Source organism: Vibrio sp. Vb1127 (assembly GCF_033338735.1).
Taxonomy (GTDB): Bacteria; Pseudomonadota; Gammaproteobacteria; order Enterobacterales; family Vibrionaceae; genus Vibrio; species Vibrio alginolyticus.
The window spans coordinates 111,297-226,639 of the sequence record NZ_JAWOTF010000008.1 but is presented as its reverse complement, the minus strand read 5'-3'; the positions used below and the strand labels follow the sequence as shown (position 1 = coordinate 226,639).

The 115,343-nt window shown below is 43.0% G+C and carries 106 protein-coding genes and 4 pseudogenes (2 of these 110 cut by a window edge); 68 read left to right on the top strand and 42 right to left on the bottom strand.

Annotation, left to right across the window (positions count from 1 at the left end):
* The 10 genes in view from gspE to R7H07_RS13595 are tightly spaced (at most 59 nt apart) and all read left to right on the top strand, a layout consistent with a single transcriptional unit that may run on beyond the window.
* On the top strand, positions 1–1,163 hold the 3' portion of the coding sequence (gspE, locus tag R7H07_RS13640; RefSeq protein ID WP_033905909.1) for a type II secretion system ATPase GspE. The gene continues 340 nt to the left of window position 1, outside the view; only the last 1,163 of its 1,503 coding nucleotides appear in the window; its start codon lies off the left edge, out of view; it ends in the stop codon at positions 1,161–1,163.
* Positions 1,163–2,380: a type II secretion system inner membrane protein GspF gene (gene gspF, locus R7H07_RS13635; RefSeq protein ID WP_033905910.1), complete on the top strand. Its 1,218-nt coding sequence runs from the start codon at positions 1,163–1,165 to the stop codon at positions 2,378–2,380. The genes gspE and gspF overlap by 1 nt, the downstream gene beginning before the upstream one ends.
* Positions 2,381–2,439: 59 nt before the next feature.
* Positions 2,440–2,883, top strand: a complete 444-nt coding sequence (gene gspG, locus R7H07_RS13630) for a type II secretion system major pseudopilin GspG (protein WP_005379298.1) — start codon at positions 2,440–2,442, stop codon at positions 2,881–2,883.
* A gap of 29 nt (positions 2,884–2,912) precedes the next feature.
* A complete protein-coding gene (locus R7H07_RS13625; protein WP_017635010.1) occupies positions 2,913–3,512 on the top strand; it encodes a prepilin-type N-terminal cleavage/methylation domain-containing protein in 600 nt (199 codons plus the stop codon).
* Positions 3,499–3,888 carry a type II secretion system minor pseudopilin GspI gene (gene gspI / locus R7H07_RS13620; RefSeq protein WP_017635009.1) on the top strand — a complete coding sequence of 130 codons (390 nt, stop codon included), beginning with the start codon at positions 3,499–3,501 and terminating at the stop codon, positions 3,886–3,888. Before R7H07_RS13625 ends, gspI begins: the two co-directional genes overlap by 14 nt.
* Positions 3,875–4,552 carry a type II secretion system minor pseudopilin GspJ gene (gene gspJ, locus R7H07_RS13615; protein WP_005382998.1) on the top strand — a complete coding sequence of 226 codons (678 nt, stop codon included), beginning with the start codon at positions 3,875–3,877 and terminating at the stop codon, positions 4,550–4,552. Before gspI ends, gspJ begins: the two co-directional genes overlap by 14 nt.
* Positions 4,545–5,555, top strand: coding sequence for a type II secretion system minor pseudopilin GspK (gspK, locus tag R7H07_RS13610; protein ID WP_005379302.1), 1,011 nt, complete (start codon positions 4,545–4,547; stop codon positions 5,553–5,555). The genes gspJ and gspK overlap by 8 nt, the downstream gene beginning before the upstream one ends.
* Entirely contained in the window at positions 5,524–6,726 is a 1,203-nt protein-coding gene (gspL, locus tag R7H07_RS13605) for a type II secretion system protein GspL (protein ID WP_206959427.1), read from the top strand. The genes gspK and gspL overlap by 32 nt, the downstream gene beginning before the upstream one ends.
* Before the next feature lie 7 nt (positions 6,727–6,733).
* Positions 6,734–7,225 (top strand): type II secretion system protein M, encoded by a 492-nt coding sequence (locus R7H07_RS13600; protein ID WP_005383002.1) that lies wholly within the window; start codon positions 6,734–6,736, stop codon positions 7,223–7,225.
* A 1-nt stretch (position 7,226) separates the two neighbouring features.
* Positions 7,227–7,988, top strand: a complete 762-nt coding sequence (locus R7H07_RS13595) for a type II secretion system protein N (protein ID WP_017635007.1) — start codon at positions 7,227–7,229, stop codon at positions 7,986–7,988.
* Between the two features lie 292 nt (positions 7,989–8,280).
* Here R7H07_RS13595 and cysQ read toward each other — a convergent pair whose 3' ends face one another.
* The 4 genes from cysQ to R7H07_RS13575 all read right to left on the bottom strand — a co-directional run bounded on the left by cysQ (position 8,281) and on the right by R7H07_RS13575 (position 11,306).
* Positions 8,281–9,108, bottom strand: coding sequence for a 3'(2'),5'-bisphosphate nucleotidase CysQ (cysQ, locus tag R7H07_RS13590; protein WP_005379308.1), 828 nt, complete (start codon positions 9,106–9,108; stop codon positions 8,281–8,283).
* A gap of 44 nt (positions 9,109–9,152) precedes the next feature.
* Positions 9,153–9,722 (bottom strand): ADP compounds hydrolase NudE, encoded by a 570-nt coding sequence (nudE, locus tag R7H07_RS13585; RefSeq protein ID WP_005379309.1) that lies wholly within the window; start codon positions 9,720–9,722, stop codon positions 9,153–9,155.
* Positions 9,723–9,898: 176 nt separating this feature from the next.
* Entirely contained in the window at positions 9,899–10,483 is a 585-nt protein-coding gene (nfuA, locus tag R7H07_RS13580) for a Fe-S biogenesis protein NfuA (RefSeq protein ID WP_005379313.1), read from the bottom strand.
* Positions 10,484–10,580: 97 nt separating this feature from the next.
* The gene (locus R7H07_RS13575; RefSeq protein WP_033905914.1) at positions 10,581–11,306 is read right to left on the bottom strand and encodes an amidophosphoribosyltransferase; all 726 of its coding nucleotides are present in this window, start codon (positions 11,304–11,306) and stop codon (positions 10,581–10,583) included.
* 84 nt (positions 11,307–11,390) lie between these two features.
* Between R7H07_RS13575 and bioH the strand changes: the two genes are divergently transcribed.
* Positions 11,391–12,158, top strand: a complete 768-nt coding sequence (bioH, locus tag R7H07_RS13570) for a pimeloyl-ACP methyl ester esterase BioH (protein ID WP_047103874.1) — start codon at positions 11,391–11,393, stop codon at positions 12,156–12,158.
* A gap of 124 nt (positions 12,159–12,282) precedes the next feature.
* On the top strand, positions 12,283–12,747 hold the full coding sequence (locus R7H07_RS13565; RefSeq protein ID WP_005379316.1) for a hypothetical protein: 465 nt from the start codon (positions 12,283–12,285) through the stop codon (positions 12,745–12,747).
* A 104-nt stretch (positions 12,748–12,851) separates the two neighbouring features.
* Here the strand turns inward: R7H07_RS13565 and R7H07_RS13560 are convergent, their stop codons facing one another.
* On the bottom strand, positions 12,852–15,173 hold the full coding sequence (locus R7H07_RS13560) for a Tex family protein (RefSeq protein WP_206959426.1): 2,322 nt from the start codon (positions 15,171–15,173) through the stop codon (positions 12,852–12,854).
* 229 nt (positions 15,174–15,402) lie between these two features.
* Here R7H07_RS13560 and R7H07_RS13555 point away from each other — a divergent pair, with 229 nt between their 5' ends.
* From R7H07_RS13555 to envZ, 5 genes are all read left to right on the top strand, one after another.
* A complete protein-coding gene (locus tag R7H07_RS13555) occupies positions 15,403–17,283 on the top strand; it encodes an ATP-dependent zinc protease (RefSeq protein WP_086013892.1) in 1,881 nt (626 codons plus the stop codon).
* A 117-nt stretch (positions 17,284–17,400) separates the two neighbouring features.
* Positions 17,401–17,892 (top strand): transcription elongation factor GreB, encoded by a 492-nt coding sequence (gene greB / locus R7H07_RS13550; RefSeq protein ID WP_005379321.1) that lies wholly within the window; start codon positions 17,401–17,403, stop codon positions 17,890–17,892.
* Positions 17,893–17,997: 105 nt separating this feature from the next.
* A complete protein-coding gene (locus R7H07_RS13545) occupies positions 17,998–18,393 on the top strand; it encodes a DUF1090 domain-containing protein (protein WP_017635004.1) in 396 nt (131 codons plus the stop codon).
* A 129-nt stretch (positions 18,394–18,522) separates the two neighbouring features.
* On the top strand, positions 18,523–19,242 hold the full coding sequence (gene ompR / locus R7H07_RS13540) for a two-component system response regulator OmpR (RefSeq protein WP_005379333.1): 720 nt from the start codon (positions 18,523–18,525) through the stop codon (positions 19,240–19,242).
* A 102-nt stretch (positions 19,243–19,344) separates the two neighbouring features.
* On the top strand, positions 19,345–20,637 hold the full coding sequence (envZ, locus tag R7H07_RS13535; RefSeq protein WP_017820700.1) for a two-component system sensor histidine kinase EnvZ: 1,293 nt from the start codon (positions 19,345–19,347) through the stop codon (positions 20,635–20,637).
* Between the two features lie 72 nt (positions 20,638–20,709).
* Here envZ and R7H07_RS13530 read toward each other — a convergent pair whose 3' ends face one another.
* The 13 genes from R7H07_RS13530 to R7H07_RS13470 all read right to left on the bottom strand — a co-directional run bounded on the left by R7H07_RS13530 (position 20,710) and on the right by R7H07_RS13470 (position 36,718).
* Positions 20,710–22,098 (bottom strand): uracil-xanthine permease family protein, encoded by a 1,389-nt coding sequence (locus tag R7H07_RS13530; RefSeq protein ID WP_005379335.1) that lies wholly within the window; start codon positions 22,096–22,098, stop codon positions 20,710–20,712.
* A 227-nt stretch (positions 22,099–22,325) separates the two neighbouring features.
* Positions 22,326–24,407: an ATP-dependent DNA helicase RecG gene (gene recG / locus R7H07_RS13525; protein WP_206959425.1), complete on the bottom strand. Its 2,082-nt coding sequence runs from the start codon at positions 24,405–24,407 to the stop codon at positions 22,326–22,328.
* A 253-nt stretch (positions 24,408–24,660) separates the two neighbouring features.
* Positions 24,661–25,344, bottom strand: coding sequence for a tRNA (guanosine(18)-2'-O)-methyltransferase TrmH (gene trmH / locus R7H07_RS13520; protein WP_017820702.1), 684 nt, complete (start codon positions 25,342–25,344; stop codon positions 24,661–24,663).
* Between the two features lie 52 nt (positions 25,345–25,396).
* Positions 25,397–27,517 (bottom strand): bifunctional GTP diphosphokinase/guanosine-3',5'-bis pyrophosphate 3'-pyrophosphohydrolase, encoded by a 2,121-nt coding sequence (gene spoT / locus R7H07_RS13515; protein WP_005379340.1) that lies wholly within the window; start codon positions 27,515–27,517, stop codon positions 25,397–25,399.
* Positions 27,518–27,556: 39 nt separating this feature from the next.
* Positions 27,557–27,829, bottom strand: a complete 273-nt coding sequence (gene rpoZ / locus R7H07_RS13510; protein WP_206959422.1) for a DNA-directed RNA polymerase subunit omega — start codon at positions 27,827–27,829, stop codon at positions 27,557–27,559.
* A 181-nt stretch (positions 27,830–28,010) separates the two neighbouring features.
* Positions 28,011–28,634 carry a guanylate kinase gene (gene gmk / locus R7H07_RS13505; protein WP_005379347.1) on the bottom strand — a complete coding sequence of 208 codons (624 nt, stop codon included), beginning with the start codon at positions 28,632–28,634 and terminating at the stop codon, positions 28,011–28,013.
* A 448-nt stretch (positions 28,635–29,082) separates the two neighbouring features.
* Entirely contained in the window at positions 29,083–30,306 is a 1,224-nt protein-coding gene (locus R7H07_RS13500) for a tetratricopeptide repeat protein (RefSeq protein WP_206959420.1), read from the bottom strand.
* 9 nt (positions 30,307–30,315) lie between these two features.
* Positions 30,316–30,948 carry an energy transducer TonB gene (locus tag R7H07_RS13495; protein ID WP_005379353.1) on the bottom strand — a complete coding sequence of 211 codons (633 nt, stop codon included), beginning with the start codon at positions 30,946–30,948 and terminating at the stop codon, positions 30,316–30,318.
* A 4-nt stretch (positions 30,949–30,952) separates the two neighbouring features.
* Positions 30,953–31,360: an ExbD/TolR family protein gene (locus R7H07_RS13490; protein WP_005379359.1), complete on the bottom strand. Its 408-nt coding sequence runs from the start codon at positions 31,358–31,360 to the stop codon at positions 30,953–30,955.
* 25 nt (positions 31,361–31,385) lie between these two features.
* Positions 31,386–31,913 carry a MotA/TolQ/ExbB proton channel family protein gene (locus R7H07_RS13485; RefSeq protein ID WP_005379363.1) on the bottom strand — a complete coding sequence of 176 codons (528 nt, stop codon included), beginning with the start codon at positions 31,911–31,913 and terminating at the stop codon, positions 31,386–31,388.
* Between the two features lie 9 nt (positions 31,914–31,922).
* Positions 31,923–33,284, bottom strand: a complete 1,362-nt coding sequence (locus R7H07_RS13480) for a MotA/TolQ/ExbB proton channel family protein (RefSeq protein WP_206959418.1) — start codon at positions 33,282–33,284, stop codon at positions 31,923–31,925.
* A 3-nt stretch (positions 33,285–33,287) separates the two neighbouring features.
* A complete protein-coding gene (locus R7H07_RS13475) occupies positions 33,288–34,052 on the bottom strand; it encodes a DUF3450 domain-containing protein (protein ID WP_005379365.1) in 765 nt (254 codons plus the stop codon).
* Between the two features lie 65 nt (positions 34,053–34,117).
* Positions 34,118–36,718, bottom strand: a complete 2,601-nt coding sequence (locus R7H07_RS13470; RefSeq protein WP_017634998.1) for a TonB-dependent receptor plug domain-containing protein — start codon at positions 36,716–36,718, stop codon at positions 34,118–34,120.
* A gap of 820 nt (positions 36,719–37,538) precedes the next feature.
* Between R7H07_RS13470 and R7H07_RS13465 the strand changes: the two genes are divergently transcribed.
* From R7H07_RS13465 to R7H07_RS13440, 6 genes are all read left to right on the top strand, one after another.
* Positions 37,539–38,564, top strand: coding sequence for an ABC transporter permease subunit (locus R7H07_RS13465; protein WP_206959417.1), 1,026 nt, complete (start codon positions 37,539–37,541; stop codon positions 38,562–38,564).
* Between the two features lies 1 nt (position 38,565).
* On the top strand, positions 38,566–39,609 hold the full coding sequence (locus R7H07_RS13460) for an ABC transporter permease (RefSeq protein ID WP_005379369.1): 1,044 nt from the start codon (positions 38,566–38,568) through the stop codon (positions 39,607–39,609).
* Between the two features lie 37 nt (positions 39,610–39,646).
* On the top strand, positions 39,647–41,473 hold the full coding sequence (locus R7H07_RS13455; RefSeq protein WP_017634997.1) for an extracellular solute-binding protein: 1,827 nt from the start codon (positions 39,647–39,649) through the stop codon (positions 41,471–41,473).
* 9 nt (positions 41,474–41,482) lie between these two features.
* A complete protein-coding gene (locus R7H07_RS13450) occupies positions 41,483–42,340 on the top strand; it encodes an ABC transporter ATP-binding protein (protein ID WP_005379371.1) in 858 nt (285 codons plus the stop codon).
* Between the two features lie 35 nt (positions 42,341–42,375).
* The gene (locus R7H07_RS13445) at positions 42,376–43,215 is read left to right on the top strand and encodes an ABC transporter ATP-binding protein (RefSeq protein ID WP_005379372.1); all 840 of its coding nucleotides are present in this window, start codon (positions 42,376–42,378) and stop codon (positions 43,213–43,215) included.
* Positions 43,216–43,383: 168 nt separating this feature from the next.
* A complete protein-coding gene (locus R7H07_RS13440) occupies positions 43,384–43,809 on the top strand; it encodes a phosphate-starvation-inducible protein PsiE (RefSeq protein ID WP_047103769.1) in 426 nt (141 codons plus the stop codon).
* Positions 43,810–43,864: 55 nt separating this feature from the next.
* On the opposite strand, the gene R7H07_RS13435 is transcribed toward R7H07_RS13440, so the two are convergent.
* Complete coding sequence (locus tag R7H07_RS13435; RefSeq protein ID WP_151514496.1) at positions 43,865–44,731, bottom strand: YicC/YloC family endoribonuclease; 867 nt, start codon at positions 44,729–44,731, stop codon at positions 43,865–43,867.
* Between the two features lie 184 nt (positions 44,732–44,915).
* On the opposite strand from R7H07_RS13435, the gene rph reads away from it, so the two are divergent.
* Positions 44,916–45,632, top strand: coding sequence for a ribonuclease PH (gene rph / locus R7H07_RS13430; RefSeq protein ID WP_017634994.1), 717 nt, complete (start codon positions 44,916–44,918; stop codon positions 45,630–45,632).
* Between the two features lie 104 nt (positions 45,633–45,736).
* Positions 45,737–46,378 (top strand): orotate phosphoribosyltransferase, encoded by a 642-nt coding sequence (gene pyrE / locus R7H07_RS13425; protein WP_026000307.1) that lies wholly within the window; start codon positions 45,737–45,739, stop codon positions 46,376–46,378.
* Positions 46,379–46,462: 84 nt separating this feature from the next.
* Here pyrE and R7H07_RS13420 read toward each other — a convergent pair whose 3' ends face one another.
* The 3 genes from R7H07_RS13420 to coaBC all read right to left on the bottom strand — a co-directional run bounded on the left by R7H07_RS13420 (position 46,463) and on the right by coaBC (position 49,381).
* Positions 46,463–47,413: a Kdo(2)-lipid IV(A) acyltransferase gene (locus R7H07_RS13420; protein WP_206959416.1), complete on the bottom strand. Its 951-nt coding sequence runs from the start codon at positions 47,411–47,413 to the stop codon at positions 46,463–46,465.
* A 6-nt stretch (positions 47,414–47,419) separates the two neighbouring features.
* On the bottom strand, positions 47,420–48,010 hold the full coding sequence (gene slmA, locus R7H07_RS13415; RefSeq protein ID WP_005379386.1) for a nucleoid occlusion factor SlmA: 591 nt from the start codon (positions 48,008–48,010) through the stop codon (positions 47,420–47,422).
* A gap of 171 nt (positions 48,011–48,181) precedes the next feature.
* Positions 48,182–49,381, bottom strand: coding sequence for a bifunctional phosphopantothenoylcysteine decarboxylase/phosphopantothenate--cysteine ligase CoaBC (gene coaBC / locus R7H07_RS13410; protein WP_206959415.1), 1,200 nt, complete (start codon positions 49,379–49,381; stop codon positions 48,182–48,184).
* 193 nt (positions 49,382–49,574) lie between these two features.
* On the opposite strand from coaBC, the gene R7H07_RS13405 reads away from it, so the two are divergent.
* The 8 genes from R7H07_RS13405 to R7H07_RS13370 all read left to right on the top strand — a co-directional run bounded on the left by R7H07_RS13405 (position 49,575) and on the right by R7H07_RS13370 (position 55,912).
* Positions 49,575–51,248 (top strand): methyl-accepting chemotaxis protein, encoded by a 1,674-nt coding sequence (locus tag R7H07_RS13405; RefSeq protein WP_017820706.1) that lies wholly within the window; start codon positions 49,575–49,577, stop codon positions 51,246–51,248.
* A 114-nt stretch (positions 51,249–51,362) separates the two neighbouring features.
* The gene (gene radC, locus R7H07_RS13400) at positions 51,363–52,037 is read left to right on the top strand and encodes a RadC family protein (RefSeq protein ID WP_017820707.1); all 675 of its coding nucleotides are present in this window, start codon (positions 51,363–51,365) and stop codon (positions 52,035–52,037) included.
* A 302-nt stretch (positions 52,038–52,339) separates the two neighbouring features.
* The gene (gene rpmB / locus R7H07_RS13395) at positions 52,340–52,576 is read left to right on the top strand and encodes a 50S ribosomal protein L28 (RefSeq protein WP_005384783.1); all 237 of its coding nucleotides are present in this window, start codon (positions 52,340–52,342) and stop codon (positions 52,574–52,576) included.
* A 13-nt stretch (positions 52,577–52,589) separates the two neighbouring features.
* On the top strand, positions 52,590–52,760 hold the full coding sequence (rpmG, locus tag R7H07_RS13390; RefSeq protein ID WP_004410866.1) for a 50S ribosomal protein L33: 171 nt from the start codon (positions 52,590–52,592) through the stop codon (positions 52,758–52,760).
* Positions 52,761–53,032: 272 nt separating this feature from the next.
* Positions 53,033–53,509, top strand: a complete 477-nt coding sequence (locus R7H07_RS13385) for a hypothetical protein (protein WP_025998646.1) — start codon at positions 53,033–53,035, stop codon at positions 53,507–53,509.
* Positions 53,510–53,611: 102 nt separating this feature from the next.
* Positions 53,612–54,421: a bifunctional DNA-formamidopyrimidine glycosylase/DNA-(apurinic or apyrimidinic site) lyase gene (mutM, locus tag R7H07_RS13380; RefSeq protein WP_053808665.1), complete on the top strand. Its 810-nt coding sequence runs from the start codon at positions 53,612–53,614 to the stop codon at positions 54,419–54,421.
* Between the two features lie 86 nt (positions 54,422–54,507).
* On the top strand, positions 54,508–54,990 hold the full coding sequence (coaD, locus tag R7H07_RS13375; protein ID WP_005395788.1) for a pantetheine-phosphate adenylyltransferase: 483 nt from the start codon (positions 54,508–54,510) through the stop codon (positions 54,988–54,990).
* Positions 54,977–55,912 (top strand): glycosyl transferase family 90, encoded by a 936-nt coding sequence (locus tag R7H07_RS13370; protein ID WP_053307285.1) that lies wholly within the window; start codon positions 54,977–54,979, stop codon positions 55,910–55,912. Before coaD ends, R7H07_RS13370 begins: the two co-directional genes overlap by 14 nt.
* 30 nt (positions 55,913–55,942) lie before the next feature.
* On the opposite strand, the gene R7H07_RS13365 is transcribed toward R7H07_RS13370, so the two are convergent.
* From R7H07_RS13365 to R7H07_RS13355, 3 genes are read right to left on the bottom strand one after another with little or no spacing between them, the layout of a single operon-like run.
* Positions 55,943–56,731 carry a glycosyltransferase family 2 protein gene (locus R7H07_RS13365; protein WP_137281652.1) on the bottom strand — a complete coding sequence of 263 codons (789 nt, stop codon included), beginning with the start codon at positions 56,729–56,731 and terminating at the stop codon, positions 55,943–55,945.
* Positions 56,728–57,495: a glycosyltransferase family 2 protein gene (locus tag R7H07_RS13360; protein ID WP_137281653.1), complete on the bottom strand. Its 768-nt coding sequence runs from the start codon at positions 57,493–57,495 to the stop codon at positions 56,728–56,730. The genes R7H07_RS13365 and R7H07_RS13360 overlap by 4 nt, the downstream gene beginning before the upstream one ends.
* A gap of 35 nt (positions 57,496–57,530) precedes the next feature.
* Positions 57,531–58,586, bottom strand: a complete 1,056-nt coding sequence (locus R7H07_RS13355) for a glycosyltransferase family 9 protein (RefSeq protein WP_005384789.1) — start codon at positions 58,584–58,586, stop codon at positions 57,531–57,533.
* 107 nt (positions 58,587–58,693) lie between these two features.
* Between R7H07_RS13355 and R7H07_RS13350 the strand changes: the two genes are divergently transcribed.
* From R7H07_RS13350 to R7H07_RS13315, 8 genes are all read left to right on the top strand, one after another.
* Entirely contained in the window at positions 58,694–59,101 is a 408-nt protein-coding gene (locus tag R7H07_RS13350; RefSeq protein ID WP_005395798.1) for a diacylglycerol kinase, read from the top strand.
* A gap of 11 nt (positions 59,102–59,112) precedes the next feature.
* Positions 59,113–59,823: a 3-deoxy-D-manno-octulosonic acid kinase gene (locus R7H07_RS13345; protein ID WP_005379425.1), complete on the top strand. Its 711-nt coding sequence runs from the start codon at positions 59,113–59,115 to the stop codon at positions 59,821–59,823.
* A 144-nt stretch (positions 59,824–59,967) separates the two neighbouring features.
* Complete coding sequence (gene rfbB / locus R7H07_RS13340; RefSeq protein ID WP_206959414.1) at positions 59,968–61,032, top strand: dTDP-glucose 4,6-dehydratase; 1,065 nt, start codon at positions 59,968–59,970, stop codon at positions 61,030–61,032.
* A complete protein-coding gene (rfbA, locus tag R7H07_RS13335; RefSeq protein WP_054576842.1) occupies positions 61,032–61,916 on the top strand; it encodes a glucose-1-phosphate thymidylyltransferase RfbA in 885 nt (294 codons plus the stop codon). The genes rfbB and rfbA overlap by 1 nt, the downstream gene beginning before the upstream one ends.
* Positions 61,906–62,988: a DegT/DnrJ/EryC1/StrS family aminotransferase gene (locus R7H07_RS13330; RefSeq protein ID WP_054576843.1), complete on the top strand. Its 1,083-nt coding sequence runs from the start codon at positions 61,906–61,908 to the stop codon at positions 62,986–62,988. Before rfbA ends, R7H07_RS13330 begins: the two co-directional genes overlap by 11 nt.
* Before the next feature lie 21 nt (positions 62,989–63,009).
* On the top strand, positions 63,010–63,699 hold the full coding sequence (locus R7H07_RS13325) for a WbqC family protein (protein WP_054576844.1): 690 nt from the start codon (positions 63,010–63,012) through the stop codon (positions 63,697–63,699).
* Positions 63,696–64,496, top strand: a complete 801-nt coding sequence (locus R7H07_RS13320; protein WP_054576845.1) for a sulfotransferase family protein — start codon at positions 63,696–63,698, stop codon at positions 64,494–64,496. The genes R7H07_RS13325 and R7H07_RS13320 overlap by 4 nt, the downstream gene beginning before the upstream one ends.
* 12 nt (positions 64,497–64,508) lie before the next feature.
* On the top strand, positions 64,509–65,384 hold the full coding sequence (locus R7H07_RS13315; protein WP_054576846.1) for a glycosyltransferase family 2 protein: 876 nt from the start codon (positions 64,509–64,511) through the stop codon (positions 65,382–65,384).
* 37 nt (positions 65,385–65,421) lie between these two features.
* Here R7H07_RS13315 and cysN read toward each other — a convergent pair whose 3' ends face one another.
* The 13 genes from cysN to R7H07_RS13250 form a co-directional block, all read right to left on the bottom strand.
* Positions 65,422–66,837: a sulfate adenylyltransferase subunit CysN gene (cysN, locus tag R7H07_RS13310; RefSeq protein WP_054576847.1), complete on the bottom strand. Its 1,416-nt coding sequence runs from the start codon at positions 66,835–66,837 to the stop codon at positions 65,422–65,424.
* Positions 66,838–66,849: 12 nt separating this feature from the next.
* The gene (gene cysC, locus R7H07_RS13305; RefSeq protein WP_054576848.1) at positions 66,850–67,479 is read right to left on the bottom strand and encodes an adenylyl-sulfate kinase; all 630 of its coding nucleotides are present in this window, start codon (positions 67,477–67,479) and stop codon (positions 66,850–66,852) included.
* Positions 67,480–67,481: 2 nt separating this feature from the next.
* On the bottom strand, positions 67,482–68,396 hold the full coding sequence (gene cysD, locus R7H07_RS13300) for a sulfate adenylyltransferase subunit CysD (RefSeq protein ID WP_049534422.1): 915 nt from the start codon (positions 68,394–68,396) through the stop codon (positions 67,482–67,484).
* Between the two features lie 29 nt (positions 68,397–68,425).
* The gene (locus tag R7H07_RS13295; RefSeq protein ID WP_054576849.1) at positions 68,426–70,162 is read right to left on the bottom strand and encodes an SLC13 family permease; all 1,737 of its coding nucleotides are present in this window, start codon (positions 70,160–70,162) and stop codon (positions 68,426–68,428) included.
* Positions 70,162–71,406 (bottom strand): lipid IV(A) 3-deoxy-D-manno-octulosonic acid transferase, encoded by a 1,245-nt coding sequence (gene waaA / locus R7H07_RS13290; RefSeq protein ID WP_206959413.1) that lies wholly within the window; start codon positions 71,404–71,406, stop codon positions 70,162–70,164. Before waaA ends, R7H07_RS13295 begins: the two co-directional genes overlap by 1 nt.
* Positions 71,400–72,455: a lipopolysaccharide heptosyltransferase II gene (gene waaF, locus R7H07_RS13285; protein WP_206959412.1), complete on the bottom strand. Its 1,056-nt coding sequence runs from the start codon at positions 72,453–72,455 to the stop codon at positions 71,400–71,402. The genes waaA and waaF overlap by 7 nt, the downstream gene beginning before the upstream one ends.
* Positions 72,452–73,174 carry a glycosyltransferase family 25 protein gene (locus R7H07_RS13280; protein WP_164666560.1) on the bottom strand — a complete coding sequence of 241 codons (723 nt, stop codon included), beginning with the start codon at positions 73,172–73,174 and terminating at the stop codon, positions 72,452–72,454. The genes waaF and R7H07_RS13280 overlap by 4 nt, the downstream gene beginning before the upstream one ends.
* A complete protein-coding gene (gene lpxM / locus R7H07_RS13275) occupies positions 73,171–74,157 on the bottom strand; it encodes a lauroyl-Kdo(2)-lipid IV(A) myristoyltransferase (protein ID WP_017634970.1) in 987 nt (328 codons plus the stop codon). Before lpxM ends, R7H07_RS13280 begins: the two co-directional genes overlap by 4 nt.
* A gap of 127 nt (positions 74,158–74,284) precedes the next feature.
* Positions 74,285–75,226: an ADP-glyceromanno-heptose 6-epimerase gene (gene rfaD, locus R7H07_RS13270; RefSeq protein WP_047732764.1), complete on the bottom strand. Its 942-nt coding sequence runs from the start codon at positions 75,224–75,226 to the stop codon at positions 74,285–74,287.
* A 148-nt stretch (positions 75,227–75,374) separates the two neighbouring features.
* The gene (locus R7H07_RS13265) at positions 75,375–77,567 is read right to left on the bottom strand and encodes a YjbH domain-containing protein (protein ID WP_206959411.1); all 2,193 of its coding nucleotides are present in this window, start codon (positions 77,565–77,567) and stop codon (positions 75,375–75,377) included.
* Positions 77,564–78,322 (bottom strand): capsule biosynthesis GfcC family protein, encoded by a 759-nt coding sequence (locus R7H07_RS13260; protein WP_025503635.1) that lies wholly within the window; start codon positions 78,320–78,322, stop codon positions 77,564–77,566. The genes R7H07_RS13265 and R7H07_RS13260 overlap by 4 nt, the downstream gene beginning before the upstream one ends.
* Entirely contained in the window at positions 78,319–78,999 is a 681-nt protein-coding gene (locus tag R7H07_RS13255; protein WP_025503634.1) for a YjbF family lipoprotein, read from the bottom strand. Before R7H07_RS13255 ends, R7H07_RS13260 begins: the two co-directional genes overlap by 4 nt.
* A 69-nt stretch (positions 79,000–79,068) precedes the next feature.
* Entirely contained in the window at positions 79,069–79,293 is a 225-nt protein-coding gene (locus tag R7H07_RS13250) for a hypothetical protein (protein ID WP_025503633.1), read from the bottom strand.
* 395 nt (positions 79,294–79,688) lie between these two features.
* On the opposite strand from R7H07_RS13250, the gene R7H07_RS13245 reads away from it, so the two are divergent.
* From R7H07_RS13245 to R7H07_RS13190, 13 genes and pseudogenes are all read left to right on the top strand, one after another.
* The gene (locus tag R7H07_RS13245) at positions 79,689–80,207 is read left to right on the top strand and encodes a porin family protein (RefSeq protein ID WP_206959410.1); all 519 of its coding nucleotides are present in this window, start codon (positions 79,689–79,691) and stop codon (positions 80,205–80,207) included.
* 65 nt (positions 80,208–80,272) lie between these two features.
* Positions 80,273–81,772 (top strand): annotated as a pseudogene (locus R7H07_RS23945) (SLBB domain-containing protein); the annotation flags it as partial.
* Positions 81,773–81,892: 120 nt separating this feature from the next.
* Positions 81,893–83,041 (top strand): annotated as a pseudogene (locus tag R7H07_RS23940) (SLBB domain-containing protein); the annotation flags it as partial.
* Between the two features lie 447 nt (positions 83,042–83,488).
* Positions 83,489–84,463, top strand: a complete 975-nt coding sequence (locus R7H07_RS13235) for a Wzz/FepE/Etk N-terminal domain-containing protein (protein WP_206959405.1) — start codon at positions 83,489–83,491, stop codon at positions 84,461–84,463.
* A gap of 156 nt (positions 84,464–84,619) precedes the next feature.
* Positions 84,620–86,068, top strand: a complete 1,449-nt coding sequence (locus R7H07_RS13230; RefSeq protein ID WP_206959404.1) for an MATE family efflux transporter — start codon at positions 84,620–84,622, stop codon at positions 86,066–86,068.
* A gap of 19 nt (positions 86,069–86,087) precedes the next feature.
* A complete protein-coding gene (locus R7H07_RS13225; RefSeq protein WP_206959401.1) occupies positions 86,088–87,413 on the top strand; it encodes a Coenzyme F420 hydrogenase/dehydrogenase, beta subunit C-terminal domain in 1,326 nt (441 codons plus the stop codon).
* Positions 87,410–88,531, top strand: coding sequence for a polysaccharide pyruvyl transferase family protein (locus R7H07_RS13220; RefSeq protein WP_140278273.1), 1,122 nt, complete (start codon positions 87,410–87,412; stop codon positions 88,529–88,531). Before R7H07_RS13225 ends, R7H07_RS13220 begins: the two co-directional genes overlap by 4 nt.
* A complete protein-coding gene (locus R7H07_RS13215; RefSeq protein WP_206959397.1) occupies positions 88,524–89,510 on the top strand; it encodes a glycosyltransferase family 2 protein in 987 nt (328 codons plus the stop codon). The genes R7H07_RS13220 and R7H07_RS13215 overlap by 8 nt, the downstream gene beginning before the upstream one ends.
* Before the next feature lie 104 nt (positions 89,511–89,614).
* Positions 89,615–90,700 (top strand): glycosyltransferase family 4 protein, encoded by a 1,086-nt coding sequence (locus R7H07_RS13210; protein ID WP_206959396.1) that lies wholly within the window; start codon positions 89,615–89,617, stop codon positions 90,698–90,700.
* A gap of 13 nt (positions 90,701–90,713) precedes the next feature.
* Positions 90,714–91,709, top strand: coding sequence for an EpsG family protein (locus R7H07_RS13205; protein WP_206959395.1), 996 nt, complete (start codon positions 90,714–90,716; stop codon positions 91,707–91,709).
* Positions 91,710–91,713: 4 nt separating this feature from the next.
* Positions 91,714–92,811, top strand: a complete 1,098-nt coding sequence (locus R7H07_RS13200) for a glycosyltransferase (RefSeq protein WP_140278294.1) — start codon at positions 91,714–91,716, stop codon at positions 92,809–92,811.
* 24 nt (positions 92,812–92,835) lie between these two features.
* Positions 92,836–93,849 (top strand): glycosyltransferase, encoded by a 1,014-nt coding sequence (locus R7H07_RS13195; RefSeq protein WP_206959394.1) that lies wholly within the window; start codon positions 92,836–92,838, stop codon positions 93,847–93,849.
* 704 nt (positions 93,850–94,553) lie between these two features.
* Positions 94,554–94,986: pseudogene (locus tag R7H07_RS13190) on the top strand (hypothetical protein); the annotation flags it as partial.
* Positions 94,987–94,995: 9 nt separating this feature from the next.
* On the opposite strand, the gene R7H07_RS13185 reads toward R7H07_RS13190, so the two are convergent.
* A complete protein-coding gene (locus R7H07_RS13185; protein WP_206959393.1) occupies positions 94,996–96,003 on the bottom strand; it encodes a sugar transferase in 1,008 nt (335 codons plus the stop codon).
* Between the two features lie 239 nt (positions 96,004–96,242).
* Positions 96,243–97,559, bottom strand: a complete 1,317-nt coding sequence (locus R7H07_RS13180; RefSeq protein ID WP_206959391.1) for an MBL fold metallo-hydrolase — start codon at positions 97,557–97,559, stop codon at positions 96,243–96,245.
* Between the two features lie 1,148 nt (positions 97,560–98,707).
* Here R7H07_RS13180 and wecA point away from each other — a divergent pair.
* The 11 genes and pseudogenes from wecA to galU all read left to right on the top strand — a co-directional run bounded on the left by wecA (position 98,708) and on the right by galU (position 111,313).
* Complete coding sequence (wecA, locus tag R7H07_RS13175; RefSeq protein ID WP_206959389.1) at positions 98,708–99,787, top strand: UDP-N-acetylglucosamine--undecaprenyl-phosphate N-acetylglucosaminephosphotransferase; 1,080 nt, start codon at positions 98,708–98,710, stop codon at positions 99,785–99,787.
* Positions 99,788–99,958: 171 nt separating this feature from the next.
* A pseudogene (locus tag R7H07_RS13170) lies at positions 99,959–100,081 on the top strand (ISAs1 family transposase); the annotation flags it as partial.
* Positions 100,082–100,200: 119 nt separating this feature from the next.
* Positions 100,201–101,640 carry a lipopolysaccharide biosynthesis protein gene (locus R7H07_RS13165; protein WP_086046472.1) on the top strand — a complete coding sequence of 480 codons (1,440 nt, stop codon included), beginning with the start codon at positions 100,201–100,203 and terminating at the stop codon, positions 101,638–101,640.
* The gene (locus tag R7H07_RS13160; RefSeq protein WP_206959387.1) at positions 101,630–102,685 is read left to right on the top strand and encodes a glycosyltransferase; all 1,056 of its coding nucleotides are present in this window, start codon (positions 101,630–101,632) and stop codon (positions 102,683–102,685) included. Before R7H07_RS13165 ends, R7H07_RS13160 begins: the two co-directional genes overlap by 11 nt.
* Positions 102,686–102,694: 9 nt before the next feature.
* Positions 102,695–103,771: a hypothetical protein gene (locus R7H07_RS13155; RefSeq protein WP_086046474.1), complete on the top strand. Its 1,077-nt coding sequence runs from the start codon at positions 102,695–102,697 to the stop codon at positions 103,769–103,771.
* A 4-nt stretch (positions 103,772–103,775) separates the two neighbouring features.
* Positions 103,776–104,996: a hypothetical protein gene (locus R7H07_RS13150; protein ID WP_086046475.1), complete on the top strand. Its 1,221-nt coding sequence runs from the start codon at positions 103,776–103,778 to the stop codon at positions 104,994–104,996.
* Positions 104,989–105,885, top strand: coding sequence for a glycosyltransferase family 2 protein (locus R7H07_RS13145; RefSeq protein ID WP_157664332.1), 897 nt, complete (start codon positions 104,989–104,991; stop codon positions 105,883–105,885). The genes R7H07_RS13150 and R7H07_RS13145 overlap by 8 nt, the downstream gene beginning before the upstream one ends.
* Positions 105,886–105,891: 6 nt before the next feature.
* On the top strand, positions 105,892–106,653 hold the full coding sequence (locus R7H07_RS13140; protein WP_206959386.1) for a glycosyltransferase family 2 protein: 762 nt from the start codon (positions 105,892–105,894) through the stop codon (positions 106,651–106,653).
* A 388-nt stretch (positions 106,654–107,041) separates the two neighbouring features.
* Positions 107,042–109,102, top strand: coding sequence for a YjbH domain-containing protein (locus R7H07_RS13135; RefSeq protein WP_242539597.1), 2,061 nt, complete (start codon positions 107,042–107,044; stop codon positions 109,100–109,102).
* A gap of 97 nt (positions 109,103–109,199) precedes the next feature.
* Positions 109,200–110,366, top strand: coding sequence for a nucleotide sugar dehydrogenase (locus tag R7H07_RS13130; protein ID WP_206959380.1), 1,167 nt, complete (start codon positions 109,200–109,202; stop codon positions 110,364–110,366).
* A 68-nt stretch (positions 110,367–110,434) separates the two neighbouring features.
* Positions 110,435–111,313, top strand: a complete 879-nt coding sequence (gene galU / locus R7H07_RS13125; RefSeq protein ID WP_005397961.1) for a UTP--glucose-1-phosphate uridylyltransferase GalU — start codon at positions 110,435–110,437, stop codon at positions 111,311–111,313.
* A 97-nt stretch (positions 111,314–111,410) separates the two neighbouring features.
* On the opposite strand, the gene tpiA is transcribed toward galU, so the two are convergent.
* On the bottom strand, positions 111,411–112,181 hold the full coding sequence (tpiA, locus tag R7H07_RS13120) for a triose-phosphate isomerase (protein WP_005384863.1): 771 nt from the start codon (positions 112,179–112,181) through the stop codon (positions 111,411–111,413).
* 269 nt (positions 112,182–112,450) lie between these two features.
* Here tpiA and R7H07_RS13115 point away from each other — a divergent pair, with 269 nt between their 5' ends.
* From R7H07_RS13115 to R7H07_RS13105, 3 genes are all read left to right on the top strand, one after another.
* Complete coding sequence (locus tag R7H07_RS13115) at positions 112,451–112,798, top strand: 5-carboxymethyl-2-hydroxymuconate Delta-isomerase (RefSeq protein ID WP_206959370.1); 348 nt, start codon at positions 112,451–112,453, stop codon at positions 112,796–112,798.
* A gap of 217 nt (positions 112,799–113,015) precedes the next feature.
* Positions 113,016–113,438, top strand: a complete 423-nt coding sequence (locus tag R7H07_RS13110; RefSeq protein ID WP_206959368.1) for a DUF805 domain-containing protein — start codon at positions 113,016–113,018, stop codon at positions 113,436–113,438.
* A 1,393-nt stretch (positions 113,439–114,831) separates the two neighbouring features.
* Complete coding sequence (locus R7H07_RS13105) at positions 114,832–115,125, top strand: GIY-YIG nuclease family protein (protein ID WP_409574664.1); 294 nt, start codon at positions 114,832–114,834, stop codon at positions 115,123–115,125.
* Here R7H07_RS13105 and R7H07_RS13100 read toward each other — a convergent pair.
* On the bottom strand, positions 115,119–115,343 hold the 3' portion of the coding sequence (locus tag R7H07_RS13100) for a DUF3135 domain-containing protein (protein ID WP_206959366.1). 126 nt of this gene lie beyond the right edge of the window; the window shows 225 of its 351 coding nt (coding positions 127–351); the start codon falls outside the window, past its right edge; the stop codon is at positions 115,119–115,121. The genes R7H07_RS13105 and R7H07_RS13100 overlap by 7 nt on opposite strands.

Sequence of the window (115,343 nt, the reverse complement as noted above, 5' to 3'; positions counted from 1 at the left end):
CGGAAGACGATGCGCCAATCATCAAATTGATCAACGCCATGTTGGGCGAAGCGATCAAAGAAGGTGCGTCGGATATTCATATTGAGACGTTCGAGAAAACCCTTTCGATTCGTTTCCGTGTCGATGGCGTATTGCGTGAAGTCCTGACTCCAAGCCGTAAGCTAGCGCCTTTGCTAGTTTCTCGTGTGAAGGTTATGGCTAAACTAGATATCGCAGAAAAGCGTGTGCCTCAAGATGGCCGTATTTCGTTGCGTATCGGTGGTCGTGCGGTGGACGTGCGTGTATCTACGATGCCGTCCTCACATGGTGAGCGCGTGGTAATGCGTTTGTTGGATAAAAACGCGACTCGTCTTGATTTACATAGTTTGGGCATGACACCTTCAGTGCATGACAACTTCCGTCACTTGATTGGCCGCCCTCACGGTATCATCTTGGTGACGGGCCCGACAGGTTCTGGTAAATCAACCACCTTGTATGCTGGCTTGCAAGAGATCAATAGCAACGAGCGCAACATTCTAACGGTTGAAGACCCGATCGAATTTGATATTGATGGCATCGGTCAAACTCAGGTGAACCCAAAGGTCGATATGACGTTTGCGCGCGGCTTGCGTGCCATTCTGCGTCAGGACCCGGATGTGGTGATGGTCGGTGAGATCCGTGACTTAGAAACCGCACAAATTGCAGTGCAAGCGTCCTTAACGGGTCACTTGGTAATGTCTACTCTCCACACCAACACCGCAGTGGGTGCGATTACGCGTCTACGTGATATGGGTATTGAGCCATTCCTTATTTCTTCTTCGTTATTAGGGGTGCTAGCGCAGCGCTTAGTTCGAACGCTTTGTCCAAGCTGTAAAGAGTCGTATGAAGCCGATGCGGAACAGAAAAAACTGTTTGGTATGGAAGCGCATGAACCGTTAGAACTGCACCGAGCAAAAGGCTGTGAAGCGTGTAACCAAAAAGGCTACCGAGGTCGAACAGGTATCCACGAGCTCATTATGGTTGATGAGCAAGTGCAAGAGTTGATTCATCGAGAGTCTGGTGAACAAGAAATTGAGAGAGCCGTTCGCGCCCATACGCCAAGTATTCGCAGTGATGGTTTAAGCAAAGTACGTCGTGGTATTACGTCACTTGAAGAAGTGATGCGAGTGACGAAGGAAACCTAATGGCGGCATTTGAGTACAAAGCGCTAGATGCAAAAGGCAAGCATAAAAAAGGCACGATAGAAGGGGACAACGCCCGACAAGTGCGCCAGCGACTCAAAGAGCAAGGGATGATCCCGATTGAAGTGGTCGAGACGAAAGCTAAATCGGCTAAGTCTTCAGGTTCAGTCAGCTTTAAGCGCGGCATCTCGACATCTGAGCTGGCACTCATCACACGGCAATTGTCTACGCTAGTCCAATCAGGAATGCCTTTGGAAGAGTGTTTGCGTGCGGTCTCTGAGCAGGCTGAAAAGCCGAGGATTCGTTCTATGTTGGCTGCGGTTCGCTCGAAAGTAACTGAGGGTTATCCGCTTGCCGACAGTTTTGCCGATTACCCACACGTGTTTGATGAACTGTACCGCTCCATGGTTGCGGCGGGTGAAAAATCAGGTCACCTCGATACCGTATTAGAGCGTTTGGCAGACTATGTCGAAAACCGCCAAAAGATGCGATCTAAATTGCTTCAAGCCATGATTTATCCTGTAGTTTTGGTGGTATTCGCGGTTGTCATCGTTTCGTTCTTATTGGCGACAGTGGTTCCTAAAATCATTGAACCCATCATTCAGATGGGCCAAGAGTTACCTCAATCGACGCAATTTTTACTGGCAGCCAGTGAGTTTGTGCAAGATTGGGGGCTGATTATTTTCGTTGTGCTGGTGGTGCTTTTCTATGGCCTCAAACTGGCGTTGCAAAAGCCAGACTTTCGCTTAGCTTGGGACAGAAAAATCTTGAGCTTACCGCTAATAGGTAAGATCTCTCGAGGTTTGAATACCGCACGATTCGCGCGAACGCTTTCGATCTGTACTTCCAGTGCGATTCCAATTCTAGAGGGTATGCGCGTTGCGGTAGATGTTATGTCTAATCGTTATGTGAAGCAGCAAGTGTTGCTTGCAGCGGATAACGTTCGAGAGGGCGCTAGTTTGCGTAAGGCGTTGGACCAAACCCGCTTGTTTCCACCAATGATGCTACACATGATCGCCAGTGGTGAGCAAAGTGGTGAATTAGAGAGCATGTTGACGCGGGCAGCCGATAACCAAGATCAAAACTTTGAATCAACAGTCAATATTGCTCTGGGTGTGTTTACTCCTGCGCTGATTGCATTAATGGCTGGATTAGTGTTGTTCATTGTGATGGCGACCTTGATGCCAATGTTAGAAATGAATAACTTGATGAGCGGATAATTTCGAATTAAGACGTGTCTACTAACGGCATGGCTTTAATCTAACTTTCGGAGAAAAAAATGAAGTTTAAGCGTAGTAAACAACAGGGTTTTACACTTTTAGAAGTGATGGTTGTTGTGGTTATCCTAGGTATTTTGGCAAGTTTTGTTGTTCCAAACCTATTGGGTAACAAAGAGAAGGCTGACCAACAAAAAGCGATTACGGACATTGTCGCGTTGGAAAATGCCTTAGATATGTACAAGTTGGATAACAGCGTTTACCCAACAACGGACCAAGGTCTAGAAGCATTGGTTAGTAAGCCATCTAACCCAGAGCCACGCAACTACCGTGATGGTGGTTACATCAAACGTCTTCCTAATGACCCTTGGGGCAACCAGTACCAATACTTAAGCCCAGGTGATAACGGTACAATCGATATCTTCACTCTAGGCGCAGATGGCCAAGAGGGTGGAGAAGGCCCAGCTGCAGATATTGGCAACTGGAACATGCAAGACTTCCAATAATTGAGCCTAAGCCAGCACTAATGAAACAAATGCGAAAACATAACGGTTTTACATTGATAGAAATTCTATTGGTGCTGGTTTTGCTATCTCTTACGGCTGTGGCCGTGATCTCGACGTTACCGACTAGCCAAAAAGATCTTTCCAAACAGTATGCTCAAAGCTTTTTTCAGCGTTTACAGCTGCTCAATGAAGAAGCGGTGCTGAGCGGTAAAGATTTTGGCGTTCGAGTGGATGATGCCAAATCGACCTACGCTCTACTGAGTTTAACCTCAGAAGGTTGGCAGCCTCTGAAATTAAAGCAGATTCCGAGCAAAACCAAGCTAGAAGAAGATATTACGCTACAACTCGAACTCGGCGGTGGTGCTTGGGATAATGATGAGCGCTTATTCAAACCAGGTTCTCTTTTTGATGAAGACATGTTCGCAGAAGAAGAGGACGAAAAGAAAATTGAGCCACCGCAAGTGTTTATCTTTTCCAGCGCCGAAGTCACGCCATTTACCCTATCTTTTTTTCCGCAAAATGGTGATGCCTTTAATGACGGTTGGCGAGTCATTGGCAAAGAAAGTGGACAAATTTTGTTATTAGCTCCGGGCGAAGAAGTGAAAGAGGATGAGAATGCGCAATTTTAAGCAAGCTCGCCCCAATTTGAGTCATCGCCGGACGAGAGGCATGACCTTACTGGAAGTATTGGTCGCACTGGCCATTTTCGCCACCGCTGCCATCAGTGTCATTCGCTCTGTGAGCCAGCATATTAATACAATCAGTTATCTAGAAGAAAAAATGTTTGCAGCCATGGTTGTGGATAATCAGATGGCAAATGTGATGTTGAATACCGGAGAACTCAAAGCGAAAAACGGCACAGAAGAGCTGGCAGGACGCACTTGGTTCTGGAAAGTCACGCCAGTCGCCACGACGCAGCCATTGCTGAAAGCATTTGATGTAAGCGTCTCGGTAGAGAAAAGCGCGAGCCCTGTAGTAACGGTACGAAGCTATGTGGCGCAATAATCATCCCCGCGCAAACACGCGCCAAAGGGTAAAAGGTTTTACACTTATTGAAGTGTTGGTATCGATTGCCATCTTTGCCAGTTTAAGTGTCGCAGCGTACCAAGTGGTATCGCAAGTACAGCGTAGCAATGCGCTATCACAAGAACGAACCCAACGCTTAAACGAAATTCAGCGTGCCATGGTGATGATGGATAACGATTTTCGTCAAATGGCGATGCGTCAAACACGTACTAATGGTGAAGAGCCTGCTAGCCGGCTAATTTTTTGGTCCGATTACCTGTTGGACTCCGATACTAAAGGGCTGATGTTTGCCCGTTTAGGTTGGCACAACCCTCAGCAGCAGTTCCCTCGTGGAGAAGTAACCAAGGTTGGCTATCGCTTAAAAGAAGAAACACTGCAGCGAGTATGGTGGCGCTACCCTGATACGCCGGTTGGGCAACAAGGCACTGTTACTCCATTGCTAACGCAGGTCGAGTCATTTGATATGCGTTTCTATGATGGTAAGCAATGGAAAAAAGAGTGGGCTGAAGAAAAAGCGCTGCCGAAAGCGGTTTCTGTTGTTCTCACTCTCAAAGACTATGGAGAAATTGTCCGCACTTATCTCACTCCTGATGGCACATTGAGTCAGAAAGAGGAAAGTTCAGGAGACAGCAATAATGGTTAACCGTCAGCGCGGTGTTGCTTTGATTATAGTGTTGATGTTGCTGGCGATTATGGCGACGGTTGCTGCCAGTATGTCAGAACGTTTGTTCTTGCAGTTTCAGCGAGGTGCTAATCAAATCAATTACCAGCAAGCGTATTGGTACAGCCTTGGCGTCGAGGCGCTAGCAAAAGTGGGTATCGAGCAAAGTTATAAAGACACCGACACGATTAATATGAGTCAACCGTGGGCGATAAAAGAGCAAGTCTATCCGTTAGATTATGGTCAAGCGGCGGGACGAATTAGAGACAAGCAAGCGTGCTTTAATCTAAATGTATTGAGTCGTGTGCAACCAACGGGTCAGCAAATTACAAGACCATATTTAGTGAATGTATTGCAGCGCCTATTAGAAGAGTTGGATGTCGAGCCATATCAAGCAGAAATCATTGCAGACTCTACTTGGGAATACATTGATGCTGATGACTCTGTCCGTTCGACTACTGGGGTTGAAGACAGCACATATGAAGCGATGAAACCTTCCTATTTGGCATCAAATGGTTGGATGGCAGATGCTTCCGAGTTACGGGCTGTCTATCAGGTGAGTGGTGAAATTTTCCAAAAATTGGAGCCGTTGGTCTGTGCATTGCCAAGTGATGACTGGCGTTTAAACGTGAATACGATTGATGTTGAGCAAGCTCCGATTTTGGTGGCAATGTTCTCACCAAACTTAAGCAGTAGTGATGCGATTCAGCTAATTGAAAAACGCCCATTTGATGGGTGGGATAGCATTGATGAATTTTTAGCAGAGTCAGAAATGGCTGGCTTAAGTGAAGATGTAAAGAAAAACGCCAAAGGCTATTTGGGTGTAGATAGCGCCTTTTTTGAATTGGATGCACAAGTGTTGGTGGATGAATCACGTGTACGTATCCGAAGCCTTTTGCAAAGTACAAATAGAGAAACGGTGACCGTAGTTCGCCGTCGTTTTGGAGGGATCAGTGAGCGAGTTTCTGACCGTTCGGCTGAGTAGCGAACAACAAAGTACCATTCCTTGGGTGGTGTGGTCGACAGATCAACAGGAAGTGATTGCTAGCGGTGAAATCGCCGGGTGGGAACACTTAGATGAATTGGTCTCATATGCTGGTCAGCGCCAAGTTGTGGCGCTGTTGGCGAGTAATGATGTGGTCCTGACGCAAGTGGATATACCACCTGGTGCAACACGCCAATTCGAGGCGATGTTACCGTACTTAGTGGAAGACGAAGTTGCTCAGGACGTTGATGGCCTGCACTTTAGCGTGTTGGGTAAACAAGCGGATAAAGCGCAGATTTGCGCAGTTGAACGTGCTTGGATTCAGACTGTACTGCAACGTTTCTCAAGCCAAGGTATCGCCATTAAACGCATTTTACCCGATGTGCTTGCGTTACCGGTTCGTGGAGATCACAGCAGTGCTGCAATGATTGGCGAGCAATGGCTAATTCGTCACTCTGCGACAGAGGGCGCGGTTGTCGACGCTTCTTGGTTAGACCTTTACCTCTCTTCTTATCTACAAAATCATGAAGGTTGGAAGCTCGATTGCTTTAGCTCGGTCCCGGAATCTGCGTTACCTGAAATATGGGATCCGCAACCAGAAGATATGACGATGGCTTTACTGGCGAAGGGGGTGACAGAAAGCAAAGTCAATTTGCTGACTGGGAGCTTCAAGCCGAAATCTTCTTGGGGTAAATACTGGAAGCTCTGGCAAAAAGCCACCATTGCTGCGGGGGTGCTTATCGTCGTTATGGTTGCGCAGCAGTTGCTCGTGGTCCATAAGTACGAAGCACAAGCTCAAGCGTATCGTGAGGAGAGTGAGCGTATTTTCCGCCAGGTGTTCCCAAATAAACGACGCATTCCTACCGTTAGTTACCTCAAACGACAAATGGATGATGAAGAGCGCCGCTTATCTGGTGGAAGTGGTCAGCAGGCAATGTTGTCATGGTTGGCGGCATTACCCGCGACGCTTGGTCAGGTCAGTGACTTGGAGATCACTAGCTTTAAATACGACGGACAACGTGGCGAAGTACGTATTCAGGCTCGTAGTTCAGACTTCCAACCTTTTGAGCAGGCTCGTGTGAAATTGGCAGAGAAGTTTAATGTTGAGCAAGGTCAGTTGAACCGTAGCGATAACGTTGTGGTTGGCAGCTTTGTTTTGAAGCGTTTGTGAGGTGATGATGAAAAATTTAATTTCTCAAGCTCAGGTTTGGTGGAGCAGCATCTCGCAGCGTGAGCAGCGTTTGGTCATGGGATGTGGCGCTATTGCCGTTATCGGTATTATTTATTGGGGTTTATTACAGCCAATGAGTCAACGTGCGGAGCTAGCTCAGTCACGTATTCAAAGTGAAAAGCAGTTGCTAGCTTGGGTACAAGATAAAGCGGATGGCATCACTGCACTGCGAAAAAGCAGCGGTGTGAGCTACTCTAGTCAACCGTTGAATCAGTTGGTTTCTTCTTCAGCTCGTCGTTATAAAGTTGAGTTGATTCGAGTACAACCTCGTAATGAGAGCGTTCAAGTGTGGATCAAACCACTCGCGTTTAATCAACTAGTGGATTGGTTACGTTACTTGAAAGAGCAACAGGGTATTGAAGTCGAATTTTTAGATATCGACCGAACAGAGCAAGCGGGCATGATCGATGTAAACCGCCTTCAGTTTAAGCGAGGTTAAGGTGAAGCGAGCAGTACTTTACGTTGTTATCTTTATCGTCTTTTTTTCAGTCAGTCTTTTAATGGGATTACCAGTCTCTTGGGTGTTACAACAAGCACCAACAGTGAGAGGCCTGGACATTCAAGGAGCCAACGGTTCGGTATGGCAAGGTCAAGCTGCTAGTATTCGTTGGCAGCGCCAGAACCTTGGAGAAGTTAATTGGGATTTCCAATGGTCGAGTCTACTGACAGGTAAAGCTGAGTTTGCTGTGCGCTTTGGTCGTGGTAGTGAAATGGACGTTCGTGGGCGCGGTTTTGTCGGCTATAGCTTAAGTGATGGCCCTTATGCCAAAAACTTAGTTGCCTCGATTCCGGCGGTAAAAGTTGTTGAGCAAGCGCGCCTCCCTGTGCCTGTTGGTGTTGATGGGCAGCTTGAGCTGAATATTCGTCATGCGACTTATGCTGCGCCTTGGTGTAAGAACGGTGAAGGCACTTTAGTATGGAATGCCAGTGGTATTCAAAGCCCCGTTGGCAGCTTAGATCTCGGTCCTGTGATTGCCGATATAAACTGTCAGGATAGTGTATTGACGGCAACTGGTGAGCAGAGCAGCAAACAAGTCTCTGCGGCGTTTTCCGCTGAACTGATGCCTAATCAACGGTACTCAACCAAAGCGTGGTTCAAACCTGGTGCAGAGTTCCCATCCAGCATGGGGGAGCAACTGAAATGGTTGGGTAAGCCGAATGCTCAAGGTCAATATGAGTTTAATTACCAAGGGCGCTTCTAACCTATCGTGACAAAATCCAATATCTTAAAAGAGCTGCTATTGTGCAGCTCTTTTTGCTTTTGGATCATCGTAAGCTAAAACCTCTATTCGCTGTACATTGGGAATGAATGGAAATTTAAAGCCATGATTTTTAATTGATTTGTTTTCTTTCGTTCAGCTTTACAGGCAATTGGAACATAGTAGGCCAAATACTCCAAGTGCTGTACAGAAGGTCAAAAAGAAAAGGCCACGAAGATATTCGTGGCCTTTCTATTGCTAGAATTTTGTGCTCTAAATTTTACCGATAGGGCGCTTAATCTTTGCGTTGTAAAATCTCATTCCAAGGTAAATCCGCATCACCAAGAACAATAAAGTTCGGGTTTTCTAGTGTTTCCCGCTCGTTATATGACAGCGGTTCTAATTGCGTGCTGAGAATACGTCCGCCAGCTTCTTCAACAATGCATTGTGTCGCAGCGGTGTCCCACTCACCTGTTGGACCTAGTCGGAGATAGCAATCTACCGCCCCTTCCGCGACGAGGCATGCTTTCAATGCTGCAGAACCGAGCGGTATTAAGTCGTAATTCCAGGCGCTGCTCATACGGTTAGTAATACGATTGATGTCTTGGCGACGACTAATAGCAATTGCGATGCTTTGCTCTGGCTGTTCGTGTTTGTGTGTATGGATTTTGACGCTGTCCGACATGTCGGGAATTTTCCAGGCGCCTTTGCCATTATAAGCGTAGTAAGTCACGCCAGATACAGGGCCGTAAACGACGCCCATGGTTGGTCGATTGTTGTCGACCAACGCAATAATAGTGGCAAAGTCACCACTGCGAGCGATGAATTCTTGAGTACCATCAAGAGGGTCGACTAACCAATAACGTTCCCACTGAGCGCGTTGCTCTAAGCTTATGTCTGCGTCTTCTTCTGACAACACGGGAATGTCAGGCGTCAGATCACTCAAGCGTTCAGTGATGAACTTGTGAGCTGCAATATCCGCACTTGTTACGGGAGTTTCGTCACTTTTGGTGTAGGCCTCGTATTGCTTCTTTTCATATATTTCGAGGATCATTTGCCCAGCACTGCGGGCAATCTCGATGACTTGAGGAAGTAGGTGAGATAGATCTTTTGTCATTGGCATAAGTGATAGTCCTTACTCACAGTGTTATTCGGTTCTAATGACCGTTATTGGTTATGCTTGTGAGTGGTGTTTGGTAAGTGTTTCAGTGCCAACATTAGCGCTGTGATGCTTCGTGCTTCACAGAAATCCATGTGAGTTAATAACTCTTCGGCTTGCGCAAGTGGCCAACGCACAATTTCCAGTGGTTCAGGCTCATCGCCTTCTTGCTTCTCTGGATAAAGCGCCTGTCCTAAAAATAGAGTCATTTTGCTCGAAAAGTAAGATGGCGCGAGGATAACTTGTTTCAACGGGGTTAACTGATTACAGCCAAAGCCGATTTCTTCTTTTAACTCACGATCCGCAGCTTGGTGTGGTGTTTCTCCTGGGTCAATCAGCCCTTTTGGGAAACCTAGCTCGTAACGTTCAGTTCCAGCGGCGTATTCACGCACCAGTAATAAATCGCCTTGTTCTGTTACAGGGACTACCATTACAGCATCTCGTCCACTTGGCTTCATACGCTCATAAGTACGATGCTCACCATTGGAAAAACGAAGGTCGAGCGCTTCCACAGCAAACAGTTTGGATTTTGCAACCGTCTGGCATGAGAGTATCTCTGGTGGGGTTCGTTTCGGCATGACGCTGGCTCCTTGGTGTCGTTGGCGTTTACGAGATGCGTAAGATTCTTAATATATGAGAACTCCGCCTGAGTTTCTAGCGGATTTTACGAGTCGAGCTAAGCATCTCAGCATCACCTCAGTATCGATACAAAAATGGGAGACCGAAGCCTCCCATTTTCTGACAGTGTTTACTCTTAGTAGTAAGAGTGATCACCACGGTCATGTTCTGTAGCATCACGAACTGCGGTTAGTTCACCAATGAACTGGTTTAGCAGCTCTTTCTCGATGCCTTCTTTTAGTGTTACGTCAACCATAGAACAGCCATTACAACCGCCACCAAATGCAACAATCGCAACACCGTCTTCAGTGATCTCAACCAAGTTTACGTGACCACCGTGGCCAGCAAGTTGTGGGTTCACTTGAGTTTGGATAACGTACTCAACGCGCTCAACCAGTGGTGCGTCGTCCGCAACTTTACGCATTTTAGCGTTAGGTGCTTTTAGCGTTAACTGAGAGCCCATTTTATCGGTAACAAAATCGATTTCAGCGTCTTCAAGGAATGGCAGGCTTAGCTCATCAACGTAAGCTGAAAAACCGCTGTAAGAGAGTTCAGTGTCGGTCGATTCTACTGCTTCTGGTGGACAGTAAGACACGCCACACTCAGCGTTTTGTGTACCTGGGTTCACAACGAAAATACGAATGTTAGTGCCTTCAGGTTGTTGACCTAAAAGGTTAGCGAAATGCGTTTGCGCAGTTTCTGTAATAGTAATATTTGACACGACGAATACCCGAGTAAATTTGTAGGTTACTGCTGCTATTCTACTCTTGTTGACGTATGGGTCTAGTCTTTTTGATGCTAAGGCATGGCGAAGCGATCTAGAGAGAACGAGGAGCAGGTGTTCTGCAGATGCAGTAAATATCGATGCTTTCTACGCCAACTTCAAGTAGTAAATGACATAATTGTCGGACGGTACTGCCTGTGGTGACTACATCATCGACGATGGCAACATGGGAAGAGTGAGGGCGCTTATTGAGAATAAACGCGCCTTTTAAGTTTTGTTCACGGCTTGTTTTGGTATTACCACGCTGTGATTGGGCGAGCCTTACTCGACGAAAGACCTTCGCATCAAAATTAGTCTGCAATTGCTTGGCGAGGTGTCGGGCTAAAACATCACTTTGATTAAAACCCCGGCGCAGGTAACGCTGCCAGTGCAATGGCACACTGGTAATGATTGGAGCTGGCGTGGTGATGCGCTGTGCCAGTTGCTCGGTTAATGCTTTTACATGCCAAGACTCTCCGTGATCTTTAAAGCGTTGTACTTCCCGTGAAAGGGGAAAGTCGTAATCGCCTAACGTGTATAGCCTTTGCCATGGCGGTGGCTTTGAAAGACATTCACCACAAATACTATCCGTACTCATTTCTTCTTTCTGTAATGATAAACCGCAGCGTTGACATCGTTTTACCGGAGTTAGGTATTTTAAACAGTGCTCGCACCAGCGCAGAGTATTTGTGTGGCTTGGTGTTTGAATAGGGAACCGACACAGGCCGCATTGACTGCTCAATACGCGATGCATGATGTTTTGCCAGTGATGAGATAACATAGCGTTTATTCATGGTGATATTTTACTCAGCCTAACGCTTGGCTGAAGCCGTAGGGAATAAAATAAGTGGGAGAGATTGAGAGCATGAGCACGAAATTACACTGGCAGTCATTTGGTCAGGGACCAGATTTGGTGTTACTTCATGGTTGGGGCATGAATGGTGCGGTATGGCAGCAGACAGTCGAGTCTCTTCAACCTTATTTCCGAGTTCATGTGGTTGACCTTCCGGGGTACGGACATAGCGCCGAATCTCATGCTGAAGATTTAGACCATATTGCTAACTTGGTGGTGCAAGGTGCTCCAGAGAAAGCGATTTGGCTTGGTTGGTCCCTCGGAGGTTTAGTGGCGACGCATGTGGCATTAAATATGCCCGAGCGCGTGGCTAAGTTGATTACGGTTGCCAGCTCACCTAAATTTGCCGCAGAAAAACCGTGGCGTGGCATTCAACCGGATGTACTGAGTGCGTTCACCTCTCAGTTGCTAGAAGATTTCTCACTGACCATTGAGCGCTTTATGGCGTTGCAAGCGATGGGCAGCCCATCAGCGCGTAAAGACGTTAAACAGCTCAAGCAAGCGGTACTATCGCGCCCTCAGCCAAACCCTGAATCGCTGTTGGTTGGGCTAAACATCCTTGCTGATGTGGATCTGCGCGATGCGTTGACGTCTCTTTCTGTTCCAATGTTGCGTCTTTATGGCCGTTTAGATGGGTTGGTGCCAATTAAAGTAGCTAACGATTTAAGTGAACAGTTGCCTCATACCCAGCAGTTTGTTTTTAATCAGTCCTCTCATGCGCCTTTTATCACCGAACATGACGAATTTTGTGTTCAAATCCGAGAGTTTGCTCACGATTGAGCAAGTGCGAGCGGAAATACCTCAAGTTGTTTAAAAAGTGGTCGATATAAAGGCTGGTGAGGTTTTATTAGCCAATAAAGCTAAGCCATATTGACGAGTTGGGCGACTCTGAGGAGGGTTCGCAATGATTGTGTCACCGACCAACGTAAGTGTGCCACTGATCGCCCCATCCGTGAATGTGCAGACGGAACAAGCAGCTCGCGACAATAAAGTCCGAGAGCCTGTAACGCCAACGGTCGCATTGGCCAAAACCAATGCAGAGCGAAAAGTAAAAGGTGACGACAAGCGCCGACGTCAGTCTTCTTGGGATCCTTCAGAGCATCCTGATTATGATATGGAAACGGAAGTCGACACGCGTTATCAAGAAGAGCCGGAAGATACACTAGAACGGCTTTTTAGTTTGCTTGCGCTCAAATCGTATAGTGAAGACCAGGGGAAAGGCTACGCGATCCGCTTTCGCTTACCAAAGCGCATTTTGGATGCTGCGATCAATGAAGGATTAATGGAAAAGCGCAGGAAGGTGATCAAGTTTCATTATGGTCATGCAGTCGCTCCCCATACCCCGTCAGAAGTGATAGCAGTATTATGACGACTCAATATCCTACTCAAACAAAAACGCTCCAAGCAGGTTGACTGATTGGAGCGTTTTCTTTTTAGTTATGAAAGCTCGTTAGCGGTGAAGCCTAGGTAAGGTTACTTTTTCGCTTTAGCAAACGCTGCAGCAAACGCACCGCCCATCGCGCTGTTCGATGACGAATCATCACGGCGAGGCTGACGACGCTGCGGTTGGTCATTACGACGCGGCGCTGCTGATGAGCGTTGGCTGCGGTTGTCTTGACCCGGTTCGTCGTTCATACGCATCGATAGACCAATACGCTTACGCTGCACGTCAACTTCCATCACTTTCACTTTGACGATGTCGCCAGCTTTCACCACTTCACGTGGGTCAGACACATAACGATCTGTCAGTACAGAAATATGCACAAGACCATCTTGGTGAACGCCGATATCAACGAAGGCACCGAAGTTGGCTACGTTAGACACCACGCCTTCTAGAATCATGCCCGGTTCCAAGTCAGATACCGAGTTTACACCTTCTGCAAAGGTCGCCGTTTTGAATTCTGGACGTGGGTCACGACCCGGCTTATCCAGCTCTTTGATGATGTCTGTAATGGTTGGAACGCCGAAGTTATCGTCGGTGTAATCGACCGCATGCAGACCTTTTAGGAAGCTAGAATCACCAATTAGCGCTTTGATATCTTTGTTGTTCTTTTCAGAAATCGCTTTGACCACTGGGTACGCTTCTGGGTGAACCGCAGACGCATCAAGTGGGTTCTTACCATCCATAATACGCAGGAAGCCCGCACACTGCTCGAACGCCTTAGGACCTAAACGAGGTACTTTCTTCAAGGTTGTACGTGCTTCGAAGCGACCGTTTTCATCGCGGAAGTCGACAATGTTCTGCGCGATGGTGCTTGATAAGCCTGCTACGCGCGTCAGTAGCGCCGCAGAAGCAGTGTTCACATCAACACCAACCGCGTTTACACAGTCTTCCACAATCGCATCTAGGCGTTTTGCCAACATAGATTGGCTTACATCGTGCTGGTATTGACCCACACCAATAGATTTCGGATCAATTTTCACGAGTTCAGCCAATGGATCTTGCAAACGACGTGCAATCGACACTGCACCACGCAGTGATACGTCCATATTCGGGAACTCTTTTGCTGCAAGCTCAGACGCTGAGTAAACCGAAGCCCCCGCTTCACTTACGATGATCTTCTGAACTTTCAGGTTGCCACGTTTGATGACGTCTGCGACAAAGCTGTCGGTTTCACGTGAAGCCGTACCGTTACCAATCGCAATCAAATCCACGTTGTACTTACGCACCAACTGCTCAACGATTTGTGCTGACTTGTCGTATTGTTTTTGTGGTGGGTGAGGGTAGATGGTTTCGGTTGCAAGCACTTTACCTGTTGAGTCGACAACCGCGATTTTTGAACCTGTACGCAGACCCGGATCTAGACCAAGTGTTGCACGAGGGCCAGCCGGTGCTGCCATCAACAAGTCTTTTAGGTTAGTGGCGAATACTTCAATCGCTTCGATTTCAGCGCGCTCTTTCATTGCGCCCATTAGCTCGGTTTCCATGTGCATCGATACTTTGATGCGCCATGCCCAGCTGATCACTTGCTTACGCCAGGTATCCGCCGGTGCGCTGCTTAGCGTCACGCCATAATGGTCGGCGATAATCGTTTCGCAGTAAGACTGACGAGCACCTTCTTCCTGTTCTGGATCGGCATTCATTGCCAATGTCAGGAAGCCTTCGTTACGGCCGCGTAGCATCGCCAGTGCGCGGTGCGATGGCACTTTGCTTAGGGGCTCGTTGTGGTTGAAGTAATCTTTAAACTTCTCGCCTTCTTGCTCTTTGCCTTCAACGACTCGTGAAACCAGTTCCGCATTGCGATTTAAGTGGTTGCGAATTTTTTCCAGTAAGTTTGCGTCTTCTGCGATGCGCTCCATGATGATCGCGCGAGCGCCATCCAATGCAGCTTTGGTGTCTGCGATGCCTTTGTCTGCATCAAGGTATTTGCTTGCTTCGCTTTCTGGCTCGGTTTGTGGATGATTCCAAAGCTGATCTGCGAGTGGTTCAAGACCAGCTTCAATCGCGATCTGACCTTTCGTACGACGCTTGGGTTTGTAAGGTAGGTATAAGTCTTCAAGACGAGTTTTGCTGTCTGCCTGCGCGATCTCTTGTTCTAGCTCTGGCGTCAGTTTGCCTTGCTCTTGGATTGATTTGAGGATGGTTTGACGGCGATCATCCATTTCACGAAGGTAAGACAGACGGCTGTCCAAAGTACGAAGCTGGGTATCATCAAGGCCCCCCGTCACCTCTTTGCGGTAACGTGCAATAAAAGGGACAGTGTTGCCATCATCAATTAGGGTGACAGCGGCGTTGACTTGCTCTGGGCGAACATTCAGTTCTTGAGCAATCATGCGACAGATAGCTTGGCTCATCCGTGTTTTCTCTTTTAATTCGGTTTTGGTTGTATAGAACATTGGGGTCGTTCGAAGAATTTGCAATGTTTTAAATTAACGAGGCAAAAATTTACCGGGCGCTGGTGGACATCAGTCAGATTTATGTCAAAACTGTAATTAAATTGAGAACTTATATCCGCAGTTATCGACTAACCTAATTCCACGGTTGTTGATATCACTAAATGTACCTCGGCTTATACGGATAATCATGATGAAAAAAATGTCTTTGGCGTTAGCGCTTACGAGTGCCTTACTTGTCGCCCCGCTTAGTTGGGCGCAGTCTATCTCAGGAACCACACAAGCTCCCGTTTATCAGCTCGATAACAAATTGGTACTAGGGCGTGTGGAGAGCGTCTACTACAGTGACATTCCGGAACTAAAAGCGGTGCCATTTATTGGCAAGATTGATACTGGTGCAGATACGACATCGATGCATGCGGAGAATATCCATGTCAGTAGCTCACACCCAGATTACCAAGATTTGAAAGATAACGAGTTACTTTGGGCGATTGTCGATGACTTAGGTGGTACGAAGGCAAAGTGGGACGCCGACAGCTTTAAGCCATATCAAGTAAAGGTTAGCTTTACGGTTCCTCACCCTTATACAGGGAAGGAAATACAGATTACCGATGATCTGGAAAGAGTGAGCGCGATTCGCAGTCGAACAAGCAAAAAGCCCATCCTACGCCCGACAATAAAAATGCCGATGACAATCGCTGGTCACACCGTTGATACGGAAGTGAACCTGACCAAGCGTACGCAATTCTCTTCTCCTATCTTGATTGGTAAAACCTATCTCGATGATAACGCATGGGTCTTCGCTGGTTACGATTACCTTCAAGAACAGCCACGCGCAAAAATGATTGGCAAAAAAGAGACGGTTGAAGTCGAAGGTGTGCCATATAAGATCAGCATCTCAACTTCTAGCCGTTATACCAACGTCCATGCACTGGACATCAAGGTAGACAAAAAGCATAACGAAGTCTCTTTTATGTTAGAGGGCGAGAATGGCAAGCGTCATCCAATGACATTACCCTTGGTACGAATGCTGAAAACGACCAAAAGCGAGCGCCCTTTAGTCTATTTACCCGTCAAAGTCGGCGAAAATGAAACTCAACGTTGGTTGGTGTATCTGCGTGATCGCAGTAAGTTCAGTTCGCAAATTCGCTTAGGTCGGGACGTCGCGAGTCAGCACTTTGTTATTGATACGGACAGAGAAAATCTACTGGGTGGCGTAGAAAAAACGTTCAAAAGCGCACTCAAATCAAAACCTCTTGTCGTTTCACCAGAAGAACAGGTCACCATTGATGGTTATACCGTCCCTGCTTACCCCACTTTTACTGTGAAAACGCCATTACTGCGTGTAAATGGGTTTGAAGTAACAGAAAAAGGTAAGGATGAATCCGTCACGTTTTATTTAATGAACGATGAGGGGAAAGAAGAAAAAATCACCAAACCAGTGTTGAAAAAGCTCAAGGTTGGCAGCGCGGTTCGCCCTGTTGTCGAAGGAGACTTTCTTCTCGGTAGAAAAGACACATCAATGAAGTTTGCGCTCGATGTGCTTGATGAGGGTGACACTCAACCCTTTTTCGTCTTTGGTCATGACATAGCCAAGGGTGGTGTGTTGCTGAACACTCGCGCAGACCATCTACTAGATGCAAGGCCACTTTTCAAAGCTGGCCATATCGAAGTGGCGGAAGTTGAGGGGATGTCTTTCCCTGTGAAGTTAGACACGGGTGCAGATGTAAGCTCAATCAATGCTAAGAACATCAAGCAGTTTAAGAAAGACGGCAAAGACATGGTGAGCTTTACCTATGAGAACGATCTTGGCATGAAACAGGCGTTTACCAAGCCTGTTGTTGATGTCATGCGTATTAAAGCGAAGAAAGGTGAGAAAGCGAACGTACGCCCTGTGGTTGAAATGCATGTTAAGCTTGGCGAATTAGAGAAGAAGATCCGAGTCAACTTACAGGACCGAGGTCGCTTCCATTACAGCATGATTTTAGGTAAAAACTTCCTAAAACATGGCGCGGTTGTTTCGAGTGATACGAATTACATCGTGACGCAAAAACCGGATTACGAAAAGTAACACTCTGGCCGCCTTATCACCTTGATACCCAAAGCCTGAACAACATTGGATCTTTGGGTATATCATCTCCTTAATGCTGCCAAAGAGCAGCATTTTTTAGTTGAGATAGGAGTTAATTTGAAAACTAAGCTGATTACACGAGAAGGTTACAACAAACTCAAACAAGAGCATGATTACCTTTGGAATGAAAAGCGCCCGGAAATCACCAAGATCGTCACTTGGGCGGCGAGCCTGGGCGATCGCTCAGAAAATGCGGATTACACCTTCAATAAACGTTTACTCCGTCAGATCGACCGTCGTGTCCGCTTCCTTCGTAAATTCCTGCCAGAAGTCACGATCGTTGACTATTCTCCGCAACAAGAAGGCAAAGTCTTTTTTGGTGCATGGGTGGAAATAGAAAATGAGGCAGGAGAAGTGAAAAAGTTTCGTATTGTCGGGCCTGAAGAGATTTATGGCGATGCGAAAGACTACATCTCGATCGATTCACCTATGGCGCGAGCGATGTTGAAAAAACAAGTGGATGAAGAGTTCACGGTACGCACCCCAGAAGGTGAAAAAGAGTGGTTCATCAACTCAATTGAATATACTCAACCGGCCTCGGAAGACTGAGGCTTTATCACCGATTCAAGTCTCATGAAGTTCACTAGAAGTGACTTGGGTCTCAACGTCAGAATATTTGGTATAAAGGCATGGTGCCTTTCTCGGAGAAGTAAAATGAACAAAGCAGTCATGTGTAGTGCTGCACTAACAATAGGATTCTCACTTTCAGTTTTTGCTCAAGATGAAGTGAAAGGCTGTGACGCTAAAGAGTTAGCGGTAGAGCAGCAGCTTGAGTATGCAAAAGCGCAAGGTAATGAGCATCGCATTAAAGGCTTGGAGCAAGCACTTTCCGCTATCCAGAATGAATGCTCGGAAGGTGAGCTGCGCCAAGAGCTGCAAGCAGAAGTGGAAGAAAAAACTAAAGAAGTTGAGGAGCGAGAGGAAGAATTAGTCGAAGCTCAGCATTCAGGGAAAGCAGACAAAATTGAGAAAAAACGTCACAAGCTGGCTGAGGCACAGCAAGAGCTGCTTGAGGCCAAACGTGAACTGGAATGGAATTATGGTCAATAGTAGGTGCTGAAAATACCTGCTAGAGAGAGAATAAAGCGCTTAAGATAAAAAGAGTAACAATTTGCTTGAGCACGTTAGGAAAAACAGTGATACATTTTCGACAATAGACGCTTCTGAAAGGATGTTTCAATGCAAGAAAATCATAAAATTTTAGTGGTTGATGACGATGCTCGTTTACGTGCTCTATTGGAGCGTTACCTTTCTGAGCAAGGTTTTCAGGTACGAAGTGTCGCCAATGGCGAACAGATGGATCGCCTACTAACGCGCGAAAACTTTCACTTAATGGTGCTAGACCTAATGTTGCCTGGTGAAGATGGATTGTCAATTTGTCGTCGTCTACGCCACGCGAACAACATGTTGCCAATTTTAATGCTCACCGCGAAAGGTGATGAAGTGGATCGCATCGTGGGTCTTGAGGTAGGGGCGGATGATTATTTGCCAAAACCGTTTAACCCACGCGAATTGTTGGCTCGCATCAAGGCCGTATTACGCCGCCAAACTGTAGAGTTGCCGGGTGCACCAAGCACTGAAGAAAAAGTGGTGGAGTTCGGGGAGTTCCGACTCAATCTAGGCACTCGCGAGATGTTCCGCGGTGATGAGGCAATGCCACTCACCTCTGGAGAGTTTGCTGTCCTAAAGGCGCTCGTGATGAATGCACGTGAGCCAATGTCACGAGACAAATTGATGAACATGGCGCGTGGCCGTGAATATTCTGCAATGGAACGTTCTATTGACGTACAAATCTCACGTTTACGTCGCATGTTAGAAGACGATCCGAGCAAGCCGCGCTACATTCAAACCGTATGGGGCCTAGGTTATGTTTTCGTCCCAGACGGCAAAGAGGTGTAACCTCTTCACTCCATAGCCAGCACTTGGCTATAGCAACTTCAGCCTTCATTACCTTCCCTTTGAAGGCTGAAATTTCGCGATTAGGACCACTAGGAACGTTCCATGCGCATCCGAAGTTCATTGACACAATCTATTCTGCTGTTCATCTCTTTGCTTCTCGCGAGCCAAGTTTTCTCTTACTACGCCGTTTTTAACTACGCGTTGATGCCGAGTTTGCAGCAGTTCAATAAAATTCTCGCCCATGAGCTCAATTTGGTGCTTGATGATGAAGGACCTTTAAAGTCTGATGCACCGTTAAGGCGTCAATTGTTAGAAAGATTAGGGGTGACGGTTCATAGTCTCGATAGCGATAAGGCGATTGAATTTCATCACGCAATGTCGATTGATTTGATGTCTGAAGAAATGAGCCAAGAGCTGGGTTCGCCCACAGAAGTGCGCTTATTGCTTGGCGATGAAAGTTACATTTTGTGGATGCACATCGAAAAGTTGCCGAACTCCATCATTCGTATTCCGTTATCTGAGCTGCAAGAAGAAGATTTTGCCCCGCTGTTTCGTAACAGTTTGATTATGGCGCTGCTGATCATTGCTGGTGGTTGGTTGTTTATTCGTTTGCAAAACCGTCCACTTTTGGCTTTAGAGAGAGCCGCGAAAGACGTCGGTCGAGGTGAGATCCCGCCCCCCTTAGCAGAGAAAGGCGCATCGGAGATTCGCTCTGTAACTCGAGCCTTTAATCAAATGTCGAAAGGTATTCAAGAGCTAGAAGAAGACCGAGCCTTATTAATGGCGGGGATTAGCCATGACTTACGAACACCTCTGACGCGTATTCGCCTAGCAACAGAAATGATGTCTCCTGAGGACAGCTATCTTGCGGAGGGGATCATTAGCGATACGGAAGAATGTAATGAGATCATCAGTCAGTTTATGGATTATCTCAAACCAGTGAACCAAGAATCGTTTGAAGCGGTTGATATCAGTACGATTGCCAGTGACGTCGCCAGTTCTGAAGGTGGTTATGAGGTTGAAATTGAAACAGATCTTAATCTTAACTTGCCGCCAGCCAAAGGAAGCGCGATTGCGATTAAGCGGGCGATCAGTAACTTAGTTGTGAATGCGCTACGCTATGGCAATGGCTGGGTCAAAATCAGCACTGGTGTGACAGCAGATAAGCAGCTAGTGTGGATTTCAGTAGAGGACAACGGACCGGGTATCGAGCATTCTCAAATCGCGAGGTTATTTGAACCCTTTACGCGTGGTGACACCGCTCGCGGTAGTGAAGGCACTGGGCTAGGGTTGGCGATTGTGAAGCGTATAATCAGCCAACATTCAGGCTCTGTGGTGATGCGTAATCGCAGTGAAGGCGGTTTAATCGCTCAAATCAGCTTTCCTACCAAGTAAGTCGATGGCCCGCACCCTTTAAAACAAAAAGCCCAACCTAATTAGGTTGGGCTTTTCTTATTCTCAATAATCTTAAGACTCTTTCACTTCCTGAGGAAGTTCATCTTCGTCTTCCAGTTTCTCTGGCAGAAGTAGATTTAAAATGATCGCTGTGATGCCACCTGCTGCAACACCAGTTGAGAAAATACTCTTAATAAATTCTGGCATAAATTGCAGGATCTCTGGTTTTTGTGCGATACCAAGTCCCATTGAGAAGGATAAGGCCATGATCAGAATTGCGCGGCGATCGAGCTCAACACGAGAGATAATACGCACACCAGCGGCAGCAATCGTACCAAACATGACAATCGTTGCGCCGCCAAGTACTGGCTCAGGAATCAGCTGAACAAAGCTAGCGACGCCAGGAAACAAGCCAAGAATCACTAACATGCCAGAAATAAAGTAACCCACGTAGCGGCTCGCGACTCCTGTTAGCATGATGATGCCGTTATTCTGGCTAAACGTTGAGTTCGGGAAGCTGTTGAAAACGGCTGCGATTGCGGAGTTTAAGCCGTCTGCTAACACACCGCCCTTAATGCGTTTCATGTACACTGGGCCTTTTACTGGCTCACCAGACACTTCAGATGTTGCGGTAATATCACCGATGGCCTCTAGTGCGGTAATAAAGAAAATCAGTACCAGCGGAATGAACAGAGACCAGTCAAACGATAAGCCATATTGCATTGGTACGGGCAGTGCTACGATCTCGGTTGCGCCTAGCTGAGAAGTATCTACCATCCCCATAAAATACGCCATGATGTAGCCCACTAGCATCGCAATCACGATTGAAGCCACACGGATGTATGGGTTTTTCGAGCGGTTTAAAATCACAATTAATCCAAGTACCGTTCCAGCCAGAGCAAGTTTGTCTAAGCTGCCGAAGGTTCCTTCATTTAATGCTGCGTAGCCACCGCCCATTGATACTAAGCCGACTTGAATCAGTGTGAGACCGATAAGAGTGACGACGATGCCTGAAACGAGCGGAGTGATGATTCGGCGGGCATGCTCCAATACGCGAGATAGGAAAATTTCTGCAAATGATGCGACTAAAATCGTACCAAAAATGGCAGCCATCATGGTGCTGATGTCTGCTCCACCGGCTTTCAGCGATAGGCCTGCACCAATAATAGGACCTAAAAAGTTAAAGCTGGTGCCTTGAACAGAGAGCAAACCAGAGCCAATTGGGCCAACGGTGCGAATTTGAATAAACGAAGACACGCCTGACGCAAACAAAGACATGCTGATGATGGTATTCGTTTGGTCTGCTGGTACACCCAAAGACTGACAGATGATCAGTGACGGAGTGATAACCGCGACGAACATCGCCAATAAGTGCTGAAGTGCGGCAAAAATGGTTTGAGGCAAAGGTGGTCGATCGTTGAGTTGATAGACCAGTTCCGAAGATCGGTTTGAAGTTGTCATTGTTTGTCTCGCTAGTCGCAATATTTCCCTAGTTCTCGCTGAATGGGAGAGCAGGGTGGAGTTGACGTCGTTACCTGTGATTGCTGTTAATCAGAGTCAACTCAGGTTGGTGGAGTGTGATCTAACACACTTAAAAATTTGTGCGCGATTATAGAGAGATTTCCTCAAAAAGCAAACGTTTGCTTTTGGCGTATTAAAAAACGAGCCATTTGGCTCGCTTTCAATCATTACGCTTTGGAGTAAATATCCCGCTCACCCAACCAGCGATCGATAATCGCTGTTGCGTTAGTCGGGTAATTGTCATGAATATGACGCGCAATACGCTGAACTTCGGGAATCAGGCGTTGATCTCGAACTAAGTCTGCGATTTTGAAATCAGCAAGACCTGTCTGCTTTGTACCCAATAGTTCTCCAGGGCCGCGAATTTCTAGGTCTTTCTGCGCAATGACGAAGCCATCGTTACTTTCACGTAGTACTCCGAGACGTTTTTGCGCGGTTTTTGACAGCGGAGAGTGGTACAGCAGCACACAATGGCTAGCAACGGAACCTCGGCCCACGCGACCTCTTAACTGGTGTAATTGTGCCAAACCAAGACGTTCAGGGTTTTCTATGATCATCAAGCTAGAGTTTGGTACATCCACACCAACTTCAATCACTGTCGTTGCGACCAGCAAATGCAGTTTATTGTCTTTGAAATCTTGCATCACCGCTTGTTTCTCTGCCGGCTTCATTCGTCCGTGTACTAGACCAATTTTTACGTCCGGTAGCTTACGTTGAAGCTCTTCTGCGGTATCTGCCGCGGCTTGCGCTTCTAATACTTCCGACTCATCAATCAGGGTACACACCCAATATGCCTGCTTGCCTTCGTTTAAGCAGGCATTTCGGACACGCTCGACGATGTCGTCACGTTTTGTATCTGGAATGGCAACGGTTTGAATCGGCGTTCGACCCGGTGGTAGCTCGTCAATCACGGAAGTTTCCAGATCGGCGTAAGCGGTCATCGCTAAGGTGCGAGGAATAGGCGTCGCCGTCATGATCAACTGATGTGGGTAGGCGCCTTGTTTTGCACCTTTCTCACGCAGCTCTAAACGTTGGTGGACACCGAAGCGGTGCTGTTCATCAATGATGACCAAAGCAAGGTGATGAAATTCAACGTGCTCTTGGAATAGCGCGTGAGTACCCACTACCATTTGCGCTTCACCACTGGTAATACGAGCCAGCTCGGCTTCCTTTGCCTTACCTTTGAGTTTGCCCGCTAACCAACCGACTTGAATGCCCATTGTTTCAAACCAGTTTGCGAAGTTGATAGCGTGTTGCTCGGCCAATAGTTCGGTTGGCGCCATGAGTGCCACCTGATGGCCATGCTCAATGGCTCTAACTGCGGCCAAAGCGGCAACCAATGTTTTCCCCGAACCAACATCGCCTTGCACTAATCGCATCATTGGGTGCGGTTTTTCTAGATCGGCTTCAATCTCTTGTACTACTCGGGTTTGAGCGTTTGTAGGAGAGAAAGGCAGTTGGGCTAAAAGCTGCGTTTTTAGTTTATGACAAGGACCGAGAGGTAGCGCTGAATCCTTCTGACCTTTGCTACGCACCGCCAGCATCGATAAGTTTTGTGCGAGCAATTCTTCCATGATCAAGCGGATTTGGGCAGGATGTTTGCCTTCGTCAAACTCATCTAAATTAATGGTTGGTGGTGGGCGATGAATGGTGTGCAGCGCTTGCGACATCGTGATTTGATGGTCATACAACCCAGCTGGAAGTAATTCCTGCACTGCGGTTTTATCAAGCAGGGCTAAAGCTTGTTCGGTAAGGTTGCGCAATGTGATTTGACGTAAACCATCGGTGGTGGGATAAACAGGGGTTAAGCTCTGTTCTACATCGGGCTTTTGCTCGCTAACGTAAAACTTGTAGTCAGGATGAACAATTTCCAAACCCATGCCACCGCGCTTAATTTCACCGTAAGCATGTACTAACTTACCTTGCGTGAAATTGTTCTTCATGGCTGCGGTAAAGTTGAAAAAGCGCAGCGTGATAGTGCCATTACCGTCGCTGATTTTTACCGTTAGCATTTTGCGCTTACCGAAGATGGTGTCGACTGCCATGACCTTACCTTGCACGGCCGCCCAAAGGCCAGCATGCAGTTTGGCAATAGGGTAAATACGAGTACGATCTTCGTAGCGTAACGGAAGGTGAAACAGCAAATCTTGAACGCTATGTAAGCCAACTTTGGCGAGTTTTTCTGCGACTTTCGCGCCAACTCCAGAAAGGGAGGTTAATGGGACGGCAGATAACATTTGGGCGGGCATAGAGGGCTCAAGAAAATGGTTAACATAGCAGTATGTTAACCATGGAGCTGTGTTTTTGTACAGGAAAAAATAGTCATGCTTTAGTTAGTGTCATGATTTGACTGATAACCTATCATTCCGAGGAGCTTTAGCGACATCACGATTCTATTTCCAACAAGTATGTCGCTGAAGTTAACACTATCAGCATCTGTATATTTGAGAATTAGATCCTGAACCACGCTCCTTCGCCGCCGTTCAGGATGACGAAAGTCTGTTACTTGCTTTGCATCTCTTGCCACCACGCGTCATCGGCGATGATTTGACCTTCTTCATCGAGTGGTGGGTAAACGAGCCCTTTTCGTTTCGCGACCTTTGCCAGCACTGGGTGACCACGTTCAAAGAGAATACGGTTGATTGTCTCTTTAGGCAGAGCGCTTTCTTCTCGGTCGTACATGCCTGCGGCTTCACGTTGACGTTGCGCTTCATACAAAATTACGGCACTGGCAACCGATACGTTTAGTGACTGCACCATGCCCACCATCGGGATAATAATGTCTTGATCGGCAAGCTGTTTGGCTTGCTCCGAAGCGCCAACCTTTTCGCTGCCTAAAATGATTGCCGTTGGTTTGGTGTAGTCGATTTCGCGAAAATCGACGGCGGTGTCCGAAAGATTGGTCACCAAAACCTGCATACCTTGCGCTTTGAGTTCGGTAATCGCAGTTTCAATCGAATCGTGAGTATCCACTTCAACCCAGTTACGCGCGCCAGCTGAGGTATGGCTCAGCGTACGCATTTTGTCTGGCCAAATTGCGTGAACTTTGTGTAAGCCTGTCGCGTCAGCGGTGCGGATCACAGCAGAGACGTTGTTTGGCTTATGTACTTCTTCGAGACAAAGTGTCAGATCAGTTTGGCGAGTTTTTAGGACTTGGTGAATACGGTTGTAACGTTCTAGGTTCATATTTATTGAGGTATAAAAAATCGCCACCTAACAGAGTAGGTGGCGATAGAGGTTAGTTCTTTCTGCGTCTGACTCGGGTTGCTTGAGGCATTGCCTTAATCTTACGCATGATACCAGCAAGGTGGACACGATCTTTCGTCGTCAACAGCACAGTCACAGTGTATAGACGACCATCACGTTCTTCCGTTGAAAGGCCATGAATGTTTGATCCTGTTTTCGAGATCACGTTGGTCAGTTCTGCAAGAGCACCTTGGTTGTTAAGCATGTCGACTTTAAGTTCAGCAATGAACTCTTTATCGTAGTCTTCAGACCAAGCGACAGCCATATAACGGTCTGGCTCTTTCTGATAACCACGAACGTTCGGACATGTTTCTCGGTGAACAACCAAACCACGACCAGGCGATACGTGAGCAATAATGTGATCATCTGGGATAGGATGACAACAATTTGCAAACGTCAGCAATAAGCCTTCTGCGCCACGAATCGGAAGCTTCTTCTTCGAGTCCGTTGGGATTGAACTTGTTGTCGTGAGCTCTTCGGTGTCACCAAGGAGACGACGTGCGATCACAATGCTCATCAACTCACCCAATCCAATAGCAGCCAATAAATCATCGATGCTTTCTAGGCGAAGATCATTCAAGACTTCTTGGATATTTTCTGGATAAATTGAATCAATCGAGTGACGGCCAAGTGCGTGATTAAGTAGGCGACGACCTAAAGTAATCGACTCTTCACGACGCATCGTTTTCAGTACTTGTCGAATCTTAGTGCGGGCACGAGAAGTCACGACATAGTTCAGCCATGCCGCATTCGGACGCGCACCAGGGGCACTGATAATTTCCACTGTCTGACCGTTTTTCAATGCCTTACTCAATGGGTAAGGGTTACGATCAACACGAGCACCAACACAAGAGTTGCCTACATCGGTATGTACGGCATAGGCAAAGTCGACAGCCGTTGCGCCTAAAGGTAGTTCAACGATACGACCTTTTGGTGTGAAGACGTAAATCTCATCTGGGAAAAGATCGGATTTTACGTTTTCAATGAATTCGAATGAGTTACCCGCGCTTTGTTGTAGCTCTAACAGGCTTTGCATCCAACGCTGAGCTTTCACTTGCGCAGTGGTACCAGACTTGTCGCCTTTGTCTTTGTAAGACCAGTGTGCCGCGACACCTTTGTCCGCCATTTGATCCATATCTTCAGTACGGATCTGAACTTCAACAGGTACGCCGTGTGGGCCAACCATGGAAGTGTGTAGCGATTGATAGCCGTTCGCCTTTGGTACCGCGATGTAATCTTTCATGCGACCAGGACGTGGCTTATACAAGCTGTGTACTTGGCCTAAAACGCGATAACAAGTATCAGCGGTATCAACAACGACTCGGAACGCATAGATATCCATGATGGTGTGAAAGCGCTGTTCTTTGGTTTTCATCTTGTTGTAGATAGAGAACAGGTTTTTCTCACGACCAACGACGCGAGCATTCAAGCCAAAATCTTGCAGACGGCCTTCTATTTCGCTGTGAATGCGTTGGATCATCTCTTTACGATTACCACGTGCGGCTTTAACCACTTCTTTCAGTACGCGGTAGCGGTTGGGATATAGCGCCTCAAAGCCCAACTCTTCGAGTTCGGTTTTGATATTGTGAATACCAAGACGATGAGCGAGGGGCGCGTAAATTTCTAACGTTTCACGAGCAATACGACGCTTTTTATCTGGTCGAAGCGCGCCAAGCGTACGCATGTTGTGCGTGCGGTCAGCCAGTTTGATCAGAATGACGCGGATATCTTGCACCATGGCCAGAACCATCTTACGAAAGTTCTCAGCCTGAGCCTCTTTCCTATCGCGGAATTTGAGTTTGTCCAGTTTAGATACACCATCAACCAATTCTGCGACAGTGTTGCCGAATTTCTCTTCGAGATCTTCTTTAGTTACATCACAGTCTTCAATGACGTCATGCAGCAAAGCAGCTTGGAGGGTTTCGATATCAAGGCGCATTTCGGCCAAGATACGAGCCACAGCGACAGGGTGGATGATGTATGGTTCACCGCTAGAGCGGGTTTGCCCTTCATGGGCATCTCTCGCTACCACATAAGATTGACGCAGAGCCTCAATCTGAGGCTCTGTTAGGTATTCTTGGGCAACGTCTTTGAGGCTATCGAATAGATACAAATTATAGGCCCGGGAGGTTGTTGAATTCTAAAGTCAGAATTAACGGTTGTGAGCGATGCTGCTTACTGCCGCTAGCTCTGCCGCTTCTTGCTCTTGCTGTTCTTGACGTTCACGAGCGTCTAGAACTTCTTTAGTAATTAAACCTTCTTCGATTTCGCGTAGAGCGATAACCGTTGGCTTATCGTTCTCTTCTGGCACTAGTGCATCTTTATCGCCAGTTTGCATTTGACGAGCGCGGCGAGCCGCAATCAGTACTAGGTCGAAACGGTTGCCAACTTTTTCAACAGCGTCTTGAACAGTTACGCGTGCCATGAGGACTCCAAATAGTTAACTAAAATTTTAGAATGACGAGAAAGTATACAACCTAACTACTTTATTTACTAGCAATTAGACAAGCCACCGTTTGTGGACTTTCTCAGGTAGTTTATTGTGTTTTTCGCACTGGGCAAAAAACGGGAAATTCTTTATGTTTTACAGCGTGACTTTTTTGAAGTTACTCTGCTAACAACGCGTCAAGCATACCTTTATATTTAGCAGCTTGCTTTTCTTCCTTCAATCTTTCAGCACGCAAGATAGCTTTAAAATCCATCAAAGCGGTATCAAAATCGTCGTTTACGATCACGTAGTCGTACTCGTTGTAATGAGAGATTTCCGACTTGGCTTCAGCCATACGCTTTGCGATCACTTCATCGCTATCTTGACCACGAGTGTTCAAGCGACGCTCTAACTCACCGTTTGATGGTGGCAGGATGAAGATGCTTTTGGCTTCTGGCATTTGTTCACGGATTTGGCGTGCGCCTTGCCAGTCGATATCTAGAAAAACGTCGATACCTTTATTTAGTGTTTCTTCAATCCATACACGAGATGTGCCGTAATAATTACCAAACACTTCTGCGTATTCTAGGAAGTCACCTTTAGCGATCAGGGCTTCAAACTCATCTTTCGCTACAAAATGGTAGTGGACACCATTTTCTTCACCAGGTCGCATGTTGCGCGTGGTGTGAGACACAGACACTTTCATTGCGTAGGTTGGGTTGCGTTCCAACATCGCTGAGATCAAGCTAGATTTACCTGCGCCGCTAGGTGCAGATACGATATAGAGAGTACCTTTGCCCATTGTACTGTTCCACTTTTGATTGGATTGATTGAGTGCCGAAGGAAAGTTCGACATTCTTATAACGATAGCACTGGCATTGAGAAATCAACCACCAAAGGGGTGGATATTGGTGATAATCCCGCCAGAAAAATGGAGGCGAAGAGTATCATGATCTCTATTTTGTTACCAGTTGATCTTTCTGTCTGTGATCGTCCCAGATGAAATAGTTACTTACGCCAGAGTGTTCCTAAACAGCGAAGAAGGAGCGTGGTACAGGACTTACCATCCGCGCACTCTGTTATTAAAACCATTTCTACAACCGTTTAGTGTGCTGATTTTAGGTTTAGAGTCCCGATTTGGCTTGCGTGAGTGACTCTGGTTAAAAATAGGGGTTAATAAAGATAAAACGGAAAAAAGGGGAAGCTTTCACTTCCCCAGGCGTGCGACTGACTCACACTTAATCTTCGAATTATCCTTGAGACTCTAGGAAATTTATCCAAGGGCTAACGGTTGACCTGAATTTTGGCGATTGAGCAGCGCCTTTCATCGCCTGCAAGGCCTTTTGTGGTTGCTTAAGCTCGAAATAGGCCATCCCGCGAATGTATTCAAGTTCTGCCTTTTGCTCTTTAGAGGCACTGGATGCCGCGCTTTCTACAAAACGAGTTGCTTCAGAATACTGCTTGTCTTGTATCATTAAGCGAGCAATCTGAATTTGCGTGTTAGCAGAAGGAGCGAGGTTATATGACTTTTTATAAGCGAGAATTGATTTATCTAGCTCTTTAGCTTGCTGCCAGAAACTGGCTAGGCGGTCATAGTTTTCCTTCGTCTTTTCAATGTTTCCAGCTGCCATTTCCTTTTCAAGAGTTTTGGCTGCTTTATATGGAATACCTTGATAAGCCAAGAAGTTTACAAAGCGTAAATATTCCTTCTCTCCTTCTAGTTTCCCCATTTTGTAAACCATTTCTAGGGTGGCTAGAGAGTTTCGCTCTTGACCTAGCTCCATGTAGACACCAGAAAGTTGCATCCAGTAACGCTTTTTCTGAGGGTACTTTGAAGTCAGAGTTTTGAGTACACTGGCAACGCTTTTCAGCTGGCCTAACTCGTAGTGAGATGCAACGAGAATTAAGTACCAAGACTCACTTGGGCTCTTGCTCATCGCGATGGCTTTTTTGGTTGGCGGGATTGCATTTCTGTAATCTTCCAACTGAACATAGGCGCTCGCTAACGTGATATAAGCATGAGCTTGAGGCTTCTCTTTGGTTGTTTCTGCAACCTTGAACCATTCCTTCATCGTTTTTACAGATAACGTATACTTTTCTTCAGCTAGGTAAAGCTGAGCCAAGCTGTAGCGAACTTGTTGAGCAACAGGAACGGGAAGTGCGTCGAGCTGTAATGCTTCGGCAAAGTATTTTGCTGCTTGCACATAATTGTCTTGTAGCGAATACAAAAAGCCAGTCTGCTGAAGTAAAACTGCTCGGTCGTATTTTTTCGAACTTGTGCTTTCTAAAGCGCTTGCTAGTTTTTCTTTCGCTGCTGAATATTTTTCAGTTGCGATCAACTCTTGCACTTTGTTAACGGTTCGAAATGTCCGATCTGATAACTGAGGAGCTTCTTTTGCCATCGTAGGAGCGGCCATTGCCACTCCTACGAAGAGAATTAAAGAAGCCACTTTGCTTTTCCATAAACTTTTCATCGTGACTCCTTAATTGGTTGAGAACTCTATTTCTTGCGATAGGCGCGAGCTAACAGGTTTCCCGTCAACCAATTTTGGTTTAAATGTCCATTTAGAGACTGTTTTTCTTGCCGCTCGACCGAGGCCTAAGCGTCGTGGTTGCTCTTTAAGAACTTTGATGTCCTCTACGGCACCACGTGCGTTGACAGTAAACTCTAATAAGACGACCCCTTTTTCTATTCCTGCTTTCGCAGCTTTCCTAGGCATTTGAGGTTGGAATGTCGCTAGAGGTGTTGGACCTCCGCTACCCGCGAGTTGCGCACCTCCACCCTGGCTATAATGTCCAAGCACCGAACCACCTGTAACATTTACGGGTAGGTCAAGCTTTGGCATATCCATTGGGGTCTGCTCCATCACCGGTTTTACTGTCGCTGTCACTTTCATTTCTGGCGGCGGCGGCGGACGCTTAGGCGGTGGTGGCTTTGGAAGTTCGCGTTTTTTCTCCTGTATTTTTTCGTCTGGTTTAATGCGAATAAACTCGACCATACGCAGGTCATCATTCGACACTAACTCGTGGCGCTCTTTGTTTACTAGCTTGTCCATCCCCCAGAACAACCCGAGGGAGACAATGAGCGCCAGTGCAATTGAGGCCAGATACCGCATAAGCTTAATCCTTATTGGTTGCGGCAATGGAGATGCTTTCTACACCTGCCATTTTGATCTGGTCCATAACCTTCACGACTACGCCAGCATTTGCTTCTGTGTCGGCTTGGATAACAACTGCGCCATCAGGGCTTTCTGCACGAAGACGTTCAATATTCGCGCGAACCGCGTCCACTTCGATGCGGCGTTTATCAACCCAAACATCACCCGCCGCACCAACTGCGACCATGATGTTACCTTTTTTCACGGTTTGCGCAGAGCTTGCCGTCGGGCGGTTTACTTCTAGACCAGCTTCTTTTACGAACGATGTTGTTACGATAAAGAAGATCAACATGATGAATACGATGTCGAGCATCGGTGTCATATCGATAGCGGTTTCATCACTGCTATCACTGCTATAGCGTCTTTTCATGACCTATACCTCTAATTCCATTTACTCAGGCAATATGCTTTAGCTTATCTTCCAGCTTTTGCGTTGTGACTTTGGCTAAATGATCAAGACGTGAACTAAAGAACAGTCCTGATAGAGAAGCCACCATCCCGGCTAACGTTGGGATTGTTGCCTTTGAGATCCCCGAGGCCATTGCTCGAGGGCTTCCTGTTCCTGTTACCGCTAAGATGTCGAATACTTGGATCATGCCAACAACGGTGCCGAGCAAACCCAGTAAGGGACAAAGCGCAATCAACACTTTCACGATTGGCAGGCCCTTTTTATTCTCAATGTCCTGACGAGAAACAATTTCTTGTCGGATCATCTTAGCGTTCCAGCTCTGGTGCTCTGATCGCCCCTGCCATGAGCCAACGGCTTTTTTCATGGCTTTTGGAGCGACGGCAGCAAAATAGAACCAACGTTCTAACAATACTGCCCAAAGCATAAAGCTGAGGATGAAGATGGCGACGAGTACATCGCCACCCATTCCCAAGAAGCGCCTAATTGATTCAAGTTCTCCAACTAACCACCACATAACGCCTCCTTAGCTTTCGGCTTTATGTAGTTTTTCCTGATAGCGAGCGATGAAGCCTGCACTCTGTTCTTCAAGAGTTTGAACCAAACGACGACCTTTACTGTGTACGATGGTGTACAGGAACAGTAGAGGAATTGCGACAACCAGACCTAGCATCGTAGTAACAAGTGCTTCAGAGATACCGCCAGCCATTAGCTTAGGATCACCTGTACCAAATAGTGTGATTGCTTGGAACGTACCGATCATACCCATAACCGTACCCAGTAGACCTAGAAGTGGTGCTACAGAAGCGAACAGTTTGATTGAGCTGATAAAGCGTTCAATGCTCGGTGCGTTACGTAGGATGATTTCGTCCAGTTTCGCTTCCAGATCTTCAAGGTTGTCACCTTTGTGTTCTTGGTAAGCTTGGATAACTTCACCCAGAGGGTTACCAGGAATCACGGTTTCTGATTTCGCTTGCTTACGCATTTTACCGCCAATCACTTGAAGGCGTAGGAAGCAAACTAGAGCAATGATAGCGCCAACTGCACCCATACCAAGGATGACGTAACCTACAATGCCACCTTGATCAATACGTTCTTGAACGGTTGGGCTTTGTACAAGTAGAGACAGAATTACACCACGGGATGGGTCAATAAACAGTGGCTCATAGCTGTTTGACGCTGACTCAAAGCCTGCAACATGACGTGTAATATTGGTGCGAGGTTGTCGAGAGAGTTCTTCGAACTTACCTGTTTGAGGTACATAAGTAACGTACTTACCATCGGCAATCGCGTTAAATTCACCGACAAGAGTAACATCGCGAACCGCTTCTTTACCTTCGCCATAAACAACCGTTGCTTGGGTTGTTGCTGTCTCGCCTGAGGCAACCACTTGTTGAAGAATAGTATGCCAGAATGCTTCTAGCTCTTGCGTTGATGGCAGTTCTTTACTTTCAGCCAGTTTCGTTAGTAGCGCGTCACGCTCTGGGAACTGAACTGCGTTTTGAGAGGCTGCAAATAAGCCCTTAAACTCGCCCGCATATTGGCGGACCACACCAAACATTTCGCCCAAAGTACCAGAGCGAACACGTAAGGTTTCTGTTAGTTCAGTCAGCTGCTTATCGTTTTCATCAAATGTCGCTTTAAGTTGATCGCCCAGTGCTTGCTGTGAAGCTAGCTCGTCACGAGCCTGTTGCAATAATGCTGCTTGCTTATCTCGGTTGTTCTTGAACTCAGCTTCACGGGCTTTGTTCTCTTTTGACTCAACGATGCTTTCTGATTTTACGTTTTTGAGTAGTTCAGATAGGTTTTTAGGCGTTTCTGCTTGTACGCCTGAAGCCATAAATAAGCTAGCTAGTAGACCAGCGGCTAGAGTTTTGAATCCTTTCATCTCTTATTCCTCCCCAGCATATACAGGCAATTTGATTAGCGCTGGTGGCGCTTGCTTCTTCGCGATACGAAGGCCTTGCTGTACCGCTATGCGGTAGCTTTCCGGTAATGTTTCCCATTGACGTGTTTGTTGGTTCCACATACCTGTCTCACCACCGTCTGGAGATTGGAATAAAAGCGCCGTGCGACCAATACGTAGGAAATCGTAAGTCACGGTTTCCCCATTTCTATCTAGGCTAGCTTTGTAAGATTCAATTGAGCGAGAGAAGCCTTCTTCAATTTGGTAGGCTTCCATCACTTTACGGAATTTCTCAGAAGTCGTTACGTCGGCGCGATCCATGAGACGACGCAGTTCTTGGACACGTTTATTACGTTCTTTTTTCTGGAAAGGCAGATCGAGAGTCACAAACTCATCGAGTGCATCGATCATTTTAAGTGTTAGTGGCACTACTTCTGTTGCCGTTTGATCGATCTGAGCAATTTGGTTATTTAATGAGTCCAATTCACCTTGCTGTGATTGAACCATACGGTTAATTTGCTCGTTGTAGACTTTCATGCTGTCGATTTGACGTAGTAAGCCTTTGTATTCTGCCAACATGCCTTCAGTACTTTCGGCATAATTGTCGATTTTTTGTTGCGAAGCTTCTGAAGATTGATTTGCTTTTGCTTGTGTGGAAACGACAGCACCAGAGTTGGCCGCTATAGAGCTACTACTGATAGTAAGCAATGCTGCAGCTATGGCACTGAGACCAAATTCCTTGAATTTCATGGTTGCATCCTTGTCAGTGTTTTAGTCAGTCGAAAAGGGCGCGGAAAACCCGCGCCAAATATTTTTTAGAAGTCGTATGATGCCTCGACGTATAGTTGACGTCCGATTGGATCGTCATACCCAGTTGCATAGAATGGAGAGGTATCGCTTAGAGGATCTGCAGGCGGTACTTTGTCAAACATGTTGATAGCACCAAGAGTTACACGACCACTCTCGTTGAATTGGTAAGAAGCCGTTAGGTTCCACGTTGTCATACTAGCGATTTCTGCTTTGTAACCCGCTTTTTTAGCAGAATCACAGTCATCAAAGTAGTAACGGTTTGCGTAGCTTGAACACATACGGTCGCGGTATTTACCAAATAGGTTGATAGCGACATCTTCATATGCCCAGCCAAGATTTAACGTTGCGGTGTATTCAGGCATGAAATCTCTTTCATCCGTTACAGGCTCGCTGTCGTTTTCTTGATATTCAGCAATCAAGATCTTCGTTACAGCAACACGCGTGTTAAATGAGCCGAACTCATTAGTGTCGTATGCGTATTTGATCGCTAGGTCAATACCAGAACGCTCTTCATACGACTGGTTCACTGGACCATAGGATACCGACTTGATGGTGCCATCTGGGTTACGAACGACTTCAGTACCTGGGTATTTACCTGGATCGTTAATTACGTCTTGGTAAGTTGGTGCTGTTACGACGTCTTCCATCTTGATGTGGTACCAGTCAACGGTTACACCAAGATCATCCACAGGCTCCCACGCTAGACCCAAGTTAATGTTTGTACTTGTTTCTTCTTTCAGCTCTGAGTTAGGTCCATTAAGCGTATCGAAGTACTGAGTATCACACTCTGGGTACTTGTCTTTATCTTGTGGGCCGCTACCACCAGCGTTGGCACAAAGCACAGGGTCAAAACCAGAACCAAAGCCTCGAGTTTGATCACCAAATAGTCGCTTCAAGTCTGGAGCTCGGAAGCCTAGACCGTAGCTACCACGTAGCAATAGGGTGTCAGTAGGACGGTATGCTAGGGCTACTTTAGGAGTGAATGCGCCACCAGTTGCCGAGTCGTCGAAGTAGTGGTCGTAACGACCAGCGACAGTCATTTCTAAATCTTCAATGATAGGAATAAGAGCTTCAACACCAAGACCAATCTGATCACGGTCACCGCCGCCTGATGTTCCACCTAGGCCAGAGAAACCACCAGCTGCTGTTGTAGCATCAATCGTCTCATTGTAGTCAGTACGGTTCCATTCACCATAAACAGCAAAGCCAGACATACCTGCAGGAAGTTCAACCAAATCACCAGCCAGTGAGCCGTTAACAGAGTAAAGCTTTGAGTAGGCTTCTTTGCTTGAAGTGCCGCTGTATTTGTCTACAACGTCTTGAGAGATAGGCCCTAGAAGATCGACATCACCATTTTGTACAGCTTGGTCGAGAGTTAGGAAGATTGCTGGGTTGCTTGTTTCAACGCTTTGCTCAGAGTAACCAGCGGATAGGTCCCAATCATACGTATCAGCAAGCAGGCCGTTCAAGCCTAAGGTTAAGCCAAAAGAATCGGCTTCAGTGTTACTTTCGCGTGGTCCAAATTCGACCATACGGCGAGTGTATTCGCCTTCGCCGCGGAAGTGAGTGGCATCAACTTCAACGCTGTAAGGGTTAGGTTCGAATTCAGATTCTGTAGACTTGTAGCCAAAACGGGCTTCTGCCATGGCAGTGACATTGTCGTTAATGTCCATTTCACCACGTAAAAGTAGGTCTACTTGTTTGTTTTCTGGTTTTAATGTTCGGTATGCAGAGCGGTTAACACCACACTTTCCATCCGCTCGTTCAATCGCGGCATCACCAACGACTTCTTTACATGAAGAACCAGCATCAGCTGGTGTTAGAAGTGTTCCGTTGGCGCCTTCAAAGTTTGCACCGTAGCTAGAGTAGCCACTTAGCTGAGAACGGCTAGAACCGTCATCGCCAGCCCAATCATCTCGGTCAGATTGCTTTAGCATTTCGTTGCCCGCAAATTGGCCAACGAAGAGAATACGTTTGTCGTCAAAGTTTTTGCCAGCTACAACGTCTAAACGACCATTTTGGTAACCACCATCCGTCGCGTCACCCGCGCGTACTTTTACAGAAACGCCATCAAAGTCTTTCTTTAAAATGAAGTTTACGACACCACCGATTGCGTCGGAGCCGTAGATAGCAGAACCTGAGTCGGTCATTACTTCAACACGCTCAATAGCGGCGACAGGGATTTGGCCGATATCTTGGAAGTTAGATGTACCATCTTGTGCTAGCGGGTATTGAGGAAGACGACGGCCATCAATAAGAATCAATGTGCGTGACGCGCCAAGGCCACGTAAGTTGACTGACTGCGCTGCTGGTGTAAACGAGAAAGAGTCTGTTTGAGCCATTACACCACCTGTGTTTTGGGTCAAACTGTTCAATACGTCTTGCGCGCTGTTAAAGCCTTTAGACTCAATGTCTTTACTATTAATAACAGTAACTGGTGAAGGACCTTCCATATCCGTCGTGGAGATACGCGAACCAGTAACTTTCATCTTTTGAAGTTTTTCAACTTGTTGCTCTTCTGCCAGTGCTGTTGCTGGGGCTGCAACTGCTGCTGTCCCCAAAGCAAGGCTTATCGCAACAGATAAAGCGGTTGTGTTTTTATACATCCTTGTTGCTCCGATTATTATTATTTCCTATGTCTGGCCGCATAGCGGCCAAATGTGACGTTAATATTTCGTTAACGTTCGGCCAATGTATAACCGAGATGAAAAAAGGAAGTCAAACCAGTGGTAAACGGGGATGCTTAAATGTAAAAAAGATGTAAATAACCAGGCTTTATTTAAAAGGCGGAATAAAAAACCGAATAATGTTTATGGATCGATATTAAATTTCAATAAAACACCGTATTTTGTGTTTCTTATAAACTTTAATGACTTATCTTGCCTATGGTTTTTTAGTGGGTAATTGAATCTGGAAAAAGATATTTTTCCAGTGAATTGTTCTGAGATGAGTTTTATATCGAATCCATACTTTGTTAGCTCGAACTTATTAGGTGGTATCAAAATATGATACCCATTGCGGTTAAAGGGCTCACTCGTATTTTTAGGTCAAATATAACCTTGGATTATGTGTCTATTTATGTGTGTAGGGTGCATTTTTATGTAGGGTTTTGGCTCTAAACAGCCTAGATTGATATTCTGTATGAATTATTTTTGTGGTTTTTTATAATTTTTTACAAAAACATTTCTGTTTTTCGACATCGAAGGAAGTTTGTCATGTTTTGGTTTCAAACACTTGAAGCTGATGTGGATTCAAGATAAATATGACGCTGAAATTATTGCAGTAGTAGAAAAGTCTAGCTCTTGAGGCGCAGGGAGTGTGCTTCAACAGTTTTAGTTACTACGAGATAAATATGCACCATTTTGGGCGGAAAATATCCTCTTTCACTCCGTTTGAACTGGACAGTAGACAAGGAGCAAGTTGTATATGCTGTCGTACTTTTTACGCCGTTTGGCGTTGGTTATCCCAACGTTTCTCGGGATAACTATTCTCATCTTTGCTATCACTCGTTTCGTGCCTGGCGGACCTGTTGAACGCATGTTGTCACAAATGCAGTCCCAGGGGGACGGCGCCGCATCAATGACGTCTGCGGGTGGTAATATGGCCCTTTCTGACGATCAAATCGCGGAGCTGAATGCGTTTTATGGCCTGGATAAACCAGTAACGGAAGCGTACGTCGAGTGGTTAAGTCGTTTGGTAATGCTAGATCTTGGCGAGTCGACGCGTTACTACGAGCCTGTCTCGGACATGATCGCAGAGCGTTTGCCAGTGTCGCTGTTTTATGGCGGCATGACCTTCTTTATTAGTTATTTTATCTCGATTCCTCTTGGTTACTATAAGGCACTCAAGCACGGTTCTGTGTTTGATTCCGCCTCTTCAGTACTCATTTTCGTAGGCTACGCGCTACCAGGTTATGTGGTGGGTGTATTGCTGATCACGTTATTTAGTTATCACTTGGAATGGTTTCCGATGGGAGGCTTTGTCGGCGATGACTTCGACGATTACGAAACCTTCTTTGAACGCGCTAAAGACATTATGTGGCATGCGGTGTTGCCTTTGATCTGTTACCTCATTGGTGATTTTGCCACGCTGACGATGACAATGAAAAATAACCTGATGGAAAACCTTTCCTCAGATTACATCCGCACCGCAATTGCGAAAGGATTACCTTTCAAAAAAGCAGTTCGTAAGCACGCGTTGCGTAACAGCTTAATTCCGATCGCGAGTCACTTTGGTAACTCTTTGTTGTTCTTCATGACCGGTGCCTTCCTGATTGAAGTTATCTTCAATATTGATGGCATTGGCTTATTGGGTTACGAATCAATCATGGAGCGTGATTACCCTGTTGTTATGGGTATTGTCGCCATTAATGCGTTGTTACTGCTCATTGGTAACATCATTTCAGATATTTGTGTTGCTTTAGTCGACCCACGTGTGAAGTTTGGAGCGTAACATGATTAAAGTTAGTCCATTAACTCAAAAGAAAATTCGTCACTTTAAAGAGATCAAACGAGGCTATTGGTCGTTTGTTGCTCTTTCTATCATGTTGATCCTTTCTCTATTCGCCGAACTTTTGATCAACAGTAAAGCGCTAGTCGTCAAGTACGATGGTAGCTACTATTTTCCTGTTGTCAGTGACGTACGTTTAGGTAGCGAATTCGGCCAAGAGTCATCCAGTGAAGCCGATTATCGTGTACTGCAAAAAGCGTTTGAGGCTGAAGGGGGCGACAACTTTGTTATTTTGCCGCTTGTGCCGTGGAACCCATACGAACAAGATTTTAGTGGTGATTTCCCGCCAACAGCGCCTAGTGCCGAAAATAAGCATTATTTAGGTACAGATGTGATAGGTCGCGATATTTTGGCGCGACTCGTCTACGGATTCAGAACGGCGATGGGATTTGCGTTGCTTACGATGGCCATTTCCTACGCGATCGGTACTGCAGTCGGTTGTGCTATGGGTTTTTGGGGCGGTAAATTTGACTTGTTTGTACAGCGACTTATCGAAATCTGGTCAATGGTCCCGTTTTTGTACGTCATTATGATTCTTGTCTCAATCGTTCAGCCGACGTTCGCTCTCTTTGTCGCTATTAACGTGCTTTTCACTTGGATGGGGATGACATGGTACATGCGGACCATGACCTATAAAGAAGCGGCACGAGAATATGTAATGGCGGCTCGTGCTTTAGGGGCATCGACCGGACGTATCTTGTTTAATCACATCTTGCCAAATACGATGGTGATGATTGTAACCCTAGCGCCTTTCACTATTGCAGCTAACATCACAGCACTGACTGCTCTCGATTACCTAGGATTAGGCTTGATGCCACCAACGCCAAGTTGGGGTGAACTACTGCAACAAGGTAAGTCAAACTTAGATTCGCCATGGATTGTTGCGTCAGTAGTGACTTCTATTGTTCTGGTTCTGGTAATGGTGACCTTTATTGGTGAAGCCATTCGAGCGGCTTTCGACCCGAAAAAATTCACACGCTATGTTTAAGCGAGCATTGTGAGCAAAACATAAAAAGGGAAGTTTTATGAAGAAATTATTTTTAGCGTCCACGCTGAGCGCCCTGAGTTTTGGTGCAATGTCAGCAACGCTTCCGACTGACTTAAACTGGCAAACAAACTGGGATGAGCCTCAATATGGTTCGCCAGAAGCGAAACGTGGAGGGACTTATCGCACCTTTATGTCAAGTTTCCCACAGACGTTACGTAGTGTTGGTCCAGACGCTAATGCAGGGCTACGTTCTTTTATCTTAGATGAAACACCAGGCTTGGTGGTCCGCCACCCAGATACTTTAGAGTTCATACCTGAGCTTGCTAACGAGTGGGCGTTAGCAGGTGACAACAAAACGGTCTATTTTAAACTCAACCCTGAAGCCAAATGGTCGGACGGCAAACCTGTGACTGCCGACGATTTCGTGTTCATGCTGAAGTTTTATCGTTCCAAAGACATCTTGGAACCTTGGTACAACGATTACTACAACAAAACGATTGCGGATGTTATCAAGTACGACACTCACACGTTTGCTGTTAAGGCGGCGAAAGAGTTTAATCCGGAAGAGTTGCTGTTACGAATGGGGGCCCTGCGCCCACGTCCCGCACATTTTTATGCTAACCCTTCAAAAGATGAAAATGGTGACGGTATACATGACAACTTTGTCCGCTACTACAATTTTAAAAGTGAACCAACGACCAGTGCATACTACCTAGATGACATTAAAAAAGGTAAAAGTGTTACCTTCAAACATGTCGGTGAAGACTGGTGGGGTTACAGCAATAAGTATTATCAACATCGTTATAATGTCGACAAAATCCGCATCACAGTGATTCGCGACAGTGATATCGCGATGAAGCACTTTGAGAAAGGGAAGCTGGACGCATTTGGTCTTGTTTTACCAAGCTTATGGCATGATAAATCGAATACGGAACCTTACCAAAAGGGATACATTCAAAAGTTCTGGGGTTACAACCAATTCCCAGTTGGGGCTGGTGGTGTATGGATGAACACCGCGATGCCTTTGCTGGATGATTTAAACATTCGCAAGGGCATTACTTACGCGATTGACTTTGATGGCATGATAGAGAATGTCATGCGTGGCGACTACTCCCGTAAACCGAACCCGACCGGTTATGGTCATGGTAAATACACCCTACCAGATGCTAAGGCACCGAAGTTTGATCCCGCAAAAGCGGCCGAGGCATTCGAAGCCGCAGGCTTTAACAAAATTGGTTCTGATGGTATTCGTGTCAATGATAAAGGTGAGCGCTTAAGCTTCGAGCTGACCTACGGAACACCTGTTCATACTCCTCGTATTGCCTTTTTGCGTGAGCAAGCCAAGCTAGCAGGGCTGGATATTGAGCTCAAGTTAGTTGATGGCTCATCCATGTTCAAATACGTACGTGAGAAAAAGCACGATTTGGCTTTCTTAGATATGGGTACGTCTGAGATCCCAACGTATTGGGAGTACTTCCATTCAGTCAATGCGAACAAGCCGCAAACTAACTCTTTCACAAACTACAGCACGCCAGAACTGGATGAAAAGATCATCGAGTATCGTTTTGGCATGGATATGGATAAAAAGATCCAGCTAGGTCATGAGATTCAGCGTGACATCATTGATGCTCACGTTATCGTCCCAGGCTACATGGTTCCTTATGTCCGCTATGGTCACTGGCGCTGGTTAAAGTTTCCAGATAAACCAATGAATCGCATGACAGAGGCGCTGTTCAGTGGTGCAATCATAGGCGATGGCACTTACTGGATTGATAGTGATATCAAAAAAGAAACGAAACAAGCGATGAAGTCAGGCAAAGCTTTTGAACCTGTTGTTGTCGTAGATGACACTTATAAGCTGTAAGGATTGGTTATGGAAAACGATGTAATCCTAAGTGTTAAAGATCTCGAAGTTGAATTTACCACCGATGATGGGCCAGTGAAGGTTCTGCATGGTGTGAACTTTGATGTGAGAGCTGGACGTACACTCGGTCTGGTAGGAGAGTCAGGTAGTGGTAAGAGCGTAACCTCAATGTCGATCATGGGGCTATTACCTAAGCCATATGGCAACATTATCAAAGGTGAAGTGAATTATCGCGGCACCAACCTAGTTGATTTGCCTGCGGAAGAGATGTACGCCATGCGTGGCGATCGCATTTCGATCATCTTCCAAGACCCGATGACGGCGCTCAACCCAGTGCACACCATTGGTCGTCAAATATGTGAAGTGCTTGAGCTCCATCGACCTGAGCTCGACAAAAAGGAGCGGGAGGCGTACTCGATTGAAATGCTGGCAAAAGTAAAAATTCCAATGCCAGAGAAGCGATTGAATGAGTATCCCCATAACCTATCTGGTGGTATGCGCCAGCGTGTCATGATCGCGATGGCATTGGCCTGTAAGCCGGATATTCTGATTTGTGATGAACCGACTACAGCGTTGGATGTTACGGTTCAGGCGTCTATCCTTGAACTGATGAACGAGCTTCAGGAAGAAACGGGCATGGCGATGATCTTCATCACTCACGATCTCGGGGTTGTGGCAGAAGTGTGTGATGATGTTGCCGTGATGTATGGCGGACGTATTGTCGAAAAAGCAGAAATTTTTGAGTTGTTTGATAACCCGCAGCACCCATACACAGAGCGTTTAATGGGATTGATGCCGAGCTTAGATAATGAGCCGAAGCAGATGATCGATATCAAGCCTATTGATGCCAGTATGTTTGCCAGTTAACTGGGCAAAGTGAACCAGTCATAAAAGAGGATGTTATGGCAAAAGAAGTATTAAGAATTGAAAATCTTAAGCAGCACTTTGTTTCTGGTAAAGGGCTGTTCAAGAAAGGCTACACCATCAAAGCGGTAGACGGGGTTTCACTGTCTGTTTCTGAAGGTGAAACACTGGGGCTAGTTGGTGAGTCAGGTTGTGGTAAAAGCACCCTTGGTCGCACGATCTTAAAGTTATACGAGCCAACAGAAGGTAAGATTTTCTTTGAAGGTAAAGACATCACTAAACTGTCTGTTAAAGAGATGCGCTCGCTGCGTAAAGACATGCAAATCGTCTTTCAAGACCCAATGGAGTCACTCAATCAGCGTCATACCATCGGTATGATTCTGGAAGAACCGTTTGTTATTCATAAAATTGGCACGCCAACAGAGCGTAAACAATGGGTAAAAGAGCTTTTAATCAAAGTGGGATTACCAGAAACGGCAGTAAACCGTTATCCACATGAATTTTCAGGCGGACAACGGCAGCGTATCGGTATTGCTCGCGCGATTGCATTGAAGCCTAAACTACTGATTTGTGATGAATCGGTATCTGCGTTAGATGTGTCGGTACAGGCGCAAATCTTGAACCTATTGCTACAACTGCAACAAGAAATGAATTTGGCGATCATATTTATCTCTCACGACCTCTCGGTGGTGAAACATGTCTCTGACAAAGTTGCCGTGATGTATTTTGGTAAAGTGGTAGAAGCAGGCAGCGCTAAAGAAATTTATGCAAACCCGCAAAACGAATACACCAAAAAACTCCTATCTGCGATTCCGATCACTCACCCTAAATATCGGAAGAAAAAGCGCGTAGCTGAAAAAAAGCAGCAAGTGGCGTAAGTGATGCCACAGGTCCTATAACACAAAAGCGCTCCGCCAAATAATCGGAGCGTTTTTATAAGCAAATGCCAGGACTTGGAGTCGATTTGCACTGATGTTTATTCTGATTGATTGAAGATCGTTGCATGCTAAACTCAAGGCCTATTTTCTTTGTTTGGATAATGGACCATGCCGTCGAATTTACCGAAATCCTTTAGTCGACCTTTCCTGAAAATCTTCCATATTTTGGAGGCGGTGTTATTAGTCTCTATTACCTTGGCGACGTTGTACGCCATGATGCAAGAGTTTGTGCACGTATTTGTAGAGAAGCGTGTCTTGCTCACAGATATTCTTTTGATGTTTATCTATCTGGAAGTGCTCGCCATGGTGCAGCAGTTCGTGATGAACGGTAAAATTCCGGTACGCTATCCTATCTACATCGCGATGATGGCCATCGCCCGCTACATCACACTCGGAATGAAAGAACTGGATGCAGTTTTGGTTGTGTGGTTATCTCTGGCTGCGTTTATTTTGGCTGCGGCTACTTTGCTGATCAGAATTGGGCACCATTATTGGCCCTACGTTGATAACAGAACCTTGGAAAAAGACGAATAAAAGAAAGCCCCGTATTAGCGGGGCTTTTTTGTTTCAATACTCGATGACTTTTAGATCATTCAATGTTTTGGATCTGCTCACGCATCTGTTCAATTAGAACTTTCAGTTCAACGCCCGATGCGGTGATGTCGGTGCTGATGGATTTCGACGCTAGCGTGTTCGATTCACGGTTGAACTCTTGCATCATGAAATCTAGACGACGACCGACTGCGCCACCTTTCTTCAGGATGTTTGTTGTTTCTTTTACGTGAGAGTCAAGACGGTCTAGCTCTTCTGCTACGTCTGATTTCTGTGCCAGAAGGATAAGCTCTTGCTCAACGCGAGATGGTTCTAACTCTACTTTCGCATCTTCAAATTTAGAGAACAGACGCTCACGTTGCCACTCTAGTATTTCTGGCATGCGTGCGCGCACTTTCACAACTTCTGATGTGATCGCTTCTAGGCGTTGCTCAATTAGCGCCTTCATGTTCTCGCCTTCACGAGCGCGCGCTTCAATAAATTCATCCATTGCGCCATCAAACGCTTCTAGTAGCACTTTATTTACCGCATCCATGTCTTGCTCTGGCGTTTCCATTACCCCCGGCCATTGCATGACTTGAAATGGATTGATTCGGCTCAGTTCACCAGTCATGTGCATGACTTGTTCAGCGGCTTTAATTACCTGGCTAGCAAGCGCTTCATTGATGCTAAGCTCACCTTTTGCGGCAGGGTTTGCTTCAAAGCGTAGATTACATTCTACTTTGCCTCGCGCTAAGCGCTTACGAAAACGCTCACGTAAAACGGGCTCTAACCCGCGAAATTGCTCTGGCATGCGGAAGTATGTTTCTAAATAACGCTGGTTCACGCTGCGGATTTCCCATACCGCAGAACCCCAATCGCCTTTTACTTCTTTGCGTGCATACGCTGTCATACTGTAAATCATCGAATTTTCCTGTCTTCATTTTTTGAAAATTACTTCAAGAGTGTATCACGCTGCGTCGATAGGTGCGCGGGATGTATGGATTGTTTATGTTGTGCCAGATGCGTAACCTATGAATCCGGAATCGATTCCGTTATAATCTTCGCCCAACCAAATCGTCTTCTCCTCATATTTAAGGTAGATGCCCATGCGTCCAAACGATCGCAAGGCGGATCAAGTTCGCCCTATCAAAATTACTCGTAACTACACAGCTTACGCTGAAGGGTCAGTGCTAGTTGAGTTCGGTAACACCAAAGTGTTGTGTAATGCGACCGTCGAAGAATCTGTGCCACGTTGGCTAAAAGGTCAAGGTAAAGGCTGGGTTACAGCTGAATACGGCATGCTACCTCGAGCAACACATTCGCGTACTCGTCGTGAAGCGGCAAGTGGCAAACAAGGCGGCCGTACGATGGAAATTCAGCGTCTTATCGCGCGAAGCCTACGCGCTGTTGTCGATCTAAAAGCCATGGGTGAGTTCATGATCACCGTTGACTGTGATGTTATCCAAGCTGACGGTGGTACGCGTACTGCATCCATCAGCGGTGCAAGTGTTGCAATGGCCGATGCGTTCCAACACCTAGTAGATAGCGGCAAGCTAAAAGCAAACCCAATGAAAGGCCACGTAGCGGCAGTTTCAGTTGGTTTGCTAGGTGATGATGTTCTGTGTGACCTTGAGTACGTTGAAGATTCAGCGGCAGACACAGACATGAACGTAGTAATGACCGAAGAAGGCAAGATGATTGAAATTCAGGGCACCGCAGAAGGTGAACCGTTCAGTCACGAGCAGCTGATGGCTCTGCTAGAGTCGGCGAAAGTCGGCATTACGGAAATTGTCGCAGCGCAGAAGGCGGCGTTAGCCAATTGATTTAAATAGCTCCCATTATGGGGGCTATTTTTTTATCTCGACAATAGAGAAATGAATGATTGTCGAGAAGAGACACAAGAAACCAAGGACATAGAGAGAAAATAATGAAAGCATACCAGCGTGAATTTATTGAGTTTGCACTTGAGAAAGAAGTTCTTAAGTTTGGTGAGTTTACTTTGAAATCTGGCCGTAAAAGCCCGTACTTCTTTAACGCTGGTCTTTTCAATACTGGTCGTGACCTAGCGCGTCTTGGTCGTTTTTACGCAGCAGCGCTCGCTGATTCAGGCATTGAGTTTGATGTGCTGTTTGGCCCGGCGTACAAAGGTATCCCAATCGCGACGACAACAGCAGTCGCGCTGGCGGATCATCATGACGTCGACACGCCTTACTGCTTCAACCGTAAAGAAGCGAAAGATCACGGCGAAGGCGGTAACCTTGTAGGCTCTGCGCTTGAAGGTCGTATCATGCTAGTAGATGACGTAATCACAGCAGGTACTGCGATTCGTGAATCGATGGAAATCATTCAAGCAAATGGCGCAGACCTTGCTGGTGTGTTGGTTGCGATTGACCGCCAAGAAAAAGGCAAAGGTGAGTTGTCTGCGATCCAAGAAGTGGAGCGTGATTTTGGTTGTGCAATCATCTCAATCGTTAGCCTGACTGACCTTGTGACTTTCCTTGAAGAGAAAGGCACAGACAAAGAGCATCTAGAAGCAGTCAAAGCGTACCGCGCTGAATACGGCATTTAATTGGTTACTTTTTCTGAAAAAGTAAAAAGGGCAGATGGATATTCATCTGCCCTTTTTTGTTTTTGGATTTATCGCCTTGACCACTTACTTATAGCGAATGCCTTTCTCGACATGCTCATCTTGCATGGTTTTGTAGCGTTTATGGAGCCACATCCATTGCTCTGGAGCGCGTAGAATGACTTCTTCCACATACTTGTTCATATAAGCGGCAGCGGCGACTTCGTCTTTTTGTGGATAATCGGCTTCAATGCACTTATCGGCGATGATGTCGTATTTCCCTTCGTTATTGCGAAACCCTGAGCCTGGGATGATCGCACATTTTGAGGTATACGCCAGAATGCTCGTGCCTGTTGTCGTACACGCATCGTCTACGGCAAAGAAGGGCACAAATACTGATTTTTTGCGACCGTAATCGTGATCCGGTAAATAGAACAGACGCTCACCGCTGCGTAAAACACGAATCATCTTTTTTACATCTTTACGATCAATCAGTTTATTGCCGTTATGTGTTCGTCCCCAATACTGGATAAAGTTATAAGCAGGATTATTATGCGGACGAAACGCGCCGTACCCGGCCACGCCTAACACGGCGAAAGCACGCGCAGTGATCTCTAGATTAAGAGCATGGACACAACAAAGTAGGACGCCTTTACCTTCTTTGGCTTTTTCACGCAGTGCGCCGAGATCTTTCTCGACGATCAGGTTTTTAAAGCGCCAAGTCGGCCAGAACCAAGTGATTCCGATTTCTATCAGTGCCATACCGGTATTTTTGAAGTTCTCTTCAACAATGTGTTGAATCTCTTCAGGTGTTTTGTCTGGAAAGGCCAATTCTAAGTTACGCTGAGCAACGTGGACACGCTTTTTACCGTAGCGCATGCCAAGTTTGCCGAGTGAACGACCTAATGAAAGCAGCAGCCGATAAGGAAGAATATTGACGAGGATGGCCAACAGACCAAAACCAAGCCATACGCCCCAGTTACGAGGGTGAAGAAGTGAAAGAGAAAACTCGGGCTGCGTGTATTTGTCTTTACTCATAGTCTTTTACTTTATTTGTGCACTCAAAAGCGCCCAGTACTCGTCAAAGTTTGCAGTCGGCTGGTATTTAAAGTCGCTACGCACAAAGCGGTTTAGGCTCCCCTCAACTTGTCCCAGAATTTGCGCGGCTAGGATGCGCTCTTCGACAGGGAAAGACTTCCCTTCACGAATCTTACGTTCACGCAGGATTTGGCGCAATTGTGTTTCTATACGCTCAAAGAGTTGATTGATGCGTTCACGTAGACGTTCATTTTCAAACATTAGAGCATGACCCGACAAAATGCGTGTCAGACCTGGGTTACGTTCAGAGAACGCCAAAATAAGGTGCATCACCATACGAATACGCTCTAGTGTATCTTTTTCGTCGTCTAGAATACGGTTGATACGTGTCATCAAGGCTTCTTCAATGAACTCAATCAACCCTTCGAACATGCGCGCTTTACTTGGGAAATGACGATACAGCGCGGCTTCTGAAACGCCGACTTGCTTGGCCAGTTTTGCCGTAGTAATGCGTGAAGCGCCATCTGTTGATTCAAGCATTTCTGCCAATGCTTGTAAGATCTCTTCACGACGGTTGGATTTTTTACTGCCGGCCATTAGTTACTTCCTTTCAAAATACAAAGTTGAGCGGAGGGGATTATAAGACGCTATTTCGCCTCAAACTAGACCACTAAGGGTGGAATGGGAGATTTAACACCCTTAGTTGTCATTTTTGTACCAAATTTATGCCAGCTTTTGTAAAAAATTGGCAGGGTTTTCAAACGTTAGTTACATCAATTGATGCATTTTTTCGAGAATTTTAAAGCTCAATGCTTCTTTTGATTCTAAAGCGAGCGCAAGTTCACCTTCAGGCCAGTAAAGGGTAATTGCGTTGTCGTTGCTGTTAAATCCTTGCCCTGCAACCGAAACGTCGTTTGCACAGATCATATCGAGGTTTTTCTTTGTTAACTTGCCTCGAGCATAGGTCTCTACATCATTGGTTTCAGCCGCAAAACCGACGGTAAACGGACGCTTCTGCGTCATTGCTGCCACAGATGCAACAATATCAGGATTTTTAACCATATTAATGACCATTTCGTCGTTGTCTTCTGTCTTTTTCAACTTTTGAGACGCGATCGTTTGTGGGCGGTAGTCGGCAACGGCAGCGCAGCTAATAAAGGCATCATGCTGGTTTGCATGTGTCATAACGGCTTCGTGCATCTCTTGTGCACTGGAAACATTTATGCGCTCAACACCTACGGGCGTATTTAAACTGACAGGACCGCTCACGAGGGTGACTTTTGCTCCCATCTGCGCTGCGGCGCTCGCCAATGCATAGCCCATTTTCCCGGAGCTATGGTTTGTAATGTAACGCACTGGATCAATCGCTTCGCGAGTTGGTCCGGCGGTAATGAGTATCGACTTACCTTCTAGCAATTTTGGTTGAAAGAACTGTTCACATAGATGTACTAGCTGCATTGGTTCCAGCATTCGACCTGGTCCTACATCACCACAGGCTTGCTCTCCTGCCGCAGGGCCCCAGATGTGCATACCACGACGCGCTAACGTAGCGATGTTCTCTTGGGTTGCGATATTGCGATACATCTGTTGATTCATCGCAGGAGAAACAGCAACAGGGGAATCCGTCGCGAGCACGAGCGTAGTAAGTAAATCGTTCCCCATGCCTGCGGACATGCGCGCGATTAAGTCCGCGGTCGCGGGCGTTAATAGCACTAAATCTGCCCATTTGGCCAATTCAATATGGCCCATAGAGGCTTCCGCTGCTGGGTCTAGTAAACTGTCCGAGACAGGACGGCCCGAAACGGCTTGCATGGTTAAAGGGGTAATGAACTCTTTTGCGGCTTTCGTCATTACAACTTGAACTTGCGCTCCTCTCTCTATGAGGCGACGGGTTAGCTCCGCACATTTATACGCGGCAATACCGCCACTGATGCCGAGTAGAATTTTCTTTCCTGCTAGTGTTTGCATGTGAGATCTCCAATTTGATGACCGGATTTTAACACAATTCAAAGTCTGACCGCCCGAGCATATATAACGAGAAGATAATTCACATCAAACTCCAGAGTATTAATCTGACCGAGGAAGGGAAAATTCTCGCCTACCTCACAGACAAGTTGCGCGGAGTTTGCAAGTCTGAAAAGAAAAAGAGGTAGTGGAAACCATGGTGTTGAAAAGTCGAAACAAATTGCTGCTGATAACCCTAATTCCGCTGTTGTTGATCACTACGTTGATCTCTGTGGTGTATTACATCAACAGCAGTAAAAGTTTGGAAGCGGAGCTGGCAAGAGACAGGCAAGAGCTCATCGAAACGAAAAAGAAAGAGTTACAAGCCTACATGATGATGGGCGTGACGGCGATAAAACCGTTATACGACGCGGATGTAAATGGAAGTAACAAAGAGGCAGCAAAAGAAATTCTGAAAGCCATGCGCTTTGAAAGCGATGGTTACTTTTTTGCCTACGACTCTCAAGGTGTGAATACGTTGCACGCCATCAAACCTGCATTAGAGGGTAAAAACCTTTACGACTTAAAAGATGAAAATGGGGTCGCAGTTATTGCGGGCTTGATTGACGCTTCTCAAAAAGGGGATGGGTTCCTCTATTTCTCGTGGCACAAACCGACCATTGACGCACAAGCGCCTAAGTTGGGCTATGCAGAATATCTATCGAAATGGGACTGGGTTTTAGGTACTGGCGTTTATATTGATGACATCGACCAGCAAGTTGCGATGCACAGAGAGTTAAAGACTCAAGAGCTAAAAGAGCATACGTTATCTGCCGTGTTGATTTCCGTTATTGGATTGATCATTACCAGTGTTCTCACCAGTATCGTGGTGTCTAAAGGCATTCAGCCATTACAACATGTCGCGGCTTCATTAAAAGATGTTGCCGCAGGCGGCGGTGACTTAACGGCTCGTTTAAAAGTCGAAAGTCAGGATGAAGTCGGTGAAGTGGCGGCCGCGTTTAATGAGTTTATGGATAAGCTGCACCCACTGATGCAGGACATTCATCGCTCTGCGACGACAGTACAGACCGTTTCTCAAAGCCTGAACACTCAGACCAGCCAAGCGAGCGGTCAAATGCAGGATCACTGTTTAGAGACGGACAAAGTCGTGACGGCAGTGACGCAAATGAGCATGACTGCCAAAGAAGTAGCCAGCAATACTAATGCGACCGCGCAGGCAATTGACGATGCCAACAGTCAAGTCACCGCCGCTCAGCATGAGGTCGAGCAAGCAATAGAAGGCATTACCGAACTCGTGACGGAGATAGACAGCACGTCAGATGCAATTTCTGAGTTGAGTTTACAGACCGAAAAAATAACCAAAGTGCTGGATGTGATTGGCGAGATAGCCGAGCAAACGAATTTGTTGGCCCTAAATGCGGCGATTGAAGCGGCTAGAGCCGGTGAGCAAGGTCGAGGGTTTGCCGTCGTTGCGGATGAAGTGCGCTCGTTAGCCAGTCGTACGCAAAATAGTACTCATGAAATTGGCGACATGCTCAAGCAGCTACAAAATGGTGTATCAAGAGCGGTCAGTACGATGTCGGTGAGCCAAAAACGAGGTGTCAAAACGGCGGAAGAATCTGCGCTCATTCAGCAATCTCTTTCTGGTGTTCATCATTCTATCGGAACAATTCGAGATATGGGTATTCAAACCGCGTCTGCCGCCGAAGAACAAAGCGCGGTTGCAGAAGACATCAACCAAAACTTAGTGGCTATTCAACAGATCGTGAACAACATTAATGAGACGTTGCAGCATGCCGAGTCAATCAGCACGCAGCTATCACAGTCTGGAACAGAAATTCACGGCTTGGTTGGCAACTTTAAACTCTGATGAACTGTTAAGTTGCATGGAAAGCACTGATGGTACGAAGAAAGCGAAAGTCATACTCGACTTTCGCTTTTTGTTTTGTGGAATAGGGACACTTTCCATATAAAGAGACATCAGATGATACTGAAAGCTTTGCCAAATGAGTCCATGCCCAGAGAGAAGCTACTGCAACGAGGGCCGCAAGCTTTGACCGATGCCGAACTGCTGGCCATCTTCTTGCGCACAGGCACCCGCGGAATGAACGTGATTGAGCTTGCAGACTTCCTTATTCAAGACTTTGGTTCGCTCAGACAACTATTTTCAGCATCAGAAGAAGAGTTTTGTCGTCACAAAGGATTAGGGCAAGCCAAGTATGTTCAGTTGCAAGCGGTACTAGAAATGACACAACGTTACTTGGCGGAGACGCTAAAGCGTGGTGATGCCTTAACCAGCCCCGACCAAACTAAGTTATATCTGTCTTCTATTTTAAGGGATCGGCAAAGAGAGGCTTTTTATATTCTTTTTCTCGATAACCAGCACCGAGTGATAAAAGATGAAATTTTATTTGAAGGAACGTTGGATGCAGCGTCGGTGTATCCGAGAGAAGTTGTCAAGCGTGCTCTGCATCATAACGCGGCGGCTTTGATTTTGGCGCACAATCATCCTTCAGGGGTTGCTGAGCCGAGCCAAGCTGACAGAAGGATTACAAGGCGTCTCATCGACGCATTAGCATTGGTGGATATTCGTATTTTGGACCATTTCGTCATCGGAGATGGGGAAAGTGTCTCTTTTGCTGAAAGAGGCTGGATATAACTGTGCGTTTTTTAGGTTGTTAGTTGCTAAAAATCTGCTATCATCCACGCCACTAAATTTTTAACTGAATTCAGCTTGGACTGCTAAAAAAATCTGCTGTCTAAAAAAAGATCACGAAAACCTGTAAAAAGGATCTGTTCGGGTCTTGAGCAATGCATATCAAGTTAGTATAATGCGCGACCTTTGATAGCCTTGTATGGATTTTCCATAGCGGTTCTTAACCTCTAACTTCTTTTCGAGAGATAGAGAGGTTCGGCCACCAAGGTTGATATCGAGCTGAAACGATTTTGGAGAAGACATTCATGTCACGAGTATGCCAAGTAACTGGTAAGCGTCCAGTAACGGGTAACAACCGTTCACACGCACGAAATGCTACTAAGCGTCGTTTTCTGCCGAACCTACAAACTCATCGTTTCTGGGTAGAGAGCGAAAAACGTTTTGTTAAACTACGTCTATCTGCTAAAGGTATGCGCATCATCGACAAGAAAGGTATTGATACTGTTCTTGCAGACATGCGTGCACGTGGCGAAAACGTTTAAGAGGAAATAAGCAATGGCAAAGAAAGGCGTTCGTGAGAAAATCCGTCTAGTATCTTCTGCAGGTACAGGCCACTTCTACACAACTGATAAGAACAAGCGTAACATGCCAGGCAAATTTGAGATCAAAAAGTTTGATCCAGTAGTTCGCCAGCACGTTATGTACAAAGAAGCAAAAATCAAATAATTGGTTTCAGTCTCTTTGATGAATTGAAAAACCCAACTTTCGAGTTGGGTTTTTTATTACGTGAATAAAAGTGCTGAAGAAAAGGTTCAGTACGTCATCGGGTTATAAGGCACTGCTGAAGTTATTCTACTGGTCCGACTCTATACTCGAATTTTTGATTGATCGCCTCTGCCGCTTAGTCACCACTCCCTACACACTTGCACACCGTTGTTCTAGTCAAGCTCAATACTCTTTGGTAATTTACTCATAACGATAAGAGAGTAGAGATGGTTATGCGTGTGAGTCCGGCTCGTCGCCGCCGATGGAACAATATTCTTATTCTGGGCATTATTGCATTTATAGTGATCTTAAATGCGCCAATGTGGATCAAAACTTACCTATTAACAGATCAAGCAGACCCTTACCCAAATGTACTTCGCTCCGACTATACGGTGGAGTCTTTGTACTATAGTGGCTGGGAGTTCGAGCTGCATGATGGACGGTGGCAATCCAACATCAAAGTTGATGCACCGATCAGTGAACTTGTATCACGCTGGCAATCATTGGAAGGGACCGAGCTTACCTCAGAACAGTACGATCATTTAAAACCTAACCTGGCGGTACCTGAAACGGTAGAAGTTTGGTATCAGGATCTCGAAGAGCCGCAGCGGGTGACTTTCTTTCGTTTACCTGATTTTTGGCTATTTAAAACCTGGCAAGACAAATGGGTCGCTATCTCCGTCGATGAAAACTACCTTATGCCAGAGTAGAGCCTTTTTGCGCCTATACCCCTAATAAGCTTCCCTATTTATCGTTTTTCTTTTCGATTATGCTAGCAGCGAGAACTATTAGCCGGTGAATTGGAGAATCTAATGCCTGAGTTGCCAGAAGTTGAAGTCAGTCGTATGGGAATTAGCCCCCACATGGTTGGACAAACGATCCAGTCGTTTACTTTTCGAACGCCTAAATTGCGCTGGGATATTCCTACAGAGCTTAAAAAATTGGAAGGGCAGGTGATCCGTGCGATTAGTCGTCGTGCGAAATACTTACTGATCGAGACAAACACAGGTACAGCCATTGTTCACTTGGGCATGTCTGGGTCTTTACGTGTCCTAGATGCTGACTTTCCGCCAGCAAAGCACGATCATGTGGATCTCAAACTAAGCAGTGGAAAAATACTGCGTTATAACGATCCGCGTCGTTTTGGGGCATGGCTGTGGTGTGCTCCTGGTGAGTCACATGCTGTACTAGCAAACATGGGGCCTGAGCCTTTAACTGAAGAGTTCAATGCGGAATATGTAGCGGAGAAAGCTAAAAATAAGCGTGTCGCCGTCAAGCAGTTCATCATGGACAACAAAGTCGTGGTTGGTGTCGGGAACATCTACGCGAATGAGTCGTTGTTTAAATCTCGAATTCACCCTTCAAGGCCTGCAGGTAAGCTAACTTCTCAAGAGTGGGGGTTACTTGTTGAAAATATCAAAATGACACTTGAGATTGCCATTACGCAAGGTGGGACTACGCTGAAAGACTTTGCGCAAGCCGATGGAAAGCCGGGTTACTTTGCACAAGAGTTATTGGTTTACGGAAAAGCCGGAGAGCCATGCCCAGAATGCGGCGAACGACTTCAAGAGCTAAAAATAGGGCAGCGTAATACCTTCTTTTGTGGTGAGTGTCAGAAGTAAGACGAGCTAATATCGAGCTTAAGTTGTTGTAATCTTGCGCTAGAGCCTCAATAATTCAATCAGTTTCGAATAACTTAGTAAATTATATGAAAGTCATTTATCCGGGCACTTTTGATCCAGTGACTAATGGTCACCTCAATCTAATAGAACGTACTCACGAAATGTTTGATGAGGTTGTGATTGGCGTAGCCGCAAGCCCATCGAAGAACACCATGTTTTCATTGGAAGAGCGTGTTGCACTGATGCAGGACGTTGTAGCGCATTTACCTGGTGTGACGGTAAAGGGGTTCTCTGGGTTATTAGTGGATTTCGCGAGAGATGAGCAAGCTAAGGTTCTTATTCGTGGTTTGCGAACAACGGTAGACTTTGAATACGAGTTTGGACTGACCAACATGTATCGAAAGCTGTTACCAGGTATCGAAAGTGTATTTTTGACACCTGAAGAAGAGTTTGCGTTTCTATCGTCGACTATCGTGAGAGAAGTGGCCATTCATGGCGGAAGTATCGATCAGTTCGTTCCCAAGCCAGTAGCCATCGCGATTGGGGAAAAACTGAATGAAAGACAGTAAGTTCCCTTATTATTTCTCAAACGCTCTCTCGATACTTATCCCTCGTTTTGTATATCGAGCACAAGCCAAGCGTTTACTTTCGAATTTAACTGAAGCCGAGAAGCAACTCTGCCTGGAGCGGGTGAACTATTACAACAAGTGTGAAACGCCGTTTTCAGTCGATAGCCGAGAACAAAGTTACGCGACTGTCGATACATTCAAAAAAACGAAAGGTTGGACGTATTTTTTCGATCTTCGCCAAGTTGTACGCTATTTCCCTTCCAGTTTTGCGTTTAACTACATCAACGGTGATGTTACACACATTCCCAATGTACCGAGCTTTATAAAAAGCCGCCCTATTTTTGGTAGCAACCAAAATTCAGTGGTGTTGAAACTTAATCAAGTTCGTCATTTTAAATTTATTGATGATCCTGTTCGCTATCAAGATAAAAAGGACATGGTAGCGTGGCGTGGCGTGGGTTTTCAGCCGCATCGTAAAAAGGTGATTCATGCGTTTTACAACCATCCGCAATGCAATATTGGCCAGACCCGCCCGGTAGAAGGGAAACCATGGGAAAAGGGCTTTATGAGTATTGAAGAGCAACTGCAGTATAAGTTTTTGCTCTGTATAGAAGGCAATGATGTGGCCACCAACCTTAAGTGGGCTATGTCGTCTAACTCCTTGGTTATTATGTCAAAGCCAAAATATGAGACTTGGTTTATGGAAGGTAAGTTAGAGGCAGGCGTCCACTATGTTGAAGTGAAGGATGACTATTCGGATTTGCCCGAAAAGATGGATTATTACCTAGCGAATGAGCAAGAAGCATTAGCGATCATTGAAAATGCGCACCAGTGGGTTGAGCAGTTCAAAGATAAACGTAAAGAGCGTTTGATCTCATTGATGGTTGCCGATAAGTACTTCGCTTTATCTCAGCAACAATAAAAAAGGGGCGAAACGCCCCTTTTTATAATCTTAAGCTTCTAGAAATTGATCAACACCATTCTTACAGCGTTTAAGCTTGTTTTTAATGGTGTTTTCTAAAATCTCGTCATTTTGTCCGAGTGACGCACGAGAGTTTTCTACGTGGTACAAGTGGTAGCCTACACCTGCGAATTTTAGGTAAAGACGTGACTTACCCGCATTCAACATGCGATGAACAAACTCGCTGTCTTCGCGTCCCCATCCAACAAAATCTTGGTTGAAGCCATTCACCTCGATGACATCTTGTCGCCAAAACGCCATGTTGCAGCCGCGAGTGGCTTTATCGTTATTACGCTCGTAAGAGAACCATTTCGATAGCAAGGCGTTGGTGATGCAGTTTTTACGATTACGAATGCCTTTGCTGAAAATGGAAGGCACTAAGCCGTTTTCCATGATGGCCTTGCTGCAGCTTTCATCCGTTAACACACGTCCACCCTGCACAAACCAATTTGGTTTTGCGACTTGCTTATGTGATTCAATAAACGTTTGGGACAGCACCATGTCGCCATCAATCATGATGAGGTAGTCACCTGATGCTTTGGCGATCGCACGGTTGCGGCTCATTGAAAGCTGAAAGCCATTATCCTCGTGCCAACTATGAATCAGTGGAACTGGAAAACCTTCACGCATTTGGTCAACCATTGCTTTGGTGTCTTCTCGAGAGCCATCATCTGCAACAATTACTTCGTCAGGCAAAACGGTTTGACGTTTCACGCTTTCTAACACCGCTTTTAATGCTTCTTTCCAGTTGTAAGTGGTGATAATTAAAGTCGTTTTCATGATTTTTTTGCCTGTTCACGTAAGTAGAGATCGATATATTTTACAAAAGTAGAGTGCATGCTTAGCCAAGCTAGAATGAAGCCATGCTTGCCATCAAGGAAACCTCGTTTGAGCACATACATCTTCAAAAAGCTCGCAAGAGCGTGAACGATAGCGGTCGTTAAACCCGCTTTCTTTTTACCTTCACGTTCATCCGTCCAGGCCTTGAGGTAGCCAGTGGTTTTATTGATGTAATGATGAAGGTGCTCGTAAGTGTAGTGATGCAGTCGACCATCCAGTTTTTCAGTTTGATAGTTTTTCTCATCAACTTTTTCATGAACGAGCGAATCATTATATTGTGTATATTCGGTGCGATATAAGCGCACAATCCAGTCTGGAGACCAACCAGAATGGTAGATGAACTTACCAAACGCTGAGCTTAGTCGATTAAGTTTGTATAAAACGTTCGGCTTATTGGCTGATACCGCTTGTAAGATACTTTCTCTTAGCTCTGGAGTGACTTGTTCGTCCGCATCAAGCCACAAAACGTAGTCTGCCGTAACGTATTGCTGCGCCAGTTGGCGCTGTTTACCGAATCCTGGCCAATCTAGGTTGGTGTAAAACTTATCTGTGTATTGTCGGGCGATTTCTTCAGTGCGATCAGTGCTGCCCGAGTCTAGAAGGACAATCTCATCGACCCAATCTTTTACTGTGTCTAGACAAGCTTGTAAGTGCTTCTCTTCATTTTTTACAATTAAGGCAACGGCTAAGGTTGGTTTGGACAAGGTCATTTCCTTCTTAACAAATCAAGACAGTAAGTTTACTGGTATTGAGGATACAAATCTTCTAAGACTTGATCGAACATGCTCATTACTTGAGTGCTGGTAATGCGGTTCATTGCCGTTTCATCTTTAGCGCGAGTTCGCCAGCTTAACTCGTGACTGTTTTTACCTGTTTCCGCAAAGATCGTTTCTTCATACACTGAGACAACGTATTTTAGATAACGGTAAGGTCCCACTCGCAGCGGATTATGGTGTGCATAGAGCCCGATGATTGGTGTTTTCATTGCATTCGCCATGTGTGCTGGTCCGGTATCGGGGGCGATGACCATTTCAACCTTATCTATTAACGCAAGCATTTGCAGAATTGAACTTTGTCCAACTAAATTTAGACACGGTTCTTCCAAGCGAGATTGAATGGCCTCTGCCAGATCCAATTCTACCTGAGCAGGGCTGCCTGCCAGAATCACGTTCCAGCCTTTTGCTCTGGCGTGATGAATCACATCCACATAACCTTCCGCGTTCCAGTTTTTATAAGCTTTGCTCGCACCAGGCACAATCAGCAGGTTAGGTTTACTACGAGAAATATGAGACTCTGCCCAAGCTTGGTCGTGGTCTGAATAAGAAAGTACCCAGTCTAGTCCTGCCTTTGGTACCCCAATTTGATGGGCAAAGGCCATTAAGCCATCTGCGACATGCAGAGATTGCGGGGAAGGCACTTTGACATTGGTAAATAGTGTTTGAAAGTCCTGGCTTCTATCAGAAGAGAAACCAAGTTTGTATTTTGCTTTAATGCCCAACGTTGCGACACTCGCTCGAATCGCGTACTGCATATGCAATAGCGCATCAAACTCTCTGCCTTTCAGCTGTCGCCAAAGTGATTTGTAGCCATCAAGTCCCGCTTTTTTATCAAAAACAATCACTTCTACACCATCGATGGCGGCTAATAACTGGGCTTCAAGTTTACCCGTTATCCAAGTAATCTGGGTCGAAGGCCAGTGTTTCTGAATAGCTTGAATTGTGGCGATAGTATTGCAAACGTCTCCGATAGCGGACAAACGCAAGACGCATAGTGACGATGGGGCAGAAGTGAACATAATTATTGTCTGATTCGATGAATAGAGGCAGGTAAATTATGCAGACATCCCCAATAAATGTAAAATACACGGCTCGAATATAGCTAAGTACTGATAAGTGTTCTGCAATGTCAAAGACAACACCACATCAATCACAAGAATCTGGCAAGCCGGGTAATACCGGACTAAAGCGCATCGTTAAAGCGACGGGTTATTCGATCCAAGGATTAAAAGCGGCTTTTAAGCATGAAGCTGCCATTCGACAAGAGTTGGCTCTGTTGAGTATCGCCGTGATTTTGGCTTGGCTAGTGGATGTCGGCATGGTTGAGCGTATCTTAATGATCGGGGTCGTGGTATTAGTCTTGATTGTAGAGCTTGTAAACTCAGCGATTGAGGCAGTGGTTGATCGTATCGGTATTGAACGGCATGAACTCAGTGGTCGAGCTAAAGATATAGGCTCTGCTGCCGTTATGGTTGCTTTGGCGTTTGCTGCATTTACTTGGTTGTATATATTAGCCAGCCGGTATTTAGGCTAGAGGGTGAGCGTATGACTCAACAGTATAAAAACAACAACCAAGTGATCTGGTTTGATGACGAGATCATTACAGACCCTAGCCAACCGATATTTGATGCGGAATACTGGCAGTCCTCCGACAAGGTGGTTGGCAGTGCGACGGGGCGAGGCACGACATGGTTTATCCAACTAGAGAACATGCAAGCGGCACTACGTCATTACCGTCGTGGCGGTTTGTTTGGGAAGTTAGTTAACGATCATTATTGGTTCTCTGGCTGGGATAACACCCGTTGTGCGCAAGAGTTTCAGCTTTTGTTGGCGCTAATTGAGGCTGGGGTGCACGTTCCTCGTCCTATTGCAGCAAGAGCCGTAAAGTCAGGACTCTTCTATCAAGCTGATTTATTAAGTGAGCGAATCCCAAACGCCAGAGATCTGGTTAGTATCTTGCAAGAACAGTCTTTATCGGTAGAAATGTATCAGAAAATAGGGCAAGAAATTGCCAAGATGCATCAGGTTGGCGTTAACCATACTGATTTGAATATCCACAATATCTTGATCGACGACAAAGATAAGGTATGGATTATCGATTTTGATAAGTGTCGTTTTGAAACTTCTGGTGACTGGAAGCATCAAAATCTAAATAGACTTCTGCGTTCATTTAATAAAGAGCGTTTAAAGCGACAGATTATTTGGCAAGAATCCGATTTTGAACATTTTCAGGACGGTTATGCTTCTCAATCTTAATTGAGTTTTTTATCATTTTATGTTGATTGCTCTAAGTAAGCCTTCTTGAGTCTAACGATGCTCGAGTGAGTCTATAAACTACAATAATCATAAAGTATTCACGTGTATCTGATGGCACAAAAATTAACGTAGGTAACATTTGTAATGAAAATATTAGTAACTGGTGGAGCTGGTTTTATCGGTTCAGCTGTTGTCCGACATATCATTCGTGACACTCAAGATACTGTTATCAATTTAGATAAACTGACCTACGCAGGGAATCTAGAATCATTAGTTGATGTCTCAGAGAGTGAACGTTACTACTTTGAGCAAGTAGATATCTGTGACCGAGCTGAACTAGATCGCGTGTTTTCAGAGCATCAACCCGATAGGGTGATGCATTTGGCCGCCGAGTCTCATGTCGATCGCTCTATTGATGGTCCTGCTGCTTTTATTGAGACCAACGTGATGGGCACCTACCATTTGCTTGAAGCGGCTCGTCAATATTGGTCGGGCTTAGATGAAGCGCGCCAATCGGCATTCCGTTTTCATCATATTTCTACGGATGAAGTGTATGGTGATTTAGAGGGAACGGACGATTTGTTCACCGAAACCACCTCATACGCGCCGAGCAGTCCATATTCAGCGTCAAAAGCCTCGAGCGATCACCTTGTACGCGCTTGGCTACGTACTTATGGTTTACCGACACTTGTCACCAATTGCTCCAACAACTATGGCCCGTACCACTTCCCAGAGAAGTTGATCCCTCTGATGATTTTAAATGCCCTCGATGGCAAGCCGTTGCCTGTGTATGGTGATGGTATGCAGATCCGAGATTGGCTGTTTGTGGAAGACCATGCTCGCGCGCTGTACAAAGTGGTCAACGAAGGTGAAGTCGGTGAAACCTACAACATTGGTGGTCACAATGAAAAAGCGAATATTGAAGTCGTGAAAACCATTTGCTCGCTACTTGAAGAGCTGAGACCAAACAAACCTGCAGGTGTTGAGTCTTATGAATCTTTGATCACGTATGTGAAAGATCGCCCAGGTCATGATGTGCGTTACGCAATTGATGCCACCAAGATTGCTCAAGAGCTTAACTGGACGCCGGAAGAAACCTTTGAAAGCGGCATTCGTAAAACCGTGGAATGGTACCTAAACAACCCGCAATGGTGGCAACGCGTGCTTGATGGTTCATACAGTTTAGAGCGATTAGGAGCGGGCGAATAATGAAAGGCATTATTTTAGCAGGTGGCTCGGGCACTCGCCTTTACCCTATTACACGCGGAGTCTCTAAGCAGTTACTGCCGGTTTATGACAAACCAATGATTTACTACCCGTTGTCAGTACTCATGCTTGCGGGCATTCGTGAAATCTTGATCATCACCACGCCAGAAGACCAGGAAGGTTTTCAGCGTCTATTAGGTGATGGCTCAGAGTTTGGCATTGAGTTGCAATACGCGATTCAACCAAGCCCAGACGGCTTAGCTCAAGCCTTCATCATCGGTGAAGAATTCATTGGCGATGACTCAGTATGTTTGGTGCTGGGTGACAACATCTTTTATGGGCAAGGGTTCACTCCAAAGTTAAAGAAAGCGGTTGAGACGGCAGAGAGTGGCAATGGGGCTACGGTGTTTGGCTACCAAGTGAAAGACCCTGAGCGCTTTGGTGTGGTTGAGTTTGACGCCGACAGAAAAGCTATCTCTATTGAAGAAAAACCAGCTAAGCCAAAGAGCCACTATGCTGTGACGGGGCTGTACTTCTTTGACAACCAAGTCGTGAGTAGAGCTAAGCAAGTCGAACCATCAGAGCGAGGTGAGCTGGAAATTACCACATTAAATCAAATGTACCTAACAGCAAACGAGCTCAATGTTGAAATGTTAGGGCGTGGTTTTGCCTGGTTAGACACAGGTACTTACGAAAGCTTGCTCGAAGCTGCTCAATTTGTTTCGACGATAGAGAAACGACAAGGTTATAAGATTGCATGTTTGGAAGAAATTGCCTTTAACAATGGTTGGATTAGCAAACAGAAGTTAATGGCGGCAGCTGATGCCCTTAAGAAGAACAATTATGGTATCTACCTATCAAGCATTGTGAGCGAAGATGACAATTAAACTTAACAGTCCATTAGCCCCAGACTTAACTAAGCTTTCCAACTATTTATCTCAAGTAAATGAGAGTGGTTGGTATACTAACTTTGGGCCATTGCATGAAAAGCTTACTAGACGACTTGAAACGTTTTTGGGTGTTAAAAACTTATTGTTAGTTTCTAATGGTACGCTGGCACTTCAGGTGGCATGTAAAGTTTTAGGAATTGAATCCGCGATCTCTACACCATTTAGCTTTGTTGCAACTTCATCAGCGTTGATGTGGCAAGGTATTGATGTGAGCTATTGCGATATCGATTCAAAATCTTATAACTTATCTCCAGATGCTTTGAAAGCAGCTCTTGAAGCAAATTCTCAAGTAGATGGTGTTGTTGCAACACATGTATATGGAAACCCTTGTGAAGTTGAGAGTTTCAAAGAAATTGCAGAGCAATATAAGGTCAAAGTTCTATACGACGCTGCTCATGCATTTGGAGTTAAGGTTGGTCAGGAGTCTCTCTTAAACTTTGGCGATGCTAGTACATTGAGTTTTCATGCCACTAAGATATTCCATACAGTCGAAGGTGGTGCAATTGTATTCAAGCGGCATGAAGATTATTTACGTGCGAAAGAGTTCATTAACTTTGGTCTTCAAGCGAATGGACAATTAGGCGAGCCAGGTATTAATGCAAAGTTGAATGAGTACCAATGCGCAGTAGGATTAACACTACTTGATCAGATTGAAGAGGTAATTGAGCATCGATCCAACCTGTTTAGTTTGTACCGGACGCTTTTAGAACCTTATGTTGAATTACCTCTTTGGCTACCCGAAGCGTCGTATAACGGTGCTTACATGCCAATTTTCGTTAGAGATAAAGACAAGCAGGAAAGACTACTTGATGCTTTGTCTGAGCATGATATTGAACATCGACGATATTTTACACCATCTTTAGATGTTGCTTACCCTGATAATCTGAGCTTTGGATGCCCTATAAGTCAGAAGATATCAAAAGGAATTATTTGTCTACCGCTACATGCCAGTATGTCTTCAAATGATGTTGAAGCAGTATGTAAAGTTATAGAATTGATATTAAATTAACCATGTGAGAGTTCTTATAGTATGAAAATTGCTATTATGCAGCCTTATTTTTTACCATATATTGGCTACTGGCAGCTCTTGGCTTCTGTAGATAAATTTGTTGTTTATGATGATATTCAGTACACCAAGAAAGGGTGGATAAATCGTAACCGTTACTTAAGTGCTTCAGGGAAAGTAGAGACTTTTACCATTCCTATTAAGAAAGACTCTGATTACCTTGATGTTAGAGAGCGTTTTATATCTCCAACATTCTTGAAAGAAAGAACTAAACTATTAAATAAGATTAGAGAGTCTTATCGAAAGTCACCAAATTTTGATGAAGGATATCAGATTTTTAGTGATATTTTGTTGGATGAAGAAGATAATCTATTTCTTTTCATTCTAAACTCTATAGAAAAAATAAAATCTTATTTAGATATTGATACTGAAATTATAATTTCATCGAGTCTGAATAATAAAAATCTTAAAGGACAAGATAGAGTTATAGATACTTGTGTTAAATTAGCTGGTGACACTTATATCAATCCTCCTGGAGGGCGGGATTTATACAGTGAATCGAACTTTCGATCTCAAGGCTTAACTCTAGAATTCCTAAATGTATCATTAAAACCATATACGCATACTCAGACAAGTGATTTTGAGCCAGGACTTTCAATACTTGATATGATTTTTAATGTACCTAAGACCCAGTTGATGGATTATTTAATATGAAAAGATTTGCAATTCATTCTGTGCCAAGATCCGGTTCATCTTGGTTAGGTGAGATTATTAATAGCTCTCCTGATGTTAACTATCTATATCAGCCGCTTTTTTCCTACGAGTTTAAATCATTTCTAGATGAAAATTCTAAAAAAGATGATATCGATGCGTTTTTTAATAACATTGCACAAACCAACTCTTCTTTTATTCGTCAAGATGCTGAACGAAAGGAAGGTCGTAAGCCTATATTCGAAAAGAACAATCATTTGGGTACTATCGTATATAAGGAAGTTAGATACCATCATATCATAGAGAATATGATCAAAAAGTGCCCTGATGTAAAGGTTTTAGGCTTGGTTAGAGACCCGAGAGCTGTAATTAGCAGTTGGTATAATGCAAAGCGAGAATTTAGATCCGATTTAGGCTGGCTTTTGGAAGAAGAGTTGATCTATGCAGGTAAGAAAAACTTAGAGAAAAAAGAAGAATATTTTGGTCTGTCTAAGTGGGTGGAGACTACAAAGTTATTTGAAAAACTTTCTCAGCTGTATCCAGATAACTTTAAACTTGTGCACTATAGTGCGCTGCTAGAAGACCCTCTAGAACAAGTTGAAGATATATTCGCTTTTCTAGGGCTAGAGCTTACCTCACAAACTAAGTCATTTCTTATATCAAAAAAGAAGGTTGATACTACCTACTCTGTATTCAAAAACAAGGATAAAGACATAAGCTGGCAAAATAGCCTTGATGCAGATATTGTAAGTCGTATAGAGGATTTTGTTAAAGAGAGTAAGTTGGAACACTACTTGTAGGTCGGTAATAATATGTCTGTTAAAGTTTCAATTCTTTGTGTTTGTTATAATCACTCTAAATATATTGAAAAAACAATTAATAGCTTTCTCAACCAGTCCTGTGATTTCGAATTTGAAGTTATTGTTTATGATGATCTCTCTACGGACAATAGTAGAGAAATTATTGATGAGATATGTGAAAAGCATTCGAACATAGTTCGAATGTATACTGATGAAAATCTTTACTCTAAAGGCATCCGAACTCTAGCATTGTCACACTTATCACCAAAGGCTAAAGGAGAGTACTTAGCTTTTTGCGAAGGTGATGACTATTGGATAGATAATACAAAGCTACAGAAACAATTTGATGCTTTAGAGGGGAACCCAAATATAGACCTTTGCTTTCACCCAGCATACTCAGAGGACCCAGAAGGCAATAGAGAGCTAGTCTCAAATCATTTTGAGGGGACCCATTACGTTTCTACTGATGAAGTTATACTAGGAGATGGTGATTACTGCCCAACAGCATCTTTATTTATCCGTAAGTCTGCTTTATCCCTAGCTTCATCAAGCACTATTAAATTAATGCCATGTGGGGACTATTTTATGCAGATTATGTCTTCTGTAAAGGGAGGCGGAGTCTACTTACCTGAACCAATGTCTGTATATAGAATTAATCAAAAAGATTCTTTTTCAACAAGGATATCCTCGTCCTCTCACGAAAATCAGAGAGACTTTTTGTTAGCAATGGCCAATAGTTTGGAGTCACTAAAACAAGACTTGGATGGAGTGAACTTAAAGTCATTTAACAATCGAATAAGAAAATATAAACAGAGAGCGCGAAAATCTCAAAGGAAGGCGATAAAGGAGAGGATCAGAAATCTAATATTCTCTAACCCTTCCCAATAAAATAGGTGAGCGATATGTTTATGGCCCACCTATTTATTTAGTTTATTTTTACACAGCCCCACTCTGGGAAGTGCTTACATACATAAGCATTGAGCTCTTTCTCTGCTTCTGAGTAAACACGAGCTGGTTCTTCAGTATGGTTTAATTGTATCGATGACACCATACCCGCGCCGACAGTCACGTTACTAATGCGGTCAATAATGATAAAAGCGCCAGTTTGAGGTAGCTGCTGATAAACATCCATTGCAACTTTATCGGTAAGCTTTATTGAGGCGAGTGCAATCTCGTTTAACTCAAGGCGCGTATTTTTATGATCATGCTGCTTAAGTGTATTGACATCAACCTTATGCTCAATTTGAGAAACCTTACCTGTACAGGTTTTAGTCGCAAATTTGAATAGGTATTCTTTATGCGTTTGCATCGGAGATTCATCCATCCAAACGATATGAGCTTGGTAAGCGTCTACAACCTCCGGAATGTTGTTGGAATGGACAAGCATATCGCCGCGTGACACATCGATTTCATCTTCAAGCGTTAGGGTGATGGCTTGACCCGGCATTGCTTCTTTTAGCTCACCATCGAAGGTAAAGATAGATTTGATGCGAGAAACTTTGTTCGATGGAAGAGCAGTAACCTCATCACCAACCTGTACAATGCCTGAAGCAAGGGTGCCACAAAAACCACGGAAGTTTAGGTTTGGGCGATTGACATATTGCACTGGGAAGCGCATGACTTCAGTGTTGATGTCTTGGTTAATCTTAACTGTTTCAAGCAGCTTCATTAATGTAGCGCCAGGGTACCAATCCATGTTCTCACTTGGAGTGACAACATTGTCGCCTTTTAGAGCAGAGATTGGCACAAAGCGGATATCCTTGATGTTGAAGTTCTTTGCCATATCTCGGTAATCGGCTTTGATTTTCTGATACACCTCTTGGCTGTAGTCCATCAGATCCATTTTGTTAACGGCAACGATAACGTGCTGAATTCCAAGTAGACTACAGATATAGCTATGACGACGTGTTTGCGTCTGGATACCGTGGCGAGCATCAACCATTACAATCGCAAGATCACAGGTAGAAGCACCCGTAACCATATTACGAGTGTACTGTTCATGTCCTGGAGTGTCGGCGATGATGAATTTACGCTTGTCGGTTGAGAAGTAGCGGTAGGCAACATCAATCGTGATGCCTTGTTCACGCTCGGACTGTAGACCGTCGACTAGTAGTGCTAAGTCGAACGCTTCATCTGTCGTATTGAACTTTTGAGAATCTTTTTCGATCGCAGCCATTTGATCTTCATAAATCAGCTTGCTGTCGTATAGCAGGCGACCAATCAGTGTAGATTTGCCGTCATCAACGTTACCACAAGTTAAGAAACGAAGTAGGTCTTTGTTTTCATGTACGTTTAGGTACGCTTCAATGTCTTTAGCGATAAGCTCAGAGCTATGAGACATAATGACTTCCTTTTAAATGTATTCTTTTTCAGTGAGCGCTTGAATCACTTGGTCGGCACACGCTTCGACAGACAGCTCAGCTGTCTTGATGTGAATTTCTGGAGATATAGGCGCTTGGTACTCAGAGTCGATGCCAGTGAAGTGTTTAATCTCACCTGCGCGTGCCTTTTTATACAGGCCTTTAGGATCTCTTTGCTCGCAGATTGCGAGTGGAGTATCAACAAACACCTCTAAAAACTCGCCTTGCTGCATTAACTGGCGCACTTGCTCTCTATCTGAGATAAATGGCGAAATAAACGCGGTCAGAACAATGTTCCCGGCATCGACAAATAGTTTAGCCACCTCGCCAATGCGGCGAATGTTCTCAATACGGTCTAGATCACTAAAGCCAAGATCTTTGTTTAGACCGTGGCGCACATTGTCACCATCAAGAAGGTAACTATGTTTACCTAACGCTAATAGCTTGCTTTCTACCGCGTTAGCGACGGTCGATTTTCCTGAGCCACTAAGTCCGGTAAACCAAAGTACAACAGGCTTTTGCTGCTTAAGCGCAACACGATCTTCATGAGTTACGCTGGTGTTATGCCAAACCACATCGTCACTCACAGACTCATTGTGCTTCTTTTGATACGGCGAGGTCATAGTTAGAAGTAACCCTCACGTTTCTTTTTCTCCATGGAGCCAGAGCTATCATGGTCAATGGCACGGCCTTGGCGCTCAGAAGTGGTTGTAAGCAGCATCTCTTGAATGATCTCTGGTAGCGTTGTTGCTTGAGATTCAACCGCTCCCGTTAATGGGTAGCAGCCTAGTGTACGGAAGCGAACCATGCGTTGTTCTACCGTCTCCCCTTCACGAAGCTCCATGCGATCATCATCTTTCATGATCAACATACCGTCACGCTCAACGACGGGACGCTCTTTTGCAAAGTACAGGCTTGGAATCTCGATGCTCTCTAGGTAGATATATTGCCAGATATCCAGCTCAGTCCAGTTAGAAAGAGGGAATACGCGAATGCTCTCGCCTTGGTTTACTTTGCCGTTGTAGATATTCCAAAGCTCAGGGCGTTGATTTTTAGGATCCCAGCGGTGATGTTCATCACGGAAAGAGTAAACACGCTCTTTCGCGCGAGACTTTTCTTCGTCACGACGAGCACCACCAAAAGCAGCATCAAAGCCATGATTATCTAAGGCTTGTTTTAGGCCTTGTGTCTTCATGATATCAGTATGTTTTGAGCTGCCATGCACAAATGGGCTGATGTTCATCGCAAGCCCTTCTGGATTTTGGTGCACAATCAGCTTCATACCAAGCTTTTTCGCCATGTAGTCACGAAACTCAATCATTTCTTTGAATTTCCATGTGGTATCAACATGCATAAGTGGAAACGGGGGAATGCCAGGCGCAAAGGCTTTCTGCGCAAGGTGTAGCATCACTGAAGAGTCTTTACCAACAGAGTAAAGCATCACTGGGTTATCAAACTCGGCAGCTACCTCACGCATAATATGGATAGATTCTGCCTCAAGCTGCTTAAGGTGAGTCATTCGTTGTGGAGAAAGTTTCATTCCGGTCTCTCTTTGATTCGATGAGGGAGTTAAACGCCATAGATAGTTGTGATAGCCGTTAATACTAAACCGCTATACGTAATACTCATCGGCACCCCAATCTTTATATAATCCTTGATACAGTACTGACCTGCATTGTAAACCATTAAGTTGGTTTGGTATCCATATGGGCTAATAAAGCTTGCACTTGCGCCGAACGCGACAGCTAAAATATAGCTGTGAAGATTTGCATCTAGACTCGTCGCGAGGGCATAAGCAACGGGGAAGACTAAGGCCGCCGCCGCATTGTTGGTGACCAACTCCGTTAGCAATAAAGTGACCAAGTAAACCATGATAAGCCCTGACAATGGGCTCATAAATTCAGCTTGTTCTGTCATTGCGCTCCGCAGGAGGTCGACTGCTGTACTATTATCTAATGCCTGAGACAGCAAAAGTGCAGATGAAATTACTAGCCATATCTGGACTGGTAGCCTTCGTATAATTTCATTCGTTTTCAGTGCTCCAGTTAATAGTAGAACACCAAGCAACAAGATCAGGTTGTGCAGCAGTGGAGCTATCTCCATAGCTGCGAGGGCGATAGCACTAAAAAAGCCAAGAACAGCGACAATTTCTTGTGGTCCTTTGAGCAGCCTATCGGCTTTTAGCGCTTGGAGCTGGATAAAGTTTTTAGCGATGTTATTTCTCTGGTGATAGTCATCACCTACAGCGAGTACCAGATAGTCACCAGCTTTTAAGGTAACTTCACCGAGCTTTCCGGAAACCGTGTGGCCATCGCGTCGGATCGCGACAACTGCAGCGTTGAACATAGCGCGAAAGCCAATTTGTTTTAAGGTCTTATTTACTAAAGCACTTTCAGGGCGTAATACGACCTCTTTGAGATCATGACTTAGTCTTTCGCCTTTATGAGCAAAGAGTGATAAGCCCGGGAAGTGATTCAGTTGAGTTACTTTTCTAATCTCTCCACAGAATAATAGGCGATCATTTTCCTCTATTAACTCATGTGGTGATACTGGTGAAATAGTTCTTCCTTGGCGATGAATCTCGACTAAAAACAGAGAGTTTAGATTTCTCAGCCCGTTGCGCTGAATAGTTTTACCGATAAGTGGGGAGTTTGGTTCTACCTCAGCGTCAATGAAGTATTGAGCTTGAGTATCTGCTCGTTCAATGTTGCTAGGTAGCCAATGGCTAAGTAAAAACAGGGTGAGCCCGCACCCAAGTACAACAATGCTGCCAACAAGTGAAAAATCAAAAAAGGAGAGACTAGGTAGCCCAGCATCGAGCACCATACTATTGACGATTAAATTCGTCGAAGTGCCGATCAGCGTTAGTGTTCCGCCAAGGATGGCAGCAAAAGATAGGGGAAGTAGCAGTTTGCTGGCTGGGTGAAGGGCATTGGCACGTATTGGGGCGATCATGGTAGAGACCACCGCTGTGTTGTTTAGAAATGCTGAAGACAATGTGGTTATCGAGAACAGTCGAACCCAGGTAGATTTATAGCTAGGTTTGATGACTAATTGCGAGATTCTACGAAGTAGTGAGGTCTTTTCTAAAGCTAGCGAGCAGATGATAAGTAGTACCAGCGTAAGTACGCCAGGATTGGCAATACTGCTAATGAGTTGCTCTGTCGATACGGATCTGCTGCTATATAAAACAAGCAAAACTACTCCAAAAACCTTTTCAGGTTTGTTTTGATACCTTGTGACAAGGGCAATTATTGCAATCACAAAAACGGTAATGACAAAGTAGGCTGAATGGGTCTGTGACATTATTTAATTGCTTCAATTGTTTTTTGAGTCGAGTTTAAATAGCCTTGAATAAAATCACTCATTTGCTGAGAGTTACTATGTTGAAAGCGCTCTAGTACTTTACTCGCTAGCTGAGTTTTATCGGTAATGTCTATAATATTCAGAGCAATCATGTCTTCTACAATCGCTTTGAAGTTGAAGTAACTAGGGCCTGATATCACTGGAACGTTGAGTGCGACTGGTTCAAGCACATTATGTCCACCAACTTTATCCCCAAGCAAACTCCCAGCCATAAAGCAAACATCACTGGCACCAAGGAGAATCAGCATTTCACCCATAGTATCAGCAAGGTATACCTGTGTATCGGCGTTAACTATTGCAGCATTGGTTCTTCTGGTGCTATTAAAGCCGGAATTTTGGCAAAGCGCAAACACATCATCAAATCGTTCCGGATGGCGAGGAACCAAAATAAGTAATGCATTTGGATGAGATTTTAAAACTTGTCTATGTGCATCTAATACCTGTTCGTCCTCGCCTTTGTGGGTGCTAGCTGCAATCCAAATCGGACGATCGTTTCCAAGTTGGGCTCGAAGCTGCTGTCCTTGCTGTTTCACTTGCTCTGATATTTGAATATCGAACTTAATCGAGCCAGTAACGGATAGTTTCTTTTTCTCAACGCCTAAGCGTTCGAAGCGCTCTGCATCTGAATCCGTTTGGCAGAGTACTTGAGTTAGGCATGGATGAAGCTGGTTAAAAAGCCGCTGTATTTTGGCGTAGTTCTGACACGATTTTTCAGATAGGCGCGCATTCACGACAGTTATAGGGATACCCGCTTTGTGAACATTGTGAAGCGTGTTTGGCCACAGCTCAGTCTCAATGATCAACATCTGTTTTGGTTGCACTGCTTTAAGAAAACCTTTGATAGCGAACCCAAAGTCAATTGGCATATAGCGGTGTTCAACTAAATCACCCAACTTAGCAATCTGTTCAGCTCCGGTACTTGTTGTTGTAGTCACTAGAATAGATTGTTCGGGGTTTTGTTCCTTAAGGGCTTTGATTAAAGGTGTTGCTGCTATGCTTTCACCAACAGATACGGCATGTATCCAAATAGGTTTGTCGTTGCTTTTTAGCTTGGGAGTTATGCCAAAGTGCTCTCTCCAGCGAGAGCCGAACTTAGGCTTATTTGGTTTGCTCTTGTACAAACCAAATAAAAGCAGCGGTGACGCTAGAGCGAGTAGTAAGGTATAAACAATACGAACTAACATGAGCTTATCGTAATGGCGTCAAGTTTTTGGATACTATCTAGCACTTGCTTAGGCGAAAGTTCTGTCAAGCACTTAAGGTGTTTGTATTGACATTCACGCTGAAAACAAGGGCGACAATCAATATCGGTATGAACAATCTCCACTTTTTCTGCGAGTGGGGGGGTGTACTTCGGTGAAGTTGAGCCATACACGGCAACAACATTACAACCAACCGCAGCAGCCACATGCATTAAGCCTGAGTCATTCGCGACAACAGTCTTGCATGCAGCAAGTAGATCGACCGCTTCAATTAAGCTGGTTTGGCCTGCTAGAACATGAATGTTCTCATGGAATTGCGTCGGGACAAGTGCGCGGATATTGTTACAAGTCTCTAAGTCTTTTTGAGAACCAAACAACCAGATTTGATGCCCAGATCGAGCCATTTGCGTCGCAACTTCAGCGTAGTGTGTTTCGGGCCATTTTTTGGCTGGACCAAACTCTGCTCCTGGGCACAGTCCAATAATTGGTTGGTCTTGCGTTAAGTTGAACTTTTTGATCGTGGCTTGTTGCTCTGCCGCGTTGATTGCAAGGCGTGGGCGAGGCAAGGTTTCAAGCCCGCCGAGAGAGTTAGAATCCACCATTTCTGCTTTTGGATAAGCTAACGCTACATAGCGCTCTACCATGTACTGAAAAGACTTCATGTTAGGGCGTAAGTCATTTAATAAACCATAGCGCATTTCTCCCTTCCAGCCAGTACGAAGAGGAATGTTGGCAAACCATGGGATCAGTGCTGATTTAGCTGACTTAGGCAAGATATAGGCGTGGTCATATTGCTTTTCACGTAATGATTTACCCATTTCCCTGCGGCCTAATAAGTTAAACTCACCATGACCGATAGGCATTTCAATAGCTTGGTGGATTTCTGGCATACGCTCAAGAATCGGTTTACACCATCCTGGAGCGATAACGTCAATTTGGCTATCTGGATGACGTTGCTTTAATACGATATATAACGATTGCGACATTACCATATCGCCGACCCACGCAGGGCCAATGACTAAAATCTTCATGCTTTGTTTTTCCAGTATAGGAATTTCAAAATTGACTCATAAGTTCTAAAAAGTTCAGCGTATATTTTATTCGCAAGAGTCATTTTGGATTTATCTTTTCTTTTACCACCAATCGTCGAAGCAATCTCAGCTCTAGTAAAAAGATCTGGAGACACGCTGTAAACTTGAACACCATGTTTCCATGGTTTTTCCATGTAGTCATCGACTGGTTCAATAAACTCTTGAGCATGCATAACAAACTTTGAGGCTGCTTTAGGTGTGACGATATAAGCGGTGGTACCACAAGTTCCAGCAGAGTAGCCCCCTAGCATATGATTATCATCAATAGGTACGATTGGGGTGAATACACGCTTCTGAGTGGCAGACAACTTGATGTAGTCATAATTAGCAGTCAATGGAAGGGTATGTTCGAGTACTTGCTTTAGCCCCTCTACGGGGTCGACGTTGTCTTCTAAGATGACGATCGGTTCATCAAGCTCAATACAGCGAACCCACAACTCGTAATGGCTTGCAAAACAGGCGACTTCACTAGTTTTTAATTGATACCCTTTGCGGCGTAGAGTAATGGTTGGACGACTTTTTTCTGAATGAAGAAAACTGTTAACAGAGCCATCTACGGCATCAAAAAATTCAAACGTAATGCCTTGTTGTTTTAACTTTTCTTCAATACGTTCTCGGCGATCCAGCGATCGAGCCAAGCTTACGACAAATACTTTCACTGCACTTTCCAGTCGCTGTTATATCTTGGTTTAAACAAATTGTAATAGTTATTGCCGTCTTCTTGAGAGTGCAGCAACTGCAGTACCCACATATATTGTTCGGGTTTATCACCGACAAAATATTCAATGGCTTCATTACAGGTACGAGCGTCTTGCTCTTCGCCTTTATCCAGCTCAAACGCTGGTAAAATCTCAATATCAAACGTACCATCTTCAGTGTTCATCGACGCAAATAGAGGCAGTACTTTTGAGCGTGATAGTTTCGCTATTTTGCCTAAACCAGGTAGCGTTGCTTTACGTGTAGCAAAGAAATCTACGAACACACTATGCTCTGGGCCGTGATCTTGATCGGGTAGATAATACCCCACATAGCCATCTCGAATGGATTTCAGAAAAGGCTTAATGCCACCTGAGCGTTCATAAACACGGCCACCGTATTGGACTCTTTGCTTGTGCATCAGCCAGTCAGCAACATCATTCTTTTGTTTCTTCGCCATTGCAGAAACTGGCATTCCCATTGAAGCGAGCAAGATAGCAGGCACATCAATTGCCCAAGAGTGGGGAACCATTAAAATCACATTTTCGTTGTTATCAATGTGCTGTCGTAAAATGTCTAGGCCGCGAATTTGGCAACGGTTCTGAAGCCACTTTGGTGAGCGTAAACTTAGTAACCCGAAGCGAAAAAAGAACATGGCCGCTGTGTAGAGTGTTTTTTCTATCAAAGCTTCACGTTCTTGGAACGACTTTTCCGGAAAACACAGCTCAAAGTTAACCCTCGCTCGGTGAGCTGGCCCCTTGTGGGATTTCGACAGTTTTTTGGCTATGGTTTTCGCCAACCACTTTTGTAAACCCAGTGGCATTAATGATAAAGGTAAAAATAAGATAACACCTAACCACGTGCCCCAGTACTTAGGCGACAGAAAGTGGCGCTTAAACTCAGGGTTATATGCTTTAGGGTCGAAGTCATCACGTTTTATGGTCATGGCGTGTCTAGTTACCTATTCGTGTACGGGCGAAGTGGTTTAAATGAGAAAAAAGATAGTTAGGAATGATACAGGCTATTGCACTTGAGTAAAGGTGGCAGGTTATGGTTCTACCACCTTGTGGTGCTTAACGGTTTTGGATAGTCAAGTATTCGGCAACGCCTTCTGCAACTGTCTTGAATTCAACATCACAGCCTGCGGTGCGCAGTTTAGTCAGATCCGCTTGTGTGAATTCTTGGTAAGCGCCTTTTAGGTGCTCAGGGAATGGGATGGTTTCAATTTGGCCTTTGCCATGATGCTTGATAACTGCTTTTGCTACCTCTTCAAAAGATTCAGCACGGCCAGTACCACAGTTAAAAATGCCTGATACGCCGTTTTCTAAGAACCACAGATTTACTTTACATACATCACCAACGTAAACGAAGTCGCGTTTAAATGATTCGCTGCCCGCGAACAACTTAGGATTTTCACCTGCGTTAAGTTGGTTGTTTAGGTGGAACGCAACTGATGCCATGCTACCTTTGTGGTCTTCACGTGGGCCATATACGTTGAAGTAGCGGAAGCCGGTGATTTGAGAAAGGGTCTCACCATGTTCTTCAGCGTCTTGCCATAGGCGACGAACGTAGTTATCAAACTGCTGTTTCGAGTAACCGTATACATTCAGTGCGCCTTCGTATTCGCGTTCTTCAACGAAAGTATCTGTATCGCCGTAAGTGGCTGCTGAAGAAGCGTATAGGAATGGAATCTCGCGATCTAAACAGTAATGAAGCAGCTCTTTAGAGTACTCGTAGTTGTTTAGCATCATGTACTTACCATCCCACTCAGTCGTTGCAGAGCAAGCACCTTCGTGGAAAATTGCCTCAATCGGACCAAAATCATCGCCCGCCATAATTTGGGTCAGAAAGTCGTCACGATCCATGTAATCTGTGATGTCCAGATCAACTAAGTTCTTAAATTTTTTTCCATTTTTTAGGTTGTCGACAACCAGGATATCGTTAATACCAGCTTCGTTTAGTGCTTTAACAATGTTGCTGCCGATCATGCCAGCGCCACCAGTTACGATGATCATAGAACTTCCACCATAGATTAAAATTTTCTCAGGAATTCTAGCAAGAAACGAAAAGTAGCGCTATTGGAAGCAGGAAGATAGGTTTTAGTCTTCTATGACTCAGTATCTAGATATGAAAAAGGGAGCCGCAGCTCCCTTGATTACTTTATTATTCCACATCCGAACGGTTAGGTCTTTGGTACCAAGGATTTCGTTCGTCGGTTAACTCAATTAAGCTGTATTTGCGGCCGAGCTTCTGCCCTCCGTCACGAGTAAGAGGCTGCCAACTAAAGTTCGCACGATTGTTACTTGGCTTAACGGTCATGATGTCAAACGGAATCGACAAGTAGAAACCTTTAGTAAAGCTACCTTCACCAAATTCGTCCGCAGACAAGTCTGTAAATGAGGCAAAGGCGCCAGCAATTACGCCACTCTTGAACTGCTTAGAAACATTGATTTGTGTACCAACATCGCCAGCTAGGAACTGACCAACATCGACTTGGATCATCAAATCTTGCAGGAATTCCCATTGAGGGTAGTAGTAACCAGATACAAAACCAGTGAATCCTTTATCAATAACTTGGAACGGACGTCCATATTCTGGCACGTTTTGCCATTTCTCATCGTAAACACTGAAGTAACTTTGTGGATCACGTTGAGAAATTACGTTGACGTCAGCGCCAATCGCCCAGTTAGCTCCTTGTGGTCGGTAAAGAAACTCGGTACCGACTCCAGCAAACATGCTCTCCAGATAACCCGCGTAGAATTGCTGATCCATGGTATTGGAATACTCTTGGAACCAAGTCAATTGTAGGTTTGACATGGTTACAGCATGTTCATTTTGGTAAGCTCGGAACATGGTGCGAACACGAGGAACTGTAGTGCCATCAGGTGGAGTTACATAGATAAACTTATCGTAGTTGTTATACCAATCCCAGTACAGTGAGCCACCGATCTCTAGGTTGTCAGCTAACCAATAAGAAGCACTGCCACTCAAGCCAATACTAAACAAATAAAAGTCTTCTGCGCTTCCCAGTGTTTGAACTAACTTTGGTGCAAAGCCCCAATCAAAGCGCTCAAATCCATCATAGACAGACTCTCCTGTTGGCTTAGTAGTAGCTATGGAGGTGGTATCTTCTATTTTCGGGTTGATATAATTGACTTGAGCAAAGTCGCGATATTTCTCTTTAGAAATAATAGTTTGCTCACTGATTAAGCCTCGGTTACGTTCATTGATCGCATAGATATCAATACCGTCAGGCATTTCATTATGGAGTACAGCTGCGGCTTTTTCGTGTGCTTCGTTACGGTCACGATATTTCTTCTGCTCACCAACGACAGTTACAGTATTATCATCGACATAAATGCGCGTGTTTTGGTAACCAGCAATTTTATCTAAATCTTCTGTTACACGTTCCCAGTCAACATCAGATAGTTCTTCAGGCTGGTTATCTTTCATTTCAGGGGTTGGTGTGTCTCGCCAGAATGATGGCATATCATTGAAATTAGTGTTTAGCGTTAAGCCCGCGACCAACGTGTCTCCACGTTCATAGCTTAAACGAAAATCGGCCATTCCTAGGCGGTAGAGCACTCCAAAGTTCCACGGTGTGTGCGGGGACATGTCTACACCAGCCATTACAGCTGGAAAGTCTTCGCTATAGTCGTTGCTATCATATTCTAATTTCAAACGAAGAGGGGAATGTAGAGTTTGATATTCTATCCCACCGAACAAAGCTGCTGAGCCTTTAAAAGCACGATCTAGGTTCGTGGTGCCTCCACTGGCAAGTGTGTCTGAAGGGCGTTCGCAGAAACTCTCAGAAAGCTTACATGTTGGATTAGATATGTTATTTCTAGTTCCTAAATACCCCCAACCTATCCCCAGTGTAAAATCGAATGTTCCAATATTGCTATTGGACCAACGCTTTGTTGCTGCGATGAATTCACCATCAAATAGTCCTGTTCCAGCAAAGTCTCGGACACCGAGAGAGACCTCAGGAATATACTGAGACTCTTTTAGCAATCGAACTTTGAAGTCTATACCTTTATCGGTGTACTCATTATCAACATTAGGAAAAGTTGGATCGTAGGGTATTGATGCTACTCTCGTATAACGAATAGTCGTCTCCAACCAAGGCATAACTTGTAATGTTGCATTATAAAAAAGGTATTCATCACTTCCGGTGACAGAAAAGTTGAACTCACCTTCTGGTGCCATACGTCCTGTTGGCATCTGCATTAAACCAACACCACCAAAATCAGATTGGGAAGGTTGTAAAGAGGGAGCTTCAAACGGCATGTCTTGAGCCCAAACCAATGCTGGACCCATTAAAGAAAGGGTTAAGCTTTTTCTAATTGGCATCATTGCGGTCTCTTTGTGGAGTTTGGTATCAGTTGAGTGAGTAGGCGGACAATATCTTGATCCATTTCGGAGTGTTCAAAATCACCAAACGGGACATATACCAATGTCAGAGGTGGTAAGTAATATTGTGTTGTCAACCAAGCTCCATGATGCGGCTTAACTACGTGTCCATCTGGGTAAATCAACACTGGCGCCTTTGATAATGTATCAATGTTACTTTCCAAGTTCTCTATTTGTCTTTGTAAAGGGATGCCTGCCTGATCCTTAACGGAATACACATTATTTAGGTTTCCTACGTAATACACTTTCTCTTCGCGTAGAGGAGTCGCTAGAGCGTAGGTACCGTGCAAAAGAGGATTATCGAATTTATTTAGTCGAATTTTATCAACATCAATTGCAGACAGTGCTCGTGGCGCAAAGCTTTGCTTCTTAATGAATTTATAGAATGGATGTGCAACCAAATTGTGCTGGATCATTTGATTGAGTACCGAGTTCTTTAAAGCGGTAGACGTTTTCTCAGCACGATCCGATTTATCAAACAAAGTCGTACCAAGAGGGTATTGTAGTGAGACGTTGTGTTCTGAAGCGAGTGCTAGCACACTTTCTAAACGAGCAGGTCCTTGGAATTGTAGCTGTTTACCCACCTGAAGCAACTCAACATTTAATGACTGTGTTGTAGAGGTTTCTGTTTGAGCTAAACTATATGAGCTCAAAAGTGGCATGACCAAACATAATAATGTGATTAGTTGCTTGCTCATGATTTGCTATACCCCTTTAAAATGGTCAACTCAACCGGGATCATGTTAGGTCCTAAATATTGTAAGGTTTTAACAACCTGACCTAGTTCATCAACCCAATAAATATTTTCGATACCGTGGGAAAGACTACTAAACTCAACAGTTTCTTTATATACATTGGTCGTAGCGCTAGACATTGGTGTCGTCAACGTTTCTTGACCTGAGTAAGAACGAGTCACTCTTGCTGGAAAGCCATAACGATATTGTGTTGCCCAGTCGTATGAGAGTGCGTAGTTAACAGAGGCTGAATCAGAGGAAAAATCTGGCACATCACCATAAACACCCGCTAAGTCCCCATTCTGTAGACCTATCGTTTTGACGATATGCCCATTCTCCGTAACGATCATAGCTTTGTCAGCACTTACCCATTTCAGTTGTATTTTTCCATTGAGAGGATTTTGCTCTGCAAAAGCTAAAACAACAAAGACCTGTTTTTGATTCCCCAGTCTCAAATAGGCACTGGCATAAGGAACTGCGTTTATTTCGTCTGAGGACATCTCTACATCGATGTAGTTACCGTATGCTTCTTGGACGGTTGCTGAAACATCATTGAACTTTTGTGTACAACCCTGAATTATGAAGAATAACGGAAGAGTGAGAAGTGGGCGTATCCATTTAGACGCTTTGAAGATATTCATTGTTCCCTCTTGCAAATAAAATCGCCCTGATTATTTCAGGGCGATCAGCTGGACTATACTAGAGCTAAATTATTTAGCTACTGAGCCAGAGCCAGAATTAGAGTTTGTTGCTGTAGACGAGTCACTATCTGACGCTGCAACTGCCACTACAGTTACAGCTGCTGCTGCACCTACTGCTACGGCTGTTGTACCTGTTGCAGATGCAGAAGCTGCGCCTGCTGAACCTGCTTCTTCTGCTGCAAATGCAGTTGATGCGCTTAGAGCCATAAGAATAGCTAGAGCTGTATTCTTCATTATTAATCCTTGTATATCCGGTATAAAAACATCGATGTTTGGTAGCATAAAAAATGCTCCAAACTATATTCTAGATAAAAAAACGTTAGCATGTAAATAGTTTCTTATTTTGCCAGGCTTCCGATCTCATTCCTAACACCAACGTGACATAGCGCGGTTATCTTATTCCCTTACTTGCTGATAAACCATCAAGCGTGCATAATTTGGCGGCCTGTTCCTTCAGTATGGCTTAAGTGTTTGGAGGGAGCTGGGCGCTTGAATATAAAGAAAGCGATACAGTGGCTAACGCTCAACGCCGCCGGGCGGTAGCGTGCCAAAAATCAATAATTAATGAGTCTTCGAGGCGTACGTTGAAGTCCGTAGCACTCATTATTACCAGTACTAGGAACTTTTACGTGATAAGAAAACAGCATTGTTTAGGAATACTTAGTGTGCTGGGCTTAAGCCTGAGTTCTTTTTCAGCATCTGCCGATTTTTACGCTGGTGCACTAGTGAGTTACTCAAATGCCGAATTGAAAAGCTCGCCTTCTGAGTCCGTGAAAGAGGGAAGCCCCTTTCTTCTTAGTGCGCAAGCAGGGTACTTCTTTAACGATTATATTGGTTTAGAAGGACGCTATGGAACGTCAGTTCAGCGTGATAGTGGGCTTGCCGTTGATAGTGCAATGAGTGGCTTTTTTAAGCTAAATATGCCTGTTTCAGAGCGAGTTGCACTTTACGGTTTAGCAGGGTACTCGAGCGTTCAACTTGACTTACAAAATGTAGGCTCCGACAAAGAGCAAGGATTCAGTTTTGGGTTAGGTATACATTACGCTTTGAACAAACAAAGCGCAGTTGTGTTTGAGTTCGTTGATAACGTTTCAGAAAACCAAGTTCGCCTTAACTCGATTACACTGGGTTTCCAGCACAGATTCTAATTTAAATACCTAGAACTCAAACTTGAGCGCTAGGGCCTTTTATCCAATTATTATAGTGGCATATCATGTTTAAAGGATATCTCTCCATTGCCGTTTGTGTCTTGGCAAGCATGTTTGCGTCTTACTCGACTGCGCAAACACCTACTCCAGAACAAATCAAAATGTTTCAGAACTTACCAGCAGATCAGCAGCAAGCACTGGCGAGTAAGTATGGCTTTAGTATCCCTTCAGGCTCTTCTTCCCAGTCTACGTCATACTCAAATCCGCAAGTTATTCAACCTAGAACTCAATTGAGTGGGGCGAGTTCTACTGAAGTAGAAAAAATATGGGATACTAAAAAAGAAGATGATGAGTTACAACGCTTTGGCCTTGAACTCTTTGCTGGCTCTCCAAGTACCTTTGCTCCGATAAGTGATGTTCCAGTTCCGGCTAATTACACTGTGGGTGCAGGCGATGAAATCATCGTGCAGTTATTTGGTAAGGAGAACGAAACACATCGCTTACGTGTAAATCGCGCAGGAACAATCAACTTTCCTTCTCTTGGGCCAGTAAATGTTGCAGGTATGCACTTTTCTGATGTTAGAGACTCTCTAACGCAACGTGTAAAAGAGCAAATGATAGGTGTTCGTAGCGATATTTCATTAGGTGAACTACGTACCATGCAAGTATTTGTCATGGGCGATGCATATAAGCCAGGAGCGTACACGGTTAGCGCATTAACGACAATATCACAGGCTATCTACTACAGCGGTGGTTTTGGTGAAAGTGGGGCACTAAGAGATATTCAGCTAAAGCGTGACGGAAAAATTATTCGTAAGTTGGACATGTATGATCTGTTACTAAAAGGTGATGCGAGTGATGATGTGCGCTTACTACCGGATGATGTTGTTTTAATCGGCTCTGTTAAAGATACAGTCTCTATAGAAGGCGAGATTAATCGTCCTGCAATTTATGAGGTTAAGCCGGGTGAAACCTACCAACAACTTATTCAAATAGCTGGTGGTTTTACTGCCAACGCGTATAAAGAACAGCTAGAAATCAAACGCTATGCAACGCATGGGACTCGTGAAGCGGTCACTCTCGATTTTAGTAAGAATCAAGATAAGCAAAGCAAAGTAAAAAATGGCGATGCTATTAAAATCTTGAAAAAAAGCGAAGAGCTTACTCGATATGTTCAAATCGAAGGGGATGTAAGACACCCTGGTTATGTAGAGTGGCATCAAAGTTTGCGTATTGCTGATTTGTTTAAATCTGTAGACTCTGCATTTAATGCCACTGCTGATGTTAACTACGCCGTTGTTGTTCGAGAAGTTAATACTCAACGTGATATCGAAGTATTTCAGATAAACCTCGCGAACGCGATTTTATCTCCTAACAGCAAAGACAATATGTCTCTACGTTCTCGTGACCGAGTTCTAGTATTCAACCGGTTCAATAACGAAGATTTAGATACACTCGCTAATGATGAAGAAATTACAAAAGCGAAAACACTCGAGCAAGCTCAAAAACAGGCGGAGATGGAGCAACAGAAAGAACAGCAACAGATGAGCTCGTCTGTTGCTATGGTTAATAACCCTGCAGGGTCGATAATCGCAGGTAGCAATGCGATGACTAGCAATAATCCGCAACAAACTAATTTCAATAACCAACAGAATTATGTTGGCTGGAACCAGCAAGCAAAAGAAGAAAGAAAAATTATTTTCCGCGGTAAAGAGATTACAGAGGAAGACTTTGAAAAGCTGAAGCAAAATACTCGTCGCACTTTGCTTGCACCAGTATTGTTACAACTCCAACAACAGTCTCGTTTGGGGCTAGCCCCTCAAATTGCAGAAGTATTTGGTGAAGTGAAGCACCCTGGGCGCTACCCGATTACTCCAAGAATGACGGTATCAACGCTGATTGAAGCCGCTGGTGGTTTGACTTATAACGCATTCACAATTAGTGCAGAGTTAGCACGAACCGCGATTAATAGTGCAGATGAGCGTGCTTATATTGATGTTGAACGGATTGATTTACGTAAAGCAATACAAGGCGGTACCTCAGACGATGCAGTTATCGTGGGCCGAGATCGTTTGAACATCTTAGAAAAGCCAAATGTGAAGCTACAAAGCACAGTAACTTTACAGGGTGAAGTTCGCTTCCCTGGAACCTATACAGTGCGCCAAGGTGAAACCTTAAGTGAGTTATTGGGCCGAGCTGGCGGTCTGACAGAATTTGCTCACCCTCAAGGAGCAATATTCACGCGTGAAGCATTGCGCTTACAAGAGCAGAAGCTCTTAAATCAATACGCCGCTGATATGCGCAAAGAAACTGCGAAGAAAACATTCAGAGCCGACAGCAATATTGGTTCCGTAATTACCGATCCACAGAAAACACTAGCATTTGTTGAAGAAGCAAGTCGCAGTAAGGCGCTTGGACGAATGGTAGTGCAGCTAAACCGTATTTTCAAAGGCGATCGCTCAGCAGATTTTATGTTAGAAGACGGCGACTTCCTCTTTGTTCCGACCTTCCGCAACACAGTTTCAATCATGGGTGAAGTTCAGGTTCCTATTACCTACTTATTGGACAACAAACTCGATGTTGACGATTACCTAAATAAAGCGGGTGGAGCTAAAAAACAAGCGGACGAAGACCGCATTTTTGTAGTTCGTGCAGACGGTTCTGTTTACAAACCTTCTTCCGGATATTGGTTCGGAAACAACCAAGAAGGGCTAAAAGCAGGTGACACGATTGTTGTGCCGATAGATACGGATTATCGCGACGCATTAAGTACCTGGACAGCTGCAACGCAGATCCTTTACCAGACTGGTGTTGCGATTAACGCGCTTAAATAACACCATTGTTAGCCTAGTAATGAAGGTTACTAGGCTTTCCTACTATTGGTTAAATAGGTGATTGAAGCATCACTTACTGTGTTAAAGTATTATTTAGAATCATCGGTAGGTACGGATTTCTGTAGTCTTCAGCATATACATACTTATGGAGGTATATATTGCATATATAACCACTTGCAATATTAAAGTCAGTTAACCTCTTTTAACGCTTCCTAATGAGATACCAAAATCTAATGTCATTTTGGCAATTCACTTAAGAGGTGAAGCAGTCAACTTAAATAACTCGAAAATTAATGTTACCTTAGCTGCGAGCAACCCCCATTTTTCGTAATCTATCTATTTGTTGATTCTCGGTATTAAAACTTGCCTTGACTTCGATACATATTACATAGTTTCCAAAGGTGTCCTCTCTAAGGATACTTATACATACTTGGAGTTTTAAACTCAATGGAATCCCAAAAAAAATCAAACTCAAATTACTTGCCTTATTCTCCTCACACTCCTGAATATTATGATGATGAGGTTGATTTACGAGAACTGTTTAGGGTGTTATGGAAAGGAAAGTTGATCATTATTGCAACCACGTTCGTATTTGCAGTAGGCTCTGTCCTTTATGCATTGAACTTACCGAACATTTATAGAGCTGATGCATTACTTGCTCCTGCAGAGAGTGCTAGTGGTAGCAATTTGTCGCAAATGGCTGGACAACTTGGTGGATTAGCGGCATTGGCTGGAGTGAATATAGGCGCCTCGGAATCATCGCAAACTGAACTTGCTGTACAAGTAATGAGATCTCGGCAGTTCATTGAAGGTTTTATATCCAAGCATGATTTACTTGTTCCTTTGATGGCAGCTAGAGATTGGGATTTAAACAATAACAAGTTGATCCTAGATGACGACGTATACGATGAGAAAAGTAATAAATGGTTACGCGAGCCAAAAGGTCTTAGAGGTGTTGAGCCTACTGCACAAGAAGCATATGAAACGTTTAGAAAAGATATATTTGAAATTTCTGAAGATAAAAAGAATGGCCTTTATAGCGTTTCAGTAAAGCATTACTCACCATACATTGCTCAACAATGGGTTGATTGGTTGGTGCAAGATATCAACAACGTAATGCGAGAACGAACCATTAAAGAAGCTTCAAAAAACCTTGACTATTTAAATGCCCAATTAGAAAAAACATCTATCACGGATATGCAAAGCACCTTTTACAAGCTAATTGAAGAGCAAACTAAAAGTCTTATGCTAGCCGAGGTACAAGAAGAGTTTGTATTTAAAGTTATTGATCCAGCTGTTCTTTCTGAATTGAAGCATGAGCCAAATCGAGCATTCCTGTGTATTGCAGGTACGGTATTTGGGATGATTTTTGGTATTGGTATTCTTTTTGTCTTCACTGTGCTGAAGTCCGAAGAAAAGTAATTACTCGACACTTTATGACTTTAACTTCGACTTTTACTATAGCCAGTGGCTAACAAGATGATATTGAAAAACAAAGTAATTATAAAAAACACATTTTTCCTGTACCTTAGAATGATATTGATATTAGTTGTGTCATTGTATTCATCAAGGATCGTATTGGAACAACTTGGTGTTGAAGATTTTGGTATATATCACGTTGTTGCTGGCGTTATTTCTCTATTGACTTTCGTAAATGGAGCACTTTCAACTGCAACACAGCGCTTCATTTGTTTTGAATTAGGGCAAGCTGATAATAATAAAGATAAACTAGAAAGTATATTTAATGCTAGCTTAACAATTCATCTAGTTATTGGAGTTATATTCTTTGTAATAGGGTTATCTTTAGGTTCTTGGGTTGTAAGTTCATTTTTAACAATACCGGATATAAGGTTAGATACGGCATTACTAGTCTTCTATATGTCTTTAATTACAGTGTTTTTTAACCTTATATCAATTCCGTATATTGCCAATATTATTTCTTTTGAAAAAATGGATGCATTTGCATATATCAGCATTGCAGATGCTGCTCTGAAGCTTGGCTCGGTATTAATTCTCAGTTTAATTAGTGGTGACAAACTATTATACTATGCAATATTCATCTCAATGAGTGCATTTTTAGTTTTTCTTTGTTATGTGTTTTATAATAAAGTAGCTTTACATAACACAAGAATTATATTTTCTTGGAATAAGCAATACTCTAAAAAACTGGTTGGTTATATCGGATGGAATTTTTATGGGAATATAGCAGCTGTTGTTTCCAATTATGGTGTTAATATACTTTTAAATATTACATTTGGTACTGTAGTAAATGCAGCAAGAGCTATAGCTATGCAAGTAAATAGTGCGGTATTTGGTTTTGTGAGCAGCTTACAAACGTCTTTTGCTCCGCAGATTATAAAATCATATTCAGGTAGAGATACTAAGTACGTACGCAGCTTAATATTCTCTGGCGCAAAGATATCATTCTTTTTACTCCTTTTTATTTCTATGCCAATATTAGTTCAAACAGACTATATATTAAAGCTCTGGTTAGGTAATGTTCCGGAAAATACAGAAAAATTTGTCAAACTGGTTGTAATTGATAGTTTGATAATTAGCCTTTCTGGAGTGATAATGACTACTTTTCAAGCAACAGGTAAGATTAAACTGTATCAGATCGTGGTTGGAACCGTTATTTTACTTAACTTACCCGTGTCATATTTAGCACTAAAATTAGGCGGAGCTCCTAGTATTGTCTATTATGTGGCGATAAGTATATCGCTAATAGCTCTCGTATTAAGGTTAATCCTTTTATACAATTTCGAACCGGAGTTGATCAAAGGATTTGTAAGAAGTGTCATCTTCAGGGTTGCGTTAGTTTCTTTGTTGTCATTTTCGATAAACTTATCGATATCAAGTTATTTTAGCGAAGGTATCTTTGGGTTGATTGGCGGGTGTATCATAAGCGTTATGATTAATATACTTTCAATCTATTTAGTTGGTATTGATGAAAATGAGAAGATGTTTGTGAGAAGTTTTTTAAAATCTAAGTTTTCCAAAGTGAAAGGTAGAACTAGTGAGTTGTAGAAATATATCAGAGTTAATTGTGGAACAAGGACTATGTATTGGTTGTGGGGCATGTATTACACAATGTGATAATCAGTCTCTTAAAATGCAATGGAACGAAGATGGCTTTTTAACTCCTAGGCAGTTAAAAAAGTGTGATTGCTCTGGTGCTTGTTTGCAAGTTTGCCCTTTTAATACAAAGCCTGACGCCGATGTACGTACTGAAGATGAGTTGTCGAAAAAGTATATCTATGATGGTATTCAAAAGCACGACCCACAAGTGGGCCATTACATCAATACTTATGTTGGTTACTCACAAGTTCACCGACAAAATAGTTCTTCGGGAGGAATAGCGACCTATTTTTTGGAAAAGTTACTGGAGCAAGGGATTGTTGACCATGTGGTTTGTGTGTCTCGTTCAGGGACTGAAGGTGAACATTATGAATATGGTGTATTCAATAGTGTTGACAAAGTACGATCTTCATCTAAAACTCGCTACTATCCTGTAAGCCTTGGAAATGCGCTAGAGTCAATATTAACACTGGAAGGTAAAGTAGCAATAGTAGGTGTGGCGTGTTTTATTAAAGCGGTAAGGTTATTACAGCATAACGATCAGCGTTATAAAGATAAAATTGGGTTTACGGTTGGTATTATTTGTGGTGGTGTCAAGAGTAGGCACTATACAGACTATCTAGCAGAAAAATCAGGCGCGTCTAGACATAACTATATGTCACCTGAATATCGAATTAAATCAGTTGACACTAGTGCTTCTGATTACTCTTTTTCTTGCATTTCTGAAGAAAAAGAAAAATCAATAAGAATGAATAAACTAGGCGATATGTGGGGCTCAGGTTTATTTAAAGCGAAGGCGTGTGACTTTTGTGATGATGTTACGACTGAGCTTGCTGATATATCCTTAGGGGATGCATGGGTAAAGCCATACTCAGACGATGGCCAGGGCCATAATGTTATAATTATTAGAACCCAGTTAGCTAATGATATATTTTCTGAAGGTATAGAGAGGAAAAGCTTAATTGTGGATGAAGTCCCGGTTGAAAAAGTAGTTGAAACTCAGAGAGGCAGTTTCAACCACCGAAGAGTTGGATTGAAGTATCGTACTCAAGCTTACAAATTGAAGGAAACGCCACCAAAAAGATTTGCCCAAACAGATATACCAGCGTCATTAAAACTAGTTCACTATATGAGAATGGTAACTAGATCTCAAAGTTTAAAACTCTGGAAAAAATCATCTGATGCTCAAGTTTTTGAAAAGAAAATATACTATATAAGAGAGATTTTGATTTTTGTAACGCGTTTTAACCGAAAAAAAGAAAGCATCCTGAAAAAGATAAGAAACAAAAAATGAAAATAGCAATTATGACCCAGCCCCTTCATACTAATTATGGTGGACTGCTTCAAGCGTATGCACTTCAACGCTTCCTTAAAGAACAAGGCCATGATGTATTAACTGTTGACTTACCATTTAAAAAAGCTAAATTTTGGGGGATAAGAGGGATTCTAGTCAATGCTATAAAAAAATATGTGTTAAAGAAAGATATTAAAAGAGTTTTTCCAATTAATAACAAAGAAAAAGCTAGAATCTCTAAGCATACAGATCGCTTTAGACAAGAAAATATAGAAACAACACACAAAATTGAATCTGTATCAAGATTGAATGAGCTGGAAAAATATAACTTCTCTACATTTATTGTAGGTAGTGACCAAGTATGGAGACCTCAGTACTCACCAGGAATTGAAGCATTCTTCCTTAATTTTATTAAAGATCCTAGTATTAAGAAAATATCTTATGCTGCCTCTTTTGGCGTAGATAATATTAGTGAGTTTGACCACGACTTGCTCGAAAAATGCTCACATCATTTGAAGCAATTTGATGCTGTTAGTGTTAGAGAAGACAGTGCTGTGAATCTTTGTCGAGATAATTTCGGAGTTGAGGCTTTACATGTTATCGATCCAACAATGTTGCTTGAAGCATCTCAATACAACGCTTTGATAGACAAGGAAAAGCATATAGATATTCCAAAAGGAGTAATGGTTTATGTGCTCGATCAATCTGAAGATAAAAAAGCGGTTGTTACAAAGGTAGTTAGCAAATTGAACATATCCTCTTTTGAGCTAATGCCACAAAACGATTTAGATCAGTATCAACCTGTCACTCGTTGGATACAAGGTTTCCGAGACTCTCAGTTTGTCGTCACTGACTCCTTTCATGGAGTTGTATTTTCGATTATATACAACAAACCATTTATTGCAATTGGTAACTCAGAGCGTGGCTTAGCTCGTTTTAACTCATTACTCAAAATGTTCAATTTAGAGCATAGATTAGTAGACTCAGTTAACTTACTGAACGATAAATTATTAGATTTAGAGGTGGATTTTACCGAGGTTAACAAAATTTTATCTCAAAAGCGTGCTTTTGCTTCGAAATTTCTTTTATCCGCAATAAATGAGCATCAATATGTATAAAGTCTCACTCATTGTTCCTATATATAATACAGAGAAATATATAGGAAGATGTATCGACTCTATATTCTCTCAAAGTATTGATAAACTACAGGTTATATTCTTAGATGATGGTTCAAAAGATAACTCTTTATCTATCTTAAAAGACAAAGTATCTAACTACCAAAAAAGTATATCTGATAGTTGGGATATAGTAATTGTAAGCCGCGAGAATAAGGGTGTTTCAGAAACCAGACAAGAAGCCTTAGCGCTTGCAACTGGTGAGTATATCGCCTTCCTTGATAGTGACGATTATACATCATCAAGTAATTGGTTGGAGGATGTGTATACCGTTGCGAAAGGTAGAGGTTTAGATCTTGTCATTTCGGACTATACTATTGAATACCCTGACAGGCTAGAGCGAATGTCGGAGAAGAAGTCTGATAGTAATTTAGATTGTATAAAATATTTGCTTTTGGATGAGGTAAAAGGTTACTGTTGGAATAAGCTTTACAGGAGGGAAGTTATAGAAAATAATGAAATAAATTTCCCTAATGAAATAAACTTCCTTGAAGATTTTATCTTTAATATTCAGTTTTTATTGTCAGCTAAAAAAATAGATTTTATTAAAGGTGATTATGTTGTTTATAATCAATGTAATGTTTCTTCTATAACTAAGAAAATAGATCAGAGTAAAATTGTAGAAGTTAAAAAAGCGGCTGAAGAAATAAGTGAAAATTTAAAAAACAATGGCGTTTATAAATATTGTGAAGAATGCTTTTTAAAGTTTAAACTTAGTCAAAAAACCACATTAATTTACTCATCTCTTAATACATCTCCGAGAGAAGCATTGAGTTTATTTCCTGAAACAAATGAAGTGCTATTTAAAGGTAATATAAGTTCTCACTTTAAAATTGCAATTTTTTTGTTTAATAACTTTGGTGTTAATATTTCAATTTTATTTTTAAAAATTGTTGAATTTTTTAAATCAATAATTAAGTAAATAGAATTATTTTTCGATAGTTAACTAATCGTTTCCTTAAGTAGGTGTCATTTTTAAATTACCATTTACTATCATAGATTATTTGTATAAAAAAAGAGATTTTAATGTCAAATATTTGTTTTTTTGTTGGGAGCTTAGAAGGGTCTGGTGGTACAGAAAGAGTTTCGATTTGGCTGGCAAATGAACTATCTAAGTTATCTGGCCATGATGTTTATATCTTAAGTCTTCAAGGTAAAAGTAAGCCTTTTTTCCCTGTTTCAGCAGATATCAGGTGCAGTACGCTATTTTCTACGTATGGAAGTGGGACTTTACGGTTTCCATTAATCGTATCACGTTTAAAAAAGTTTTTAAAAAACAATGCGATTGATATATTAATCGATGTTGAGTCAATGCTCGCTTTATACTCAACTCCCGCAATATGTGGCACATCTGTAAGGCACATCTGCTGGGAACATTTTAATTATAAAGTTGATCTTGGAAGAAAAACTAGACGTTTTGCAAGACGACTAGCTGCTCTTTTTGCTGACGATGTTGTTACATTGACGGAAAGAGATAAGCAGCTTTGGATATCTGGTACTAAATGCAAGGCAAACTTAGTCTCAATACCCAATCCTATTACCGTTTCTAAACCCACTGATATCAGTCAAGATAAAGATGATGTGGTTTTAGCTGTTGGACGGTTAACTTATCAAAAAGGATTCGATATTTTACTTGAAGCATGGCAGCAAGTCTCAAAAGAGTATCCTCAATGGAAATTAAAGATTATAGGTAGCGGGGAAGATGAGGAAGCTCTGTCAAAGCGCTCTGTTGAGTTAGATGTTACCAAAACAATTGAGTTTATCCCTAAAACCAACCAGATCGAGAACTATTATCTTCAATCAAAGCTCTTTGTTATGAGCTCCAGGTTTGAAGGTTTGCCTTTAGTATTAATCGAAGCGCAAGCTTATGGCTTACCAATCGTCTCTTTTGATTGTGATACAGGACCAGCTGAAGTCGTTCAAGATGGTCATAATGGTTGGTTGTGTGAAGCAAATAACATTATTGCGTTAAAAGACTCTTTAATTAAAGGTATTGAGGCATCGATGAACTCAGAACGCTATCAAGAACTAACCACGCACTCAATCAATAACTCTAAGAGGTTTAGTACAGAGACCATCTTAAGCACGTGGTTAAAATTACTTTCAAACTAGAGATAGTAAGTAAATGAGAATCACTAAATATAGGCTCTATATACTTTCTTACTTAGTAATTTCAGTAATATATGGCTTATTGCTCACATTACTGCCTAATGAACTCTTTAGAGATAGGCAAAACTATATCGTATATGCGATTGACTCAATGAAAATCATGGATCGTTATGATGGATTGGCTATTCTGACTAACGAACCATTATTTTTGCTATTAAATTCTTTTTTAAGTAACTTTTTCAAACCAGAAGTTATACCGCTAGTCTTTGTTTTTTTTACTGGGTTTACAGTTAGTTTTTTCATTCTTTACAAAGGTAGAAATGCTTTAGTTTGTTTTCTAGGCTTTTTAGCATTGTTATTCATCCCGCAGGCATTTCATATGCAACTTGTTGTTTTAAGGCAAGCATTTGCAGCCTCAATGATGATGTGGGCAATCCTGTTTTTGGGACATAAAAGATACTTTAAGTTAATTATCTTTTTACTAGGGTTCATTCATTCATCTATGTTTATAGTATTCTTTTTTGTAGTGGCTGATAGCTTTTTTAAGCAATTAGTCTCAGAGGAGATTATACTTCGATCTTTATTTTTGTTTACTATCTCCATAGGAATTAGCTTGTTAATCCTTCCTGTTGCTCAATTATTAGCATTGAGACAAGCAACTGAATATAGCTCAACTATCACGGGTGTTGGAGGAGGGAATTTTGTTTTATTTAGTGGTATTTTAATCATGATACTTACACAGTATAAGAGGATATATCTCAATGATGGGCATTATGTGATAGCAATATTAGGGCTTTCCATATATCTAGGTATGTATTTCTTTAGCCCTTTTGCTGGAAGACTAATGGTAAGCTTTCTTCCATTTATAATTTGCCTTTTATGTTATTTTAGTAATATGAGAGCTCTAATATTAATGGTTACTTTGATATTCTTGAATACTACAATATTTAAGCAGTCGATAGAAAGCGCAAGTTTGACGAGAGAAGGTGTGTTCTTTTTTAATCAATGGTAATTACATGAAAGTTTTGCTAGTTATTACTGGGTTAGGTGTGGGAGGTGCTGAGAAACAAGTATGTGATTTAGCCGATACATACTCTACCTTCGGGCATGATGTCACTATCCTTTCTATGCATGGCGAGCCCCTTTTAAAGCCTCAATCTACATCGGTTGAGGTACTGTCACTTCGGATGGAGAAAAGTTTACTCGGAGTTGCCTCTACATATTTGAAAATAAAAAAAATTATCAAGAGTTTCGCCCCTGATATTGTTCATAGTCATATGGTCCATGCGAACATACTTATGAGGCTTGTTAGAGTTACGACTCCTATCAAACGTCTCATATGTACCGCTCATAGTAGTAATGAGGGAGGGAGACTTAGAATGCTGGCATATAAACTTACTCAGAAGCAGGGGGACCTATTGACTAACGTCAGTGAAGAAGCTGTCGAAGCTTTCATAGACAAAGGTGCGTGTAGCTCTGATCGTATCATCGCTCTTCACAATGGAATTGACTTAAATAAATATCGCTTTAACAAAGAGACGAGATTCGCTTACCGAAGTGAAATCGGTGTAAACGAAGATGAAACCTTGCTCCTAAGTGTTGGTCGGCTAACAGAAGCAAAAGATTACCCCAACTTACTGAACGCGTTTTCATCCCTTTTATTAACAGAGCGCAAGGTAAAGCTTGCCATTATTGGGGACGGTGACAAGCGCCAAGAGTTGAAGATATTAGCTGAAGAATTAGGTATTGAAGATAAAGTAAACTTCATAGGGCTTAGTCACCAAGTTCCACAATGGATGAGTGCCGCTGATATCTTTGTTCTATCCTCTGCTTGGGAGGGGTTTGGACTTGTTGTTGCTGAGGCAATGGCAGCAGAAAGAGTTATTGTTGCTACCGATTGCGGTGGTGTGGGAGAAGTTGTTAGTAAATACGGCTTCCTAGTTCCCCCACGAGATTCTCAGGCCCTCTCTGGAGCAATCAAGCAGGCTCTTGATATGTCTGAGGATGAAAAGCAGACCTTAGGCGCTAAAGCGAGAGAGCACGTTGAGCAACATTATTCACTCATAGCCATTTCTAAAAAGTGGCTGAATCTATACCAATCCCATAATAAATAACTACCTTATTTCTCGGAGTATAGGGTGCCAGCTAAAATATTACATATTATTACAAAGTCTGAGATCGGCGGAGCTCAAACCTGGGTCAAGGATCAAGTTACACTTTTAGGAGATGAGTTTGAGCACTTTATTATTACAAATAAATCCGGGTGGTTGACGGAAAATACCACTGTAAAAAAACAATTCTTTGTCCCTGAAATCGAGAAAGGCTTCTCACTTAAGGCATATCTAAAAATAGTCGAGTTTATAAAACAAAACCGTATCGATGTCGTTGTAGCAAGTTCTGCAAACGCAGGACTTTATGCGAGATTGTTAAAGGTGATGGTTAAAATTAGAGTGGTTTATGTTTCTCATGGTTGGTCTTGTATATATAATGGTGGGAGATTCCGGAAGTTATATATAACAATAGAAAGAGTACTTTCCTTTTTATCCGATAAAATCCTTTGCGTATCTGAAAAAGACAAACAGGATGCAGCTAAAATCATTGGCATAAATGAAAACAAATTAATACACATACGAAACTGTGTTTTTCCGCGAAAAGTACAAAATAAAGAAGTGAGAAGTTGCTTCAAAGTTCTTTTTTTAGGTAGGCTCGCTTATCCTAAAAGGCCTGATTTGTTGATAGATGCGATTTCTCAGTTGCCTAGTGTAAGCCTTGATGTAGTTGGTGATGGTCCTCTTCTTTCCCAATGCTCTAGGCCCGAAAATGTTCATTTTACCGGGGCTATAGAGAACTTTGATAATTTCTCAGAATATGATTTATTTGCACTAATATCAGATAGTGAAGGTATGCCAATGTCAGCTCTTGAGGCTGCATCGACGGGACTACCTTTGTTATTAAGTAATGTTGGTGGGTGTGGAGAGTTGATAACACAGAATGGTTTGTTAGTCGAGAACGATTCTGAGGCCATACTCAAAGCTATACACGAAATCAAAAATGATTACTCAGACTACAAAGAGCAAGCTGAGCGTCGTTCAGTTGAATTTGATATAAAGAATTCTTACGAATTGTATAAGACACTATATATCGGAATTTAGACACTTGAACTTTTCCATAAGCGGAAAGACAAAAAGCAACATACTCAGAAATGGGAGTTGTTATTTTTAAGATAATATGGGTTGTATTAGCGTGATTACCGAGGGACTCTGACGGGCGAATTGCCTAGGATCTTTATCGTTTCTGTATAACAGGTTTCCGTATGGGATTCTCAATCAGCAATCCTAATTACTCTGTAATTATCAACGATTCGGGCTCTTTACTCGCAGGGCTTCGGTTTTAACCTCATCCCTGAACCATACTCCCTAAACTGTGGACTGGCTTATTTCTATCCCGAGTAGCTTTTTCAATTGAGTTGCGATTGAGTTTGTCCCAGGTGTGGATTTTCTAGGGAGAAGTTGCAAGCTTGTCTTCCTATAGCTGTTGGTTGGTACTCTACATATCACTGAGCCTTCTAAGGCGCAACTCAGGAACTAGGCTCTTTTTGGAAGTTATTGAAGGAGAAGGAGCATTCGACACACTTTTTACCCTGAGGTTAGTTGGCTCAATAAGTTCTATCCCCAGATTCTCACAAGCTCTTTGCATTTGTGATAAGTAGCCAGCGCTTTGCCTCGAATATATCTGCCTTGTCGATGTTCAGAGCCTTAAATAGCCCCCCCTTCTTTCAGTTTGGTTAAGGCTATATTCGATCGTTTCGACTTAAAAGCCTTTGTATTAATTTCATTGTTAGTATCACCAATGATTAGAAAAAGTTCAGAAGTAGCTTATGATTTATGGAGTCAAGTTTAGGGCCTGCACGTCTTACTACCCTCACTTCAATAGCAAATGTGAGCACTCCCACAGAAAACTTATAAAAGTGAGTTTTATCCGACTATAGATGCTTCGGTGTGTATTTCGGAGCATTCTGAACAGCTGAAACAAGCGTTCGCAATCACCGAAATACGCACTTCGGGGGACGGGAAGACCTAGAGTTGTTGTTATCTGAATAGTATCACTACTATAACTGGGAGTTGTCAGATGGCTCTTTAAAAAGCGTTAACCCAAACACCTTTGTCTGACGCCTAACGAAGTACAGCAGTGCTATCAGATTCTGTAAAGAGAGGTTCCAAGAACAGAATTATAAGCTCGTACTTCAATTCAGAAAATTGAAACCTTCTTTATATGAATTACAAATTTGAGTATAAGGCTTAACGCCCCATGCCAAACAAAACTGTTTTTATCGTAAGAAACAGAATCTTCACTTCCATCATCCAGTTTTGGTGTTTGATATAGTAGACATCGTATTTATGCTTCCAAATAGCGTCTTCTACCGATGCGCCGTAAGGGTATTTTACTTGAGCTAGGCCAGTTACCCCAGGTTTAACGGCGTGACGAAAGCGATAGTAAGGAATGGCTTTTTCCAACTCAGAGATGAACACTTCACGTTCTGGGCGAGGGCCAACCATCGACATCTCTCCCTTTAGTACGTTGATTAACTGAGGGAGCTCATCAATGCGAGTTTTACGAATAAAACAGCCGACTTTCGTTACGCGCGCGTCATTTTTTGTTGCCCATTGGGCTCCGTTCTTTTCTGCATCGTTTCGCATCGAGCGAAACTTAATCACTTCAAACTCTTCATTATACTGGCCGGTACGACGCTGTTTAAAGAATACCGGACCTGGCGATTCAAGCTTAATGAGTAGTGCCGTAATAAGCCCTACTGGAATAGCAACCCATGACAGCATGAAGACAAACAACAGATCGATGAAGCGTTTTTGCCAGCTGTTCTTGCGATTAGAAAGGATAGAAAAAGCTTTTTGGTGTAAGAAGTAGCCGCTGTGCAAAAGCTCAGTTTCAGTATATCCGAGTGAACGGTCAAAATAGCTCACTAATGGCTCAACCCAAGCACCTAGCTCTGTCGCCGCGACAAGAAACGCTTGCTGTTCAGGATCTAGATGCGAGCTTTTGAAGTGGCAAAGCGTTTTGCTCTTGAAGTCTCTAAGAGAATAGTTATTAACCTGAGCATTAATCTCAGGATGCCTCTTAAGTACTTGAGCAATTTTTGCTTCGTCTTCTTTTGGACAGTAGATATAAAGGCAAGCATTTGATTCACTTGCGGATAACTCGTCCAATGCTGATGTTATGCTGATAGAATTATGCTTAGTTAATTCAGAAGCTTCTCGTTCTTGAAGCGTGTCGCTCATACTGTCTGTCATAGGAATGGAATAAGTTGTTATCGACTAGCCAATTGCTTACAAGTCGGCGATTATAATTTATTTCGTATAGAAATTATATCCCTGAATCCAGAACATGCTCATAACTTTGTTAATTTTCTTGAACCTGAGTCCTTGTTCATGACTTGTTTTTGAATCTTAACGTAATTATATCAATGAACTCGAAAAACTATGTTTGCGATATATTATATTGCCTCGAAATTAAATGATTGTTCATTTCACTATATAACGCAGTTATATCCGAGGGTTATCAGTTGTTGATAAAGCGATCTTTTCGACTCCTGTTCACCATGAATAAGGTGAACTTCTTTCGGAGGAGTAGGGATACCAGAAACAAACTGTATTAAATCGTCCCTATCCGCATGTGCAGAGTAACCTGACATGGTATGTACTTGAGCCTCCACTCTAACGCGCCTTCCTTCAATCAATATGTTCTCTTCTCCATCCTGAATTCGCCGACCTAACGTCCCTTCTGCTTGATAGCCTGCAAATAGCACATCATTTCTTTTATCTGGCAGCAATGCTTCTAAATAATTGACGACACGTCCACCTTCACACATACCAGAGGCCGCAACCACGATAGCAGCTTCTGCCGTGCTCGCTAGTCGATTGACGAGCTTTAAATGGTCAGCGTGGCTTTCGACGGTAATACATTGATCAAACGCAAGAGGGTGTCGGTGATGCTCGAGCCGCTCTTTCGCTTCAGCTCCCCAAAGCTTTTTAAATTGCCGATAGGTAGTAGTTACCTTTTTAGCCAAAGGAGAATCGAGAATAATAGGCAGAGAATCTTGCAAGGCGTGCTCATGAATAAGCTGTTCTATATCAAACAGTAACTCTTGAGTTCTCCCGACGCTAAAAGCAGGTATAACAATTACGCCACCATCCTGAAGTGCGTGCTCAATAATAGAAAGCAATCGCCTACTGCGAGACTCAACATCTTCGTGAACTTTATTGCCGTATGTTGACTCGATAAACAAATAGTCAGCTTTTTCAGGCGATACCGGGTCAGGTAGGAGAGGCGTGTTGCGAGGTCCCAAATCCCCTGAGAACACAACAACTTCATTGTTTGATAAATGAAACTCAACATATGCAGACCCTAAAATGTGTCCTGCTGGTTGAAAGCGAAGATAGGTATGTTCTTCTATCTCTATCCATTGGGAGTAAGAGCAAGGGCGAATAAGCGTTCGAATAAAATCGAGCAAGCTGTCCCTTTGATGGCGCCTCATGCCTAACTGGAGCTTTAATCCATCTTCTAACATAAGCGGTACGAGCTCAGCGGTGGCTTCCGTACAGTAGATAGGCCCCTTATAACCTGCAGCCAATAGCCAAGGTAGCCGACCAACATGATCGATATGAGAATGGGTTAGAACAACCGCTTTGAGATCAGAGATAGAAAAGTCGATATTCAAACTCTCCTGCTGAGCATTATCTTGACCTTGTAGCAAACCACAGTCGATCAGCACACTTCCATTTTGTAATACGAGCTCGTGACAAGAGCCAGTAACCGTATTTTTCCCACCGTGGTGCAGTACTTTCATAACGAAACGACGTCTTTTCCTTTGTTAACCCACGCTTACGAGTATTTGCTTTCATATATAGCGACACCTCGCGACGTAAAGACGGCTCAGTCAATCGCGCAATGAACAAGGTAAGCAGAAAGTGGTGAATAAGTGAGCGTATTGTAGGCAAGGATAATGAGAGTAAGAAAACAGCAAAACCGAAAGTTTAGAGAGACTTAGATATTCGTCATAAATTTGACTGTGTAGCATTGCAACCTGTTGTGATGCAATTCATATTATTGCAACTATTTTCAGTTAGACTTCTGAGATTAACGCGCTAGCTATACAAACATCAGCTATGCCGGAAGGAGTTTAATAATTAGTAAGCCAACAAAAAAAAGCGTCACGTTTATGGCGAGTTAAGTGTCAGAAAAAAGACATTTTTTTGCAAGCTTTTTACACGTTCTACTTTTAGTTGCAACGTGTTTACTATACAATTCGTCTCCTGTTTGGAAACGCAACCATTAAACACTACGTCTAAAACTTGCTTCTAGGAGCCAGACCTAGGGGCGGTAGCGTGCCCAAATCATCTGTTAGTCTCTTTCCTAACAGAAGAGAGACCAAGCAAGATAATTTTTAATAATAATAAGCACCTAAGTGCATTTCTGGCAAGATTGATTTATAAAAAACGAGAACTATTACAAATTTATGTAATTCCCTTTTGTCAGAGGGACGCTCAAAGCTAACAAAGTGGCGAGCAAATGTTGGTTAGGCATAGGTTACAATTTAAATCTCCATTTCTCATACCTATCAAAACCAAATACTAGGTTTATAGAAGTACATAACTACCGGCCCAAACCGTTAGTTAGTGTATTCAGCTTTGTATTTGGCCTGCCTATAAAAGGCTGAGAACCGATGACCGTCACGAGCTAGTGTCGGTGGAACTCAGTTACTTACATATTCAATATTAGAAATTAGCGTTTGCAATGCGTTACAACCCACGTTGGCTAATGTGGTTTTGTCACGCCAAAAAATCACCTGCTCATTCTTAGAGTTCGGCGTGTCTAGATACGAGCGAAGCAAGAATCAGCAGTATCGGACCTGTGATGCAATGGAATCCGTAAAGGGAATCAGTCGGATGCGTTATAGATTTACCTCAAACTTATTTAATAACACAGTTGGCTACCATGAATAATGCATATTTATTTGTATTTATTTTGTCGTTCGTTCTACTTTTTGTTATGCGCAAAGTTGCTAAGCGCGTAGGTCTGGTAGATAAACCCAATGCAAGAAAGCTCCACCAAGGAGTAGTACCCCTTGTAGGAGGCATCTCCATTTTCTCTACTATACTGGTCGGGTTCCTTCTGTTCCTACCAATGAATGACAACCTATCACTCTACTTATCTTGTTCGGCTGTGCTTATAGTGCTCGGCGCATTAGATGACTACTACGATGTAAGTTTCAAAATTCGTCTTATTATCCAAGCTGGAATATCCCTTGCGATGATTTACATCGGAGGCCACAGCTTACACGATTTAGGCTACTTAATGGGGAGCGAAACCATTGCCCTTAATGAAGTCGCTGGCGCAGTGATCACCGTTATTGCGGTAATAGGCGCAATTAACGCATTTAATATGGTTGATGGCATAGACGGCTTGCTGGGCGGGTTAGCCTCGGTCACCTTTACAGCATTAGGTATTGTGTTTGCCTACAACGGAAACGAATATTTAGCCACGATCTGTTTAATGATCGTGACTGCGATGCTTCCTTACATCTTTCTGAACTTAGGTTTCCCACTTGGTCGTCGCTTTAAAATCTTTATGGGTGATGCTGGCAGTATGTTTATCGGCTTTACAGTGGTCTGGATGCTGATTCGCGGCACGCAAGAACCAGGAGCGGTAGCCTTCAAGCCAGTCACAGCACTGTGGTTAATAGCTTTACCGTTGATGGACATGGCAACCATTATGATCCGTCGTATTCGTAAAGGTCAGTCACCATTCCAACCAGACAGAGAACATCTACACCATATTTGTCAGCGTATTGGGCTTTCTCCAGGTGCAACGTTAATTTTCATCTGTTCGATGGCATCAATTTGTGCTGCGGTAGGTTTGTGGGCTGATTTTGTTGGTATTGGTGAATCAATAATGTTTATTGCTTTCTTGATTTTGTTTGCATGCTATTTTTCGGCAATTAGCCATATTTGGCGCATTTCTTCTTGGTTCAATAAGCTATTTCATACGTTAGGACTTCAGTTTACGTCTAAGTAGGTGTTACAAAAAAGCCTATTGGGGAAGGGTAGTGAAAATAGACTATCTCAAAGTGGATAAAAACTGTCTCAGTTTATGAAAATGGTTGAGACAGTTTTTGTGTTAAATTACCTATAAAATCACTCTAAAAAGTCAAGCTAGGCGCAGCGTTCCTACCCATGCAACACTAAACGTGAGCTATTGAAGTTACTCGACCTACGTGGTTATCTTGTCGCGATTGATGTGATGGGGTGCCAAAAAGAGATTACAAAACAATTCGTTAATAAAGATGCAGATTACACTCTCGCAGTGAAAGGCAAATAGGAATACTCGCTAGTCTATGTGGATCAAGTGCCAGAGTAACACCTTTAATTTTCAACAGGGTACAGATGAACACTCACCTCTATCTTTTCAATTCATAGAGAGCAGAATATTTGAACATTAAAAAAATAATCTACTTTGCTATAGGTCCAGTAATGACCGCTTTAATCGGATTTATCACTTTACCAATAGTAACATGGTTTTTCGCAATAGATGATATCGGAAGAATATCGATGTTGCAGTTACTCTTTAGCTTTACCACTATGTTTTTTTGTTTAGGCTTAGATCAAGCTTACATACGGGAATTTCATGAATCTCGCAACAAAGAAAAATTGTTTAAATTAGTAATTACACCGGCTTTAATCGTTTTTACTATAGTAATTATTATCATAATAGTTAATAAAGGGAAGTTGTCTAGTTTTATACTTGGAGAGTCAAGTGTTAAATTCGATATAATGATCATATTGGGAATGTTTGGTATGCTTATGACTCGGTTCTTATCTCTGATATTGAGGATGAACGAAAGAGCATTAGAATTTTCTTTGAGTCAATTATTACCTAAGATATTATATCTACTTATCATTTTCTTTTATGTGGCTGCAAATTTAAACAAAAATTTAAATAATTTATTGATTGCTAATGTCGCATCTATAATTCTAGCTTTTTCTATTTTTGCATGGAATACTAAATTTGACTGGCTAAGAAGTTGTTTTGAACCAATTGACTTGGATAAAGTAAAATCTTTAATGGCCTATGGTTTACCTCTTGTAATTGGGTCATTAGCATATTGGGCGTTAACAGCCACTGACAAAATTCTAATTAGAAAACTATCAAATTATGAGGATCTTGGAGTCTATTCGGTTTCAGTTAGCTTTGCTGGTGTAGCTATTCTGTTTCAGCGAGTTTTTTCTACGATATGGGCACCAACTGTATATAAATGGGCAAGCCAAAATGTAAATCAAGACAAGATTAACCAAGTGACTAGATATGTGTTATTGGTAGTTGTTGTTGTATTCAGCGTGTCTGGGTTGTTATCCTGGCTCATTGACTTTGTTCTTCCTGATAATTATTTACTTGTCAAGTGGATAGTAATATCTTGTTTAGGAGCACCATTACTCTATACTTTGTCTGAAACTACAGCTGTAGGTATAAATGTTTCTCGAAAAACACACTATAGCATGTTTGCTAGTACTATATCTTTCATATTTAATGCCGTAAGTACCTCTGCGATCATTCCATTTTATGGCTCATCTGGTGCAGCTGTTACTACATGCATCTCTTTTTGGGTGTTTTTAATATTGAGAACTGAGTTTTCTAACTTTTTATGGAAGCCAATACCGAGGCTTACCATATATCTATATACACTTTTGTTAGTCCTTGGTGCAGCTCTAAATACTTTGTATGGGGAAGTGTTGCAAAGTGGAATGTATCTTTATTGGGCGGCAATATTACTAAGTACACTTTTGTTTTTTTATAACGAATATATGTCTTTTATTTATTTCATTAAAATAAATTTTTTAAAAATTGAAGTAGAGAATAAAAATGAAAAATAGAAAGAGCGTTGCGATATTTGGAACCTATCCACCACCGATTGGTGGGACATCGATACATGTTAAACGTTTGCTAGAATTATTGGAAACAAAATCAAGCGCTAAAGTCTACAATACGTTTTTTGGTGCTAAAAATGAGAGTGAAAAGGTAGTTAACTTAGAGAATAAAATTTGGTTTTATTTAAAATTTATATTCACTCTCAAAGAGGATGTTGTGAGTTGCCACACTCATAATTGGTTAGAAAGATTTATCTTAGTAGTAATATCTTTAGTGAGGAATAAGAAGGTAATTATAACTTATCATAGCCTACGAAAAGAATTAGATAAAGAAAAGTTTATGATAAGAATGATGGCTAATTTTGTATTAAGATTTTCCGATGTTCATGTGGCTATTAATAGTGAAATAGAAGATAAGCTAATATCATGGGGGGCAAGTAAAAAAAATACAGTTATACTTCCTACTTTTTTACTTCCTCGAGACTCTGATGAGGAAATCGGAAATGAATTTATTGAAAGTATTATAGAAAATACAGACTTTACAATATGCTCAAATGCCTCAAATAATAATCATTTTAATGGAACAGATGTATATGGCATTGATTTGTGCATTGATGTTTTTAAAAGGATCGTAGATGTTAAACCAAATACAAAATTCATATTTTTAATTACAAGAATTACAAATAAAGAGTACTTTGATTTACTTAGAGAGAAAATAAATTCTTTAGGTTTAGAGAATTCATTCTACTTATTAAATGAATCTGTTAATTATAGCGCATTATTGTCTAAGTGTAACTTATCTATTCGAGCTACATGTACAGATACATATGGGTTATCTGTTGGTGAGTCTATTCATCAAAAAACACCTTGTATCGCAAGTGATGTTTGTGACCGGACGAAAGGAGCGATTTTATTTAAAAGTAGGTCTGAAGATGAGCTTTATAAAAAAATTATTCATGTAATGAAAGAAGAACAGAAAGAATTAGAAAGTTTAAATAGCATTAAAGTTAAAGATTACTCAAGTGAGACACTAAAATTATTTTTAAATTAGAAGTTACTTATGAATTTTATAAAAAAGATAGAAGATATTTTAATCGATGCTTCTCAAAAGGTTTTGGACTTTGACGAAAAAGTAGGTATTGAACCAGGGCATAATGGTCCGTATTATGATCGTGAAACACCGGTTAGAAACACAGCGCATTGGCTTGTCATTTTTTCATGTTTGTATAAACGAACAGGCTGCTTATCATATAAGAAAGCAGCCTATAAGGCTATCAAATTTCTTGCAAGTCAGCCAGCTCGGCCTATGTCTGCTGCATTTTATTGTAGAAAAAATAAAGAAAAAGATTTTTGCAATGGAGTTATGGGACAAGCGTGGGCTATCGAAAGTTTGTTATATGCTTATTCAGTATTCAAGAATGACGAAATTTACTCACTCGCTGAAGATGTTTTCTTACAACACGATTTTGATTGGGAACGTTCAATATGGTATAGATTGAGTGTAGATGGTAGTAGGTTATCTTTTGATAATACATTTAATCACCAGCTTTGGTTTGCTGCTATAGGCAGTTTGTTTACTAAATCTGAAAATATCACAAAAATGTGTGATGTTTTTTTTGAAAATATCGGTTCTAAACCAGAGTTGTACTCAAATGGTGTTCTATATCACAATACATCTATATATAGATTATGCAATGAGAAAAAAGGAATTAGATGCCTAATAGACTATCTTATACATAAAATGTTTATTAAAAAAAACAAGAAAAAGCTATACTCAAAGTCGGTAGGTTATCATGGTTTTAATTTGTATGCTTACGAATTGTTAAAATTTCGATATGGAAATCATGATTTTTATAGCAGTAAAGTATACAAAAAATTGGTATCAGTGATATTAGAGGAAGAGTTTAATAAAGACTTGATTAAATCAGATTATGGTTATCCTTACAACCCCCCAGGCTTTGAGTTCGCATTCTCATTAATGTCAAATGGCTACGATATCGATCTCGTAAATAATGTATTGAACGTGCATTTTAACATTACAAAAGATGATGAATATTATAATAGTGCAGTATCAAAAGATAAATTGACATCTGAGGCAAGGTTATATGAACTAGTTAGAATATTAGATTTGGAATAAAAGTATGTTTGTACATAACGTAAAAGATAAGTATTTTACATTATCTTTTTTGGCAATATTGCTTTTTCCGTTATTTCCTAATATTATGGGTAGCTCACAAGTGCATATTAATGTGCTTGTTCTTTTAGTCTCGATTCTTCCTTTATTCTTTGTTAAGATCAGAATTAACAAAGTGCACATATCTTTACTATGTTATTTTACTCTATGCCAATTGTTGTTAATCCCCTCTGCAATAAATGACTTAAGCAATAAAGATGTAGGTCTTAGCATGATAACTTCGTTCTTGAGACCTTTATTGATATATATAACATATCTATCCTTAGTAGTTATTATAGATAATGTAAGTCTTGAAAAAATATTTTCAATTTTAAAAGTCTTTGTTATTATTTCTATTACTTACGCTTTCATTGAAATTTTTCTATTGGATTATGTTAAGCAGCTTATATTTACATTGTATAAGAGAGAGCATAGAGAAAACCTTTATAATGTGGCTACTACATTTTTCGGTACAAGTTATTATAGCGGATATGTTTATTTTTCAATATTTACATTGTTTTTAACCCGCTTAGAGTTAGATAAGAATAAATCAACCATTTTTGTTACTATCGCTTCCTTATTATTGGTTTTTTTATCTCAAAGTAAGATGCTGATTCTAGCTGTATTATTAGCCATTCTTATTTATGGATATTTATCTAATAGTAAAGCATTTAAAGTGATAGTGACCATAATGCTATTTTCTATATTATTACTGCTTCTTAACTTGGAATCTTTCTTTAATTATGTTGAGAAATATGATCTTGGTTTTTTTAGGTCATTGAAAACACTATTAATGTACTCATCTGAGTCAAACACATTAAACTTTAGAATCGAGCAAATTGAGTATGCCACAAGTTTAGTCTTTAATTCGAATGTAATTACTGGAGTTGGCTTAGCACAAGATGAAATGCTGGAATCGTGGATTGCTCTATTTATGTATCGTTATGGATTAATTGGTGTTTTTTCATTTATCATCTTATGTTTTTACTTATCAAGATACTGCTTGGTAGCTATGAATGCAGATAAAAATAACGTTCGTCTATTGAGCAAGTCAATTTTTATATGGGTCATGTTGTTACCAGTTAGTCAATTAAGTAGCGCAATGATAGAGACATCTAAAATGTCATATCTTTCTAGTTTTTTCTTTGCTCTTTTAACCATTACTTATGACCGGAGTAAGCATGAGTAAATATAGATATACGGTAATAATTCCATTTTATAATGCAAATGAAACGATTGGTAGATTGTTAAACACAATTCCTAGTCGTAATGATATCCAGATTTTAGTAATTGACGATAATAGCGATAATACTAATTTAGAGCTGTTTAAGACAAGGAGTAACTTACAGTACATTGTAAATGATACCGGAGTAAAGGGAGCAGGCTCTTGTAGAAATATCGGTCTAAATCATGCGTTGGGAGATTTTGTTTTATTCTGTGATGCAGATGACTATATGCTAGAAAATGCGTTTAATATTTTTGATGAATATTATAATTCTGATTTTGATATTATATACTTCAAGCCAACAAGCATTTGTTCAAATATAGACCATGTTTCTGTAAGGCATGTTGCCTACGAAATATTAGTTGATGATCTTGTCAATATGGGTAATGAAGATTGTCGATATAAATTTTATGTTCCATGGAGTAAATTGATAAGGAGAAATTTAATTGATGAAAACGATATTCGATTTGATCAAGTAATAGCATCCAATGATGTAAACTTTTCTCTCAAAGTTGGATTTTATGCGAAAAGAGTTTCCGGTGACAAACGAAGTATATATTGTGTTGTTGAGTCAAATAATTCTTTAACTAAAAAGACAAGTGAAGAAGTTATTGATTCAAGGTATTATGCTATGTGTCGATACAATGAATTTCTAGTGAATAATAATCTTAAAGATAAGTTAAACCCGATGACGTTTCATCTAAAAAATAGTCTTAAGTTTGGTATTTATAAATTATTAATGAGGTTTTTTGAAACTAAATATTATGGTTATCCAACATTTCACAATTTAAGTTCAATTAAAATGCTATTTAGAAAGTATGCTTTAATAAGGGAAATAAAAAATAAGGGCTAGTTTGAGATGAATCAAAAACATCTAATTTCAATAATTACAGCGTCATATAATTGCGAGGGTTTCATAAAGAAAACTTATGATTCGATAGCCTCACAAACATATAAACATTGGGAGTGGATAGTAACAGATGATTGTTCTTCAGACAGTACTTTGGAATGTCTCAGGGAAATATCTTTAAATGATAGCAGAGTTAAAGTTTTCTTAAATGATGTAAATTCAGGTGCGGCAGTTAGTCGAAACAATTCTATTTCAAAGTCTCAAGGAGATTATTTAGCATTTATAGATAGTGATGATGTTTGGTACACGGAGAAATTAGAGCAGCAACTATCGATAATGGATTCAAATGATTTGGAATTTAGTTTTACCGCCTATGAATTGATAGACGAATCAGGGAAAAGTTTGAATAAGCGTATAGATTTCGAACAGTGTGAAGCAATTGGTTACAAAGATATGTTAAAAAAGAAAGCTACTGTAGGCTGTTCGACGGTAATGCTACGAAAAAATGCATTTAATGATCTATCAATGCCTCTTATTCGAACGGGGCAAGATTATGCGCTTTGGTTGAAACTATTAAAATTAGGTGCTAAAGCTTACCCAATAAACAAAGTTCTGATGCAATACAGAATCGTCCCTGGCTCAATTTCAAGAAATAAGTTCAAAAAAGCTAAACGCCAATGGGAAATTTATAGAAAAATTGAGCGATTGTCACTATTCAATGCGATGATATGCTTTTCTTTTTATGCCTGGCGGGCGGTGTTTAGAAAATAATACAGTGTTTTATATTTTATTTGATTCTGCTCAAAGCTCTACGTTTTTTGGCTCTATACAGTATAGTTAAGAGTGAAATACCCCTGTTTTTCTAGGATACTTTAATCGACTTTGTTACAATTTATAATGAATCTGAAAGTAATCTACATGGTTCTAGTTGAGGTGTTTAGGTGCTTATTATATCAAATGCCAATGGCTTGTTGTGGTTGTTAAATTTTGGTTGAGATGAGGTGGGGCTGTTTTATTTACACTGGTATATATTAAAGTCCACGTACGGGGTATTTAACTATTATCGCAAAGTACTTTATGTATTCTGTGAGTATTATTTTGAAATGGCAAGTGGATGGCACAGAACGCACTAATTACAGGGATCGCAGCTCCATTATCAATGCTGCTCGTGAGTTTACAATCTTCATCGCAAGAACTGGAAACACTACATTCTAACCAAAGTTTTACTGGGCTTACATTTACACCAAATGCCCAGTCGATAGAGCATGGTGATTTTGCGTTTACTTTCGCGCAAGGGTTACCTTGGAAAAAAACAATCCAAGGAGATGACTCGATTAAGTTTTCTCTTGGAGTAATAAACGGCCTTGAAGCCGTAGGGCGGGTTGCTACAGAAACTTATAATTGCAATAGATTTGTTACTTGGGTTAAGTGTGGTAGCCGCGACTTATCAATGTCATTTAAATATCAATTTCCTCGTTTTTGGAAAAGCGATAACTTCGATCTAGCTTTTGGTATACAAGATTTAGGTGGGGCATCAAATTTTTTTCATTCAAAATATTTGGTGGCGGACTATTCTTTTGATTTTGCACCTTTGCGGTTATCTGTTGGTTATGGTCAATCTGAGATTCCATTGGGTGTAATGAATGGTCCGTTTAGTGGTCTCGAATACCAACCTTTCGATTTTGTTCAGTTCACCGGTGAATACGATGCAGTTGAGTTTAACTCATCAGTGAAAGTATTTACGCCAGAAGAACTTCTACCCTACGGCATGACGGCTTCTCTGAGTTACCAAATTTATACTGGTCATGAAACGGATGAGCAGAATATATGGAATGCCGCCTTGTCTATACCACTCATCACCGATTACACCCGTTCTCGTGAGTATGCTCGTAGTAATGTATCACTGATGGAAAAGCTCTCTCTAGAGCAAGGCAAAGCTTATAATGCGTCAATCGCCGCTTTGGTAAGTACGCTGCGTAATGAAGGCTTTGTTAATATTCAAATTGGTATATTAAATAAGTCGGTTGTAGTCTCGCTTGAAAACCGTCGATACAACCATAATCAAGTTGACGGGTTAGGTGTAGCTCTGGGTATTGTGTCGAGTCATTTAGGTCAAAATGCTGCACAAGATATTGGTGCCGCATCGGATCAATTTGAACTTGTGATGCTTGCTAACCAAAAACCAGTGGTCAGCGTTTTGTCTAACTCTAACTGTTACCAAAGTTTTGTCAATGGCAGCGCAGTTTGTGATGACATTCAGTTTATCACGCGCGATTTGCCGGAAAGACTAGACATGGTTGATTGGAAAACGAAGCGAGTCAATTCAGGCACTTTAGATTCGCAGATCGTACTTTCACCTATGGTAAGGCATGGCGTAGCAACCGAGTACGGAGTGTATGATTACTCTTTTGCCATGTCTAGCAACTTATACACCTACCTATGGTCTGGCGCCGCAATTGATGTTCGTCATATTTTACCTTTAGCAGAAAGTGATGATTTTGAAGAGGGCGGGTATTTCGAAGATAGCGCGTATGAGAACGAGATTGATCGTGCAATGGTGCATCAGTTCTTCCGTTTACCATATGTCGATATTGCTAATCAGGTTTCCCTAGGCTTGGTTAAATCGGATTATATCGGTGCGCGCAGCGAATCAGCTTGGTTCTCTCAATCGGGCAACCATGAGTTGGGACTAGAGATTAGCTATTTCCAGCATCAAGACGAAAAAGACAAAAATGGTTATGCAAACCCAGATCGCCAAACCTTTTTAACTCGTTACACATTCTCTATGCCAGAGTGGGGTTGGCAGTTTAACGCAACTGCTGGCGAGTTTTGGAAAGGGGATGTTGGCGCAAAATTCACTACATCACATTGGTTTGAAGACATAGAAATATCCGCAAGTTATCAGGTGACAAAGTTTAACGATACAGACGAAGAGCAGTTTGTCACTGTGTCGGTAAAGCTGCCATTAACGCCATGGCGTGATATGTCGCCGGGAGTGATACAGATTCGTGGTAATGAGGCTTATGATTTCAACGTTACGACACGAGTTGGTAATGATGCTAACCATTTAGCGGCAGGCCAGGGTGATGAACTCGTAATGGATAATAGTATGCTTCGCCGCTACTTTAACCGAGGCCGTTATGGTCAAGAGTACTTTGAGCAGAACAAGCTGCGTATCCGCAACGCTTATTTGCGTTACTTGGGTACTCAATTGAATTAAGTTGTGTTGCTAGTTAGGCTTTTAGTCAATCACCGCACTCTACCGAGAGTTTAGGTGTTTTGATATGCTAGCGTCAGTTAAATAATAGGAAATAAAAATGAAAATTGCTGTAGCAGGCACGGGCTATGTCGGTTTGTCCAATGCTATGTTATTGTCACAAAACCATGAGGTTGTGGCGGTTGACATTATCCAAGAAAAAGTGGACTTGTTGAACGACAAGAAGTCTCCAATTGTTGATGCGGAAATCGAACATTTTCTTGCAAACAAAGAGCTCAACTTTGTCGCGACGCTAGATAAAGAGCTGGCTTACAAAGGCGCAGAGTTTGTTGTTATTGCCACACCAACGGATTATGACCCTCAAACGAACTACTTTAATACTTCTTCAGTTGAAGCAGTGATTAAAGATGTGATAGCAATTAATCCAGATGCGGTTATGGTGATTAAGTCGACTGTACCTGTGGGTTATACTGCGCGTATTAAAGAGGAGCTCGGTTGTCAGAATGTTATGTTCTCTCCAGAGTTTCTTCGTGAAGGTAAAGCACTTTACGATAACCTCCACCCGTCTCGCATAATCGTTGGTGAGCGCAGCGAACGTGCAGAGAAGTTCGCTAACCTTTTAGTTGAAGGCGCGGTAAAAGAAGACATCTCGGTTCTGTTTACTGACTCTACAGAAGCAGAAGCGGTTAAGTTGTTTTCAAACACGTACCTTGCGATGCGCGTGGCTTACTTCAATGAACTGGATTCTTATGCTGAAGCACATAACCTTGATGCGCGCCAGATTATTGAAGGTGTAGGCTTAGATCCTCGTATTGGCAATCACTACAACAACCCGTCATTCGGTTACGGCGGGTACTGCTTACCGAAAGATACAAAGCAACTGTTAGCAAACTATCAGGATGTTCCAAATAACATTATCGGAGCGATTGTTGATGCAAACCGCACTCGTAAAGATTTTGTCGCAGAGTCTATTCTCAAGCGAGAACCAAAAGTTGTGGGCATTTACCGCTTAATTATGAAGGCTGGCTCAGACAATTTCCGCGCTTCGTCTATTCAAGGCATTATGAAGCGTATTAAGGCAAAAGGCATCGAAGTCGTGGTGTATGAGCCAGTACTTAAGGAAGATGAGTTCTTCCACTCTGCCGTTATCCGCGATATTGACGAGTTCAAACAAATGTCTGATGTTATTGTTTCTAACCGCATGGTTGAGGAACTTGCTGATGTTGCTGATAAAGTCTACACCCGTGACCTGTTTGGTAGCGATTAATTCGTCTTTATATTCAAAATAATATAACAGGCTCCCTCAGAGGAGCCTTTTTTTAGTTGGTAATGGTTATGATTAAAAAATGTTTATTCCCTGCGGCGGGTTACGGTACACGTTTCCTTCCTGCAACCAAGTCGATGCCGAAAGAAATGATGCCAGTGGTGAACAAACCATTAATTGAATACGGTGTTGAAGAAGCGATTGAAGCCGGTATGGACGGTATGTGCATCGTCACTGGTCGTGGTAAGCACTCCTTAATGGATCACTTTGATAAAAACTACGAGCTAGAGCATCAAATTAGCGGTACAAGTAAAGAAGCGCTGCTTGATGATATTCGTTCTTTGATTGATTCTGCGAGTTACACTTACATCCGTCAGCGTGAAATGAAAGGCTTAGGTCACGCTATTCTTACGGGACGTGAATTGGTCGGTGATGAACCGTTTGCTGTAGTGCTTGCGGATGACCTTTGTGTGAATGAGGACAAAGGCGTTCTAGCGCAAATGGTTGAGCTGTACAAACAGTTCCGCTGTTCAATCGTTGCGGTACAAGAAGTGCCGGAATCAGAAACGCATAAATACGGTGTGATTGCTGGCGAGATGATCAAAGATGATATCTTCCGCATTGATAACATGGTTGAAAAGCCAGAGCCAGGCACTGCACCTAGCAATCTAGCGATTATTGGTCGCTACATTCTGACCCCCGATATCTTTGAGCTGATTGAAAATACAGAGCCGGGCAAAGGTGGCGAGATTCAAATCACCGATGCGTTGATGCAACAAGCTCAATCTGGTTGTGTTTTGGCATACAAATTTAAAGGTCAACGCTTTGATTGCGGTAGTGTAGAAGGCTACATTGAAGCCACAAATTACTGCTACGAGAACCTTTATAAGAAAGACTCCAGTGCGGAGCTCGCGAAAAAGCCAACCGTGAAAATTGCCGAGCCAGCGTAGGTCGGAACTTTCTATTAGGTACTCCGACGGTACAACACAAACAAAAAGGGATGCATGATGCATCCCTTTGTTATTTTTACTCTGAGTAAAAACGAGATTAAGCTTTTGCTTTAGCCGCTGCTTTAGCGATTGCTGCGAAGCTTTTCGCGTCTAGAGAGGCGCCGCCAACTAGAGCACCGTCGATGTCTGGTTGCGAGAAGTAAGCTTCAGCGTTTTCTGGCTTAACAGAACCACCGTATTGGATGATTACTTGTGCTGCAACTGCTTCGTCTTTCGCTGCGATTAGAGCGCGGATAGAAGCGTGGATACGTTGTGCATCTTCAGCTGTTGCTGCTTTACCAGTACCGATAGCCCAGATTGGTTCGTAAGCGATGATTGCGCCGTTTAGAGCTTCAACACCGTAAGTGTCGATAACTGCGTTGATTTGACGTGCACATACTGCTTCAGTTTCGCCAGCTTCGTTTTGCGCTTCAGATTCACCGATACAGAAAACAGGAGTTAGGCCGTTTTCTTTTAGGAAGTTGAATTTCTTCGCGATAAACTCGTCAGATTCGTTGTGGTATTCACGACGCTCTGAGTGACCGATGATGATGTGAGTAGCACCGAAATCTTTCAGCATTTCTGGAGACATATCGCCAGTGAACGCACCGCTGTTGTTTAGGTCAGTGTTTTGAGCACCTAGGATGATCTTGTTACCGCCTTCAGCGATTACTCGCTCTGCTAGGTCGATGTAAAGTGCTGGTGGAGCGACTGCTACGTCAACACCTTCAACGCCTTCAAGCTCAGCGTTAAGACCAGTTAGCAGCTCAGTTACCATTGCTTTGCTGCCGTTTAGTTTCCAGTTACCCATCACTACAGGACGACGCATAGGAAAATCTCCCTTATCTTTAATGTAAATAGTCAATTAATGTAAAAAATCTACGTAGGAATATAACAGAATAATGTGAACAGATCATGATTGGCGTCATGTCTTGTCCGGCTTTCTTTACTGATTCGACCAAGCATCGATTCTGTTATTTTTGTCAAAAGCAATCGATTGGTGATCACGTAGACAGAATGATAGTTCATTCCTCGGAAATTGCTGCTGAGATTGGTATTACTACGCGCTGGAATTAATAGTTGTAGAAAGGAATCAAAATGCCAAATCTCGTTTTAGAGTATTCAAACTCGGTGGAAGAACGCGTCAACATTCAGGGATTGCTGGAGGATTCACATAAAACGGCGTTAGAGAGTGGTCTTTTTGAGCTCGCGTCAGTGAAATCTAGAACGCTCAGGTGCCACAATTGGTTGATTGGGGAAGAGGGCGATAGCCTCGACTTTATCCATATCAACTTTGATTTGCTATCTGGCCGTTCCCAAGAGCAGAAGCGAGAACTGTCACGAGCCTTGATGGCGACACTTCAAGAGCAAGCCAGTCACGTGCACAGCTTGACGGTCAATATCCGAGACATGGACGTAGACAGCTTCCAGAAGGTAGTGAATTAGGTTGAACCGATTTTCTTGAGAGTAGCGGGCAGCGTTAAGCATCGTGAGATGCAAGGAAGCTGAAAGCTAATAGGCCTTATCGAGCGTTTATCGTTGCTTGAGCTTAGTCTCGCTCTGCTTGTTATAACGGCGCTGTTGGTGCTTACACTGCAGGTGTACTTTCCAAACCAGATCGACTCGGCTAATCTATAACCTTTCTATTTTGGGGTAAAATTTGATGTCGACTAAAGAGTTACTGTTTTCTTTTCAAGGACGTATAAACCGTAAAACCTACTGGATTTGGAACGTCATTTACTATGTCTCTATTCTAGGTTTTGGTACTGGAATCAGTAAGCTATTTCCTACTTTCTCCTATTTACTTCTCCCTATTTTCTTGGTGATTTTGTTAATCCCTGATTTGGCGATCACCACCAAGCGTTGGCATGATCGCAACAAATCAATCTATTGGCTAGCACTGAATATTCCGCTGATTATCGGACGAATCGCTACGCCAATGACCAGCCCTGTCGCACAAGAGCCGTCGACCCCACAGATGTTCGTTGCTTCCATTTCTCTGATTTGTGGTTTATGGATTCTAATTGAATGTGGTTTCTTAAAGGGAACATCAGGACCAAACCAATATGGCCCTGAGCCGGAGTAATTGCTTCAAGTATCGTGCGTGCTGAAAGTAGATTCTTAGTCGCGCTAAGGCTCGCTAGAATGACAAACTCTTTTGATTTAGAGACTGTTAAAGCCACTGTCATTCTGAACAGCGAGGAACGAGTGTGATTCAGAATCTATCATCCGATTGTACGGTGGTTTAGGTGAGCGGGAAAGAATAGGAGCTTGCTGTTACTAGATTCTTAGTCTCGCTGAGGCTCGCTAGAATGACGGACTCTTTTGATTTAGAGGCTCTTAAAGCCACTGTCATTCTGAACAGCGAGGAATGAGCGTGGTCCAGAATCTATCATCCGGTTGAGCAGTGGCTAAGGTGAGAGCAAAAGAATAGGAGCTTGCTGTTACCAGATCCTTAGTCTCGCCAAGGCTCGCTAGAATGACGCTCCCCTTTGGTTTAGAGGTTGTTAAAGTCATCGTCATTCTGAACAACGAGGGACGAGTGTGATTCAGAATATATCGTCCGCTTGAGCCCTGGTTAAGCTGTGTGTGAAAGAGTAGGAGTTTGCTGTTACCAGATCCTTAGTCTCGCTAAGGCTCGCTAGAATGACGGACTCTTTTGATTTAGAGGCTCTTAAAGCCACTGTCATTCTGAACAGCGAGGAATGAGCGTGGTCCAGAATCTATCATCCGGTTGAGCAGTGGCTAAGGTGAGAGCAAAAGAATAGGAGCTTGCTGTTACCAGATCCTTAGTCTCGCCAAGGCTCGCTAGAATGACGCTCCCCTTTGGTTTAGAGGTTGTTAAAGTCATCGTCATTCTGAACTGCGAGGAACGAGGTGATTCAGAATCTATCATCCGGTTGAGCAGTGGTTAAGCTGAGTGTGAAAGAGTAGGAGCTTGTTGATACCAGATCCTTAGTCTCGCTAAGGCTCGCTAGAATGACGAACTCTTTTGACATAGAGCTTATTAAAGTCACCGTCATTCTGAACAACGAGGAACGAGCGTGATTCAGAATCTATCGTCCGCTTGAGCAGTGTTTAAGCTGAGCGGGAAAGAATAGGAGCTTGCTGTTACTAAATTCTTAGTCTCGCTGAGGCTCGCTAGAATGACGAACTCTTTTTATTTAGAGGCTCTTAAAGTCATCGTCATTCTGAACAAAGAGGAACGAGTGTGATTCAGAATCTATCATCCGGTTGAACAGTGGCTAAGCTGAGCGGGAAAGAATAGGAGCTTGCTGTTACGAGATTTTTAGTCTCGCTAAGGCTCGCTAGAATGACGATCCTTTTTGGTTTGGAGGCTGTTAAAGTCATCATCATTCTGAACAGCGAGGGACGAGTGTGATTCAGAATCTACGCATAGAGCGCTCCGAGTTTGAAATAAACTGCCTGAGCTTGCGAATTACAATGGAAAAGTAACAGCGAATAATGAAGGAGAATGAATCATCGATAAGACACCTTGCGTTTATATCCTAACGTCAAATAACAACGCCGTTCTCTACATAGGTGTTACCAGTCAGCTGCCCCAAAGAATATGGCAACATGAAAATGGAGTAGTGGAAGGGTTTACCAAGAAATACAACGTTCATAAGCTCGTTTACTTTGAGTTATTCGACGATATGGCTAATGCTATAAACCGAGAAAAGCAGCTCAAGCAGTGGAAGCGTGAGTGGAAGTTAGCCTTGGTAAGAGAAACGAACCCTAACTTTCTCGATCTATCTATTGAGTATCAGTAAAAATCATCCCTATCTTTAAACGCATTTAAGCTAACCACATCCGCTTTTTGTGTCGGTGCCGCTTCCCCTTCTAGCGCTGCTTTGAACTTTACGACCTGTTTTCGCAACTCGTTCATCAATACCACATTGGTGTGATGAGGGTTTTTACACGTGCTGATGACTCTATCAATGTGGCTTTGTTGAGCCCACAATCTTTCTTTCATATCTTCTGATGCGCT

Excerpts from the sequence above, each read along its gene's own strand:
- gspF (WP_033905910.1), top strand. The coding sequence starts at position 1,163 with ATGGCGGCATTTGAGTACAAAGCGCTAGATGCAAAAGGCAAGCATAAA.
- gspG (WP_005379298.1), top strand. The coding sequence starts at position 2,440 with ATGAAGTTTAAGCGTAGTAAACAACAGGGTTTTACACTTTTAGAAGTG.
- R7H07_RS13625 (WP_017635010.1), top strand. The coding sequence starts at position 2,913 with ATGCGAAAACATAACGGTTTTACATTGATAGAAATTCTATTGGTGCTG.
- gspI (WP_017635009.1), top strand. The coding sequence starts at position 3,499 with ATGCGCAATTTTAAGCAAGCTCGCCCCAATTTGAGTCATCGCCGGACG.
- gspJ (WP_005382998.1), top strand. The coding sequence starts at position 3,875 with ATGTGGCGCAATAATCATCCCCGCGCAAACACGCGCCAAAGGGTAAAA.
- gspK (WP_005379302.1), top strand. The coding sequence starts at position 4,545 with ATGGTTAACCGTCAGCGCGGTGTTGCTTTGATTATAGTGTTGATGTTG.
- R7H07_RS13600 (WP_005383002.1), top strand. The coding sequence starts at position 6,734 with ATGAAAAATTTAATTTCTCAAGCTCAGGTTTGGTGGAGCAGCATCTCG.
- cysQ (WP_005379308.1), bottom strand. The coding sequence starts at position 9,108 with ATGCCAATGACAAAAGATCTATCTCACCTACTTCCTCAAGTCATCGAG.
- nudE (WP_005379309.1), bottom strand. The coding sequence starts at position 9,722 with ATGCCGAAACGAACCCCACCAGAGATACTCTCATGCCAGACGGTTGCA.
- R7H07_RS13575 (WP_033905914.1), bottom strand. The coding sequence starts at position 11,306 with ATGTTATCTCATCACTGGCAAAACATCATGCATCGCGTATTGAGCAGT.
- bioH (WP_047103874.1), top strand. The coding sequence starts at position 11,391 with ATGAGCACGAAATTACACTGGCAGTCATTTGGTCAGGGACCAGATTTG.
- R7H07_RS13565 (WP_005379316.1), top strand. The coding sequence starts at position 12,283 with ATGATTGTGTCACCGACCAACGTAAGTGTGCCACTGATCGCCCCATCC.
- R7H07_RS13560 (WP_206959426.1), bottom strand. The coding sequence starts at position 15,173 with ATGAGCCAAGCTATCTGTCGCATGATTGCTCAAGAACTGAATGTTCGC.
- R7H07_RS13555 (WP_086013892.1), top strand. The coding sequence starts at position 15,403 with ATGATGAAAAAAATGTCTTTGGCGTTAGCGCTTACGAGTGCCTTACTT.
- R7H07_RS13545 (WP_017635004.1), top strand. The coding sequence starts at position 17,998 with ATGAACAAAGCAGTCATGTGTAGTGCTGCACTAACAATAGGATTCTCA.
- ompR (WP_005379333.1), top strand. The coding sequence starts at position 18,523 with ATGCAAGAAAATCATAAAATTTTAGTGGTTGATGACGATGCTCGTTTA.
- envZ (WP_017820700.1), top strand. The coding sequence starts at position 19,345 with ATGCGCATCCGAAGTTCATTGACACAATCTATTCTGCTGTTCATCTCT.
- R7H07_RS13530 (WP_005379335.1), bottom strand. The coding sequence starts at position 22,098 with ATGACAACTTCAAACCGATCTTCGGAACTGGTCTATCAACTCAACGAT.
- recG (WP_206959425.1), bottom strand. The coding sequence starts at position 24,407 with ATGCCCGCCCAAATGTTATCTGCCGTCCCATTAACCTCCCTTTCTGGA.
- trmH (WP_017820702.1), bottom strand. The coding sequence starts at position 25,344 with ATGAACCTAGAACGTTACAACCGTATTCACCAAGTCCTAAAAACTCGC.
- rpoZ (WP_206959422.1), bottom strand. The coding sequence starts at position 27,829 with ATGGCACGCGTAACTGTTCAAGACGCTGTTGAAAAAGTTGGCAACCGT.
- gmk (WP_005379347.1), bottom strand. The coding sequence starts at position 28,634 with ATGGGCAAAGGTACTCTCTATATCGTATCTGCACCTAGCGGCGCAGGT.
- R7H07_RS13500 (WP_206959420.1), bottom strand. The coding sequence starts at position 30,306 with ATGAAAAGTTTATGGAAAAGCAAAGTGGCTTCTTTAATTCTCTTCGTA.
- R7H07_RS13495 (WP_005379353.1), bottom strand. The coding sequence starts at position 30,948 with ATGCGGTATCTGGCCTCAATTGCACTGGCGCTCATTGTCTCCCTCGGG.
- R7H07_RS13490 (WP_005379359.1), bottom strand. The coding sequence starts at position 31,360 with ATGAAAAGACGCTATAGCAGTGATAGCAGTGATGAAACCGCTATCGAT.
- R7H07_RS13485 (WP_005379363.1), bottom strand. The coding sequence starts at position 31,913 with ATGTGGTGGTTAGTTGGAGAACTTGAATCAATTAGGCGCTTCTTGGGA.
- R7H07_RS13480 (WP_206959418.1), bottom strand. The coding sequence starts at position 33,284 with ATGAAAGGATTCAAAACTCTAGCCGCTGGTCTACTAGCTAGCTTATTT.
- R7H07_RS13475 (WP_005379365.1), bottom strand. The coding sequence starts at position 34,052 with ATGAAATTCAAGGAATTTGGTCTCAGTGCCATAGCTGCAGCATTGCTT.
- R7H07_RS13470 (WP_017634998.1), bottom strand. The coding sequence starts at position 36,718 with ATGTATAAAAACACAACCGCTTTATCTGTTGCGATAAGCCTTGCTTTG.
- R7H07_RS13465 (WP_206959417.1), top strand. The coding sequence starts at position 37,539 with ATGCTGTCGTACTTTTTACGCCGTTTGGCGTTGGTTATCCCAACGTTT.
- R7H07_RS13460 (WP_005379369.1), top strand. The coding sequence starts at position 38,566 with ATGATTAAAGTTAGTCCATTAACTCAAAAGAAAATTCGTCACTTTAAA.
- R7H07_RS13455 (WP_017634997.1), top strand. The coding sequence starts at position 39,647 with ATGAAGAAATTATTTTTAGCGTCCACGCTGAGCGCCCTGAGTTTTGGT.
- R7H07_RS13450 (WP_005379371.1), top strand. The coding sequence starts at position 41,483 with ATGGAAAACGATGTAATCCTAAGTGTTAAAGATCTCGAAGTTGAATTT.
- R7H07_RS13445 (WP_005379372.1), top strand. The coding sequence starts at position 42,376 with ATGGCAAAAGAAGTATTAAGAATTGAAAATCTTAAGCAGCACTTTGTT.
- R7H07_RS13440 (WP_047103769.1), top strand. The coding sequence starts at position 43,384 with ATGCCGTCGAATTTACCGAAATCCTTTAGTCGACCTTTCCTGAAAATC.
- R7H07_RS13435 (WP_151514496.1), bottom strand. The coding sequence starts at position 44,731 with ATGATTTACAGTATGACAGCGTATGCACGCAAAGAAGTAAAAGGCGAT.
- rph (WP_017634994.1), top strand. The coding sequence starts at position 44,916 with ATGCGTCCAAACGATCGCAAGGCGGATCAAGTTCGCCCTATCAAAATT.
- pyrE (WP_026000307.1), top strand. The coding sequence starts at position 45,737 with ATGAAAGCATACCAGCGTGAATTTATTGAGTTTGCACTTGAGAAAGAA.
- R7H07_RS13420 (WP_206959416.1), bottom strand. The coding sequence starts at position 47,413 with ATGAGTAAAGACAAATACACGCAGCCCGAGTTTTCTCTTTCACTTCTT.
- slmA (WP_005379386.1), bottom strand. The coding sequence starts at position 48,010 with ATGGCCGGCAGTAAAAAATCCAACCGTCGTGAAGAGATCTTACAAGCA.
- coaBC (WP_206959415.1), bottom strand. The coding sequence starts at position 49,381 with ATGCAAACACTAGCAGGAAAGAAAATTCTACTCGGCATCAGTGGCGGT.
- R7H07_RS13405 (WP_017820706.1), top strand. The coding sequence starts at position 49,575 with ATGGTGTTGAAAAGTCGAAACAAATTGCTGCTGATAACCCTAATTCCG.
- radC (WP_017820707.1), top strand. The coding sequence starts at position 51,363 with ATGATACTGAAAGCTTTGCCAAATGAGTCCATGCCCAGAGAGAAGCTA.
- rpmB (WP_005384783.1), top strand. The coding sequence starts at position 52,340 with ATGTCACGAGTATGCCAAGTAACTGGTAAGCGTCCAGTAACGGGTAAC.
- rpmG (WP_004410866.1), top strand. The coding sequence starts at position 52,590 with ATGGCAAAGAAAGGCGTTCGTGAGAAAATCCGTCTAGTATCTTCTGCA.
- R7H07_RS13385 (WP_025998646.1), top strand. The coding sequence starts at position 53,033 with ATGCGTGTGAGTCCGGCTCGTCGCCGCCGATGGAACAATATTCTTATT.
- mutM (WP_053808665.1), top strand. The coding sequence starts at position 53,612 with ATGCCTGAGTTGCCAGAAGTTGAAGTCAGTCGTATGGGAATTAGCCCC.
- coaD (WP_005395788.1), top strand. The coding sequence starts at position 54,508 with ATGAAAGTCATTTATCCGGGCACTTTTGATCCAGTGACTAATGGTCAC.
- R7H07_RS13370 (WP_053307285.1), top strand. The coding sequence starts at position 54,977 with ATGAAAGACAGTAAGTTCCCTTATTATTTCTCAAACGCTCTCTCGATA.
- R7H07_RS13365 (WP_137281652.1), bottom strand. The coding sequence starts at position 56,731 with ATGAAAACGACTTTAATTATCACCACTTACAACTGGAAAGAAGCATTA.
- R7H07_RS13355 (WP_005384789.1), bottom strand. The coding sequence starts at position 58,586 with ATGTTCACTTCTGCCCCATCGTCACTATGCGTCTTGCGTTTGTCCGCT.
- R7H07_RS13350 (WP_005395798.1), top strand. The coding sequence starts at position 58,694 with ATGTCAAAGACAACACCACATCAATCACAAGAATCTGGCAAGCCGGGT.
- R7H07_RS13345 (WP_005379425.1), top strand. The coding sequence starts at position 59,113 with ATGACTCAACAGTATAAAAACAACAACCAAGTGATCTGGTTTGATGAC.
- rfbB (WP_206959414.1), top strand. The coding sequence starts at position 59,968 with ATGAAAATATTAGTAACTGGTGGAGCTGGTTTTATCGGTTCAGCTGTT.
- rfbA (WP_054576842.1), top strand. The coding sequence starts at position 61,032 with ATGAAAGGCATTATTTTAGCAGGTGGCTCGGGCACTCGCCTTTACCCT.
- R7H07_RS13330 (WP_054576843.1), top strand. The coding sequence starts at position 61,906 with ATGACAATTAAACTTAACAGTCCATTAGCCCCAGACTTAACTAAGCTT.
- R7H07_RS13325 (WP_054576844.1), top strand. The coding sequence starts at position 63,010 with ATGAAAATTGCTATTATGCAGCCTTATTTTTTACCATATATTGGCTAC.
- R7H07_RS13320 (WP_054576845.1), top strand. The coding sequence starts at position 63,696 with ATGAAAAGATTTGCAATTCATTCTGTGCCAAGATCCGGTTCATCTTGG.
- R7H07_RS13315 (WP_054576846.1), top strand. The coding sequence starts at position 64,509 with ATGTCTGTTAAAGTTTCAATTCTTTGTGTTTGTTATAATCACTCTAAA.
- cysN (WP_054576847.1), bottom strand. The coding sequence starts at position 66,837 with ATGTCTCATAGCTCTGAGCTTATCGCTAAAGACATTGAAGCGTACCTA.
- cysC (WP_054576848.1), bottom strand. The coding sequence starts at position 67,479 with ATGACCTCGCCGTATCAAAAGAAGCACAATGAGTCTGTGAGTGACGAT.
- cysD (WP_049534422.1), bottom strand. The coding sequence starts at position 68,396 with ATGAAACTTTCTCCACAACGAATGACTCACCTTAAGCAGCTTGAGGCA.
- R7H07_RS13295 (WP_054576849.1), bottom strand. The coding sequence starts at position 70,162 with ATGTCACAGACCCATTCAGCCTACTTTGTCATTACCGTTTTTGTGATT.
- waaA (WP_206959413.1), bottom strand. The coding sequence starts at position 71,406 with ATGTTAGTTCGTATTGTTTATACCTTACTACTCGCTCTAGCGTCACCG.
- waaF (WP_206959412.1), bottom strand. The coding sequence starts at position 72,455 with ATGAAGATTTTAGTCATTGGCCCTGCGTGGGTCGGCGATATGGTAATG.
- lpxM (WP_017634970.1), bottom strand. The coding sequence starts at position 74,157 with ATGACCATAAAACGTGATGACTTCGACCCTAAAGCATATAACCCTGAG.
- rfaD (WP_047732764.1), bottom strand. The coding sequence starts at position 75,226 with ATGATCATCGTAACTGGTGGCGCTGGCATGATCGGCAGCAACATTGTT.
- R7H07_RS13265 (WP_206959411.1), bottom strand. The coding sequence starts at position 77,567 with ATGATGCCAATTAGAAAAAGCTTAACCCTTTCTTTAATGGGTCCAGCA.
- R7H07_RS13260 (WP_025503635.1), bottom strand. The coding sequence starts at position 78,322 with ATGAGCAAGCAACTAATCACATTATTATGTTTGGTCATGCCACTTTTG.
- R7H07_RS13255 (WP_025503634.1), bottom strand. The coding sequence starts at position 78,999 with ATGAATATCTTCAAAGCGTCTAAATGGATACGCCCACTTCTCACTCTT.
- R7H07_RS13250 (WP_025503633.1), bottom strand. The coding sequence starts at position 79,293 with ATGAAGAATACAGCTCTAGCTATTCTTATGGCTCTAAGCGCATCAACT.
- R7H07_RS13235 (WP_206959405.1), top strand. The coding sequence starts at position 83,489 with ATGGAATCCCAAAAAAAATCAAACTCAAATTACTTGCCTTATTCTCCT.
- R7H07_RS13220 (WP_140278273.1), top strand. The coding sequence starts at position 87,410 with ATGAAAATAGCAATTATGACCCAGCCCCTTCATACTAATTATGGTGGA.
- R7H07_RS13215 (WP_206959397.1), top strand. The coding sequence starts at position 88,524 with ATGTATAAAGTCTCACTCATTGTTCCTATATATAATACAGAGAAATAT.
- R7H07_RS13210 (WP_206959396.1), top strand. The coding sequence starts at position 89,615 with ATGTCAAATATTTGTTTTTTTGTTGGGAGCTTAGAAGGGTCTGGTGGT.
- R7H07_RS13205 (WP_206959395.1), top strand. The coding sequence starts at position 90,714 with ATGAGAATCACTAAATATAGGCTCTATATACTTTCTTACTTAGTAATT.
- R7H07_RS13200 (WP_140278294.1), top strand. The coding sequence starts at position 91,714 with ATGAAAGTTTTGCTAGTTATTACTGGGTTAGGTGTGGGAGGTGCTGAG.
- R7H07_RS13185 (WP_206959393.1), bottom strand. The coding sequence starts at position 96,003 with ATGACAGACAGTATGAGCGACACGCTTCAAGAACGAGAAGCTTCTGAA.
- R7H07_RS13180 (WP_206959391.1), bottom strand. The coding sequence starts at position 97,559 with ATGAAAGTACTGCACCACGGTGGGAAAAATACGGTTACTGGCTCTTGT.
- wecA (WP_206959389.1), top strand. The coding sequence starts at position 98,708 with ATGAATAATGCATATTTATTTGTATTTATTTTGTCGTTCGTTCTACTT.
- R7H07_RS13160 (WP_206959387.1), top strand. The coding sequence starts at position 101,630 with ATGAAAAATAGAAAGAGCGTTGCGATATTTGGAACCTATCCACCACCG.
- R7H07_RS13155 (WP_086046474.1), top strand. The coding sequence starts at position 102,695 with ATGAATTTTATAAAAAAGATAGAAGATATTTTAATCGATGCTTCTCAA.
- R7H07_RS13150 (WP_086046475.1), top strand. The coding sequence starts at position 103,776 with ATGTTTGTACATAACGTAAAAGATAAGTATTTTACATTATCTTTTTTG.
- R7H07_RS13145 (WP_157664332.1), top strand. The coding sequence starts at position 104,989 with ATGAGTAAATATAGATATACGGTAATAATTCCATTTTATAATGCAAAT.
- R7H07_RS13140 (WP_206959386.1), top strand. The coding sequence starts at position 105,892 with ATGAATCAAAAACATCTAATTTCAATAATTACAGCGTCATATAATTGC.
- R7H07_RS13135 (WP_242539597.1), top strand. The coding sequence starts at position 107,042 with ATGCTGCTCGTGAGTTTACAATCTTCATCGCAAGAACTGGAAACACTA.
- R7H07_RS13130 (WP_206959380.1), top strand. The coding sequence starts at position 109,200 with ATGAAAATTGCTGTAGCAGGCACGGGCTATGTCGGTTTGTCCAATGCT.
- galU (WP_005397961.1), top strand. The coding sequence starts at position 110,435 with ATGATTAAAAAATGTTTATTCCCTGCGGCGGGTTACGGTACACGTTTC.
- tpiA (WP_005384863.1), bottom strand. The coding sequence starts at position 112,181 with ATGCGTCGTCCTGTAGTGATGGGTAACTGGAAACTAAACGGCAGCAAA.
- R7H07_RS13115 (WP_206959370.1), top strand. The coding sequence starts at position 112,451 with ATGCCAAATCTCGTTTTAGAGTATTCAAACTCGGTGGAAGAACGCGTC.
- R7H07_RS13110 (WP_206959368.1), top strand. The coding sequence starts at position 113,016 with ATGTCGACTAAAGAGTTACTGTTTTCTTTTCAAGGACGTATAAACCGT.